Origin of the sequence: Poseidonocella pacifica (genome assembly GCF_900111875.1) — a bacterium.
GTDB lineage: Bacteria > Pseudomonadota > Alphaproteobacteria > Rhodobacterales > Rhodobacteraceae > Poseidonocella > Poseidonocella pacifica.
Genome location: NZ_FOJU01000001.1, coordinates 848,876 through 963,209 on the forward strand (window position 1 = coordinate 848,876; position 114,334 = coordinate 963,209).

The 114,334-nt window shown below is 63.4% G+C and carries 104 protein-coding genes and 1 other RNA gene (1 of these 105 only partly in view); 61 read left to right on the forward strand and 44 right to left on the reverse strand.

Features of this window, described 5'->3' with window-relative positions; translation table 11 throughout:
• Positions 1–115: 115 nt before the first annotated feature.
• Entirely contained in the window at positions 116–1,246 is a 1,131-nt protein-coding gene (gene tgt / locus BM234_RS04075) for a tRNA guanosine(34) transglycosylase Tgt (RefSeq protein ID WP_092060838.1), read from the reverse strand.
• Positions 1,247–1,370: 124 nt separating this feature from the next.
• Positions 1,371–1,982: an outer membrane protein gene (locus BM234_RS04080; protein ID WP_092060840.1), complete on the reverse strand. Its 612-nt coding sequence runs from the start codon at positions 1,980–1,982 to the stop codon at positions 1,371–1,373.
• A 311-nt stretch (positions 1,983–2,293) separates the two neighbouring features.
• Between BM234_RS04080 and BM234_RS04085 the strand changes: the two genes are divergently transcribed.
• Both BM234_RS04085 and typA read left to right on the forward strand, forming a co-directional pair.
• Positions 2,294–2,626, forward strand: a complete 333-nt coding sequence (locus BM234_RS04085) for an SMR family transporter (RefSeq protein ID WP_092060842.1) — start codon at positions 2,294–2,296, stop codon at positions 2,624–2,626.
• 60 nt (positions 2,627–2,686) lie between these two features.
• Positions 2,687–4,507, forward strand: a complete 1,821-nt coding sequence (typA, locus tag BM234_RS04090) for a translational GTPase TypA (RefSeq protein WP_092060844.1) — start codon at positions 2,687–2,689, stop codon at positions 4,505–4,507.
• A gap of 543 nt (positions 4,508–5,050) precedes the next feature.
• On the opposite strand, the gene BM234_RS04095 is transcribed toward typA, so the two are convergent.
• The 3 genes from BM234_RS04095 to BM234_RS04105 form a co-directional block, all read right to left on the reverse strand.
• Positions 5,051–7,342 (reverse strand): hybrid sensor histidine kinase/response regulator, encoded by a 2,292-nt coding sequence (locus BM234_RS04095; protein WP_092060846.1) that lies wholly within the window; start codon positions 7,340–7,342, stop codon positions 5,051–5,053.
• A gap of 110 nt (positions 7,343–7,452) precedes the next feature.
• On the reverse strand, positions 7,453–8,607 hold the full coding sequence (locus BM234_RS04100) for an RsmB/NOP family class I SAM-dependent RNA methyltransferase (protein ID WP_092060848.1): 1,155 nt from the start codon (positions 8,605–8,607) through the stop codon (positions 7,453–7,455).
• Positions 8,608–8,775: 168 nt separating this feature from the next.
• On the reverse strand, positions 8,776–9,573 hold the full coding sequence (locus BM234_RS04105; RefSeq protein ID WP_092060850.1) for a sulfotransferase family protein: 798 nt from the start codon (positions 9,571–9,573) through the stop codon (positions 8,776–8,778).
• Positions 9,574–9,905: 332 nt separating this feature from the next.
• Here BM234_RS04105 and BM234_RS04110 point away from each other — a divergent pair, with 332 nt between their 5' ends.
• From BM234_RS04110 to BM234_RS04220, 23 genes are all read left to right on the forward strand, one after another.
• Positions 9,906–11,357, forward strand: a complete 1,452-nt coding sequence (locus BM234_RS04110; protein WP_092060852.1) for an exopolysaccharide biosynthesis polyprenyl glycosylphosphotransferase — start codon at positions 9,906–9,908, stop codon at positions 11,355–11,357.
• A 604-nt stretch (positions 11,358–11,961) separates the two neighbouring features.
• Complete coding sequence (locus BM234_RS04115) at positions 11,962–13,569, forward strand: eCIS core domain-containing protein (RefSeq protein WP_217645941.1); 1,608 nt, start codon at positions 11,962–11,964, stop codon at positions 13,567–13,569.
• 28 nt (positions 13,570–13,597) lie between these two features.
• Positions 13,598–15,526: an eCIS core domain-containing protein gene (locus tag BM234_RS04120; RefSeq protein WP_092060854.1), complete on the forward strand. Its 1,929-nt coding sequence runs from the start codon at positions 13,598–13,600 to the stop codon at positions 15,524–15,526.
• A 166-nt stretch (positions 15,527–15,692) separates the two neighbouring features.
• Entirely contained in the window at positions 15,693–16,565 is an 873-nt protein-coding gene (locus tag BM234_RS04125) for an AfsR/SARP family transcriptional regulator (protein WP_092060856.1), read from the forward strand.
• A gap of 305 nt (positions 16,566–16,870) precedes the next feature.
• Positions 16,871–19,321, forward strand: a complete 2,451-nt coding sequence (locus BM234_RS04130; protein WP_175501190.1) for a phage tail sheath family protein — start codon at positions 16,871–16,873, stop codon at positions 19,319–19,321.
• 10 nt (positions 19,322–19,331) lie between these two features.
• Positions 19,332–19,838, forward strand: a complete 507-nt coding sequence (locus BM234_RS04135) for a phage tail protein (protein ID WP_092060860.1) — start codon at positions 19,332–19,334, stop codon at positions 19,836–19,838.
• 33 nt (positions 19,839–19,871) lie between these two features.
• Positions 19,872–20,606, forward strand: coding sequence for a hypothetical protein (locus BM234_RS04140; RefSeq protein WP_092060862.1), 735 nt, complete (start codon positions 19,872–19,874; stop codon positions 20,604–20,606).
• The gene (locus BM234_RS04145) at positions 20,603–21,511 is read left to right on the forward strand and encodes a hypothetical protein (RefSeq protein ID WP_092060863.1); all 909 of its coding nucleotides are present in this window, start codon (positions 20,603–20,605) and stop codon (positions 21,509–21,511) included. The genes BM234_RS04140 and BM234_RS04145 overlap by 4 nt, the downstream gene beginning before the upstream one ends.
• Positions 21,512–21,516: 5 nt before the next feature.
• Positions 21,517–22,647, forward strand: a complete 1,131-nt coding sequence (locus tag BM234_RS04150; RefSeq protein ID WP_092060865.1) for a Pvc16 family protein — start codon at positions 21,517–21,519, stop codon at positions 22,645–22,647.
• Positions 22,644–24,782: an AAA family ATPase gene (locus BM234_RS04155; protein WP_092060867.1), complete on the forward strand. Its 2,139-nt coding sequence runs from the start codon at positions 22,644–22,646 to the stop codon at positions 24,780–24,782. The genes BM234_RS04150 and BM234_RS04155 overlap by 4 nt, the downstream gene beginning before the upstream one ends.
• Positions 24,779–25,048: a hypothetical protein gene (locus tag BM234_RS04160; protein ID WP_092060869.1), complete on the forward strand. Its 270-nt coding sequence runs from the start codon at positions 24,779–24,781 to the stop codon at positions 25,046–25,048. Before BM234_RS04155 ends, BM234_RS04160 begins: the two co-directional genes overlap by 4 nt.
• Positions 25,048–25,746, forward strand: coding sequence for a hypothetical protein (locus BM234_RS04165; RefSeq protein ID WP_092060871.1), 699 nt, complete (start codon positions 25,048–25,050; stop codon positions 25,744–25,746). The genes BM234_RS04160 and BM234_RS04165 overlap by 1 nt, the downstream gene beginning before the upstream one ends.
• 10 nt (positions 25,747–25,756) lie before the next feature.
• Positions 25,757–26,029, forward strand: coding sequence for a hypothetical protein (locus BM234_RS04170; RefSeq protein WP_092060873.1), 273 nt, complete (start codon positions 25,757–25,759; stop codon positions 26,027–26,029).
• Between the two features lie 13 nt (positions 26,030–26,042).
• Positions 26,043–27,146 (forward strand): hypothetical protein, encoded by a 1,104-nt coding sequence (locus tag BM234_RS04175; protein ID WP_092060875.1) that lies wholly within the window; start codon positions 26,043–26,045, stop codon positions 27,144–27,146.
• Positions 27,146–27,865, forward strand: coding sequence for a phage baseplate assembly protein V (locus BM234_RS04180; protein ID WP_092060877.1), 720 nt, complete (start codon positions 27,146–27,148; stop codon positions 27,863–27,865). The genes BM234_RS04175 and BM234_RS04180 overlap by 1 nt, the downstream gene beginning before the upstream one ends.
• 12 nt (positions 27,866–27,877) lie before the next feature.
• Complete coding sequence (locus tag BM234_RS04185) at positions 27,878–28,168, forward strand: hypothetical protein (RefSeq protein ID WP_092060879.1); 291 nt, start codon at positions 27,878–27,880, stop codon at positions 28,166–28,168.
• Positions 28,165–28,533, forward strand: coding sequence for a GPW/gp25 family protein (locus BM234_RS04190; protein WP_092060881.1), 369 nt, complete (start codon positions 28,165–28,167; stop codon positions 28,531–28,533). Before BM234_RS04185 ends, BM234_RS04190 begins: the two co-directional genes overlap by 4 nt.
• Before the next feature lie 3 nt (positions 28,534–28,536).
• A complete protein-coding gene (locus BM234_RS04195) occupies positions 28,537–31,035 on the forward strand; it encodes a baseplate J/gp47 family protein (RefSeq protein ID WP_092060882.1) in 2,499 nt (832 codons plus the stop codon).
• A complete protein-coding gene (locus tag BM234_RS04200; RefSeq protein WP_092060884.1) occupies positions 31,032–33,674 on the forward strand; it encodes a baseplate J/gp47 family protein in 2,643 nt (880 codons plus the stop codon). The genes BM234_RS04195 and BM234_RS04200 overlap by 4 nt, the downstream gene beginning before the upstream one ends.
• On the forward strand, positions 33,674–35,989 hold the full coding sequence (locus BM234_RS04205; RefSeq protein ID WP_092060886.1) for a hypothetical protein: 2,316 nt from the start codon (positions 33,674–33,676) through the stop codon (positions 35,987–35,989). Before BM234_RS04200 ends, BM234_RS04205 begins: the two co-directional genes overlap by 1 nt.
• Before the next feature lie 55 nt (positions 35,990–36,044).
• On the forward strand, positions 36,045–39,491 hold the full coding sequence (locus BM234_RS04210; protein ID WP_092060888.1) for a DUF6519 domain-containing protein: 3,447 nt from the start codon (positions 36,045–36,047) through the stop codon (positions 39,489–39,491).
• A 12-nt stretch (positions 39,492–39,503) separates the two neighbouring features.
• Complete coding sequence (locus BM234_RS04215) at positions 39,504–40,463, forward strand: hypothetical protein (protein ID WP_092060890.1); 960 nt, start codon at positions 39,504–39,506, stop codon at positions 40,461–40,463.
• 148 nt (positions 40,464–40,611) lie between these two features.
• Positions 40,612–42,078, forward strand: a complete 1,467-nt coding sequence (locus BM234_RS04220) for an eCIS core domain-containing protein (RefSeq protein ID WP_175501191.1) — start codon at positions 40,612–40,614, stop codon at positions 42,076–42,078.
• Positions 42,079–42,357: 279 nt separating this feature from the next.
• Here BM234_RS04220 and guaB read toward each other — a convergent pair whose 3' ends face one another.
• Both guaB and BM234_RS04230 read right to left on the reverse strand, forming a co-directional pair.
• Complete coding sequence (gene guaB / locus BM234_RS04225) at positions 42,358–43,812, reverse strand: IMP dehydrogenase (protein WP_092060894.1); 1,455 nt, start codon at positions 43,810–43,812, stop codon at positions 42,358–42,360.
• Positions 43,813–43,884: 72 nt separating this feature from the next.
• Positions 43,885–44,310 carry an Lrp/AsnC family transcriptional regulator gene (locus tag BM234_RS04230; protein ID WP_092060896.1) on the reverse strand — a complete coding sequence of 142 codons (426 nt, stop codon included), beginning with the start codon at positions 44,308–44,310 and terminating at the stop codon, positions 43,885–43,887.
• Positions 44,311–44,426: 116 nt separating this feature from the next.
• On the opposite strand from BM234_RS04230, the gene rocF reads away from it, so the two are divergent.
• The 5 genes from rocF (at position 44,427) to BM234_RS04255 (ending at position 47,974) form a co-directional block, all read left to right on the forward strand.
• Positions 44,427–45,347: an arginase gene (rocF, locus tag BM234_RS04235; RefSeq protein WP_092060898.1), complete on the forward strand. Its 921-nt coding sequence runs from the start codon at positions 44,427–44,429 to the stop codon at positions 45,345–45,347.
• Entirely contained in the window at positions 45,344–46,399 is a 1,056-nt protein-coding gene (locus tag BM234_RS04240) for an ornithine cyclodeaminase (RefSeq protein WP_092060900.1), read from the forward strand. The genes rocF and BM234_RS04240 overlap by 4 nt, the downstream gene beginning before the upstream one ends.
• Positions 46,400–46,414: 15 nt before the next feature.
• Positions 46,415–46,765, forward strand: a complete 351-nt coding sequence (locus BM234_RS04245) for a DUF4345 family protein (RefSeq protein ID WP_092060902.1) — start codon at positions 46,415–46,417, stop codon at positions 46,763–46,765.
• Between the two features lie 3 nt (positions 46,766–46,768).
• Positions 46,769–47,116, forward strand: a transfer-messenger RNA (tmRNA) gene (gene ssrA / locus BM234_RS04250).
• Between the two features lie 150 nt (positions 47,117–47,266).
• The gene (locus BM234_RS04255) at positions 47,267–47,974 is read left to right on the forward strand and encodes a VPLPA-CTERM sorting domain-containing protein (protein ID WP_092060904.1); all 708 of its coding nucleotides are present in this window, start codon (positions 47,267–47,269) and stop codon (positions 47,972–47,974) included.
• Positions 47,975–47,992: 18 nt separating this feature from the next.
• Here BM234_RS04255 and BM234_RS04260 read toward each other — a convergent pair whose 3' ends face one another.
• The gene (locus tag BM234_RS04260; protein ID WP_217645942.1) at positions 47,993–48,667 is read right to left on the reverse strand and encodes an ArsR/SmtB family transcription factor; all 675 of its coding nucleotides are present in this window, start codon (positions 48,665–48,667) and stop codon (positions 47,993–47,995) included.
• Positions 48,668–48,827: 160 nt separating this feature from the next.
• On the opposite strand from BM234_RS04260, the gene BM234_RS04265 reads away from it, so the two are divergent.
• From BM234_RS04265 to BM234_RS04290, 6 genes are all read left to right on the forward strand, one after another.
• The gene (locus BM234_RS04265; RefSeq protein ID WP_092060907.1) at positions 48,828–49,193 is read left to right on the forward strand and encodes an antibiotic biosynthesis monooxygenase family protein; all 366 of its coding nucleotides are present in this window, start codon (positions 48,828–48,830) and stop codon (positions 49,191–49,193) included.
• Between the two features lie 99 nt (positions 49,194–49,292).
• Complete coding sequence (locus BM234_RS04270) at positions 49,293–49,787, forward strand: SspB family protein (protein ID WP_092060909.1); 495 nt, start codon at positions 49,293–49,295, stop codon at positions 49,785–49,787.
• A gap of 81 nt (positions 49,788–49,868) precedes the next feature.
• A complete protein-coding gene (fumC, locus tag BM234_RS04275) occupies positions 49,869–51,263 on the forward strand; it encodes a class II fumarate hydratase (protein ID WP_092060911.1) in 1,395 nt (464 codons plus the stop codon).
• Between the two features lie 343 nt (positions 51,264–51,606).
• The gene (locus tag BM234_RS04280) at positions 51,607–52,131 is read left to right on the forward strand and encodes a hypothetical protein (protein ID WP_092060913.1); all 525 of its coding nucleotides are present in this window, start codon (positions 51,607–51,609) and stop codon (positions 52,129–52,131) included.
• Positions 52,132–52,623: 492 nt separating this feature from the next.
• Positions 52,624–52,797, forward strand: coding sequence for a DUF4169 family protein (locus BM234_RS04285; protein WP_092060915.1), 174 nt, complete (start codon positions 52,624–52,626; stop codon positions 52,795–52,797).
• Positions 52,794–53,018, forward strand: a complete 225-nt coding sequence (locus tag BM234_RS04290; protein ID WP_092060916.1) for a ribbon-helix-helix domain-containing protein — start codon at positions 52,794–52,796, stop codon at positions 53,016–53,018. The genes BM234_RS04285 and BM234_RS04290 overlap by 4 nt, the downstream gene beginning before the upstream one ends.
• Positions 53,019–53,060: 42 nt before the next feature.
• On the opposite strand, the gene BM234_RS04295 is transcribed toward BM234_RS04290, so the two are convergent.
• The gene (locus BM234_RS04295) at positions 53,061–53,822 is read right to left on the reverse strand and encodes an MBL fold metallo-hydrolase (RefSeq protein WP_092060918.1); all 762 of its coding nucleotides are present in this window, start codon (positions 53,820–53,822) and stop codon (positions 53,061–53,063) included.
• A 95-nt stretch (positions 53,823–53,917) separates the two neighbouring features.
• Positions 53,918–54,919 carry a divergent polysaccharide deacetylase family protein gene (locus BM234_RS04300; protein ID WP_092060920.1) on the reverse strand — a complete coding sequence of 334 codons (1,002 nt, stop codon included), beginning with the start codon at positions 54,917–54,919 and terminating at the stop codon, positions 53,918–53,920.
• 153 nt (positions 54,920–55,072) lie between these two features.
• Here BM234_RS04300 and BM234_RS04305 point away from each other — a divergent pair, with 153 nt between their 5' ends.
• The 6 genes from BM234_RS04305 (at position 55,073) to lexA (ending at position 59,860) form a co-directional block, all read left to right on the forward strand.
• Positions 55,073–55,654, forward strand: a complete 582-nt coding sequence (locus BM234_RS04305; protein WP_092060921.1) for an anthranilate synthase component II — start codon at positions 55,073–55,075, stop codon at positions 55,652–55,654.
• The gene (gene trpD, locus BM234_RS04310; RefSeq protein ID WP_092060923.1) at positions 55,651–56,673 is read left to right on the forward strand and encodes an anthranilate phosphoribosyltransferase; all 1,023 of its coding nucleotides are present in this window, start codon (positions 55,651–55,653) and stop codon (positions 56,671–56,673) included. The genes BM234_RS04305 and trpD overlap by 4 nt, the downstream gene beginning before the upstream one ends.
• On the forward strand, positions 56,670–57,473 hold the full coding sequence (gene trpC, locus BM234_RS04315; RefSeq protein WP_092060925.1) for an indole-3-glycerol phosphate synthase TrpC: 804 nt from the start codon (positions 56,670–56,672) through the stop codon (positions 57,471–57,473). The genes trpD and trpC overlap by 4 nt, the downstream gene beginning before the upstream one ends.
• A complete protein-coding gene (gene moaC / locus BM234_RS04320; protein WP_092060927.1) occupies positions 57,473–57,946 on the forward strand; it encodes a cyclic pyranopterin monophosphate synthase MoaC in 474 nt (157 codons plus the stop codon). Before trpC ends, moaC begins: the two co-directional genes overlap by 1 nt.
• Positions 57,943–59,115, forward strand: a complete 1,173-nt coding sequence (locus tag BM234_RS04325) for a molybdopterin molybdotransferase MoeA (RefSeq protein ID WP_092060929.1) — start codon at positions 57,943–57,945, stop codon at positions 59,113–59,115. The genes moaC and BM234_RS04325 overlap by 4 nt, the downstream gene beginning before the upstream one ends.
• A gap of 70 nt (positions 59,116–59,185) precedes the next feature.
• Positions 59,186–59,860 (forward strand): transcriptional repressor LexA, encoded by a 675-nt coding sequence (gene lexA / locus BM234_RS04330; protein ID WP_092060931.1) that lies wholly within the window; start codon positions 59,186–59,188, stop codon positions 59,858–59,860.
• Here the strand turns inward: lexA and BM234_RS04335 are convergent.
• Positions 59,854–61,863, reverse strand: coding sequence for a ComEC/Rec2 family competence protein (locus BM234_RS04335; RefSeq protein ID WP_092060933.1), 2,010 nt, complete (start codon positions 61,861–61,863; stop codon positions 59,854–59,856). The genes lexA and BM234_RS04335 overlap by 7 nt on opposite strands.
• A gap of 80 nt (positions 61,864–61,943) precedes the next feature.
• Here BM234_RS04335 and gltX point away from each other — a divergent pair, with 80 nt between their 5' ends.
• The 3 genes from gltX to BM234_RS04350 all read left to right on the forward strand — a co-directional run bounded on the left by gltX (position 61,944) and on the right by BM234_RS04350 (position 65,139).
• Positions 61,944–63,347 (forward strand): glutamate--tRNA ligase, encoded by a 1,404-nt coding sequence (gltX, locus tag BM234_RS04340; RefSeq protein WP_092060935.1) that lies wholly within the window; start codon positions 61,944–61,946, stop codon positions 63,345–63,347.
• A 76-nt stretch (positions 63,348–63,423) separates the two neighbouring features.
• Positions 63,424–64,713, forward strand: a complete 1,290-nt coding sequence (gene gltA, locus BM234_RS04345) for a citrate synthase (RefSeq protein WP_175501192.1) — start codon at positions 63,424–63,426, stop codon at positions 64,711–64,713.
• Between the two features lie 111 nt (positions 64,714–64,824).
• The gene (locus tag BM234_RS04350) at positions 64,825–65,139 is read left to right on the forward strand and encodes a peptidase (protein WP_245752481.1); all 315 of its coding nucleotides are present in this window, start codon (positions 64,825–64,827) and stop codon (positions 65,137–65,139) included.
• A gap of 6 nt (positions 65,140–65,145) precedes the next feature.
• Here the strand turns inward: BM234_RS04350 and BM234_RS04355 are convergent, their stop codons facing one another.
• The 9 genes from BM234_RS04355 to BM234_RS04395 form a co-directional block, all read right to left on the reverse strand.
• A complete protein-coding gene (locus BM234_RS04355) occupies positions 65,146–65,922 on the reverse strand; it encodes an enoyl-CoA hydratase-related protein (RefSeq protein ID WP_092060939.1) in 777 nt (258 codons plus the stop codon).
• Positions 65,923–65,994: 72 nt separating this feature from the next.
• On the reverse strand, positions 65,995–66,465 hold the full coding sequence (locus tag BM234_RS04360) for a cytochrome c-type biogenesis protein (protein ID WP_092060941.1): 471 nt from the start codon (positions 66,463–66,465) through the stop codon (positions 65,995–65,997).
• Complete coding sequence (locus BM234_RS04365; RefSeq protein WP_092061372.1) at positions 66,462–68,426, reverse strand: heme lyase CcmF/NrfE family subunit; 1,965 nt, start codon at positions 68,424–68,426, stop codon at positions 66,462–66,464. The genes BM234_RS04360 and BM234_RS04365 overlap by 4 nt, the downstream gene beginning before the upstream one ends.
• 125 nt (positions 68,427–68,551) lie before the next feature.
• Complete coding sequence (locus BM234_RS04370) at positions 68,552–69,127, reverse strand: holin family protein (RefSeq protein ID WP_092060943.1); 576 nt, start codon at positions 69,125–69,127, stop codon at positions 68,552–68,554.
• Entirely contained in the window at positions 69,118–69,729 is a 612-nt protein-coding gene (locus BM234_RS04375; protein WP_092060945.1) for a holin-associated N-acetylmuramidase, read from the reverse strand. The genes BM234_RS04370 and BM234_RS04375 overlap by 10 nt, the downstream gene beginning before the upstream one ends.
• A gap of 64 nt (positions 69,730–69,793) precedes the next feature.
• Entirely contained in the window at positions 69,794–70,261 is a 468-nt protein-coding gene (gene ccmE / locus BM234_RS04380; protein ID WP_092060946.1) for a cytochrome c maturation protein CcmE, read from the reverse strand.
• A gap of 7 nt (positions 70,262–70,268) precedes the next feature.
• A complete protein-coding gene (argC, locus tag BM234_RS04385) occupies positions 70,269–71,297 on the reverse strand; it encodes an N-acetyl-gamma-glutamyl-phosphate reductase (protein WP_092060948.1) in 1,029 nt (342 codons plus the stop codon).
• 36 nt (positions 71,298–71,333) lie between these two features.
• Positions 71,334–72,146, reverse strand: a complete 813-nt coding sequence (locus BM234_RS04390; RefSeq protein WP_092060949.1) for a glutamate racemase — start codon at positions 72,144–72,146, stop codon at positions 71,334–71,336.
• A gap of 6 nt (positions 72,147–72,152) precedes the next feature.
• A complete protein-coding gene (locus tag BM234_RS04395; RefSeq protein ID WP_092060952.1) occupies positions 72,153–73,034 on the reverse strand; it encodes a lysophospholipid acyltransferase family protein in 882 nt (293 codons plus the stop codon).
• Between the two features lie 328 nt (positions 73,035–73,362).
• Between BM234_RS04395 and BM234_RS04400 the strand changes: the two genes are divergently transcribed.
• The 5 genes from BM234_RS04400 to grxD all read left to right on the forward strand — a co-directional run bounded on the left by BM234_RS04400 (position 73,363) and on the right by grxD (position 77,630).
• Positions 73,363–74,271, forward strand: a complete 909-nt coding sequence (locus BM234_RS04400; protein ID WP_092060954.1) for a LysR family transcriptional regulator — start codon at positions 73,363–73,365, stop codon at positions 74,269–74,271.
• A gap of 296 nt (positions 74,272–74,567) precedes the next feature.
• On the forward strand, positions 74,568–76,727 hold the full coding sequence (gene purL / locus BM234_RS04405; protein ID WP_092060956.1) for a phosphoribosylformylglycinamidine synthase subunit PurL: 2,160 nt from the start codon (positions 74,568–74,570) through the stop codon (positions 76,725–76,727).
• 61 nt (positions 76,728–76,788) lie between these two features.
• On the forward strand, positions 76,789–77,022 hold the full coding sequence (locus tag BM234_RS04410) for a BolA/IbaG family iron-sulfur metabolism protein (RefSeq protein WP_092060958.1): 234 nt from the start codon (positions 76,789–76,791) through the stop codon (positions 77,020–77,022).
• A gap of 7 nt (positions 77,023–77,029) precedes the next feature.
• Positions 77,030–77,245: a hypothetical protein gene (locus tag BM234_RS04415; RefSeq protein WP_092060960.1), complete on the forward strand. Its 216-nt coding sequence runs from the start codon at positions 77,030–77,032 to the stop codon at positions 77,243–77,245.
• 13 nt (positions 77,246–77,258) lie between these two features.
• Entirely contained in the window at positions 77,259–77,630 is a 372-nt protein-coding gene (grxD, locus tag BM234_RS04420) for a Grx4 family monothiol glutaredoxin (RefSeq protein WP_092060962.1), read from the forward strand.
• A gap of 98 nt (positions 77,631–77,728) precedes the next feature.
• Here the strand turns inward: grxD and BM234_RS04425 are convergent, their stop codons facing one another.
• Positions 77,729–78,118: a cell division protein ZapA gene (locus tag BM234_RS04425; RefSeq protein WP_092060964.1), complete on the reverse strand. Its 390-nt coding sequence runs from the start codon at positions 78,116–78,118 to the stop codon at positions 77,729–77,731.
• Positions 78,111–78,713, reverse strand: coding sequence for a hypothetical protein (locus BM234_RS04430; protein ID WP_092060966.1), 603 nt, complete (start codon positions 78,711–78,713; stop codon positions 78,111–78,113). Before BM234_RS04430 ends, BM234_RS04425 begins: the two co-directional genes overlap by 8 nt.
• 177 nt (positions 78,714–78,890) lie before the next feature.
• Here BM234_RS04430 and tkt point away from each other — a divergent pair, with 177 nt between their 5' ends.
• Complete coding sequence (gene tkt / locus BM234_RS04435) at positions 78,891–80,915, forward strand: transketolase (RefSeq protein ID WP_092060968.1); 2,025 nt, start codon at positions 78,891–78,893, stop codon at positions 80,913–80,915.
• A 164-nt stretch (positions 80,916–81,079) separates the two neighbouring features.
• Here tkt and BM234_RS04440 read toward each other — a convergent pair whose 3' ends face one another.
• Positions 81,080–82,057 (reverse strand): DUF808 domain-containing protein, encoded by a 978-nt coding sequence (locus tag BM234_RS04440; RefSeq protein WP_092060971.1) that lies wholly within the window; start codon positions 82,055–82,057, stop codon positions 81,080–81,082.
• A 102-nt stretch (positions 82,058–82,159) separates the two neighbouring features.
• Entirely contained in the window at positions 82,160–83,014 is an 855-nt protein-coding gene (locus BM234_RS04445) for a formate/nitrite transporter family protein (RefSeq protein WP_092060973.1), read from the reverse strand.
• A 116-nt stretch (positions 83,015–83,130) separates the two neighbouring features.
• Between BM234_RS04445 and BM234_RS17425 the strand changes: the two genes are divergently transcribed.
• Both BM234_RS17425 and gap read left to right on the forward strand, forming a co-directional pair.
• On the forward strand, positions 83,131–83,274 hold the full coding sequence (locus BM234_RS17425) for a hypothetical protein (RefSeq protein WP_175501193.1): 144 nt from the start codon (positions 83,131–83,133) through the stop codon (positions 83,272–83,274).
• 101 nt (positions 83,275–83,375) lie between these two features.
• Positions 83,376–84,377, forward strand: a complete 1,002-nt coding sequence (gap, locus tag BM234_RS04450; RefSeq protein WP_092060975.1) for a type I glyceraldehyde-3-phosphate dehydrogenase — start codon at positions 83,376–83,378, stop codon at positions 84,375–84,377.
• Positions 84,378–84,426: 49 nt separating this feature from the next.
• Here gap and BM234_RS04455 read toward each other — a convergent pair whose 3' ends face one another.
• Complete coding sequence (locus tag BM234_RS04455; protein WP_092060977.1) at positions 84,427–84,972, reverse strand: RSP_2648 family PIN domain-containing protein; 546 nt, start codon at positions 84,970–84,972, stop codon at positions 84,427–84,429.
• Positions 84,969–86,165 (reverse strand): RSP_2647 family RNA methyltransferase, encoded by a 1,197-nt coding sequence (locus BM234_RS04460; RefSeq protein ID WP_092060979.1) that lies wholly within the window; start codon positions 86,163–86,165, stop codon positions 84,969–84,971. Before BM234_RS04460 ends, BM234_RS04455 begins: the two co-directional genes overlap by 4 nt.
• 137 nt (positions 86,166–86,302) lie before the next feature.
• Between BM234_RS04460 and edd the strand changes: the two genes are divergently transcribed.
• Both edd and BM234_RS04470 read left to right on the forward strand, forming a co-directional pair.
• On the forward strand, positions 86,303–88,108 hold the full coding sequence (edd, locus tag BM234_RS04465) for a phosphogluconate dehydratase (RefSeq protein ID WP_092060981.1): 1,806 nt from the start codon (positions 86,303–86,305) through the stop codon (positions 88,106–88,108).
• 71 nt (positions 88,109–88,179) lie between these two features.
• Entirely contained in the window at positions 88,180–88,821 is a 642-nt protein-coding gene (locus BM234_RS04470; protein WP_092060983.1) for a bifunctional 4-hydroxy-2-oxoglutarate aldolase/2-dehydro-3-deoxy-phosphogluconate aldolase, read from the forward strand.
• Positions 88,822–88,824: 3 nt separating this feature from the next.
• On the opposite strand, the gene BM234_RS04475 is transcribed toward BM234_RS04470, so the two are convergent.
• Positions 88,825–89,094 carry a hypothetical protein gene (locus BM234_RS04475; protein ID WP_092060985.1) on the reverse strand — a complete coding sequence of 90 codons (270 nt, stop codon included), beginning with the start codon at positions 89,092–89,094 and terminating at the stop codon, positions 88,825–88,827.
• On the reverse strand, positions 89,078–91,864 hold the full coding sequence (locus BM234_RS04480; protein WP_092060987.1) for a bifunctional [glutamate--ammonia ligase]-adenylyl-L-tyrosine phosphorylase/[glutamate--ammonia-ligase] adenylyltransferase: 2,787 nt from the start codon (positions 91,862–91,864) through the stop codon (positions 89,078–89,080). Before BM234_RS04480 ends, BM234_RS04475 begins: the two co-directional genes overlap by 17 nt.
• A 92-nt stretch (positions 91,865–91,956) precedes the next feature.
• Between BM234_RS04480 and BM234_RS04485 the strand changes: the two genes are divergently transcribed.
• The 4 genes from BM234_RS04485 to BM234_RS04500 all read left to right on the forward strand — a co-directional run bounded on the left by BM234_RS04485 (position 91,957) and on the right by BM234_RS04500 (position 94,370).
• On the forward strand, positions 91,957–92,424 hold the full coding sequence (locus tag BM234_RS04485; RefSeq protein ID WP_092060989.1) for a YbaK/EbsC family protein: 468 nt from the start codon (positions 91,957–91,959) through the stop codon (positions 92,422–92,424).
• Between the two features lie 111 nt (positions 92,425–92,535).
• Positions 92,536–92,955: a DUF2852 domain-containing protein gene (locus BM234_RS04490; protein WP_092060991.1), complete on the forward strand. Its 420-nt coding sequence runs from the start codon at positions 92,536–92,538 to the stop codon at positions 92,953–92,955.
• A 71-nt stretch (positions 92,956–93,026) separates the two neighbouring features.
• Complete coding sequence (locus tag BM234_RS04495) at positions 93,027–93,473, forward strand: RDD family protein (protein ID WP_092061374.1); 447 nt, start codon at positions 93,027–93,029, stop codon at positions 93,471–93,473.
• Positions 93,474–93,557: 84 nt separating this feature from the next.
• Positions 93,558–94,370, forward strand: a complete 813-nt coding sequence (locus BM234_RS04500) for an arginyltransferase (RefSeq protein ID WP_092060993.1) — start codon at positions 93,558–93,560, stop codon at positions 94,368–94,370.
• Positions 94,371–94,430: 60 nt separating this feature from the next.
• Here the strand turns inward: BM234_RS04500 and BM234_RS04505 are convergent, their stop codons facing one another.
• The 8 genes from BM234_RS04505 to sciP form a co-directional block, all read right to left on the reverse strand.
• Positions 94,431–96,791, reverse strand: a complete 2,361-nt coding sequence (locus tag BM234_RS04505) for a TRAP transporter large permease subunit (RefSeq protein WP_092060995.1) — start codon at positions 96,789–96,791, stop codon at positions 94,431–94,433.
• Positions 96,792–96,809: 18 nt separating this feature from the next.
• Entirely contained in the window at positions 96,810–97,661 is an 852-nt protein-coding gene (locus BM234_RS04510) for a TRAP transporter small permease subunit (protein WP_425439223.1), read from the reverse strand.
• Between the two features lie 152 nt (positions 97,662–97,813).
• Positions 97,814–98,899 (reverse strand): TRAP transporter substrate-binding protein, encoded by a 1,086-nt coding sequence (locus BM234_RS04515; protein ID WP_092060998.1) that lies wholly within the window; start codon positions 98,897–98,899, stop codon positions 97,814–97,816.
• Positions 98,900–99,244: 345 nt separating this feature from the next.
• The gene (locus BM234_RS17735; protein ID WP_281247929.1) at positions 99,245–99,367 is read right to left on the reverse strand and encodes a hypothetical protein; all 123 of its coding nucleotides are present in this window, start codon (positions 99,365–99,367) and stop codon (positions 99,245–99,247) included.
• Positions 99,368–99,447: 80 nt separating this feature from the next.
• Positions 99,448–101,538, reverse strand: coding sequence for an ATP-dependent DNA helicase RecG (gene recG / locus BM234_RS04520; RefSeq protein ID WP_092061000.1), 2,091 nt, complete (start codon positions 101,536–101,538; stop codon positions 99,448–99,450).
• Positions 101,535–103,658 (reverse strand): NAD-dependent DNA ligase LigA, encoded by a 2,124-nt coding sequence (ligA, locus tag BM234_RS04525; protein WP_175501194.1) that lies wholly within the window; start codon positions 103,656–103,658, stop codon positions 101,535–101,537. Before ligA ends, recG begins: the two co-directional genes overlap by 4 nt.
• Before the next feature lie 91 nt (positions 103,659–103,749).
• A complete protein-coding gene (ctrA, locus tag BM234_RS04530) occupies positions 103,750–104,460 on the reverse strand; it encodes a response regulator transcription factor CtrA (RefSeq protein ID WP_092061002.1) in 711 nt (236 codons plus the stop codon).
• A gap of 98 nt (positions 104,461–104,558) precedes the next feature.
• On the reverse strand, positions 104,559–104,837 hold the full coding sequence (gene sciP / locus BM234_RS04535; protein WP_092061003.1) for a CtrA inhibitor SciP: 279 nt from the start codon (positions 104,835–104,837) through the stop codon (positions 104,559–104,561).
• A 125-nt stretch (positions 104,838–104,962) separates the two neighbouring features.
• Here sciP and mnmA point away from each other — a divergent pair, with 125 nt between their 5' ends.
• Positions 104,963–106,105, forward strand: a complete 1,143-nt coding sequence (gene mnmA / locus BM234_RS04540; RefSeq protein ID WP_092061005.1) for a tRNA 2-thiouridine(34) synthase MnmA — start codon at positions 104,963–104,965, stop codon at positions 106,103–106,105.
• A gap of 32 nt (positions 106,106–106,137) precedes the next feature.
• Here the strand turns inward: mnmA and lpxB are convergent, their stop codons facing one another.
• The 8 genes from lpxB to BM234_RS04580 form a co-directional block, all read right to left on the reverse strand.
• Entirely contained in the window at positions 106,138–107,295 is a 1,158-nt protein-coding gene (lpxB, locus tag BM234_RS04545; RefSeq protein ID WP_092061007.1) for a lipid-A-disaccharide synthase, read from the reverse strand.
• Complete coding sequence (locus BM234_RS04550) at positions 107,292–108,068, reverse strand: LpxI family protein (RefSeq protein ID WP_092061009.1); 777 nt, start codon at positions 108,066–108,068, stop codon at positions 107,292–107,294. The genes lpxB and BM234_RS04550 overlap by 4 nt, the downstream gene beginning before the upstream one ends.
• The gene (gene lpxA / locus BM234_RS04555; protein ID WP_092061011.1) at positions 108,065–108,853 is read right to left on the reverse strand and encodes an acyl-ACP--UDP-N-acetylglucosamine O-acyltransferase; all 789 of its coding nucleotides are present in this window, start codon (positions 108,851–108,853) and stop codon (positions 108,065–108,067) included. Before lpxA ends, BM234_RS04550 begins: the two co-directional genes overlap by 4 nt.
• Positions 108,846–109,316 (reverse strand): 3-hydroxyacyl-ACP dehydratase FabZ, encoded by a 471-nt coding sequence (gene fabZ / locus BM234_RS04560; RefSeq protein WP_092061013.1) that lies wholly within the window; start codon positions 109,314–109,316, stop codon positions 108,846–108,848. The genes lpxA and fabZ overlap by 8 nt, the downstream gene beginning before the upstream one ends.
• 68 nt (positions 109,317–109,384) lie before the next feature.
• Positions 109,385–109,927 (reverse strand): OmpH/Skp family outer membrane protein, encoded by a 543-nt coding sequence (locus BM234_RS04565; RefSeq protein WP_092061015.1) that lies wholly within the window; start codon positions 109,925–109,927, stop codon positions 109,385–109,387.
• Positions 109,927–112,263, reverse strand: a complete 2,337-nt coding sequence (gene bamA, locus BM234_RS04570) for an outer membrane protein assembly factor BamA (protein WP_092061017.1) — start codon at positions 112,261–112,263, stop codon at positions 109,927–109,929. Before bamA ends, BM234_RS04565 begins: the two co-directional genes overlap by 1 nt.
• A gap of 94 nt (positions 112,264–112,357) precedes the next feature.
• Positions 112,358–113,467: a Ppx/GppA phosphatase family protein gene (locus BM234_RS04575; protein WP_092061019.1), complete on the reverse strand. Its 1,110-nt coding sequence runs from the start codon at positions 113,465–113,467 to the stop codon at positions 112,358–112,360.
• Positions 113,468–113,532: 65 nt separating this feature from the next.
• On the reverse strand, positions 113,533–113,802 hold the full coding sequence (locus tag BM234_RS04580; protein WP_092061378.1) for an usg protein: 270 nt from the start codon (positions 113,800–113,802) through the stop codon (positions 113,533–113,535).
• A gap of 206 nt (positions 113,803–114,008) precedes the next feature.
• On the opposite strand from BM234_RS04580, the gene gyrA reads away from it, so the two are divergent.
• Positions 114,009–114,334, forward strand: the beginning of a protein-coding gene (gene gyrA / locus BM234_RS04585) for a DNA gyrase subunit A (RefSeq protein WP_092061021.1). It continues 2,422 nt past the right edge of the window; only the first 326 of its 2,748 coding nucleotides appear in the window; the start codon lies at positions 114,009–114,011; its stop codon lies off the right edge, out of view.

Below are 114,334 nucleotides of genomic sequence, written 5' to 3' on the forward strand. Positions count from 1 at the left end.
GCCGGGATTCCGGCGTTGATCAGGAGGTGACCTAGGCGCTGCGTCACACCAAGCAACAGATGCGCGTCACACGATTAATTGAGAGCCGACGACCCCTTTGCGGGGAACCCCACCATCAAAGCTGTGGAATGTCGCCATCGGCCCGCTGGCTATGGAATTCCGCCTCAAACTGGGCAAAGCGACCATCGGCAATCGCCGCGCGCATACCCGCCATGAGATCCTGGAAATAGTGCAGGTTGTGCCACGTCAGCAGCATCCCGGAGATCATCTCGCCCGCCCTGAAGACATGGTGCAGGTAGGCGCGGGAATACCCCCGACAGGCCGGACAGCCGCACGCCTCGTCCAGCGGGCGCGGATCGTCGGAATGGCGGGCATTCTTGATGTTGACGACCCCATGCCGGGTAAAGACCTGTCCGGTGCGTCCGGAACGGGAGGGCAGCACGCAATCCATCATGTCGATGCCGCGCTTCACGGCCCCCACGATGTCATCAGGCTTGCCCACGCCCATGAGATAACGCGGCTTGTCCTCGGGGAGCATGTCGGGCGCGAAATCGAGGGTGGAGAACATCGCTTCCTGCCCCTCGCCCACGGCGAGCCCGCCAACGGCATATCCGTCAAAGCCGATCTCTCGCAGCGCCTTGGCGCTTTCCTCGCGGAAATCCTGCTCCAGCCCGCCTTGCTGTATCCCGAACAGCATGTGGCCCGGACGATCCCCGAACGCCTCACGAGAGCGTGCAGCCCACCGCATCGACAGTTGCATAGAGGATGCGATCCGGTCGCGGTCGGCGGGAAGCGCCGGGCATTCGTCAAAGGCCATCACGATGTCGGAGCCCAAAAGCCGCTGCACCTCCATAGAGCTTTCCGGGGTCAGCTCGTGGCGCGATCCGTCGATATGGGAGCGGAACGTCACGCCCTTTTCCGTCAACTTGCGCAACTCCGCCAGCGACATGACCTGAAACCCGCCGGAGTCGGTCAGGATGGGCCGATCCCAGTTCATGAACCTGTGCAGACCGCCCAGACGATGGATCCGCTCCGCACCGGGGCGCAGCATGAGGTGATAGGTATTGCCCAGCAGGATGTCGGCCCCCGTGGCGCGCACGCTTTCGGGCATCATCGCCTTGACCGTCGCCGTAGTGCCCACCGGCATGAAAGCGGGTGTGCGAATATCCCCCCTCGGGGTGGAGATTACCCCTGTGCGGGCCTTGCCGTCCTGCCCTGTACGTTCGAATGTGCAGCCTTGCGCCATGGTCGTCCTCATCGCTGATCGCGGGGGTGTAGCGCCAAGCGCCCCGGGGACACAAGCGGGGACAAAAAAGAAGGGCGCGCCAAATGGCACGCCCTCCCGGTCATCACGTCGCGTGGTGCGGCGATCAGAACTTGTAGGAAGCGCGGAGCGAGAAGGTGGTTGCGTCCGCGTCGACGTCAACATCGTCGAGGTCGTTGAAGTCGTGCTTCAGGACTTCGCCGCCGACGAGGATGCTGTCGGTAGCCATGTAGGAAACGCCGGCACCGTAGAAGGAACCTGTCTGCGTGTCGTCAAGGCCGGCAGCCGTGTCGTCGAGGCGCATTTGAGCAGCACCTGCTGTTGCGTAGATCAGCGCAGGGCCGGCATCGTAACCAGCTTTCAGCTTGGCGCGCGCGATGCTCTCGATGGTGCCGGCGGAAGCGCCGTCTTCAAGATCCGCGTCTGCGGAATCCCAATCCAGTTCGCCGCCGACGACGAAGTTGCCGAGGTCATAGTTGTAACCGGCGTGGATACCATAGGTTTCGCTGTCGCCTTCGAAGTCGGTGTCGTCGATTTCGGCGTTCAGGGTACCAATCTGGCCACCAGCATAAAAGCCGGTCCAGTCGGTGGATGCGATTACGGGTGCTGCGGGCTGCATCGGCACGGGCTCAACCTGCGGCTCGGCAAGGCTGCCGGCGAATGCAGGGGCGGCAAGCGCGGTGGTGGCAAGCGCGAGGGCAATCGAAAACTTTTTCATTGTACTGCTGTCCTTCATTTTCTTGGACGTCTCTGTCGTTAGCCGGGTATTGCCGGCCCGGCACTGACATAGGGAAGCAATTCAACTCGTCCAGAGGGCCAAAGGCAGGTTTCACGAATTCGTGCGCGGCGGGCCCTCTTGGCGCGCGGGGTTTCGCGCAAACTGCGCCGGTCGCACGCGGCTTCCTGCCGCCACCCTCCGCATTTGTTTCCACCCTGCAACAGTCCGAGAGATTTGCCCGCGCGCCCGCGCCAAGTGCCCGCCGGGGGCTTACCTTCACACCGTCACCATCAACCTCCCCGGGGGGCGTCATGAATCCCTATCTTCTCCTCGCGGCCGCCGTTGTGGCCGAAACCATCGGCACGAGCGCGCTTCAGGCGAGCCAGCAGTTCTCCCGGTTCTGGCCATCGGCTCTGGTGGTCGTGGCCTATGGCATCGCCTTCTATCTTCTGGGCCTCACGCTGCGCTCGATCCCGGTCGGAATTGCCTATGCGCTCTGGTCCGGGTTCGGCATTTTATGTATCGCGCTTATCGGGCTGATCGTCTTTGGCCAGCGACTTGATTGGCCCGCGCTCGTCGGGATGGCGCTGATTGTCGCCGGAATCGCCGTTATTCAGCTCTTTTCCGCTACGTCCACGCATTAGGGGTGGCCAAGCGCGGCTGCGCCTACTATGCCGCGCGCAAAGAGATAAAGGCCCCCGAAAATGGATTTGAGAAATATCGCGATCATCGCGCACGTCGACCATGGGAAAACCACCCTTGTTGACGAACTGCTGAAACAGTCCGGAGCATTCCGGGAAAATCAGGCCGTCGCCGAACGCGCGATGGACAGCAACGACCTTGAACGCGAACGCGGGATCACCATCCTCGCCAAGGCAACGAGCGTCGAATACAAGACAACCCGCATCAATATCGTCGACACCCCCGGCCACGCCGACTTTGGTGGCGAGGTGGAGCGCATCCTGTCCATGGTGGATGGGGTCGTGCTTCTGGTGGATGCGGCCGAAGGGCCGATGCCCCAGACCAAGTTCGTGACCTCCAAGGCCCTGGCCCTTGGCCTGCGCCCGATCGTGGTGCTCAACAAGGTCGACAAGCCCGACGCGGAACCCGACCGCGCGCTTGACGAATGCTTCGACCTGTTTGCCAACCTCGGCGCGGACGAAGATCAGCTTGATTTCCCCCATCTCTACGCCTCGGGCCGCTCCGGCTGGGCCGATGCCGAGCTTGACGGCCCGCGCAAGGATCTCTCCGCGCTGTTCCAACTCGTGGTGAACCACGTGCCCGCGCCCAAGCAGATCAAGCGCCAGAACGAAGATTTCAGCATGCTGGCGACCACGCTCGGCGCAGATCCGTTTCTGGGTCGCATCCTGACAGGCCGGGTCGAGAGCGGCCGCCTCAAGGTTGGCGCCACGGTGCAGGCCTTGTCGCGCCACGGCGAGAAGATCGAACAGTTCCGCGTCGCCAAGATCCGCGCTTTCCGCGGTCTGGGCCAGCAGGATATCGAAGAAGCGCTGGCCGGTGACATCGTTTCCATTTCCGGCATGTCAAAGGCCACCGTGGCCGACACGATCTGTGCCCTCGCGGTCGAGGATCCCCTGCCCGCCCAGCCGATCGATCCGCCCACCATCACTGTCACCTTCGGCATCAACGACAGCCCGCTGGCTGGCCGCGACGGCAAGAAGGTGCAATCGCGCGTGATCCGTGACCGGCTCATGAAAGAAGCCGAAAGCAACGTTGCCATCCGCATCACCGACACCCCCGGCGGCGAGGCCTTTGAGGTCGCGGGACGGGGCGAACTTCAGATGGGCGTCCTGATCGAGAACATGCGCCGCGAAGGGTTCGAATTGTCGATCTCTCGCCCGCAGGTGCTTATGCGGGAAATCGACGGTGTCCAGCAGGAGCCGATCGAAGAAGTCACCATCGACGTGGATGATGAATATTCCGGCGCGGTCATCGAAAAGATCACCGGCACCCGCAAGGGCGATCTGGCGGAGATGAAACCCGCCGGAGCCGGCAAGACCCGGATCGTGGCGCTTGTGCCGTCGCGCGGCCTCATCGGGTATCACGGCGAATTCCTGACCGACACGCGCGGCACGGGTGTTCTCAACCGCGTGTTTCACGGCTGGGCACCGCACAAGGGGCCAATCCCGGGCCGCCGTGCAGGTGTGCTGATCTCCATGGAAGATGGCGAAGCGGTGGCCTACGCCCTGTGGAACCTTGAGGATCGCGGCAAGATGTTCGTGGCACCGCAAGCCAAGATCTATCAAGGCATGATCATCGGCGAGCATTCGCGCGAGAACGACCTTGAGGTGAACCCGCTGAAGGGCAAGAAGCTTACCAACGTTCGCGCGTCGGGCACCGATGATGCGGTCCGTCTGACCCCGCACATCCAGCTGAGCCTCGAAGAAGCGATCGCCTATATCAACGATGACGAGTTGGTGGAGGTCACGCCCAACGTGATCCGTCTGCGCAAGCGCCATCTCGACCCGCATGAGCGCAAGCGCGCCTCGCGCGGCTCCAACTAAGTCGCTGCTGCGGGGGGACCTTCCCCCCCGCAGCGCCATTCGCCGCGGTTGAGCATCGGCCTCCCGCGTCTGTGATCCCCCCACACCTGAATGATCGTATCCGTGTGCCCCTGCGGGCGAAACACATCTATCGGTGTGCGGCGCTCTGAGGGCAAAACGCGGTTGCACCGCATCAAAGCGCGGTGCCGTGATTTACTCTGGGGTGGACGTGGTTTCCGGCAGCCAAAGCTCGACACTCCGTAATGCCCCTAAAGGCGGTCTGCGGTGCCCGATGATCGGCCAAATGCCCAAGGTTTATGCAGGTTTTACCCGTACTTAACCGTGATCCAAGATCCGGATTTCCCGAGGGTAAGGTTTTCCGGACTGGGGTTCGGCGGGTTAGAAATGTCATAACGGTTACAGGACGACGTCATCCTGTTTTCAGTAACGAGTACCCGATTTTGGCCACGTGGCCGCTGTTCCATCGCGACGGTTTTGCGGTGGTATGTTAAGCGCGTATCAGGTTGACGCCTGCACAGACACCGGGTTTGTGCAGGCGTTTTTCTATTTGTCCTTCAGCTGCTTCTGCACCGTCTCTGTCAGATCGGTCAGCGAGAAGGGCTTGGGCAGGAACACCGAATTCTCGACGTTCTCCTTATCATCGGCAAAGGCATCTTCGGCATAGCCGGACATGAAGACCACCTTGACATGGGGCCGCTCCAGCAGGGCCTTGCGCACCCATGTTGGCCCGTCGAGCCCCGGCATGATGACATCGGTCACAAAGATATCGACCTCAAGATCGGGGTCTTCCAACCGCTCCAGCGCCTCTTCTGCTGAAGCCGCTTCATAGACGGTATAGCCGCGCAGGCGCAGCGCGCGGGAGGCAAAGGCCCGAACGGGGGCTTCGTCCTCCACCAGCATCACGACGCCTTCTACCTGACTGGCCGGTTCCGCGGCGGGCTTTTGCGGGATCACGACCGGAGCCTCCTTGGCGGCGGCATCCACAGCGGGGAAGATGAGTGTAAAGCAGGTGCCGACGCCCACGGTACTGTCGACAAAGATATACCCGCCCGTCTGCTTGACGATCCCGTAAGCCGTGGAAAGGCCAAGGCCGGTGCCTTCGCCCGTGCGCTTGGAGGTATAAAACGGCTCAAACACTTTCTGGAGCTTGTCGGCTGGAATACCGATCCCCTCGTCGGTCACTTTTACGGTCACATAATCACCGGGGGGCAGAACGGCCCGATCCCGATGAAACGGTTTGTCAAAGGACAGAACTTCGGTCTCCACAAGAATACGGCCGCCATCAGGCATCGCATCGCGCGCATTGACCACGAGGTTCATCAGCACCTGTTCAAGCTGTCGCTTGTCGGCACGGATCGGTTTCAGGACCGGATCATGCAACAACGAGAAGGTCACACGCTCACCCACCAGACGGTTGAGCAGATGCGTGAGATCAGCCAGCGTATCGCGGAGATCGACAAGCTCGGGGCTCATCGTCTGCTTGCGCGAGAATGCCAGAAGCTGCCCCACCAGCGCGGCGGCGCGGTTGGTGTTCTGGTTGATCTGGACGAGATCCCCATATTCGGGATCACCCTGATCATGACGCAGCAGCAACAGGTCGCAATGGCCGGAAATCGCGGTCAGCAGGTTGTTGAAATCATGGGCCACGCCGCCGGCGAGTTGGCCGATGGCTTGCATCTTCTGGCTCTGGACGAACTGCGCTTCGAGCGTCTTGAGTTCGGTGGCGTCGTGCAGAACCGCAATGACGCAAGGCGCGGCCTCGTCGCTCACGCGTTTCAACGTGACCTGAACGAAGCGTTCCTTCTTGCCGTTGGTGACCCGCAGAAATTCGGTGTTGGATGTGGCGCGTTCCTCGACCACTTCGCGCAGCCAATCCATCATGGGGCGGCCCAGCCCCTCCATCAAACCGCTCAGCTTGGTGCCGACGGCGACCTCGTCTTCGAGCAACTCACGCGCAAGGCGGTTGGATTGCATCACCCGGCCATCTGACGACATCTTGAGCAAGGGCACCGGCAACTTGTCGAAGGCACCCCATTCTCGGGTCGCCGCGACGCGCACATCCGGGACGAGGAAGATATCACGGCGTCCGCCGGCATGGGGGTATTCCGCCGTCAAAAGCGCGACGGGGCCATCCTTTGTCTGGACCTCGTTCATCGCGCCGGAGACGACCTCATGGGCGAAAACCTTGCTGAGATCGCGAACCTGCTCCCCGAGCAAGACACGCATCGGCTCATTCATCAAAAGGATCGTGCCCGATGGGCCAACCGTCATCATCGGCAAGGCCGCACCCTCACCCGCGGGGCCGCTCGGCGCGCCGCGCTGGACCAGACGCCAGATGATCCCGCCGCGCCGCGCAGCATGGGCCGTAATGTAGACGATCCCCTTGCGCGTCACGACCTCGTCGCGACCGGCACCGGCGCGGTTGACGTGTTCCCGCAGGCGCGTGATCACCGGATCGGGATTGGCGATAAAGGGTTGCAACGCGGCATGTACCGTCCGGGGCCTTCTGGCGGCGCTCTGGGAGGCGGTGGTATTCCAATAAAGCACCTCGCCCGCCACGTCCGACAGAACGCTGAACACGGGATCGCGCGCCAGCGCAGCCTCGACATGGCCGGTATCGCTCGACCGTCCGCGCAGGAGGTTGCGCAACATCGCGCTCTGACCGATGGTGATGGCAAGGCCGGTGGCAAGACCGGTCAAAAGGCCCAGCAGGATGATTTCCATTGTCAGGTGTTCCCGCACCACGAACATCGCTACGACAAGCGCAACGACGATAGCGGCGATGCCAACCCACGTTCGCCGCGCAGTTGTGCCTTCGATCTGATCCACCGACATATCCGACACCTGTGCTCGCCCTCCATCAGAGTGTTCAGGGGATTAGCACAGTTGTCGGTTAATGGTGGGTTAATGATACTTGCCGAATTGTTGCAATCGGCAGATTCCCGTCATTTGCCCAATAAATGCAGGAAAAAACCGTCCCCCTCGGGGCCGGGCAGGAAACGATGCGTGCCGAGGTCGCGCAACGCCGGATGCCGCTCCCGAAAGCGGGCAACGACGGCCTCGTTCTCATCGCGCAGCACCGAACAGGTGATATAGGCCAGCGTTCCGCCCTCCGCGACCAGCGGTAGTGCGTCGTCCAGAATCTGTTCCTGCACCGTGTTGAGCGCGGCAAGCCCATCCGGGTCCAGCCGCCATTTTCCGTCCGGCGCGCGCCGCCATGATCCGCTTCCCGAACATGGCACATCGCAGAGCACCAGATCATAGGGGGCCTTTTCCGCGGGATCATCAAGACAGGGGATCGACACCCCGGCGCGCGTGGCCCGTGGGGGGAGGTCCTTCATCCGGGCCGGATCGGCATCATGGGCAAAGACCCGTGCGCCGCGCGCAGCAAGGGCCAGCCCCTTTCCACCGCCACCCGCACAGAAATCGAGCGCGGTTTGCCCCGGTTCTATCGGCAAGAGATCGCAAATGGCCTGACTGGCCGCATCCTGCAACTCGACAAACCCATCGGCATAGCTCGGGCCATTGGCCAGCTTGCGCGCGCCGTCCCCAAGACGAAGAGCGGTGGGAGAGAGCGACGCGGGGGCAGCTTCGATACCCTCCTCGGCGAGCTGCACGATGGCCTCTTCTCGCGTGATGCGCACCAGATTGACCCGTGCAAATACCGGCGCACGATCGCGCAGCGCTTCGATCACGGGGCCAAAGTCCTCCCCGAGGGAGGATTGCATCGGATCGAAAAGCCAATCGGGAAGGTCGGCGGCAACGGCCGGGGGCATCGCGCCCTCATTGGCCGCGCCCTCGCCGTCGGACAGCGGCGCGGGGGAATGGCCGTCACCGGTAAAGACCTCCTCGAGCGGCAGGCCCAACTGACGGCAAAGCCCGATCATGATGCCGCGCCCGGTGCCCGCCCCGCCGAGCCATGCAAGCGAACGACGGTTCCTCAGCCCGTGATAGACATGGTCGCGCACGGCAATGCGATCCTTCGACCCGGCAAATCGGCTGCGCCGCGACCACGCCGTCAGCGCGCGTTCCGCTGGGGTCCCGTCAAACACCTCGTCGAGAATATCCGCCGCCGCCGCGAACCGGGCCGCCGGGGTCATCGACGCGCCCCTTGGAGGAGTGCTCGTCTCTCAGCCTGCACCTTGATCATCATCTCTTCACCCCTCGCCTGCCCGTCGCAAAACCCAAGCCTGCCCCCTAGCGCATATGTCTCTGCGCCGAAAGCGGGCACGGGCGTCTTTTCGAAATGAGAGAGGCTCGTCCAGCGATCAGAGCATCCCGTCTACCGGCTTGGTCGTGAGGGTCTCGCCATCCCACTCATAGCCATACTGCAAAAGTACCTCGTGGGAGAGACCATAGATCCGGCTGAGCATCTCCGGCGCCAGGCTCTTGTACTTCTCAACGGATCCACGATGGATCGGCCGCCAGAGCTTGATGCTGCCATGCCCGACCATGCCTTCGGGATAATTCTCATGAGAGCGCATCACGGCATCATCCCATTCCAGCCCCAGATGGGCCACGATACGGCCCAGATAATCCTCCGGAGAGGCCACGAAATCCTCATAGCGGACAAAGGGCAGACCATCGCGGCGGTCGTGCAAGAGCTTGCGATTGTAAAGCGAGAGAAATCCGTCCGGCGCGCTGGCGTTTTCAATCGCCGGCGTCATCAGGGGGTCGATCCCCCGCACCCAGCGAAGCTCCTGCGTCCTTTGACGCAGTTGTTGGTCGGGGGTCGGAGTCGCGCGCGAGGCGCTCGCAACCAGGGCGAAGGGGTTCCGGACGAGTGTGAACCCGTTGCGCGGAAAGCGATGCACCCATGTCGCATTTTTCACCACAATGACCGAGCGCTCGTTCAGTGTGCGATGCGCGAGCAGTGGATGGTCGCCTTCGATTTCCGTTTCAGTCCTGCGCATCATGTGCCGAAACAGGGCCAAATCCTCAGGGGTGTCGGGCCTCTCGATCTGATGCACCACCTCGATATCGGGGTGGGCATTCAGGCAACGCTGTAGCAGTGTCTCTCCGGACCGCGAGAAACTGGCCATGTGAAAAATCTTGTGAGCGGTCATTGCTTTCCTCCTGGGCGCGTTGGGAGTGGTAAAGACAACCGGCTGAAGTCTCAACAGGGTCTCGGCACCGGTGCGTGCAGATCCCGCGCGGTGTTGCAAATGCCTACCTTCTTTCGCCGCTTGGGGTGTCAGACGCCCGTGAATCAAGCCCGTGGCGGCACCGCTCTTGCGACAAATCCCCGTGACGGGCCTTAACCATTTACCCGGTGTTTACGTCCAAGGGGTCAGAACAGGCGCAGCAACCGCCCGGTCAATCCCCTTTGGCATCAGATCTATTCCCCCGGGCGCAGCCGACCAATGGGCCACCCCTATTCGAATGGAACGCTTGTCGCATGAATGATCTCGCCGAAACGCCTCAAGTCCCCCTTAGCGAAGCTGCTGAACTCGTCCTCGGCGATTTGCGGCAGCCATCGCTTGCTCAGATCTGGATTACCTGCGTCGCGGTGATGATCGACATTCCGATCCTCGGGCTGGCCTTCTGGTTCGCGCAATATGCGGCCCTTCCGGCGCTGGAGTTCTCCCCGCTTGCAGCAGGGGCCGTTGCGCTGGTGGCTGCTGTTACCGCCGCGACCGGCCTGACCATCACCTCCAGCTATGCCTCCCGTATCCTGCGCAGTCCCCTGCGCAGCTTGCCCCGGCTCGCGGTCGCGGTCGCCTTTCCGGCGGTGTTCATGAGCCTGCTGCTGCCCACATCCGCGCCTGCGTTCCTGTTCTCCGCCATGATCGCGCTTGCCTGCGCGGCGCTTCCGCTGCGGCTGGGCAGCGCTGCGATGTTGAACTGGATCTTCAACATGCGCCTGCTGGATCGCCGCGCGGTCATTGCCGGGGGCGGCGAACACGCCCTTTCGCTCATTCGCGGCCTGCGCAAGCTTCCGGACAATGACGTACGGGTTTACGGCATTTTCGATGACCGGGACGACATACGCTCCCCCACACAGGTGCTCGGGGTGCCCAAGCTGGGCGGTTACACCGATCTGCTGACCTTTGCCCGCAGCTCCGAAATTGACATGGTGATCGTTGCCCTTCCGCTAAAGGCAGAGCGCCGGATCATCTGGCTGCTGGATGCCTTGCGCGTGCTGCCGGTTGAGGTGCGTCTTTCGGCCTTCAGCGAGGATTTCTCCTTTGCCAAGCCCGAGCAATCCCCGCTGATCTCAGCCATCCAACACAATTTCGCCGCCGAATGTCGCCTTACCAAACGGCTTTTCGACATCTTCTTTGCCTCTATCGCGCTGATCCCCGCCTTGCCGATCATGCTCGGCGCGGCCATTGCCATCCGGCTCGACAGCAAGGGACCGATCTTCTTTCACCAGCGGCGGCACGGCTATAGCGACCGGACCATCGAAATCTTGAAATTCCGGTCCATGTATCACGACAGCGCCGACCCGAACGCGCGCAATGTGGTCACGCGGGGCGATCCCCGCGTCACCCGCGTCGGGCGTATCCTGCGCCGCACCTCGATCGACGAATTACCGCAGCTTTTCAACGTTTTGCGGGGTGATCTGTCACTGGTTGGCCCGCGCCCGCACGCCATCAACGCGGTGTCCAGCCAGAAGGAACGCTTCACGCGGATCGTGGATGGATATTCCGCGCGCCACCGCTTGCCCCCCGGTATCACCGGATGGGCCCAGATCAACGGCTGGCGCGGGGAGATCGACGACCCGGAAAAACTGCGCGCCCGGTTCGAGCATGACCTCTATTATATCGAGAACTGGTCAATCTGGCTCGACCTGAAGATCCTGTTTCGGACCCCGCTCAGCCTGCTTGACGGTCGGTCGGCCTACTAGGCCGCCTATCTTGTCCCGGATGTGAAAACGAGGGCCAAAGGGCCCCCGTCAATCCGCCTGATCTCTGCTTGGATCAGCCCAAGCGATAGTTCGGGGATTCCTGCGTGATCGTCACGTCATGCACACGGGGATCTTTCGACGGCTACGCATTCTTTTCAATGAATTTATCCAAACGCGGCAACAGCTTGCTTCAGCCGATCAACTTCCGAGATAGGTCTACACTCGTGAATTGCTGGATGAAAGACCGTCTAGGCGAGACATAGGGAGGCCCGTCGCCGGCAGAGGCCCCTGACCTTCTGCTGAATCAGGACAAGCTCGCGGGTGTTGCCACGAAAGTGGACCGTGCACTGCCAGCAGTTTCCCACATTCGGTATTTTCATCGGAACTCGTCGACCCCTGTCATGTCATCTGCTCCACCTCTTGCGGGGTCAGCGCGCCTTCAGGCGTGGTTGCCCAGAGGTGGCTGTGGGGCGGCGGCGCAGGCCTGACGTTCCAACCGCCGCCTGGGGGGCCAATCAGGGCCGACACAACGAAAGATTGACTGACGGCAGGTGCAGGATCATCCTGAGGGGTGCAGAACTTCACCTGAGTCGTGGTGGAAAACATGCAGATGCTCAGCGACCACAAGCCCGGGACCGCCCGCCGTGGCTCCGCCCCGATGCGGAGCGCGCAGACGCAAGGCGCGCCCGCCCGGCCTGCGCCAGTGTCCCAGGGACGCTGTGCCTGCGGTGGCGGCTGCCCCGCCTGTCAGGGCAACGCACTGACCGCCGCCGAGACCGCCGCGCATCGCGAACCCCGGCGTGGTGGCGCCCTGCCCGCGCCGGTCCGCGACACCGCAGGCGAACCCGGCCGACCGCTGGAGGCCGGTCCGCGTGCATTGTTCGAAGCGCGGCATGGCCGCGACCTCGGGCACCTGCGCGTGCACAACGATGGTCCCGCCGCGGCTTCGGCTGCAGCGGTTGGCGCGCGGGCCTGGTCTTCGGGGATGCATATCGCCTTTGCCGAAGGGGCCTACCGACCCGATACGCCCGCTGGTCAGTCGTTGTTGGCGCACGAGATCGCCCACACCACCGAAGGACCGACCGGCGCGCCGGGGTTGAGGAAGGATGACGCCCCCGCCGATACGCCGATCGCCGCCAACGCCATGGTCGGGCTGCCCGCGGGCAGCGAAATCGTTATTACTCATTCCATGAACGAAACGATACTCAATATCGTCAGGTCCCAGGCGCCTGAAGTGGCTGGCGCGCTGAGCGCCGTAAGTGACAAGCGCGCCACCGTGGTGACGGCAGACGCCTCCACGGTCGAGATCCGCTTTGCCGCGCCGGCCACTCTGCCCGGCAGCGGCGGTCAAGCGGCCACAACGATCCGCGATCTGACCCTGCGCCTGGCCCGGACCGATGCCGGCACCTTCGATTTCGAGATTTCCGGCCAGATCGGCGAGGATGCGCGGACTCTCCACGTCGAACGCGGCCTGTCGGTAGAGGCGCGCGACGGCGCATTCGTTCTGTCAGAGGGCAGCTCACCGCACCTGCGGCTGACCCCGGCGGGATCGGCGACCGGACAGGCGCAAATCGAGGCGTTCACCGCACCCTATCTTGCGGGCCAGCCAGCCTTGGTGCGCAGCTTCGCGCCGGAAACCGTTGGCTTAAGACTTGAAGGCTTGGCGCCAGCTTCCGAAGGCACCGGGGATGTGGAACAGGCCGCGCAACGAGCGATCAACCGGGCCGCATCACAGCGGCGGGCGCCAAGGTCGACCTTCACGCTGGGCGGCGGTATCGCAGGCCGGTTCGCCGGACAATCCGTCAGCCCGATGATCGCGGCCACCTACCGCTATGCCTTTACTCCGACCGAACTGGGCAGCCTCGTGCAGGTCCCGCTGCAATTCGACCTGATGTACGTGCCGACGACGTCGGTGATTGGCGCTCTGTCCTCGGGCATCGGCGGTTCGCTGTCGTCGCTGGACGTGCCGATCAATGTCCGGCTGACCGGCGGGCTGGGCGCTGGCAGCATCGACGCCGGCCCCGATCCGGCCGCACCGGATGGCGGACGATTGCGCGATACGGTGCTGGGTCCGACGATCGGACTGGGCATTGGCTACGAAAGCGGCTGGTTCCGGATCGAGGTGCGCGGCGACGTGTTGTTCAACTTGCTGCCAGGACCGGCGCCGACAGTGCTGCCGACCGGTACGCTGGGACTTGGCGGGTCTTTCTGACGCGCGGACCTGAGTGAAAGGAGATGCGATGTTGAAGGCCCCGGCGATTGCGAAAAGCGGCTCAATCCGCCGCACCGCGCCACGGGCCGCATCCCGTCAAACCGGTCGACTGCCCTCGGCGTCCATGCCAATGCGTTGTCCCTGTGGCGGCGGTTGTCCGACCTGCGCCGCACCGACGAACCAGGAGTCGCTGGAACGCGGCGCGCGGCGTTTCGGGCAGCTATTTGCCCGGAGCAGTGACGCGCCTTCTGACCAATTGACGCCGCCGTCGCACCCCGCGCCGCGGCGGGCCGTGTCAGCAGACGCGCCCGATCATGTTCACGCCGTTGTGGCCGAGGGGGGACGGCCGCTCGACGCGCGGATCCGGACAAAGGCGGAGCCGCTGCTCGGCACCGATCTGGGCGCGGTGCGGGTGCACACCGGACCCGCGGCGGCGCAAAGCGCGCGCACGTTGCGGGCCCGGGCGTATGCCACCGGGGCCGATATCGTGTTCGCCAATGGGGCCTGGCAGCCAGACACCGCCCCCGGACGCGCGCTGATCGGCCATGAACTCGCTCATACCGTGCAGCAGACCGAATCCGGTACCCCGGCCCTGCAACGTGACGAGGATCCCAATGCCGAGACGCCAGAAGCCTATTCGTTGCCAGCGGGCCTGACGCTCTTTCCGGGCGCGACGCGGCTGATGAACATCGCGGGCTTCCCGCTGCGGCTGCCCGGTGCGCTGCGGCTGACCAATGCGCTTGGCCTCGGACCCGGCCCCAGTTTCGCATTGGACGTGGCTCCGGACGCGCTGGTGCTGGCAATGTTGCAGCGGATCGACCTTGCAAGCTCGCCCACCGCGGGGGCCGCGCCGGGCCATCTTGACGACCCTAACCAGCAATCGCGCATCTCCCTGGTGCGGCCCATCCTGCGGCTCGATACAGCGACCGGGCGGATTGTCGGCACCGCGACGTTGCAGGTGCCGACCGGCTATCCGCTGAACATTCGCGCACCCACCGAACTCGATGTACGTATCGAGTCCACCGAGCTTGGCCAATTCACCGGCCGTATCGCACTCGGCCCGCTGCACGCCGACATGAACGTGCGGCTTCATTACGATGTCGACCGGCTGAGCCGCGCCGCAGCCCCCGCCTTTGCCCCGCGCGGCGGGCTGGAGGCATTTCGCAACCGGATCAACGGCATCCTGCTCGACACCGTGCCGGGGATCAGCCTGAGCAGCCTGCAGGACACGCTTCGCGGTTTCCTGCGGTCGGTAAACGACGGCACCCTGCCGGCGGCGGATTTCGCGGGCCGCGTGATCGGGCTGATCGCCGAGAGCCTGCCGGCCGATCTCGACACCGCGGCACTGGGCAGGGCCCTCTCCAGTCTGGCCCAAGAGCTTTCGCACCCGGGTTTTTCTCTATCCGGCTCGCTGGGGTTGGACCTGCCGTTCGGGCTCAACCTGCCGCTGTCCACGTACAGTGCCGAGGCGCCCACGACCGTGCCGCTCGACCGGCCCCTGCCCGGCGCGCAGGCGCCGTTCCCGCTGACCACGCAAGCCGGCGGCGTCATCATCGCCCCGCCCGGTGCGATCACCGACATCGCCGTGCCGGCCTTGGGCTACGCCTATTCGTCATATGACGGGGAAAGCGGGACGTCGCTGACCGCGGCCGCGCTGCCGAGCCTTTCGCCCACCGCGATCAGCACGCCCGGCACCAACTTTGCGGAACAGTTTCCTGTCTATGTCTTTGCCGAATTCACCCACGTCCACCGGTTTGGCGACGTCGTCGATGCCGGGGTGCGGCTGACCGTGCAGTTCTCCACGCCGGATCTCGCCGGGCGCACCAGCTCTGATACAGAGGATATCAACGCGCGGGTTCAGCAGCAAATTCAGCAGGTTCAGGCCGCGTCGCGTCCCGGCGCGACCGACACGCCGGCGGTGCCCAATATTGGGCTGACACTGTTCGGCAATTTTTGACCGGTCCCGGCCTCGCCTGAAGCCCAACCCTTCCCAGAACGCGGCATGACGTATACACTCAATACGTGTAGCGCATTGCATCAGATTCCATTGATCCCAGAGCAAAGACGCCGCCGACGGCGTCAATTGCAATCCGAGGTTGTATTTCCAGAACGGAGCGGTTTCCATGTTACGCCGGTTTTCGCAAGAGTCGTTTGATGTAGCGCCGCTTGAAATCCGGTTATTTGGAGAGCTTCAGCTGGCCCGTTCCGGAGTGGCCCCAGTTGCCTTCCCCACGCGCAAGGCGCGGTCGATACTCGGGTTTCTGGCGCTGGAAAGGCACAAGCCCCATTTCCGTGACAAGCTGGCCGAGTGGTTCTGGCCCGAGGCCGCCCCGGGACAATCCCGCGCCGCGCTGCGCACAGAGCTGTGGCGCATCCGCCTGACGCTGGCCCGCTTCGGCGTCAACCCTCGCCACTACCTGGACGCCGGGCAGGACACGATCCGTTTCCGCGCCCTCGCGCCGCTCTTGATGGATGTCGAACTGTTCGAAACGGCGGTGGACCATCCCGGCCATGAGGCCGACGTGCTGGCGCTATACCGCGCCGACCTTCTGGAGGGCGAATACGGCGACTGGTGCCGCTACCCGCGCGACAGCTTGCGGGCGCGGTTCGTCGACGCGTTGGAGCGCATGATGGACACGGCGATGGCGGGCGGCGATTTTCGCGCCGCGGTCGCTCTGGGCATGCGGCTGCTGGGCCTTGATCCGCTTGCCGAACACGTTCATCGCAATTTGATGACCTGCCACGCGGCCCGGGGCAATCGACCGGCGGCACTGCGCCAATACGCCGCCTGCGCGTCGCTGCTTGAGCACGAGCTGAATGTCGAGCCGATGTCCGAAACCCGCGCCTTGTTCGACGCGATCCGCGGACCTGGCGGCAGCGCGCACGACGACCAACGCGACGGCGACGTCGACGCCGCGCTGCAGTTGGCCCGGACTGCACTGACCGAGGCGACGCGGCGTCTCGACCGCGCGATCCGCGACGGCTGCACGCCGTAGGTCTCGGCCGTCTTCCTCGAGATCGTACCCACCCTGATCCGAAAATCGTCGATACCGCGCCGAAACATAGCGTCTCGCTGGACCTTGCGACAATCTTGTGACGCCTTCGCGACGCTTCAGAGCCGCGCCGGGCGTCTGCTGGAATTCAGCGGTCTGCGGTATCCCGTCACGGGCGCCTGCGCCGCCAAGGGGCGCGTGCATGAGCCGCGTCTCGCACGTCCGCAGCGGCCCTTGCCAGGACAATCACCGCCAGACCCGCTGGCATGACCGTCCGCATGGGTCAACGCAGCCATGGAGGAAGCCAAATGGTGCAGGTAAGCTATCCGGGTGTCTATATCCAGGAGGTGCCGAGCGGAGTGCGCACGATCACCGGTGTATCCACGTCGGTCGGTGCATTTCTGGGCCGGGCATCCAAGGGTCCGATCGACCAGGCTGTGCGGCTGTTCAGCATCGCCGATTTCAATCGCGCCTTCGGCGTCCCCCATCCCGCCAGCGATCTGGCTGAGTCCGTGAAGCTGTTTTTCAACAACGGCGGGACCGATTGCTACGTGATCCGCATCGCCCGCAATGCCGCACCCGCCGAGGTGACCCTGGAAAACCTCGAAGGCAACAACGTGCTGACTGCACAGGCCAAGGCCAGCGGCACTTTCGGCAATACCATCCGGCTGACGGTGGATTTCCGCACCGCGAACCCGGACGAGACCTTCAACCTGATGGTGGTGCTCGAGGAAGGCGGAGTCGCGGTGCAGACCGAAGCCTTCACCGGGCTCAGCATGGACCCGACCTCGCCGCGCTTCGCACCGCTTTTCGTCACTGGTTCGTCCGGATTGATCGATCTTGATCTGCACGCCAACACCAATGCCGGCGGCGGCGACGACCTGACCGTAGCGGCCAACAGCTTCGACGGTTTCTCGCAGTCCCGTCGACCTCTGGGCGCAATTGCCAGCGTGCGCACGATCCTCGATGACCTCATCAACCCGGCCGCGCCGACTGCGCCGCGCAGCCGCTTCGAAATCAGCGTCGACGGCGGCGCCTACGTGCCGGTGGATCTGGCCCCATGGTCCAGCGCCGAAATCGGCGCGGCAACTATCGGACAGGTCCGCGACCATATCGAACAGCGCATCAACGCCGCGCTCGACACGGTGTCTCCGGTGGCCAATGTCGACGTGTCCACGTCATCGCCCGCCGGGTTGGCAAACCTGCTGACCATCACCAGCGACGGTGTGGGCAGCGCCCGCAGCGCTGTGCGAATCCGCCGCGCGCCCGACCGAGACATTGCAGAACCGCTGATGCTGGGCGTCGATCAGGGCGGGATCGAGCCGGTCCGGCGCAGCGAATTCCGACCGGCCCCCAATGCCAGTCTGCTCCGGGTCGGCGACCCCGCCACCGGCGGATCGGTGGCCACCCTGAATGCGTTGGCGGCATTGGCGACAGGCCAGATGGCCTCGATCACGATCAACGGAGTGCAGGTCGATCTCAACATCGCACCAAACAATATTGTCACCACCGGAAACAACGCCGATCCCTTTCTGGTCAGTGCACCCGGCTTCAGCGCGCTTACCGGCGAGAACGATGGTGTGCGAGAAAAACTGCGGATCATCGCAAATGCCATCACCAACGACAGCGACCTGCCGTACCGGGCCGAGCTGTGGGGCTACGCGCTGGCCATCCTCGCCACCGGTGGCACGGTCAATGAACAGCCCACCGACATCGACACCGCCCCCGGCGCCTTTTCCGCAGCGACCGGCGAATTCATCCTGAACACCCGGCAGTATACGCTGGGTGGCGGCGGCTCCAGTGCGTTTTCAAGCGGCATCGACGGCGATGATGGCATAGCGCCGGACGTCGCGGCGTTCGAAGGCAATGGCGTCGACCAGACCGGGATGCACGCGCTCGACACCGTCGACATCTTCAACATGTTCATGGTTCCGGGCGACGAGGCGCTCGACGACACCGCGATGCGTACGCTTTATGGCCGCGCGGCGCCGTATTGCCAGAGCCGCCGCGCCTTTCTGGTGGTCGATCCGCCTCAGGCCTGGACCAACGGCACCACCGGGCTGGCCGACGTGGTGCAGGATCCGTCGATGATCTCGACCCTGCGCGGCGCCCTGGGCAGCGCCAAGGACCATGCCGCGGTGTTCTATCCTCGGCTGCACATCCGTGTGAACGGGCTGACCCGCACGATTGGCGCGAGCGGCGCGATTGCCGGACTGATGGCGCGCACCGATGCCAATCGCGGCGTGTGGAAGGCACCAGCCGGGATAGACGCCGGGCTCAACACCGTCTCGGGCCTGAACGTGATACTGACAGATGCCCAGAACGGCGTGCTGAACAAGCAGGGCGTGAACAGCATCCGGGTGCTGCCCAACGGCAGCATCATCAACTGGGGCGCACGCACGCTCGATGGCGACGACGACGCCGGCAGCGAATGGAAATACGTGCCGATCCGCCGGTTTGCGCTTTTCTTGGAGGAATCGCTCTATCGCGGGACGCGATGGGCGGTGTTCGAGCCGAACGACGAACCGCTCTGGGCCAACCTGCGGCTCAACATCAACGCCTTCATGACCTCGTTGTTCCGGCAGCAGGCGTTTCAGGGCAGCAGCCCGCAAGAGGCGTTTTACGTGCGCTGCGACAAGACCACCACAACCCAGGACGACCGCAACAAGGGCATCGTAAACATCGAGGTGGGCTTTGCCCCGCTGAAGCCCGCCGAATTCGTGGTCATCAAGATCCAGCAGATTGCTGGCGAGCTTTGAGGAGACGATCATGGGCACCGGTTTCAAGGTCAACGCGCACCGCTTCGACCCGTACAAGAACTTCAAGTTCCAGATCGAGCTGGACAATCGGGTGGTGGCCGGCATCAGCAAGGTCGGCGCGCTCAAACGGTCGACCGAGGTGGTCAAGCACCGCAGCGGCGGCGAAAATTCGCTGGATCGCAAGTCGCCGGGGCGAACGACCTATGAGGCGATCATGCTGGAACGTGGCCTGACCCACGATCCCGAGTTCGAAGGCTGGGCCAACCGGGTACACCACTACGGCGGCGATACGCTAATGGATCTCGACGGCTACAAGCGGGAAATCACGCTGGTGCTGATGAACGAGCGGAGCCAGCCGGTCTACCGGTATTTCATCCACAATTGCTGGGTCAGCGAATTCACCGCCATCGCCGATCTCGACGCGAACGCGAACGCGGTGCTGATCGAATCGATCAAACTCGAAAATGAAGGGTGGGAGCGCGATTCCGGCACCACGGAACCCGACGAAACGGCCTGACCCGGCCCCACCGCCCGCCAGACAGAGGCTCGCATGACCCCGGACCGACAGCCACAGACAGAGAGCTATGCGGTCCGCGCCTATGGCGCGGCGCTGGACGACGTCGGGATCGACCCTCTGGCCGGCCCCTGCCCGGACGCCGCAGCTCGGGTGCTGGCGGCTTGCAGCGCCGCGACCGATGCCGCACCGCTCGACTGGCAAGTCAACCGCCGTCTGCAGGCGCTGCTCGAGGTCACGATCGCCACCCGCGGCCCGCACTGGATCCACAGCGCCCAATGCACAGCCTGCGGCGCCGCAATGGATATGCCGCTGAGGCTGGACGACTTTCTGCAGGCGGTCCTGCCGACGCAAACCCTCTGCCGGCTGGACGACGGGCGAGAGGTCACAGTGGCGGTGCCGACCGGTGCGGATCAGCTTGGCTGGCTGGATGACGGGGCCCGTGCCGCGGATCTTCTGGCGCACCTCGTCCGGCCGCAAGGTCCGCTGAGCGACGCGGACCACGCCGCAATCGAAGCCTCGCTGGAGGCGGCGGACCCGCTCCGCACATTGGAAATCAAGACGGAATGCCCGGACTGCGGCACGGGGCTGTCCCTGCCACTTGACCTGGAGATGGCATGCCTCGCCCTACTCGCCACCCGGCGACCGGAGCTCCTGGACGATATCCACCTGCTGGCAATGACCTATCACTGGTCGGAGGCCGAGATCATGGCGATCCCGCCGGATCGCCGCGCCGCCTATCTGTCGCGCATCGAAGGAGCCTGGGCATGAGCGGATATTTTTCCCGTCTCCGCGTCAACGGTGCCCCGGCGCGCGGCGGCCCAGCGACGGGACCCGGCACTGTGGGGCCGTTGACGGAACAGGACGTCTTGCAAGCCGCGTCGTCTGCCGCGACGCCCGCATCGGTCATGCCACTCACGGAACTGGCCTCCGCGGATTTGCCTCCCCGGCAATCAGCCCCCAAGCAGACGGCACCGCCAAACACCGTGCGGCCGACAGACCGGCGCGCAGGGAGCGAGGCGCGTGAGGCAGCCCCGATGGCGCTGCCAGCTGACGAGTCATTGCGGACGGAGACCGAAACGAGGCCCGCACCGATGGCCGAAACTCCTGACATCCGGCCCGGGCAGATCGTTCCCCACCCCAAGCAACGGACCGCCCCGGACCACCCTGCCGCGCCGCCGCGGGTCACCGCGCCGATGCCACACCAATTTCCGCCCGACCGGCAGGTGCCCCCTGTCGCAGGTCCGGATGCCGGGGAGACGCCGAGTTTGACTGCGCCAGCCCGAAGCGTGGACCGACCGACAGAGGCGATGGCGACATTGCACCGTCTCGAAGAGCTGTCCCAAGTGGTGCCGGGCGCCATGTCTGCGGCCTTGCGTGACTTGCAGCCCGCGGCCCGCCAGGTCGAGACGCCCGCGCCGGTGCCCCCCCTCGCGAGCGCGCCTGTCGTTCGCCGGGCCGAGGCGCGAAGCCCGGCGCTGGCCAGTCCGGCCCCGGCGCGCACGCCGCCCGTACCGCCAGCGACCGTGCGGATCGGCCGGTTGCAGCTTGACGTCCACGCGCCCGCGCCGCAGCCTCTGCCGCCCGCCCCGGCGCAACTGCCCGCCCAACAACCGCCCCAAGCGCCCCCCGCCCGCGCATCGTCGCTGCGCCGCTACTACCTGCGTGAGGTGTAACGGTCATGCCGCTTGCCAACAGCCGCAACGCGATCGGGGCCGTGGGGCAGATTCTGCAGGCCCAGCTTGCCGCCCGCACGTCTACCGCCAACGTCACCATTGGCCGGGTGGAAGCGGCGGCGGCCACCGACGGGCCGAAGCTGAACCTGTTTCTCTATCAGATCGACGTCGAAGGGCACCTCCGCAACACGCCGCTCGACGCCGGGCAAAAGCCCCCGGTTTGGCTGGTGCTGCGGTACCTGATGACGGCATTCGACCTTGAGCGCGACAGCGATTCCGCCAATGCCCATTCCCTGCTGGGCGAAGGCGTGCTGGCGCTGGAGGAAATGAACTATCAGCGCCCCACCGCGGTGCAATTGACCGACAACCCCGAACCCCTGAAGATCAGCCTGGACAACGGCAATGTCGAGCTTCTCTCCCGCGTCATGCAGGGCACGGACGAACGCTACCGCCTGTCTGCCGCGTTCCAGATACGGCCGATCATGATCGCCCCCGAAGCGCCGCCTGACTATGCCCCGCTGGTGCACAGTGTCGGACCGCCGCAGGCCGAGGGCGTCACCGTCATGCCGTCGATGGGACCGGTTCTGGAGGCGCTCTCGCCGACGGCCTTCGACGCGGGCGATACAGTGACACTGCTGGGCAGCGGGCTGGACAGCGCGACGCAGTTCGTCTGCCTCGACGACACGCCGTTCCCGGTCACGGCCGCGCCGAACGGCACGGTGCAGGCGATGATCCCCGCGGACACGACGTTGTCGCCCGGCAGCTACGCCGTCTCCGCCGCACGGGAGCGGCCCAGCGGGCGGATCTTTGCCAGCAACGCCCTGACAGTCGCCCTGCGGCCGACACTTCAATCAGCGGCGCCGGTATTGCCGCTGACCGACGAAGGCGGTGGCCTGTTCTCCGGCGACCTGACGCTCACCGGTGTCCGGTTGGGCGGACCGGACGATGCTATCTTCGTGGCCTTCTGGCGCGACGGCGCCGTGATCCTGATGCTGGAGGCGACGGGCATCGCCACGCAGGATAGCCTGACCGTGACGGTGCAACCCGACCAGGCGCTGGATGCGGGCATCTACACCGTCTTGCTCAGGGCCAACGGCGCGCAAGCGCTGGCGACGCCGCAGGTGGACTGGTCATGAACGCACCGTCGCCCCATGGACCCGCCTGTGTCACACCGGGCCTGAGCGTGCCCGATCCCTTCGCGGCGTATTGGCTGGCGCAGGTCAACCTGCGCCTCCGCCGGGAAATCGCCTGGGCCTGGCACCAGCGCGCCGGCGCCGCAGACCCGCGCGATGGCAGCCTGCCGACGGAGACGGATCCGGCAGGCGACGCCCTGGACTGGGTCCGGTTCGCGACCGCGCGCGAGCGGTTCCAGCAGGACGATCCGGCGGCGGCCTACCTCGGCGATTGCCTGGCCCGCCTGCCCCGGCCCGCGCTCGCCGGCGGCGCCTGGGCGTTTGTCGCCGATGCGGCGGGGCTGGACGAGGCAGGCACATTCGTTCTGGCCATGGCGATGGCGCAGCACCTCGACGCCGGGCTTGGGCCGGTGTTCGCGGCCTGCGCCAACGATGCCACCCGGCCTTATCCGACCCCTGCGTTGGCGCAGCGGCTGTGGGACGACCCCGCCGCCGTCGCCTGCCTTCTCACAGAGGATCATCCGTTGTTCCGGCTGGGGCTGCTGCGCTCTGGCAGCGGCGGTGGGCTTGGCTGGCAGATGCCGCTGGACATCGCGCCCGCGGTGGCCCAAGCGCTGGCCGGCCTGCGCGCCGACGATCCCGCCAGGCCACATGTCACCGTCCCCGCGCACGTCCGCCTGGACGGTGTGCCCGCCGCACTGGCCGCAAGGCTGGCGCGCGGCAGGCCGGAGGGGCTGGAACTGGTGGCGCTTCATGGCCCGGAGGCCGCGGATCATTCAGGCTGGGCCGCTGCTCTCGCCGCGCCGTCTGACCGCGCCCTGCACCCGGTCTCTCGCCGCGCGCTGGCAGAGCCCGAAACGCTGTGCACCCGATGCCTGCTTGCCTGGATCGACGGCGCCGACCTGATGCTGCCCGCCCCCGCAGAGGAGGATTACCCTGCCCTCGCCATCGCCGCGCGGCGCAGCCTCGCTCTGCCGATACGATGGTTTCTGCCGGCGCCGCAGGGCGGTGGCCATGGCCACCGGCCAGCCCTGCCCTGCACCGCGCGGTTCGACGTCTCGCTGCCGCCGCTGGATCACGCGGCGCGGCTGGCGATGCTGGTCGACGGGCTGGGTGCCTCTGCTGAACGCCTGCGCCCGGCGCTGGAGGATTGCGCCCGCCGGTTCCGGCTTGAGGCGCCGGCCGTGCGCCGGATTGCCGCCGATTTGCGCGGCCGGCCGGACCTTGACGCCGGTCACGTGGCGGATGCCTGCCGTGCGGCCTCTGGCGCACGGGACGATGGCGCCACGCAGCGGGTGACACCGCGGTTTACCGGCGCCGAACTCGTCCTGCCGCCGCGCCAAATGCGCCAGTACGTCGAGATTCGTGACGCGATGCGCGCCCTGACCGAGGTGCACTACCGCTGGGGCACCGCACAGGCCTGGAGCGAGGCTGGGTTGTCCGTCCTGTTCTGCGGCCCGCCGGGCACCGGCAAGACCATGGCGGCAGAGGCACTGGCGAGCGACCTGCGGCTGGATCTCTACCGCACCGACCTGAGCCAGGTGGTCAACAAGTACATCGGCGAGACCGAAAAGAACCTGCGCCGCGTGTTCGACGCGGCCGAGGCCAGCGACGCGATCCTGTTCTTTGATGAGGCCGACGCCCTGTTCGGCAAGCGGACCGACGTGAAGGACGCCCACGACAGGTTCGCCAATATCGAGATCAGCTATCTGCTGGAACGCATGGAGCGGTTTCGTGGCCTGGCGATCCTGGCCACCAACCGCCGCAAGGACCTGGACGAGGCCTTCATGCGGCGGCTGCGCCAGGTGCTCGAGTTTCCGATGCCGGGCCCGGAGGAACGGGAACGTATCTGGCGCGCGGCGATCCCGCCAAATGTCGATGCCACGGCGCTGGAGTTCGGCTTTCTCGCCCGGCAATTCACCTTTTCCGGCGGGCACATACGCTCTGTCCTGCTAAACGCCTGCCTTCAGGCCGCGGGCCGACCGCCCGAGGCACCTCTGCCGGCAGGCAAGGCCGGACGGCTCACCATGCGCGACGTGTTGGTGCAGGTGCGACGTGAGTTGGACAAGCTCAACCGCACCGTGGGCGAGGAACAATTCGGCCGCTACGCAGCCCAAATGGCAGAGTGGCTGTCATGACCGGCACGCTGTACATCGACCGGCTGAGCCTGACCCTGCACGGTGTCTCAGAGGACATGGCCGCGGCGGCGATGGAGGGGCTGGAGGCGGCGCTCGCACGGCGACTGGGCGCGATGCGTCCACATGGGGGGCGGGATATCCCCGCGCTCAGTCTTCGCGCCGCCGACTTGCCCCGGGGCGCGGACGCCGCGGCGCTGCGCGGGCTGATTGCCGACCGTCTGGCCGAAGCGCTGGCCGCGACCAATCAAACGGCGGAGGCAGGCTGATGGTCGAAATTGTCCTGCCCGGCGTGCTGGTGGAATACGGAAGCGGCGTCTTGCCGCTGCCGCTCAATATCGTGGCGTTCCAGTTCAACCCCGAAAGCATCACCCGCACATTGCACCTGCCGGCGACGGGCGCGGGCAGCGACCCCGAACGCAATGCCCGCCGCCGCGAACACGCCCAGATCAGCGCACCGCCGCTGGAAAGCTTCGAGATTACCGCGCATTTCTCCGCCGCTGACGATCTTGGCAAGGGCGGCGCGGCCTCGGCCATTCCCCGGCTGTTCGGAGTCGGCCCGCAGATCGCTGCGCTGGAGAAGATGGCCTATCCCAGCGAGGGCCTCATCAGCGGCCTGATCGGCGAGGCCATCGACGCCATCGGCGACGCGCTGGGTGGCAATGACGACGGTGCGACACGCAGCGTTCCGCGCAAGCCCGCGCCGCGGATCCTGTTCATCTGGGGGCCGTCGCGGCTGGTGCCGGTGCATATCAAGTCGATGAGCATCATCGAGAATAAGTACGACGCCTTGCTGAATCCGGTGCAGGCCGAGGTCCGCATCGGTCTGGAAATACCCAACGCACCGCCGCGCGGCGATTCCGTGGCCGAAGGCGCGCTGACCTATACCGCCACGGTGAAGGACGCGCAGGCGATCCTGAACCTGGCCAAGGCGGTCGAAATTGCCATTGACGTGATCCCATTCTGAAGAGGCCGACATGTTCCGTTCGACGTCCCGATACGCCAACCTGCCAACCGTCCCCGCCATAGGCGCCGACGGACAGGAGGTCATGGCAGTCAAGTTGCGCGTCCTGCCGGACACCCGGGGCGTGCCCAGGATGGTGCGCAGCGGCAACCTGCTGGACGTGATGGCGCATGAACTGTTCGGGGATGGCACGCGGTTCTGGCACATCGCCGATGCCAACACCGAGCTAGAAGCCAACACGCTGGTGGCGCGGGACGGGCGCGTGATCCGCGTGCCCGAGAATTGAGACCGGAGAAGACATGACCGAAGAAGTAAAGCTCCTGTTCGACAATACCCCGGCGACGGAGGAACAGTTTGACCTGTTTCGCCGGATCACGGTCGACCAGGGCATTGGCATGGTCACCGAGGCAGAGCTGGAGATGGACATGCTGCTGGATGACACCGGCCGCTGGGTCGATTTCGACGAAAGCTTCACCCAAACCTTTTCGCGTGTGCGGATCGAGGTGAAAGTCGGCGACGGCGATTTTGCACCGCTGATCGACGGGCCGGTCGTGGCGCAGCGGATGACGATGTCCGCGGTGCCCGACCGCAGCACACTGACGCTGGTGGTGCATGACGACAGCGTGCTGCTGAATCAGCTGGACGGGACCAACGTGTTCGAGGAAATGGCCGCGTCCGACATTGCCGAGATCCTGTTTGCCGAAGCCGGGTTGCAGCCCCAGGTCGACGCTGCGCCGGACGCCGGGGGATCGCTGGAACGCGCCGTGGTGCAGCGTGGCACGGCGATGCAGCTTCTGCGCGATCTCGCCCGGCGGCACGGCATGGCCCTGCGGGTCGATCCCGGCCCCGCGCCCGGCGCCAGCATCGGTGTCTTTGCCGCAATCGACCTGGACGGCGACGATCTGCCCGAATTGCTCATTACCGGGGCGGACCGCAACCTTGACGAGATTGCGATAGAATTCGACGGTCTGCGACCCTTTGCAGCCGCGGCGGCCATGGTCGACGCCGGCACGCTCAACGTTTTGGAGGCAGAGGCCACCGGCAGCAGCCAGACCACGCTGGGCGACGAGGCCACGCATGACCTTGTCGCGCCTGCCCGCGTGTTGATGGCCCGGATGCGCGAGACGGCCAGCGACCTCGACGCGGCCGTGGCCGCCGCAGCCGACAGCGCAAGCTGGGCCTATACCGCGACCGGCGAGCTCGACAGCGCGGCCTATCCCGCCGTTCTCAGACCCTATGCGACCGTGCCGCTGGCCGGGGCCGGACCGATGAGCGGTCGGTACCTTTGCGTACAGGTGATGCACCGGATCGACGACAACGCCTACCGCCAGCAATTCACCCTGCGCCGCAACGCGCGGTCGGTGACAGGTGGCGGCGGCGGCCTGCCGGGAGGAGTGTTCTAATGAGCGACGGCGGCATGGAACGGCTCGTGGCGGAACTGGCAGATCAGGTGCGGCGGCGGTATTTCGGCAAGTACCGCGGGTTGGTCAGGGACACCGCCGATCCGCGCGGCATGGGCCGGATCCGCGCCCTGGTGCCCGAGGTGCTGGATGATCAGATCGCCCCCTGGGCCCTGCCCTGCGCGCCCTTCACCGGCGACGGCATGGGCCAGCACACCATCCCCCCGGTGGATGCCGCCGTGTGGATCGAGTTCGAGGCAGGCGATCCCAGCCGGCCGATCTGGACCGGTGGCTGGTGGGGCGAGGGCCAGGTGCCCAAGACCAACGCCAACGCTCCGGCGACCCCGCCGGTCAAGATCATCCGCACCGAGACCGGGCTGATGGTGTCGATGGACGACGACGGCCAGGTGATCGACGTCAGCGACGACTCCGGCACCAATCTTCTGAAGATCGAGGTGCAGCGCGGGCAGATCCTGCTCAAGGGCGCCGCCAAGGTGGTGGTGGAGGCGCCGCAGATCGAACTGGTGGAAAACGCCACCCACCCGGTGGTCTTCGGAGATCAGCTTCTCAGCTACCTCGGCAACCTGGTGGCGACGCTGCAATCCCATACCCACCCGGGCGAACTGGCCGCAGGGTTCATACCAGTCACGCCGATGGTACCGGGGACGGTCTTTCCGACGCCGATGCCCAGCCTGAACTCGACACGCGTGAAATCAGGATAGGAGGCAGCGCTCATGGACATAAAGGCAGGCACGATAGCGGATTTCTCGAATTCCATGGCCGAGGCGATGGAGACCGCGCTCAAGGCCGAATACCTTGCAGTCAAGGGCGAACCGCTGCCGGACCAGGGGGTGGAAGATCGGCGGATGCTGCTGGTTGCGGTGGCGCAAGGGGTGGCGCGGTACCTCAAGGACAACACCGACGCCTGGCAGATTTCCGTCGAAACGACGCTCGACAACGCCACTGAGGCAAGCGGCAGCGGCACGGTGGACGGGCTCTCCACTACGGGGACACTGTACTCATGACCGGTCGCCATCTCGCCTTCCCCTTTCGCATCGGCCAGGACGGCCGCACCGCTGCCCCGGCCGACGTGCTCGCGCATGTGAAGAGCGAGGTGATCCAGCTTCTGCTGACCAACCCCGGCGAACGTGCCTTCATGCCCACCTTCGGTGGCGGGCTGCGGCGGCTGGTGTTCGAAGCCAACAGCGACATATCGGCGGCGCTGGCCAAGTCGACGCTGACCCAGGCGATCACCCGTTGGCTTGACACGCGCGTGGAACTGACCGCGCTGGAGGTTGAAAACCGCGATGCAACCATGCTGGTCGGGTTGCAGTACCGTGTCATCGCAACTGGCGAAGCGCAGGCGTTGCGCTTCGAGCACAAGGTGTAGATCATGCTGAGACTGCACCCCGAAACCCTCGAAGATCGCGCCCGGGACCTGGAGGCCCTTGGCCTTAACGGCTTCGACCTGATGTTCGTCGAACTGGTACCGGCAGCGGCCCCGGTACAGGCCGAACTGACGGTGGAATTCCAGAATGCCGTCTCCGTCTCCGACATCGACGATGCGGTCAACCTGGACGGCGTGTCGCCCGAGGATATCTTTGCAATCACCGGCGGCACGCGGATCCGCGGCGGTACCGCGCCGGGCGAGCTGCGGATCACCGCCGTTGCCGCCGGCGCGGACCCCGACACGCTGGTGCTGACCACGTCGACAATCGGCGACTATTCAACCTATCGCCTGCATGTCGCCTTCGACGACGCTGCTGGCGACACGGTGATCGACCCGCTGTTCGCCGCCATCCCGTTCAAGTTCCGGCCCGGCTGCTTCAACCTCAATTGCGCACCGGCCTTCGACAAGGGCACGCCGAAGCCGGCGCAGCCGGTGATCGACTACCTCGCGCGGGACTTCGCCTCCATCAAGCACGTGCTCATCAACGCCATGCGGACCCGCGTGCCGGGTTGGGAGCCGACGTCGGAGGCCGACCTCGACATGGTGCTGCTGGACCTCATCGCCGCGGATACCGACGAGCTGTGCGATTTCCAGGACCGGGTGATGCAGGAGGCCTATCTCGGCCTGGCCCGCAAACGTGTGAGCCTCGCTCGTCATGCCCGGCTGATGGATTACCACATTCACCAGGGCAACCAGGCCACCACCTGGCTGACCGCCACAGTCTCGGCCAATCTGACCCTGCCCGCCGGCACCGGCGTCTGGACCGGCACAGACTGGGACGATAGCGGCGCGGTGATCTTCCTGACGGAGGCGGATCAGGATTGCCTGGTCGATCTCAACCGGCTCGACCTTTACGACTGGGGCGGCGCGGCGATGTCGCTGGACGCCGGCGCGGACACGGCGGAGCTTGCGCTGCCCGCCTCTTTGAACCCCGTTCTGCAGGGCGACGCCGTCATCCTGCGCGACCACTTCCGCCGCGCCGACATCCGTTACCTGGTGATCGAAGAGGCGCTCAATCCGGCCACCGGGCGCGTGAACGGGCGCGATGGCTCCAAGCGTCAGCTTCTGCGGCTGCTTGACGGCGACGACGTCGCGCACACCGGTTTCGATCCGGTGGCCGGACAGTTCTTTGTCCGGGTCCGCTGGCGCCCTGCCGACCGGCTGCAGCGACGCTATTGCTTTGTCACCCGCTGCGATGGACAGCCGCCGATCGCCGGGGTCAGCCACTTTTCCGGCAACCTGCTGCGCGCCACGCAAGGTCGGCCGCACAGCCTTGTCGCCCGCGTTCCAGGCAGCGACCTTGCCCCGACCGACACCAAGACGTTCATACGCAGTGACGAGGTGTACTGGGACGTGGGCCCGCAGGGCGCGTCCATCGCCCTGCCGACCAGCCCGCTGGCCTATCGCGACACGGCGCCGGGCGGAGAGATCGCGCCGGTCAGCAGCACCGTCGTCACCGTCAGCGGCATCGCCGGGGCCTGGGAGGAACGGATCGACCTGATCGAAAGCGAAGCCGGCGACCTGCACTACCGGGTGGAAACCGACGAGCTGGGCCAGAGCCGGATAATCTTCGGAAACGGCGTGAACGGCGCGCTTCTGGACAACGACGCGACCGTCAGGGTCACCTACCAGACCGGGCGCGGCACCGCAGGCAATGTCGGCCGGGACCGGATCACCGGATTCGACGCCGGTCTTGCCCCCGGCCTCGAGGCGCTGACCAACCCGTTCGGCGTGACCGATGGACGCGACCCGGAACCGCGCGACATCATCGTGCGCCGGGTGCCCGAGGCCTACCGCTCGCGCCAGTTGCGCGCGATCACGCTGGCAGACTATGTCGCCCGCGCGGAGGAACTACCGGGTGTTGCCCATGCCTATGCCCGGCACGCCTGGACCGGAAGCTGGCGCACGGTGCAGGTGTCCATCGATCCGCAGGGCACCACGGTGCTGGACGACACGCTGCGGCAGGAGATCGCAGGCCACCTCGATGCCGTGCGGTTGATCGGCGAGGATCTGGAAGTGCGTCCGGCGCGGTTCGTGGCGCTCGACATCGCGCTGGCGCTTTGCGTCGACGCCACCTTCTGGCCCGAAGACCTCGACATGGAGTTGCAGCGCGCGTTTTCCGACGGTTTCACGGCAGACGGGCAGCCCGCCTTCTTCAATCCCGACATCTGGAGCTTCGGCGAAACGCTTCACGCCAGCCAGTTGATCGGCCGCGCCCTGAAGGTGCCGGGCGTCGAACGGGTGCTGAAAGTGGCCCTGCGGCGCTGGAACGCGAGCACGGGGCCATCGACACAGGTGGTCGAGATCAGCCCCGACGATCTGCCCGACGCGACGCCGGACATGATCCCGGTGCAGCCCTATGAGATCATCCAGGTGGCGAACGATCCGAACCATCTGGAACACGGACGCATCCTGTTCAACCTGAAAGGGGGCCGCAGATGAGTTGTGAACACGACTGCCATGCCACGCCGCCCTTCCCCGCCGGGATATACAACCGCCCGGGGCTGGACCGGATCGGCTATCGCATCGGCGATTACGCCCGGTTCCGCGAACACGCGCTGTCCCGGCTCGATGCGATGCAGGTCTTGTCGGAATGGACCCACCGCGGCGCGGATGATCCCGGGATCGCCGTGCTGGAGTGCGGCGCGATCGCCACCGAGATCCTTGCGTTCTACCAGGAGCTCTATGCCAACGAGGTCTATTTGCGCACTGCCGACTGGCGCGAAAGCGTCGCCCGGCTGGTGGCGCTGACCGGCTATCGCCTCGCGCCGGGACTGGGCGGAGAAGCGACCTTTGCTCTCGCGGTCAGCGGCGACACGTCGGTCACGGTGCCGGCGGGCTTTCCGTTCAAGGCCGATCTCGACGGTGCCAACAGCCCGGCCCGGTTCGAGACCACGGAAGAGATCACCGCCTACCCTTGGCTCAATCAATTCAGCCTCTACCGCCCGCGCAATGGCCCGGCGGCCATCGCCGCCGGGGCGCGGGTGCTGGAATTGCAGGCAGTCGATGGCGACACCGCGCTGAGCAAACGCCAGGCGCAGGTCTTTAACCCAGGCGACCGGATCATGCTGGTCCCGGATTCGACCATGTTTGAGGCCGGCGGCGGCGCCAACCCGGTTCAGGAGCGGTCGGAGACGCTGGTCATCGACCGGGTGGAACAGGTGCTCGATCGGATACGGCTGCATTTCCGCGGCGCGGTAACGCTCGACCGCGGGCCGACCGTGCGCGCCTACCGGATCGGTCGCAGCTTCCGCCATTTCGGCCACAACGCGCCGCTGCGGATCGCCGCGCTGAACGAAACGACCGGTCGCGCGACCTTTGACGCCACGGTATTCAACCGGGTCGCCGCGACCACCACCCACTTGTACTCGCAGTTTGCGGACAACGAGATTGCACTGGAATCCGATGTCACCGACCTGCCCGCGGGCAGCGGCATGATCGTGACCGGCGCGGCGGAATTCGCAGGCGCCGGAGAGACGGAATTCGCCGTGGTCAATGCCGTGGACACGGTGCGCAACGAAGCCTCGCACTGGGCCGGGCTCAGCGGCGGCAACACCGCTGTTGCGCTGAACGCCAACCTCTTCACCAATGCAAACCTGTCGTTGACCGCGCTCGACGTGCGGCGCCTGCAGGCCCACGAGGTTCGCAGCCCGCCGCTGCTGCTGGCCGCCGCCCACACATTTTCAGACGGCGATTTCGGGCTCGACACCACGCTTACCTTCTTCGGGCGTCACGACCGTGTGCAGGCGTTGGCCGGGCGCGCGCTGCTGCTCGAGGACGAGGACGGCCAGACCCAACGGGTCAATGTGACGAACGTGGCAGAAGATTTCGACCTCGCCGGGCGCGACCCGGAGGAGGACTGGCTCTGGACCCTGGCGCTGGACCAGCCGCCGCGCTTCCCGCAGGAGGCCTTCGCCGAAACAGATGCCCGGGTCGTCGTTCACGGCAATCTCGCGCTGGCCGACCAGGGCGAGACACAGAAGGAAGCCGCGATCGGCAGCGGCGACGCGCGGCAGACCTTCCAGACCTTCAAACTGCCCAAAGCCCCCCTGACCTACCTGCTTCATCCGGGGCAGACCCCGCCACATGTGCCGGAGCTTGAGGTTCGCGTCGATGGCATTCTCTGGACCCGGGTCGACACGTTCTTTGCCAGCGGCGCCAATGACCGCGTCTATGTCGTGCGTCAGGACGACGACGGCAACAGCCTTGTGCAGTTCGGCGACGGCATCACCGGTGCACGACTGTCCAGCGGTCGGCGCAATGTGACGGTGCGGTTCCGCACTGGCCAGGCCGCCCGCGGCCCGTTGGAAAAGGGCAAGTCGCCCAAGGCAATGGGACGGTTGGCGCAATTGAACAATGTGGCAATGCCCGCGCCTGCGGTGAACGGCGCCGATCCGGAAACCGAAGACACCGCCCGCCAGGCCGCGCCAATGCGGATGCAATCGCTGGGGCGGTTGGTGGGCCTGTCGGACTACGAGGCGGAGGCGCTGTCCCTGCCCGGCGTCCAGCGTGCAGCAGCGGCGTTCGCGCTGTCTGGCGGCCTGCTACGGTTGCGGGTCACGGTATTGACGGATGGCGGCGGCGCGGCAGAGGCGGCCGCAGCCGCCGAGGCGCTGAGCGCCGCCGACCGCTGCCGAGGCGCGATGCGCTATCCGCTCGAGGTCGTACAGGGGCTGCGCCGCTGGATCTTCCTCGACCTGACCGCCGGCTATCGCGCCGACCGCTTGCCGGAAGACATCCAGCCCGCGATCCACGCCGTGCTTGGCTGCGCCTCCGGCACGACAGAGCCGCAGGACGGCCTGTTCGGTTTTGGCCTGCGCCGGTTCGGGCAGGATACCCATGTCTCTCAGGTCATCGCCGCGGTGCAGCAGATCGACGGCGTAGCCTGGGTCCGGGTCGACGCGTTCCAGCCGATCCCGCAGGGCACACCGCCGCAGACCGATCCGCTGGCCCTGCCGGTGCCGGCGCCAGCGGTCCGCGAAACCTCGGTCGGGTGCGATACCCAAGGATTGCTGGCGCTTCATGAGACCCACTTGCGTCTCAGCTTCGCGCTGGTCACCGGCGCAGAGGAGTGCTCCTGATGGCCAGCCCGCGCCAGCCGCTCTATGACCGCTTGCCGGAGATTTACCGGATCAAGGACGCCGAGCAGTTTCCGGCGGGCCAGCTGGCCGCCTTCCTGGGTATTCTCGATGAACTGCCGGCGGGGATGCGGGACAATATCGAGGCGCTCTACAACGACCAGTTCGTCGAGACCTGCGCGGACTGGGTCGTGCCCTACATCGCAGACCTGCTGGGGACCTCGCACCTGTCCGGCGAGCCTTGGACGCTGCGCGCCGATGTGGCGCGCACCGTGTTCCATCGACGCCGCAAAGGGACGCTCGGGGCCATCGAGTCGCTGGTCTTCACGCTCAGCGGATGGGCCGCACAGGCGGTGGAGCTGCGCGACCGGATGGTCTGGACACAGCATCTCAATCACCAGCGCCCCGACGCTGGCGGCATCCCGCCCTTGACCCTGCGCCGGTCACTGGGTTCGGCGGTACGCGGCGGCACGGTCGCGCTGCGCGATCCGGCGGCGCTGGCTTTTCTGGGCGGGCCGTTCGACACCTTCGCCCATGTTGCGGATTTCCGGCCCGGCCAGATCGGCGTGCCGCGCTACAACCTGCCCAACCTCGGCATTTTCCTCTGGCGGCTGGAGGACTATACCGTGCCGGTGGCCGATCCGGGCCTGATCGCGGCGCAGGCGGTGGCCGGTGTCGGCCCCGGCGAAGCCGCCGCCGTGGTGCGCTGTATCGTTCACCCGCAGGCCGATCCGATGGTGTTGTTCAACACCCACCGCTACCGCATGGCCGACACCCCGCCAAACCTGAGCCACCCCGACCAAGTGCCCGGCCCGATGCCCTGGCCGCGCCTCACCAGCGCGGCAGAGCACGGCAACCCGGCAGCCTATGTCGCGGTCGCCCCCTATGCCGCAGGCACGTTGCCCGACGCGCCGGGCGCCGCGGCCAACGGCCTGACGCTCCATGTGATCGATACGGTCGTGCCGCCTGAACCGGCAGAACTGCCCCCGGCCGAGCGCTGGACCTTCCGCGGCGCCAACCTGTGCGCGTGGGAAGACGGGTTGTCACCGCCGCTGGCGGAATACGAGATCGCCATCGACCCCGACCGGGGCCGTGTGCTGTTCGGCCTTTCGACACTGGCGACCGAGGCACAGCCGCTGGCCGACGGGCTGTTCATCAGCCACACCTACGGCTTTTCCGGCCCGACCGGGGCACACCCGGTGCCGCGTCCGCCGGTGACACCGACCGCCAGCATCGACCGCACCATGGGCGTCAACGCGCTGGAAGGTGCACTGACCAACATCCACCAGGCCACTGCGCCGACGATCATCGAGATCCAGGACAGCGCGACCTACACGCTCGACCTCGCCGCCGTCGCGGGAACAGAGAACGTGGGCGGCGTGCTGTCGCTTCGGCTGGCACAGCCGCTGACGCTACGCGCCGCCACCGGCCAGCGCCCGGTGATCCGCCTGGAGCGTCCGCTGCGCTTGCGCCCGCACGATCTGACCAACGTCGCGGCGGTGGATGCGCTGACGGTGACGCTCGAAGGGCTCTACATCACTTGGGACCGCTCCGCAGCGGACTTTGCCGCCATCAGCACGCCGCTGGTTGCGCGCGCCGCGGTGAACCGGTTGCGGCTGGACGGCACGACGCTGGACCCCGGAGGTTCCTGGCAACTGGACGAAACCCGCCTGCCGTCGCGCCCCGGCCTTGCACTCACCGGCGACTACGATTTCGCCGCGGCCGATTTCGATGCCTTTACCCAAGTGCCCGAGATCGTCCTGCACCGCAGCGTCACCGGCGCGGTGCTGGCCGAGGAAAGCGCCTACAGCCTGGACGTGACCGACAGCATCATCGACGCGGGCTCCGGCGTCGGCGACGCCGCACCCGAGCTCGCAATCGGATCGCTGTCCGATCCCGCCGACGGCTATGGCCCCGCCTTGCGGCTGAGCGGTCTGACCTGTTTCGGCACGGCGCGGGTTGCCAGCGTCACCGGTGCAGGCGGGATATGGCTGCATCCGCTGCGCGCGCATGACACCCAGCAGGGTTGTCTGAGGTTCTCTGCGCTCAGCGGATCGGACGACCGGTTGCCGCCGCATCACGGTTGCATCTTCGGGCCGGGGCTGGATGTGAGTTTTACCGACGACCGGTTCGGCTTGGCAGGCTACGCGCAGCTGCGCCAGAGGTCGGACCCGCGGCTTCTTGAACAGGGGCCGGGCCGGGACGAGATGGGCGCCTTCGGCTACCTCCGCACGACGCACAAGTGGAAGAACATCAATATCCGTTTCCGGGAATACATGCCGGTGGGCATCCGCCCGATCCGCATCCCGGTGACGTGACGACGCCATCTCCGGCCCGGCGGCCGGGGCAGCGCAGACCGAAAGGAACAGTGTGATGAAGGGCGATTTTTCCCAGAACCGGTTCAGGGCGGCCGACAATTACACCGGCACCCTGTACCAGCAGGGGCGGGCCTTTTCCGACCAGGACGGCAACTCCGCCGATGCCATCGGTCGGAATCTGCGCCAGACCCTCGGACGCGACACCATCGGCCCCGGCGTCGTCGCCGTCCCGCAGGAGGCGCCGGACTCCCTGCGCATCCTGCAGGCCGACAGCGATGGAAACCAGGTGACACTCCAATTGGAACCGGGGCGTGTCTGGCTGGACGGGCTGCACCTTTTGGTCCCCGGCCCCGGACCGCTGGATCGAATGGCGACCTATTTCGGCCCGCCCATCGACAGCCCCGCCCCCACAGCGGGCGAGATCGCAGCCGGTGTGCGCGATGCCGTGGTGCTGGAATGCTGGGAAGAGGCGATGAGCGCCTTCCAGGATCCCGAAGCGCTGCTGGAACCCGCGCTTGGCGGGCCCGACACCACCGAACGCGTCGCGCTGCGCCACCGCCTGCGACTGCTTCGGCTGCAAGACGATGAGGATTGCGCCAACCTCGACCGGATGGACAACGATCTTGACGCTCAGGGGCACCTGACGGTGACGCCGGCCCCCACCGCAGTGATCGCCGGCGATTGCCCGGTACAGGCCGGCGGCGGCTTCACCGGGTTCGAGCACTTTTTCTACCGGATCGAGATCGCAACGCCGGACGGCATCGGCAATGCCCGCTTCAAATACTCGCGCTTCAACGGCGGATTGGTGGGCCGCGGCACGTTCGACAACGTGACCAACGAGATTGCGATCCGCGCCAATGCGCTGATGATCTCGCTCAGCCAGTTGTCGGATTTCTGGGTCGAGGTGCTGGCTCCGGGCCCGGCGGAGGATCCGGGTCAATGGCATTCCGTCCTCACGGCAGACGCGACCCTGGCAGGCAGCGACCGGCTGAGCCTGTCCAATATCTCCGGTGCGTGGCCCGGCCTGCCCGCGGACGAGGCGTTCTTCCGGCTGTGGGACGGCGTGCGGCTGATACAGGATTTCCCCACCGGGCTGGCCACGCCTAACGAGCTTGAGTTGGGCATCCGGCTGGCATTCGACGCGGCGAACGTGGATGGCGGCAACTACCGGCCCGGTGATTTCTGGACCTTCCCGGCCCGCGCCGCCGGCGTGGATTTCGACCCTGCGACCTGGCCCAACGACGCGGCCCCGGAGGGCATCGTCTATCACCGTGCGCCTCTGGGGGTGCTGAACTGGAACGCAGGCCCTGTCGTGACGCTCAACGGTCCGCCGGAAATCCACGATTGCCGGGCGGTGTTCCCACCGCTGACACGGATACAGTCCTGCTGCACCTATTCGGTGGGCGACGGGCATTCCAGTCACGGCGATTTCGACACGATCCAAGCGGCGGTCGACGCGCTGCCGCCGGACGGCGGCGAAGTCTGTGTCTTGCCGGGCACCTACGCGGAAACGGTGGTGATCGACAAGGACAACGTCCACATCCACGGCTGCGGTCCACGCAGCCGTGTGATCGCCAACAGCGTCGCGCCGGTGTTCGATGTCACCGGGCACAGCGGCGCGCATATCGAGCGGCTGTTCATCAGCGCCGACGACGACGGCATGGGCATCCTTGTGCAGGAGGATGCGCAGGGCGTGGCGCCACGAGACATCCTTCTGGCGGACCTGACGATTGAGGCCGGTCGCGACAGCGCGGTCAAGGTTCTGGGGGCGCGGGGCGTGAAGCTGTTGCGCTCTGCAGTCACAATGCGCGACCTGCACGGGCCATGGCACGCGGTCTACCTGCGATGCGAGGACGGGCTGGTGGAGCACAACACCATCACCGTGGCCCCGACCCGCCGGGGCGACGACGTGGCGCCACCCATCGTGGCGGCCGGACGCGGCGGGATGCACCTGGCCGGCACCTGCATGCATGTTGAGGTGATCGACAACCTTGTCGTCGGCGGCATCGGTCACGGTATCACGCTGGGCTCGATCGTAGAGATAGGTGCAGACGGCGGCGGCGTGTCGCGCGATCCCGGCTGGATCGTCAACCGCGACGACCCCTGCGATCCGTGCCGTCCGGGCGATACCAATATCCCGCCGCGCGACGACCCGGACGATCCGCGTTTCCAGTCCGCCGGCGCGCTCTACGACATCCGGATCGAACGCAACCGCATCTCTCGCATGGGCCTTTCGGGCATTGGCGTGATCGGCTTCTTCGATCTTGCGGAGGAAGACGAGTTCATCAGCGTCGTCGGGCTCGACATTCTCGGCAACCGGATCGAGCACTGCCTGGCCCGGGAACTGGTCGAAATCGCGCAGGGAATGCGTCCCTATTCCGGATACGGCGCGGTGGCACTGGCGGATGTCGAGGATTTGCGCTTCTTCGACAACGTGCTGGAAAACAACGGACCGACCGATCGTTTCGCGATCACCGGGCTGTTCGTACTGCATGGTGCCGCGCTCGAGATCCACCGCAACCGCATCCTCAACAACGGTGCCAAGGCGCCGCAGGGCGCCGAGGCGGCCGACGAGGGCCAGCGCGGCGGCATCGTGATCCGATTTGCGGTGCCGGGGATCGAGCCTCTGAACATCGAAGGCGACATCTTCCCCCGACAGGACGGCCGGCCCGCCGCGCGCATCCACGACAACGTGGTCAGCCAACCGCTGGGGCAGGCCCTGTCGATTCAGGCACTGGGGCCGGTTAGCGTGACCGGCAATGCACTTTCCACTCGCGGGCTGCTGCCGCGACCGCTGGACCCGAGCTTCTGGGCCTCGGCGGTGTGGATCCTCAATCTTGGCTGGTCGAACGAATTCTACCTGCAGTTCCTGCTGTTCACCGGCGTAACCGCCGCCCCGATCGAACCGGGATCGCTTCCCGAGGGCGGTGACGACCTCCTCCCACGGCCCCGTCCCGGGCTCGATGATTTCGGTTTCGGCAGCTATCTGGCAAGCGGCAACGTCCTGTTCAACGATAACCAAGTTGTGACGGATTTGACCGAGACGGCGGCGTCCTTTGCCGTGTCTTCCGTGCTGATCGTCAGCATGGATGACGTGACGGTGCAGGACAATCAGCTCGACTGCGATTTCTACCTTGATTTCATGTTCACCAACCTGCTGGCCGTCGGCATGACGCTGCGCATCAACAACAACCGGCTGAAGGAATCGCTGTTCGTAACGCTCTATTCCTCGGTCGGATTAGGCTGGATCTTCAACAACACCAGCGACAATCAGGCGACCCATTGCATCCTCAGTCTGAATTCGCCGTTGGGCGTCTGGATCCCGTTCATCTCGCCAAGCATCGTGGAACGCGACAATCGGGAGTTGTTCCACAATATCAACTTCCTGGACGGCTGGTGCGAGCGACTTGACGCGCTGGATGACATCCTGATGCCCGATCGCAGCGGCAACACCCCCGGAGTCAACAGCACATTCAGCAACACTTTCGGCTTCGGCAAATAAGGGGGCGATGACATGGCCACAAAGAAAAAGAAGACGCAACAGCAGGAAACGCCCCGGATCAAATTCGACCAGATGACCGAGTTGATGCGGGGCAGCGGGACACGCGCCGATGCGATGCGCGCGGAGGGGCTGAACGGGCTGGTGGCGACCAAGCGCTCCAAGGTGGTGCAGTTGCGCCGCGAACGTGCCAGACTGGCGTTGCGCTTCGGCGAGACCAGCCCGCGGGTGGCGCGGATCGACCGGCAGATGGCGGCAGAGCACCGGCTCCTCGTCAACGCGCGGGCCGAAACGGCGCGGGTCGAGACACCGATGCTCGACCGCAAGAAATTTGCCTGGCAGTTGCATGGGTACATCCGCAATCCAGACGGAATCGCCCGCAGGAACCACACCGTCGCGTTGGTCGCCGACACCGAAGCGCGCAAGACGCTTGCCGCGACAACGACCGACAAACGCGGTTATTTTCACTTCGATATCAACTTGGCATCCAAGGACCCCGTGATCCCCAAAGACGATGTCTTCGGCGGCGCGCCAATAGCTGAAGAAATCTCCGCTCCGGTTGATGCGGACGGCGGCGAAACTTCCGCACCGTCAGACGCGGGCAGCAACGAGGCACAGGTCGCGCAGCTGTTCGCTGCGCTGAAGGTCGAGGTCTTCCTTGCCACCTCCTCCCCGTCCGGCGGCAAACCGATGGTCAATCCGCGGGCTCTGCACGTGGTGGCCGGCGCCGTCGTCTACCGCGACCTGGTGGTGGCCGATACCGAAGATGACGGCGATGCCTGCGAACTCAAGACCCGGTTCCTGGCCGATGCCTCTGCCCGGCAGGTCCATGACCTGACCAGGGAAACCCGGGCCTGCGGGATCGCGGCGATCCCGATCAAGGCACGGTTCTACCTCACCTTCGCCGAGCAGGCCGAGGCGCTTGCCTACAAGCACTGCCCGTATTGCTTCGGCACAAAGTCGGGAAAGGTGTAGGCCGATGCGCACGCAGGCCCCCGCGCGGGCGGCACCTGCGCCAGCGTCGCGACGTACCGCCGGCCCCGCACCGCTGCGTCCGTCCCTCGCCCTGCCCGCGCCCACGGTTCAGCGCAAATGCGCCTGCGGAGGCGGCTGCGCCCGGTGCGTGTCGCAGGCGCAGGCACGCCAGCAGGCCAGCCCCGGCCACGCAGGCGATCCCTATGAGCGGGAGGCCGACAGCATCGCCGACCGCATCCTGCGGATGTCCGCTCCGGCGCAAGCCGTCGCATCCCGGCCGGTCGATACCGCCGCCAGTCCAAAGCGGCCGCGCGCCACGCCGGCTGGCACACCAGCCGCAAGCCCGCCCGCGCCTGCAGCGGGTGTCGCCGGGCTGGTGCCCGGCGCCGGGCGGCCGCTCGACACCGCCGCGCGCCAGTACATGGAACCGCGCTTCAGCCATGACTTTTCCGGCGTTCGCGTCCACACCGGCACACGGGCGGCAGCGCGCGCCGCCGGCATCGGCGCGGCAGCCTTCACCGTGGGGCGCGATATCGTTTATGGCCGCGACACGCCCGGACCGCACACTCAGGCGGGCCGCCACATCCTCGCCCACGAACTGACCCATGTGATTCAGCAACGCTCGGCTCCGGCGCTGGAGCGGACCGCCGGGGCGGCCGTGGTGCACCAATATCCCGACAGGCTCTATGCGGCACGTCTCGATGCTTCGCAATGCGCGACCGACTGCGCCGCCGAAGACGGGACCGAGCCCGGGTCGGGCAGTTTCACGCTGACCATCTATGCTGACAAGGAAGGCCCCTTCCTCTTGCTGCCAGCGACCCACAAGGTCGGCCATTCCTGGCTGCGACTGGAGGATGACACCGGCAAATTCTGGACCTACGGATTCTGGCCGCAGGAGGGCTACGAAGCCGACGACCTGAAGGCCGATGTCGCAGGCTGCGTGCATCACCCCGACACGATCCACGAGCCGACCGCGGAAAAGACCTTCGATCTGACGGCGGAACAATTCGCTGCCGCCCACGCCAAGGCGCTCGAGATCTGCAACACCACGCCGAAATACAACCTGTTCGGGCTGCAATGCACCGAGTTCGTCAAGCGGGTGCTTGATGCGGCGGGCCAGGGATCGTTCGGCGGCTTTGGGCTGATCTGGGAATCGCCCAACGCCCTCGACAGCTGGCTGCAGACACATTCGGCCATCCTTGGTCTCGGCGTGACTGCGGCAACCTCCGCCGGCGGACCGGCGGCGGGGCTCGACCTCAGCTACCGCTACGAGTTCTACTCGGCGCTTGGCAGCAAACTGAGGTTTTACGGCATGGCCCGCTCAGAGATCAGCGGCCCGGTCAAATCGCTCGGTGCCGGGTTGGGGGTTGAGCTGAACCCGCAGCGGGTCTGGCTGCCGACCCCGTTCCTGGAAGGCGGCGGCCTGTTCGGTGATCTTGGCGCCCTGCCCGGCCAGACCGACGTGGGCGCGGGCCTGTCCGCCTCGACCGGGCTGCGCTATAACATTGACGAGATCGGCGTCGTCGGGATCGAATACAATGTGGTCAAGGACCTGGTGAACGACGATCCCGCGCTGAACCGGTTGATGTTTACCGCCGGGATCCGTCTGTTCTGAGCGCATGTCATCTGGCCCCCGTGTCATCTGGCCCATATGTCGACCGGACACCATGGCCTGACTGTGGGAGCCGAAGGGTAACCGAAGCATCTGCATATGTCGGTGATCGAAACCGTGACCACTGGCGGCCGCCGTCGTTGCGGGTCAGCAACACCAAAGCCGCGCATCGTCGAGAAGACTCCATACGGCGGCTCGCGCCAGTTCAGGATGCGTGCCGCCGGCCGTGTTCGCGCCCGCTCGAGCCGTGCAGAGGCAACCGTTTCCCCAGTAACCCCTTGATCAGCCCAAGCGATAGTTCGGGGATTCCCGCGTGATCGTCACGTCATGCACGTGGCTTTCCTTGAGGCCCGCGCCGGTGATCTTCACGAAGGAGCAGTTGTGCCGCATCTCTTCGACGGTGGCGCAGCCGGTATAACCCATCGCGGCGCGCAAGCCGCCGACGAGCTGATGCAGGACCGCCCCGGCGGAACCTTTGTAGGGCACCTGACCTTCGATCCCTTCGGGGACGAGCTTGTCGGATGCGGCATCTTTCTGGAAATACCGGTCGGCGGAGCCTCGTGCCATCGCCCCGAGCGATCCCATCCCGCGATACGCCTTGAAGGAACGGCCCTGATAAAGGATCACCTCGCCGGGGCTCTCGTCCGTGCCGGCAATCATGCTGCCTACCATTGCGCAGGACGCGCCCGCCGCGATGGCCTTGGCAAAATCGCCGGAAAACTTGATTCCGCCGTCCGCGATGATCGGGGTATCAAGCTCATTGGCCGCCTGCGCGCAATCCATCACGGCGGTCAGTTGCGGCACGCCCACGCCCGCGACCATCCGTGTGGTACAGATGGAGCCCGGGCCGATCCCGACCTTGATCCCATCCGCTCCGGCCCCGATCAGGGCACGCGTTGCATCCCCCGTCGCGACATTGCCCGCCACGACCTGTACCTCATTTGACAGCCGCTTGGCCCGCTCCACCGCCCGCGCCACGCCTTCGGAATGGCCATGGGCCGTGTCGATCACGATCATGTCGACGCCCGCATCGACCAGTGCCTCGGTCCGCTCAAACCCGGCATCGCCCACCGTGGTGGCCGCCGCGACCCGAAGCCGGCCCAGCCGATCCTTGCACGCCGTGGGGTTGAGCACCGCCTGCTCTGTATCGCGCAGCGTCAGAAGGCCGGTCAGCTTTCCGTCGCCATCGGTCACGAGCAGCTTCTCGATCCGGCGCTCCTTCATGAGGCTCTTGGCCTCTTCCAGTTCCGCAGGTTCGGTCAGCATGGCGAGGTTGTTTGAGGTCATCATCACCCGAACCGGCGTGTCATCCTTGTCGGCAAAACGCATGTCGCGGTTGGTAACGATCCCGACGACCCGGCCACTTTCGTTGACGACCGGAAAACCGGTAACACGATAGCGTTCCTGCAGCGCCTTGGCATCGGCCAGCGTCTGGTTCGGGGTCAGGGTGATCGGGTTGTAGACGATACCGCTCTCGAACCGTTTGACCCGGCGCACCTCTTGGGATTGCTCTTCGATCGTCAGGTTGCGGTGAATGACCCCCATGCCCCCTGCCTGCGCCATGGTGATCGCCATGCGCCCTTCGGTCACGGTGTCCATCGCGCTCGATAGCAGCGGAATGTTGAGGTCGATGGCCCGCGTTACCCGCGTACGGGTATCTGCGGTCGACGGCAGCACGCTCGATGCGGCCGGAACAAGAAGGACATCGTCAAAGGTAAGCGCCTCGCGAATCTCCATAGTCAGCTTCTCCTGGAGGTGTTCGATTGGCACCTCCCTATTTCACGCAAGGGAGAAAAAGAAAAGAGGCGATCAACGCCCCTTGCGTGTCGAGAGCAACAAGCTCGTTTCGCTGGTGGCGACGCCGTCAAGTTTGCGGATCCGGGCGAGCACCCCGTCGAGCGCCTCCAGCGTGTCGGTCCAGATCTCCACGATCAGATCCCACCGGCCATTCGTGGAGTGCATTTCCCGCACCTCGGGAAAGCCCCCGAGTTGTCGCATGATCCGGTCGGTTCCCCGCCCTTCGATACCAATCATCATCAATCCGCGCACCGGGGCATGGGCCATGTCCGCCGGTGTGACGACAGTGAAGCCGCGTATATCGCCCCGCGCCTGCAAGCGCTCAATCCGCGCACGCACGGTGGCGCGGCCAACCCCCAGCCGCAGAGCGAGATCGGAAAGCGCCGCCCGCCCGTCATGGCGCAGCAAGGCAAGCAGTTGATGATCGAGATCGTCCATAACGGCAGCATAAGCTGACACAACGCGCGAATACAGGCCGAAACGGTCAATATGAGCGCTATTCCGTGACACAGTTCGGCGGCACACCGGGTGGCGACATAGAAGGAAGATCAACCATGCCTCTCGTTCACTTGGTCGGAGCGCCGCTCGATTGCGGAAAGCGCCGCGCCGGATGCCTTATGGGCCCCGATGCCTATCGCACCGCCGGGCTTGCTCGCGTGCTTGAAGATCTTGGCTATGAGGTGACGGACCACGGCAACCTGCACGCCGCTCCGGTGGAGGTACCGGATGGTCCTGCGCACCTGCATGCGCTGGGGGATACGATCGGCTGGACGACGACGCTTCAGAAAGCAGCAAAGGAAGCTATCGCCACTGGTTTTCCGATCTTTCTGGGCGGCGATCATGCTCTGTCACTCGGGACCGCTACGGGGGTTGCGGCCCATGCCAAGACAGAGGGACGGCCACAGTTCATCCTCTGGCTCGACGCCCACGCGGATTTTCATACGCCCGCCACGACAGAGAGCGGGAACCTGCACGGCACGCCGCTGGCCTATCTGACCGGCCAGCCGGGCTTTGACGGGTTTCCTCCCGTGCCTGCCCCCGTCCCCATGGCGAATGTCTGTCTGCTCGGGCTGCGCTCCGTTGATGCCGCCGAGCGTGCCGCGCTTCAGCAGAGCGAAGTGCGGTACCACGACATGCGCCAGATCGACGAGCTTGGCATCGCCGCACCCTTGCGCGCCTTTCTGAACGATGTGGCCGCGGCGAACGGTGCGCTGCATGTCTCTCTGGATGTCGATTTCCTCGATCCCGCCGTGGCGCCAGCGGTGGGCACGACCGTCCCGGGCGGTGCGACGTTGCGCGAGGCGCATCTCGTGATGGAAATCCTGCATGACAGCGGGCTGATGACCTCGCTGGATCTGGTCGAACTCAACCCCTTTCTCGATGAACGGGGCCGCACCGCGCAAGTCATGGTGGATCTCGCAGCCTCGGGACTTGGCCGCCGCATCTTCGACCGTCCCACGCGAGCCTTCACATGAACACGCCATCCCCCCTCGCCCTCGTACCTTTTGTCAGCGTTGCCAATATGATGCGGCTCGTACATCACATTGGGCTCGAAGAGATGCTGCGCGAACTTGCCGACTATATCGAAGAAGATTTCCGGCGCTGGGAGCAGTTCGACAAGACACCCCGCGTCGCGTCGCATTCCGCCGAAGGGGTGATTGAGTTGATGCCCACCGCCGATGGCGAGCTTTACGGGTTCAAATACGTCAACGGGCATCCCAGCAACACCCGAACCGGTCGCCAGACGGTCACCGCATTTGGCCTCTTGGCAGAGGTCAGCACAGGCTACCCGGTGCTGCTGTCTGAAATGACGCTGCTGACGGCGCTACGGACCGCCGCGATGTCGGCGGTGGCGGCGCGGGCACTGGCGCCACGGGGGGCCACCACCATGGCGATGATCGGAAACGGGGCGCAATCGGAATTCCAGAGCCTCGCCATGAAAGCGCTGCTTGGCATCGATCAGATTCGCCTGTGGGATATCGATGCGGATGCGATGGCGAAATGCGCACGGAACCTTGCCGGGCACGGGCTGCGGGTTACGCCGTGCAGCAGCGCGGAGGAGGCCATCGAAGGCGCGCAGATCATCACGACCTGCACCGCCGACAAGCAATATGCCACAATCCTGACGGACAACATGGTTGGCGCAGGCGTGCATATCAACGCGATCGGGGGCGATTGTCCGGGCAAGACGGAGCTTGCCCCCGTGATCCTGAACCGCGCCTCAATCTTTGTGGAGTATCCCGAACAGACGCGCATCGAAGGCGAAATTCAGCAGCTTGCCCCCGACCATCCGGTGACAGAGCTGTGGTCCGTCCTTTCGGGGGCGTCGGTAGGGCGCCGCGCCGCCTCCGAGATCACGCTGTTCGATAGCGTGGGCTTTGCCATTGAGGATTTTTCCGCCCTTCGCTTCGTGCGCGCTCGACTTCGGGAAACCGGCCTCTACGATTCACTCGACCTGCTGGCCGATCCGGACGATCCGCGCGACCTGTTCGGAATGTTGCAAAGAGCCCGCGCCCCCAACGACTGATCCAAAGGAAGAGCCATGACCGAAACGATCAACCTCATTCTGGCTCTGGCCACCATCGCGATGGGCTGCATCGGGTTCATCTCTCCGCGCTACGCCGCCGATGCGCTGGATCTGACCACGACCAAGAGCACCATGGGCCTGACGGAACTGCGCGCAGGGTCCGGGGCGCTCTTCATCGGTCTCGGGCTCGGTGCGATCCTGATCGGCTCTCCTATCGCCTATGCCACGATGGGATGCGCCTATGCCGGAGCGGGTGTCGGGCGCCTGACCTCGATCCTGCGGGACAAGCCGCCGATGAAGAAGGCGGGGTTCTTTTTCGCGGTCGAGGCGATCTTCGGGCTTTGGCTCATCTTCGCGAACCTTTGAAAACCCCTTGAAAGACAAGCCCCTTCGACCCTATATTCGTTCTGTCCTTCGGGACTATGGACATAAACGCGCTCATAATAAGCGGATCGGACCCGGGGGCGGTACCCGGCGGCTCCACCATACATCCTTCGTTTGAGGATCTTGGGGCCGAAATAGGATCGACGAACGTGTAAAAGAGTTGTTTTGTCTCGGTGAGGTACCACCGTTATCGGTCCGAAAAGTACAATTGCAAACGACAATCGTGCTCCGGTTGCAGTCGCTGCGTAAGCAGTGACGAGACCGAAACTTAAGCCCTTGCGCTTAGCAGCGTAAGGCGGGGTTCGCAGGCACCTGGCAACAGAAGCCTGCATTTTCCCCTCTAAATTCTCGACTTCTGATGCTCTGCGGCCTGTCCTTGATTGACGTTGCGGAAACACTCGGTTTCACAATTTAGCAACCATAATCCTTGCCCGGCATGGCGTAACCTGCGAAGAATAGACCCTGATCTTTGATAGGTGCGACATGATGCGAGTATCCGGACTTTTGCTTTCCTTCGGCCTCAGTGTGGCTGGCATCGCGGCGCCTGCGGCCACGCTTTCGTCCCTCACGAGCGGCGGCAGCATTGTCGAATCCGATCTGATCTTCGATAACTTCTATTTCGAGAATTTTACCGGCCGGGCCATACTTTCGAGCCCGCTCGATGCTGATCCTGCGCGGATCGACATCACCACAAGCTCGACGGCCTCTACGGTCTCGCTTACCGCGACGATGTCCGATGTCTCCATCAGCGGGACCGAAGCATTCTATAACTTCGATATCTGGTTCGATGTGGCGGTAGCCGCCAGTTCCGTGCGGAGCATCACCTCCGTCATGTTGACCGGCGATCTTTTCGCGAGCGCCGGGTCAACGCCCGGCGCTTCGGATGATGCAACCTCGAACGTCTTTTACTCGGCGATGCCGGGGTCTTTTGACGCAGAGATATTTGCAAGCCCTCTCGCCTCCCCCGCATCCCAAGCCAGCGATGGTTTCTCGACCATTGCCGATTCTCTCGAGCTCGACGGAAACATTTCCGGACGCGCGATCAGGTCCGGAGATACCGCAGGAATCACCAGCTATACGGTGACCTTCACGCTCGAAGAACTGACCCCGGTGCCGCTCCCGGCGAGCGCTCTGCTTCTTCTTGCAGGCATGGGCGGGCTTGGCTGGGTATCCCGGCGCAAGTCACACTGAACCGGGGCCCCGCGCGGGTCAGCCCTCAATCGGCGGGAAACTCCGATCAAGCGCCGCGCGGCCTTCCTCCGAGAAGTGAAGCGCGCGGCCCTTTTCATCCGCCACGGCCCATCCGCGCGCCAGCATGATATCCAGCAGCCCGCGCGCGATATACCCACCAAGATGGGACGCCTCGGGCGTACGTTCCGCGCAAGGTCTGCACGCCTCTCCCTTGTGGGCGCGAGAAAGTTTATCGATATCAAGCCCCTGCGCCGTCAGGATGGCTCGCCCGCGCGGGGTAAGTTCCATCCCCGATGGGCCCTCGGCAAAGGCATTGCGCGCCTCGAGCGATTTGAAAACCTGTTCCCCAAGCGCGCCCGCCAGATGACCGTAACAGCTTCGGGCGACGCTCATCGCCCGCTCCGCCGCACCGTCGTCCATGGGGAGATCCACGCCCTCGATCGGCTCTGAAATGGCCATCAACGCATCAAGCGCGCCGACGACCCCATTGCTTGCGATCGTGAAATAACAGCGCCGCCCCTCGCGCGTCCGCTCCAGAAGCCCGGCATCGGTCAGCTTGGCGAGGTGATTGCTCGCGGTGGGCGGCGATACTCCGGCCACCTCTGCAAGCTCGGTCGCGGTGCGGCGCGTGCCTTCGCCAAGGAGCGAGATCAGCATGGAAACCCGGCCCTTGTCCGCCAGTGCGCCTGCCACGCGCGAAAATTCCGCCCTTCCCATACACTTCGCTCCCTGCAACGCTTGTCCTGAGACCGACAGTTACCGTTTGTTGGTTAGCAAAGTCTTTTTTCCCGCACGGAAGCGTTTGCATTTTGCGCCAGATGCGGATTTGCAGGAATAAACGTAGGAGGCGCGCATGTTGGCCGTGATATTTGAAGTTTGGCCCGCAGATGGGCAGCGAGAGGATTACCTCGCCCTCGCAGCCTCGCTCCGCGCGGATCTGCACCAGATGGACGGATTTCTCGGGGTCGAACGGTTCGAGAGCCTAACGGAGCCGGGCAAGCTGCTTTCACTGAGTTTCTGGCGCGATGAAGAGGCGCTGGCCGCGTGGCGCGCCCTGCCCCGGCACCGTGCCGCGCAGACCGCCGGGCGCGACAGGATGTTTCACGACTATCGCCTGCGCGTGGCCGGGGTTATCCGCGACTATGGCCTCGCAGACCGGGCAGAAGCGCCGCAGGACAGTCAGGCAGCGCATTGTCCGGGCGGCAAAGCCCCGTTATGAGGCAGGCAATGGAATGTCATGACCGATCCCGGCGTTGCCCCCTTTTGTTTCGGTCAAACTGCCCTATGCTGGAATCATTCTCCGAAGGGGGTCACCTTTATGGCCAGTGAAATCGACTACGGAAACCTGATGCACCGTGCCATGCGCGGCCTGATACGCAACGTCCTGTCGGATGTCGCAGAACGCGGGCTTCCGGGACAGCATCATTTCTTCATCACCTTTGATACGCTGCACCCCGACGTGGAAATCGCCGATTGGCTGTCAGATCGCTATCCCGGCGAGATGACCGTGGTGATCCAGCACTGGTTCGACAATCTCGACGTCGGCGAAGAAGGATTTTCGGTGACGCTCAATTTCGGCGACGCGCCGGAGCCACTCTATATCCCCTATGACGCGATCAAGACCTTCGTGGATCCATCGGTGGAATTCGGGCTGCGCTTTGAGACGCAAGAGGAGAGCGAGGAGAAGTTGCACGCCGTTCGGGACGACGAAGACCAACCGGCCGCTGCCAAGGACACCTCCACCGAGCCGCCCAAACCCTCGCCGCCCAAGGGCGATGCGGAGGTTGTGAGCCTCGACCGTTTCCGCAAATAGGCCCTCCGCTCCTTTTCCACATTGCCCGCGCGCGATCGTCCCGCTACTGCGTATACGACCGCATACCATAGGGAGTTGACGATGACCGAGACCCGCACCGAAACCGACAGCTTCGGCCCGCTCGAAGTACCCGCGGACAAGTATTGGGGCGCACAGACACAGCGTTCGATCATTAATTTCCCCATTGGTTGGGAAAAACAGCCGGTGGCGATCGTCCGCGCGCTTGGCGTGATCAAGAAGGCCTGCGCACAGGCTAACAAGGCGCAGGGAACGCTCGATCCCAAGCTTGCCGATGCCATCATTCAGGCTGCGGGTGAGGTTGTCGACGGCAAGTTCGACGACAACTTTCCCCTCGTCGTCTGGCAAACCGGGTCTGGCACGCAATCGAACATGAACGCCAACGAGGTGATCGCGAACCGCGCGATCGAGATCCTTGGCGGCACGCTTGGCACCAAGGACCCGGTGCACCCCAACGACCATTGCAATATGGGGCAATCGTCCAACGACACCTTCCCCACGGCGATGCATATCGCCACGGCGATGACAGCGCGCGACGTGACCCTGCCGGGGCTGCGCAAGCTGCATGCAGCGCTTGAGGACAAGGTTGCGGCCTTCGACGGCATCATCAAGATCGGCCGGACCCATACCCAAGATGCCACGCCGCTGACCCTCAGCCAGGAGTTTTCCGGCTACAGCCATCAGGTGGCCATGGGCATCGCCCGCGTCGAAGCTGCGCTTGGCCGGATCTATGAGCTTGCTCAGGGCGGCACCGCCGTCGGCACCGGGCTGAATACCCGCGTTGGCTGGGCTGAGACCGTGGCCGCGAACATGGCGGAAATCGCCGGTCTGCCCTTCGTCACCGCGCCCAACAAGTTCGAGGCGCTTGCCGCCCATGATGCGATGGTGGAGATTTCCGGCGCGCTCAAGACCGTTGCGGCATCGCTCTTCAAGATCGCCAATGACATCCGGTTTCTCGGCTCCGGTCCGCGTTGCGGCCTTGGCGAATTGATCCTGCCCGAGAATGAGCCCGGCTCCTCGATCATGCCCGGCAAGGTGAACCCGACCCAGTGCGAGGCGCTGACGCAGGTGTGCGCCCATGTCTTTGGCAACGATGCAGCCGTCGGCTTTGCCGGATCGCAGGGACATTTCGAGCTTAACGTCTACAAGCCGATGATGGCCTATAACGTCCTGCAATCCATGCAGCTTTTGGGCGATGCGGCGTCGGCTTTCACCGACAATCTGGTCGTCGGGCTAGAGGCGGATGCGGACCGGATCGGCAAACTGATGCGCGAGTCGCTCATGCTCGTCACGGCCCTCGCGCCGGAGATCGGCTATGACAACGCCACCAAGGTCGCCAAGACCGCGCACAAGAACGGCACCACGCTCAAGGAAGAGGCCGTCAAGCTCGGCTTCGTCGATGAGGAAACCTTCGAGCGCGTCGTTCGCCCGGAGAACATGATCGGCCCAAAGAACTGATTTCACGGCGCTGGCCCCACGGCGGGGCCAGCAAGTCGCTTGACGTTAACGCGCGAATTGGCGCGTCAGAGCCGCAGCCGATGCGGTCAGTCACGGACATTCTGTGGGTGCGGTTTTCATAACTCGCGCGCCAAATATGCACATTTCTTACCCCGCCTCTTCGCTTTTCTGGCTTCATGTCGGGAAGGTTCATCGCCTTGCGGGCAACCAATATTCACAAGGTAGGGATGCTGCCAACAAAGATGCAATTTTATTAAAATTGCACAAATTTGTTGCGCATTTTGCTTGACGGTGCGAAATTTGAATCGTGCGCTTTGGCACGTCGGATTTAAGGAATTTACGGATGAACAAGCTTACTCTTCTCGCAGCTCACGTGTTCTTGCTAGCTTCAACTGCCAACGCAGAAAACCTCGGATTTACAGTGGGATTTGGCGTCGGCGGGGATAAGGATATGCTCTGGATCGAAAATCTTGCTGAAAATGCGAGCATCAAACATTTCAAACTATTTGTAGGAAGCCCAGACTACGAAGTGCAACTGAGCGATCGAAATAATAGCCGATCCGGCGGTTTTACAATAAAGCCAGCGAGCGCAAATTCTGTTGTTGAGGTAGATTTTGAAGATTTCAAGCCGTTGGCTACTATGAGCACGACCGGTATAGCTTATTTGACATTTGATTTCAACCAAAGCGGCGAGCCGACCAAAGAAGTAGACTATCGAACAATATTGAAAAACGGCGGCTACGCCGAGGTGACCTTTGCAGTTGGCGAGGGGCAAGAAACTCTGAAGGTCGATTTCCAGGGTTTAGGCTTTGTGGAAGAGGCACAAAACGTTTTTGCTGCGAAGGAATCTATCAATTGCACCTGCTGACCAATCGTCTTTAGGTCGCCTGTAGACATGTTTCTGGTGTTGTCCGTGTCCCTTCTCAACGACGGACATGGACGCACCTTCCGCGAAATAAAAACCAATGCGCCAAGTTTATGCCGTTCGAGCTTTGGAACTCTTGTCAGGTAATTGCTGCATCAAGCGCAGAAGTTTGGGCACCGTCTGAACGGCATACCGTATTTTTTAAGGTGTTTCGATGTACGCACGATCGAATTAAATTACCTGAACGCTTCGATAGCAAGGTCTTTGGGAAAATGCTGAAGGTCAACTATGCGCCCTCATAGCTATAGATGGGCCGACATATCGCACCTGACCGATAGACGCGACTGCAAAAGCGCCGCCGGAAACCCACGGACATATAGACATACCCAGCGGTTTCGAGCCCCAACGGTATGCGTTTCACATGTGGCGGCACGGGCGCATCCTGCAGTGCCATTGCACTTCCCTCCGGCTGTCGTCCCGTGGCAGGGTGTTTCCATGAGCAAGCCCGTCAATCTCAATCAGATCCGCAAAGCCCGCGCTCGTGCCGAGAAGAAGGCGGAGGCGGATCGCAATGCCGTCGCTTTCGGGCGGAGCCGCGCTGAGAAGTCGCTTGATCGCGCACGCAAGGAAAAAGCCGAGCGCGGCTTGGACGGCAAGAAGCGCGAATGACGTCCAGCCGCCCGGTCAAACGATCCCTGTCCCTGCACGGGCATCGCACCTCTGTTTCGCTGGAGGAGGAATTCTGGGAGGCATTTCGGGATATTGCGCGCGACCGCGGCGTCGCGCTCAATGCGCTGGCGGCTGAGATCGACGAATCCCGCGGGATGGATTCGGGCCTCGCCTCGGCGATCCGGCTGTACGTTCTGCGCCACTACCGCCAAAGGGCTTAGCGCCACCGACCCGCGCCAACAGGCCGGTGGACACGCAAGCGCTTAGGCGTACCAGTCGCCGAAGCGGACCTCGACATCGGATGTCGCATCCTGCACCAGCTTGGCGAAGGCTTCGATATCGCTGCCACGGTAGTGATAGGGATAGACGACCGTCGGCTTGAATTCCGCCACCGCATCGGCGGCCTTCTCGACCTCCATGGTATAGGGCAGGTTCATCGGCACGAAGGCCACGTCGATCCCGCTCAGGGCGCGCATCTCCGGGGTGTCTTCGGTGTCGCCCGCGATATAGACGGTCAGCCCATCCACATCGAGGATATAGCCATTGTCGCGGCCCGGCGGGTGATACTTCAACCGGTCTTCGGTGAGGTTGTAAGCTGGGATCGCATCGACCGACATGCCGCCGAGAGTCGTGCTCTCGCCGTTGGCGATGGCGGTGGCCTGTGCCTTCAGCGTATCGTCCAGCATCTCATAGACCGCCGGGTTCGTCAGGATCGGCACACCCTCGGGGGCCACCGCTGCCAGTGTTACGGGGTCGAAGTGGTCGGCGTGTTGATGCGTGATGAGCACGAACTGCGCCTTGGGCAGATCGGCATAGGCCTCCGCCCCGCCGACGGGATCGACATAGATCACGCCGCCGGGCGTCTCCAGCACCATGGAGGCATGTTCGACCGGATGCACGGTCATCTCGCCGCTATCGGTCTTGAACATGTTCGCCCCGTGACCCGCCGCGCCAGCGCGGAAGGGCAAGACTGTGATCGCGACACCCGCGGCCGTCGTGGTCAGAAAATTGCGTCTGTTGAGCATTGTGAACTCCCTCGTCACACCGATACGTGGGAGAGGATAACACAGGCGCCCCTGTTGTCTCGTCTCAATGGCCTCACGAATACGCCATCGCCGGTTTATCGGGGCAAAAGTGCCGAAACCGGGGCGAGGATCACGCCGCGCGCCGGGTCAGATGCCCACTCGCTGAGCACGCCGAGCGTTTCGGGCCGAAGCCGACCTAGGAGCAGGGCCGCGCCGGTGCGTTCAGCACGAAGCGCGGCATCGTCCAAAGCCGCGCGGATCGCGTCCGCGCCCTCACCAGCGCCATCGATATCGCGCAGGATTCGGATCGCGGGCAAGGACTCCGGCGCTGTGCCATTGGTGAGAAGAATGCCGAGGCCCTCGGCGCGGATCACCTTCTCCGCCGCGGGATCGACCGGCGCCGCATCGCCCGAGGGTGCCTGAAGCAGCGCCACGGCCCCCTCTATCCCGGCAAGGCGGCGCGCTTCGTCTTCGGAACGCAGTGCCCCAAGCACCACGATCTCCGCCCCGGCGGCCCGCAGCGCTTCCGCCCGTGCCGAACCATTGCCGTGCCGCGCATCCACCACCACGGTCAGGGGGCCGGGCGCGCCGGCAAGTGCATTCGCCGACACGGGCTGATCAGGAAGGTCCAGCAGGACAAGGGAGAGGAGCGGCTTGCCCTCCGGGTTCTCGAACGCGATGGCATTGGCCAGACGCGCGGGCACCGTTGGCCGCTGTGGCAAGGCATCCGCACTTGGCGCGTCTTCAGGCGCGGCCGTGATCTCAGGAGCCGTTGGCGCTTCGGCCTCGGCTGGCGCCGCCACCGGTGCGCTTTCGGCGGGGGGCGCGGGGGCGAGCAATGGGGCAGGCAATGCGATCTCGGGCCCCATTTCAAGTGGCATCGGTGCGACAACAGGATCGGGCGAGTTTGGCAGGCCAACCGGTGCCGCCTCCTCGATGGGTGCAGGTACCACCGCGATCGCCACGTCTGCCGCTTCTTCGGGCGTCGCGGCGTCTTCCTGTATGACCTCGCGCGGGAATGTGACTGACAACGCGCCGAATCCGAGTGCCGATACCGCCAATCCGGCCAGAATTCCGGCTCCTACCCCACGTGCCATTGTCCACCCGCCTCTTTTCTGTCGCTGCCTTTCGGGGGTGTTGCCCCGGTCCGAAGCCCCCGTTTCGCCCCCTTGACGCTCCAGCGCAACCCTGAGCATGTATACCGCGACCGCAAACCGGGCTGAAAGCCCCCAATCCTGACCGGGCGCGCCATGCTTCTCCTGATCGACAACTATGACAGCTTTACCTACAATCTCGTCCACTACCTGGGCGAGCTGGGGGCAGATGTCAGCGTCTGGCGAAACGACGCGCTGGATGTGCAGCAGGCGATGGCGATGAATCCCGCCGGGATCGTACTGTCGCCCGGCCCCTGCACGCCAAGCGATGCCGGGATCTGTCTTGCCCTGACCGAAGCCGCAGCGGAAACGAATACGCCGCTTTTTGGCGTCTGTCTGGGGCATCAGACCATCGGACAGGTCTTTGGCGGCACGGTTCAGCGCCACACCCAGATCGTCCATGGCAAGACCGATCAGGTTCACCACGAAGGCAAGGGTGTCTTTGCCGGCCTCCCCTCGCCGTTTCAGGCGACGCGCTATCATTCACTGGTCGTCGACCGCGACAGCCTGCCACCCGAACTTGAGGTCACGGCATGGCTTGAGGATGGTACAATCATGGGCCTGCGCCACCGTGAAAAACCCATAGAGGGGGTGCAGTTTCACCCTGAATCCATCGCCTCGGAACATGGTCACACCATGCTGCGCAACTTTCTCCAGCAGGTAAAGGTGCCCGCATGAGCGAGGTTCTCAAACCCCTGATCGGGATCGCAGCTGAACGCGCCCTGACCCGCGCCGAGGCAGAAACGGCCTTCACCGCGCTGTTCGAAGGAGAAGCTACCCCGAGCCAGATGGGCGGACTGCTCATGGCGCTGCGGACGCGGGGCGAGACGGTGGATGAATATGCCGCCGCCGCCGCCGTGATGCGCGCCAAGTGCCACAAGGTCAAAGCCCCGGCCGGGGCGATGGATATCGTCGGCACCGGCGGTGACGGCAAGAAAACGCTCAACATCTCTACCGCGACGGCCTTTGTGGTCGCGGGCGCGGGCGTGACGGTGGCCAAACATGGCAACCGCAACCTGTCCTCCAAATCCGGCGCGGCCGATGCGCTCGGCCAGATGGGGATCAACGTCATGGTTGGCCCCCGGGTGGTGGAGCGCGCGCTGGAAGAGGTGGGCATCGCCTTCATGATGGCGCCCATGCATCACCCGGCGGTGGCGCATGTCATGCCCACCCGGCAGGAGCTTGGCACGCGCACCATCTTCAACATCCTCGGCCCGCTGACCAATCCCGCCGGAGCGCTGCGCCAGTTGACGGGCGCCTTTTCGCGCGATCTCATCCGTCCAATGGCCGAAACGCTCAAGGTGTTGGGGGCCGAGCGGGCTTGGCTCGTGCATGGCAGCGACGGCACTGACGAGTTGTCGATCGCCGGCGTTTCCTGGGTCGCGGCGCTGGAAGAGAACGGCGAAATCCGCGAGGTGGAGTTGCACCCCGAGGACGCGGGCCTGCCCGTGCATCCCTTTGAGGACATCATCGGTGGCACGCCCGAGGAAAACGGAGCGGCGCTGCGCGCTCTGCTCGGCGGTGCCCAGAGCGCATACCGCGATGCGGTCTTGCTCAACGCGGCTGCCGCGCTTGTGGTCGCGGGCCGGGTCGATGACCTGCGCGACGGGGTAGACGCCGCCCGGCTCAGCATCGACAGCGGTGCGGCCAGCGCCAAGATAGAAGCCCTCGCCAAACTCACCACGGAGGCGGCATGACCGACACCATTCTCGACCGTATCAAAGCCTACAAGCTGGAAGAAGTCGCCGCCGACAAGGCCGCCACGCCCCTCTCGGATGTGGAGGATGCCGCCCGCGCCGCCAGCGCGCCCCGCGGGTTCGCCCAAGCGCTGCGCCGCGCCGGGGAAACCGGTTATGGCCTGATCGCCGAGGTGAAAAAAGCCAGCCCGTCAAAGGGGTTGATCCGGGAGGATTTCGATCCCGCATCCCTCGCCCGCGCCTATGAGGCCGGCGGCGCGACCTGTCTTTCGGTGCTGACCGATACGCCCAGCTTTCAAGGGGCAAAACCCTTCCTCACTGCCGCGCGGGAGGCGACCTCCCTGCCCGCCTTGCGCAAGGATTTCATGTATGACCCCTATCAGGTGGTCGAGGCCCGTGCGCTTGGGGCCGACTGTATCCTGATCATCATGGCGAGCGTCTCGGATGCGCAGGCCGCAGAACTCGAAGCCTGCGCCTTCTACTGGGGTATGGATGCGTTGATCGAGGTGCACGACGCGGCGGAGCTTGATCGCGCGCTCATGCTGCGCAGCGAATTGATCAGCATCAACAATCGCAATCTCAAGACCTTTGAAACGCGGCTGGAAACCACGCGGGAACTTGCCGCACGCATCCCGGCGGAACGTCTTTGCATTTCCGAATCCGGCCTGCATTCCCCGGAGGACCTTGCCGATATGGCCCGCCATGGCGCGCGCACCTTCCTCATCGGCGAAAGCCTGATGCGGCAGTCGGATGTGACAGAGGCAACCCGTGCCCTGCTCGCCAGCCCGGAGCCCGTCTGATGGCGCTGACGCATTTCGATGCCGACGGCCACGCGCATATGGTCGACGTTTCCGAAAAGCCGAGCACCGCGCGCGTCGCGGTCGCCGAGGGGTTCGTGCGCATGTCGCGGGAGACCTTTGACGTGATCAAGGAAGGCCGGGCAAAGAAGGGTGACGTGCTGGGCGTGGCCCGGCTTGCGGGGATCATGGGGGCCAAGAAGACCTCCGATCTCATCCCCCTTTGCCATCCGCTTCCCATCACCAAGGTATCGCTCGACCTGACACCGGACGCGACCCTGCCGGGCATTCGGATCGAGGCGACGGTCAAGACCAACGGCCAGACCGGGGTCGAGATGGAAGCGTTGACGGCGGTGAACATCGCCGCGCTCACCGTCTATGACATGGCGAAAGCTGTGGACAAGGCGATGGAAATCGGCGGCATCCGCGTTGTCCTGAAGGATGGCGGCAAATCCGGGCGATATGTAGCCGAATGATTTCCGTCGACGCGGCGCTCGCCCATCTCTTTTCCCTCACCCGCCCGCTCGGGCCCGAAACCGTCCCCCTGCGCGAGGCGGCGGGCCGGGTGCTTTTGCACGATGCGGTGGCGCGGCGCGATCAGCCCCCGTTCGCCGCCTCCGCCATGGATGGCTATGCGGTTCAGGATGCAGAAGTCCGGCCCGGTGCGCGTTTCACCGTCGTCGGAGAGGCCGCGGCCGGTCACCGCTTTGACCGCGCGATCACCCCCGGAGAGGCCGTGCGGATTTTCACCGGTGCGCCAATCCCCGATGGGGCAGACCGCATCGTGATTCAGGAGGACGTGTGCGTCGATGGGTCCAGCATCACGCTGGGCGACGCTCTCGATTCCAAGGCCTATGTGCGCCCTGCGGGGGCCGATTTCCGGATCGGGGATCGCCTTCCCGCGCCCCGAACGCTGACGCCGCAGGATATTGCGCTTCTGGCCTCGATGAACATCGCCGAAGTGGTCGTATCGCGCCGCCCTGTTGTCGCCTTGATCTCCACGGGCGACGAGCTTGTCCTGCCGGGCGAAGACCCCGGCCCGGATCAGATCATCGCCTCCAACACCTTTGGCCTTCATGCCCTGCTCACCTCTGCGGGCGCGCGGGCGCGGATCTTGCCCATTGCGCGCGATACCCGCGATCACCTGAAACAGGTCTTCGCACTGGCGGCTGACGCGGATCTGATCGTCACCATCGGCGGGGCGTCTGTGGGCGATCACGACCTTGTAGGAGATGTGGCACAGAGCCTCGGGATGGAGCAGAGCTTCTATCGCATCGCCATGCGCCCCGGAAAGCCACTGATGGCGGGCCGAATGGGGGATGCGGCAATGGTCGGTTTGCCCGGAAATCCCGTCAGCGCAATGGTTTGCGGGCGGATCTTCCTCGTGCCTCTCATCCGCGCGATGCTCACCCTGCCTGCCGAACCCGCACCGCGTGAAACGGCCCGTCTCACCGCCCCGCTCGGGCCGAATGGGCGACGAGAGCATTATATGCGCGCGACCGTCGGTCCGGAGGGGATCAGCAGTTTTGACCGGCAGGACAGCGCGCTGCTCTCCGTCCTGCAACAGGCGAACGCCCTTCTGGTGCGCGCAGTGAACGACCCCGCCCGGGAAGCAGGTGAGGAGGTAGAGTTTATCCGCCTTTAGTGCCTGCGTCAGGTTGACACAAACCGGGAACATGCGTAGAACAAACGCAAAATATCGTTTTGAGGGTCCCATGCTGACGCGCAAGCAACTTGATCTGCTCGACTTCATTCACAAGCGGCTGCAGCGTGATGGCGTACCGCCCAGCTTTGATGAGATGAAGGAAGCGCTGAACCTGCGATCCAAATCCGGGATCCACCGGCTGATCACGGCCCTTGAAGAGCGCGGCTTTATCCGGCGGTTGGCGCATCGGGCCCGCGCGATCGAAATCCTGCGCCTGCCTGACACGCTGCAAGACGCCAGCACCCCGTTCCGCCCCGAAGTGATCGACGGCGGCCGGGGGGAGCCGCGCAGCGAAGCGCCCTCCACCGAACTGCCCGTCATGGGCCGGATCGCCGCCGGTGTTCCCATCGCGGCCATTTCCGAAGTCTCTCACCGGATCGCGGTGCCGGGTTCGATCCTGTCGGGTCGCGCGCCACACTACGCGCTTGAGGTTCAGGGGGATTCCATGATCGGGATCGGCATCAACGATGGCGATACGGTCGTGATCCGCGAAACGCGCGTGGCCGATGACGGGGATATCGTCGTGGCGCTGGTCGAAGATGACGAGGCGACGCTCAAGAAATTCCGCCGTCACGGGGATCGCATCGCGCTGGAGGCCGCCAACCCGGCCTATGAAACGCGGATCTATCGCGAAAACGAGGTTCAGGTCCAAGGGCGTCTTGTCGGGTTGATCCGAAGCTATTGATCGTTCCAGAGGCGGGTTCCGGATAGGTCCCGTGCCGTGACGATCCTGAAATCCCGGCCGGCCGGATAGAGCGCCACAGCGCCCAGATCGGCCAGACGCGGCGGATCAAACACCTCGCACCCTAGCAGCCCCGGCGCGGGGTGGCTCAGGACCAGCACATCGGCGCCGCATTCCGTCAGGGCGGCTACATCCCGCTTTCCATGGACATGGCGCAGACGAAGCGGGCCGAAAGCGATTGCCTCGCCGCCTCGTCCCGCCGCGACGGGTTGGCTTGCCCCGTCGCCGTCATTCTCCAGCCAGTTGCGCGCGATGAAACCGCTGCCCTTTTCACGGCTGAGCGCGCGCCCGTCCTCCGTCATCACGCCCAGCAGCGCGCCGGTATCGGCGATGAGGACCGGGGGCCGCGCAGCCACGGCCCACAGCGCAAAGGCAGCCACCATCGGCAACAGCCCCGCCCATCGCGCGCGGCCACGCCAGAGGATGAGAAAAAGCGCCCCCATGGTGAGCCCGGGCAGCACGAAGGCAGGCGGACGCATGACATGGCCCACTGCGCCCGGCAGGCCGCTGGCCCAATGCGCAGCGCCAAGAATCCACTCAAGCCCCCATCCCATGACCCCAAAGGCCAACCCGTCGAGGCCAAAAGGTTTGAGCACCAGCGCAACGACAGCGACGGGCATGACGAGCACCCCCATGACGGGAACCGAGATCAGGTTGGCCACGAGGCCGAAGTGCGACACTTGATTGAAATGCACCGCACCGATGGGGCCCGTGGCGAACCCGGCAACCGCCGAGGAGAGCACGACCCCCACGGCCCCCCGCGCCCAGACCGGCCCGAGGTGAAAACTGGCGTTGCGCAGCGCCCCGAACACCGCCACGAGCGCCGTCGTGGCCGCAAAGGACATCTGAAACCCGGGGTTCAGCAACGCTTCGGGACGCAGGAACAGCACGATGCTCGCGGCAAGCGCCACGGCCCGCAACGAGATGGCCCGACGTCCAAACAGGATCGCCACCAGCGCCATGGCGACCATGATGAACGCGCGCTCTGTCGAGACCGCACCGCCTGACAGCGCCAGATAGAAGCTTGCCGCGCCAAGCGCCCCGACCGCCGCGATTTTCTTGCTCGGCACACGAAGCGCGACATAGGGAATGGCCGCGATGACGAGGCGCAATGCCCCATAAACGAACCCTGCGAGCAACCCCATATGCAGCCCCGAAATCGCGATGAGATGGGCGAGGTTGCTGTCGCGCAGCGATTGCAGCGTACCCTGCCCCATGCCGGAGCGATCCCCCGTCGTGACCGCCGCGGCAAAGGCGCCCGATTCACCGGGCAACCGGGCTTGGACATAGGCGGAAATTGCCATCCGCATTCGGAAAATCGCCAGATCGACCGCTCCCTCGGCCGGTTCGAGCAGGACGACGGGAACGCGGGTATATCCCACCGCGCCCAGACGCTGAAACCACGAATGACGCTGAAAATCGAAGCCGCCCGGCTCCACCGGACCGCCCGGGGGAGACAGATGGCCGGTGGTCATGATGGTCTGGCCCGGGGTGGGGTCGAGATCATCAAAAACGCCGTGGAGGGATATTCGCACGCGCGCAGGGGTCTTGTGCGGCGCGACACGCGACAGGACCACCCGGTCAAGCGTAAGGCGCACCGCATCAGAGGCCGATCGGTCGATCCCTACGACGCGCCCCTCGACCGGGCCATAATAGCGAAAGCTCAGCACCGGCTCGGCCACCTGATGGGCGCGCAACCCAGCAATCGAAAACCCGAGCGCCACGATCCCCACCCCGAGGAATATCGGCCCCAAGAGCGGCGCGATCAACGGCCCTGCAAGGCAAAGCCCGCCAAAGATGGCCGCGCCCCAGAGCACCGCCCCGGACGGCTCGAACCGCAGCAGGAAGAACAGGCCGATCCCAAGCCCGAAACAGACCGGAATCCAGGGAAACAGGTGCCCGCGCTGGCCCAACAGGACCAAGCCGATGGTGTGGAGGATGCGCAACTCTTGTCACCTCAAAGCGAGGCCGCTAGACAGTGCCGGACGCTACTCCAATCGCGGTTATGGAAAGGTTAATTTCCCTTATGTCCGACCAGGTGGTCACAAGATTTGCCCCCTCGCCCACGGGTTACCTTCACATCGGTGGCGCGCGCACGGCGCTGTTCAACTGGCTTTATGCACGCGGACGCGGCGGCAAGTTCCTGTTGCGGATCGAAGATACCGACCGTGCCCGGTCCACCCCCGAAGCGACGCAGGCGATCCTGCAGGGGCTAAGCTGGCTCGGGCTCGATTGGGACGGCGACCCTGTCAGTCAGGCGGCGGGTGCAGCGCGGCACGCCGAGGTCGCGCGCGAATTGCTACAGTCGGGACGGGCCTACAAGTGCTTTGCCACGCAAGACGAGATCGAAGCCTTTCGCGAAGCGTCCCGCGCCGCAGGTCATTCAACACTCTATCGCTCGCCCTGGCGTGATGCGGATCCGTCCAGCCATCCCGATGCGCCCTTTGTCATCCGGATCAAGGCCCCGCTTGAGGGGGAGACCATCATTCGCGACGAAGTGCAGGGCGAGGTGCGTATCCGCAACGACCAGCTCGACGACATGATCCTGCTGCGCTCCGACGGCACCCCGGTCTATATGCTCGCCGTGGTGGTGGACGACCATGACATGGGCGTGACCCATGTGATCCGCGGCGACGATCACCTCAACAATGCCGCGCGGCAGATGATGATCTATGAGGCAATGGGCTGGAACGTTCCCGTCTGGGCGCATATTCCGCTGATCCACGGACCGGACGGCAAGAAACTGTCCAAGCGGCACGGTGCTTTGGGCGCACAGGAATATCAGGCGATGGGCTATCCCGCCGCAGGCATGCGCAACTACCTCGCGCGGTTGGGGTGGAGCCATGGGGATGATGAGTACTTCACCGATGCGCAGGCAAAGGAGTGGTTCGACCTTGGCGGAATCGGGAAATCGCCTGCCCGGCTCGACCTGAAGAAGCTTGAGAACCTTTGCGGCTTGCACATGGCCCAGATGGACGATGCCGCGCTGCTGCATGAATTGCGGGCCTATCTGATCGCTGCGGGGCAATCTGATCTGACCGAAGGTCAATCGGAGCATCTCGCCGCGTCACTCTATTGCCTCAAGTCAGCGGCCAAGACATTCCCGCAACTGATTGAAAAGGCGGAGTTTGCACTGACATCTCGGCCTATTTCACCCGATGAGAAAGCCTCAAAACAGCTCACGGATGTATCCCGTGGTATACTGCGCGAATTGACGCCGCAGTTGCAAAATGCTAGCTGGAAACGAGACGATCTCGAAGCCGCGATGGGAACTTTCGCCGAGGCTCATGAGATGGGATTTGGTAAGCTGGCAGGTCCGCTTCGGGCTGCGTTGGCCGGCCGGGCCGTAACACCTAGCGTGTTCGATATGATGCTGATCCTAGGGCGTGACGAATCCATCGCCCGGATCGAAGACGCCGCCGCGGCGTAAACCGCGCGCGGCCCGTGACAGACAGGGCATCGGGGCCAGAGACGCCCCGTGCCCCCCAGCAGACGAGGGATTGCCTATGACGGACCGTACCGCGAAACTGACGATCGAAGACAAGGACTTCGAGCTTCCCATCTTCTCGCCAACCGCGGGGCCGGATGTGGTTGATATTCGCAAGCTCTATGCACAAGCTGGCGTCTTTACCTACGATCCCGGGTTCACCTCCACCGCAAGTTGCGACAGCACGATCACCTTCATTGATGGCGACAAGGGCGAGTTGCTGCACCGCGGTTACCCGATCGACCAGCTTGCCGCGAGTTCGCACTACCTCGAAGTCTGCTATCTACTGCTCTACGGGGAGCTTCCCTCCGCCGCGCAACTCGAAGATTTCGAGAGCCGCGTGACGAAGCACACGATGCTGCACGAACAGATGGTGTATTTCTTCCGCGGGTTCCGCCGCGATGCGCATCCGATGGCGATCATGACCGGAGTGGTCGGGGCAATGTCGGCCTTCTATCACGACAGCACCGACATTTCCGACCCGTGGCAGCGCGAGGTCGCTTCGATCCGCCTTGTGGCCAAGATGCCGACGATCGCAGCTTGGGCCTACAAGTATTCGATCGGACAGCCGCTGGTCTATCCGCGCAACGACATGGATTATGCCTCCAACTTCCTGCGGATGTGCTTCAGCGTCCCGGCTGAGGAATATGAGGTCAATCCGATCCTGTCGCGCGCAATGGACCGGATCTTCACGCTGCACGCCGACCATGAGCAAAACGCTTCCACCTCGACGGTGCGGCTTGCCTCGTCGTCGGGCGCGAACCCGTTTGCCTGCATCGCCGCTGGTATCGCTTGCCTTTGGGGCCCCGCACATGGCGGCGCAAACCAGGCATGTCTTGAGATGCTGCGCGAGATCGGCACACCGGACCGGATCCCCGAATTCATCGCCCGCGCGAAGGACAAGAGCGATCCTTTCCGCCTCATGGGCTTCGGGCACCGGGTCTACAAGAATTTCGACCCGCGCGCGAAGGTGATGAAGCAATCCGCGGATGAGGTTCTTGACCTGTTGGGTGTTGAAGACAACCCGATCCTTCAGGTTGCCAAGGAACTGGAAGAGGCCGCGCTGGCTGATCCCTACTTCACCGACAAGAAGCTGTTCCCGAACGTCGATTTCTATTCGGGCATCATCCTTGAGGCGATGGGCTTCCCGACATCCATGTTCACGCCGATCTTTGCGGTTTCCCGCACCGTGGGCTGGATTTCGCAGTGGAAAGAGATGATCGAAGATCCGGCGATGAAAATCGGCCGCCCGCGCCAGCTCTACAAGGGTGCGACCATGCGCGACTACGTCGATATCGAAAAGCGCTGAGGCCAAAGCCATTGGCAACAAAGGGGGAGTGTGCCGGGATCGGCGCGCTCCCTTTTCATATCCGGTTGGGCGTACTTCAACCGCGCGGGGGCATATTGCCCAGAGCCAGTATTGGCGCTATCACTTGCCTATCAGAACGCCGGGTCCACGGCGCTGATGGATGAAAAGTTCGACCAGATGACACTTATGGCGTTTGCTGCTTACGAGCAGCCGTTGAAGTGGATCGCTTTTGCTCTCGGGCTTGGCAGCGCGGTAAGCGTTGTTCAAGGCTGGCAACTCCTCGCGATGTCACTCAGCCTTCCGTTCTGCCTGATCTGGATCTATTGCGGCTGGCTCCGAACGGAACGGCAACTCAAGCTCATCAATGTGCTTTTTGCCTGCCTCTACGTGTATGGAATCGCGCGTTATTTCATCGTGCAGGCCTGAGGGGGCCTAGCGCCCCTCGTATTTCGCCTCACGTTTTTGCAGGAATGCCATCACCCCTTCGGTGAAATCGCGCGTCTTGCCGCATTCCCCTTGAAGCTGCGCTTCGAGCGAGAGTTGCTCCGTCAGGGAGTTTTCGAGCGAGCCGCGAATGGCCGCTTTCACGTGACGATAGGCAACTGTCGGCCCTTGGGCGAGATGGGCGGCGCGGGCTTTCCAGTGGGCGTCAAACTCGGCATCGGGCACTGCTTCATAGATCATGCCCCAAGTGTCTGCCTGCCGGGCAGAGATCTTGTCGGCAAAGAGCGCCGCGCCCATGGCCTTGGCCGCGCCGATCTGTCTGGGGAGCCAATAGGTGCCGCCCGCGTCGGGGATCAGCCCGATGCGCGTGAACGCCTGAACGAAATAGGCGCTCTCTGTGGCGATCACCACGTCGGCGGCCAAGGCAAGGTTCGCCCCTGCTCCCGCCGCCGTGCCATTCACAGCGCTGATCGTGGGGATGCGGCTTTCGAAGATCGCCTCGAGCATGGGCACGTATTCCTCGCGCAGGACCCGCTCCAGATCGAGTTCGGCCAAGGTGCCGGTATCGCCGAGATCTTGGCCCGAGCAAAAGGCGCGCCCCTGTCCGGTCAGGACGATGACGCGCGCTTCATGCTCGGCAGCTTTGACAGCGTGGGTGATTTCGGCGCGCATCCGGGTGTTGAGCGCGTTCATGACATCGGGCCGGTCAAGGGTCAGAACGGCGATCTCATCCGCCACCTTATAGTCGATTGTCTGGTAGTCCATCCTGCGCCCTCCCGGCTGTGTTCGGGGGCATACAACACCGATCACGGAGGCGAGGCAAAGCGAAACCCTGCGTCAGGTGGGCGGTGTTTTCCCGCTATCGCCCGCCGCCAAAACCTTGCGCAGCCGTGCCTCTTCTTCGGCGGTCAGCGGAGCCGCCTCAGCGCCCGTGCTGCGCCCGCGCATATAGAGCGCTGCAAGCAGAAGCGCGACCAAAAGCATGGCGGGCCCGGCCCCCCAGAGAATCCAGTTTGACCCACCGGTTTGCGGTTTCAGCAGGACATATTCACCAAACCGCTCGGTAATGAAGGCCACCGTCTCCGCGTCGCTATCACCTGCCACGAGGCGTTCGCGCACCAGAAGCCGAAGGTCGCGCGCCAGCGGGGCATTGCTTTCGTCGATGCTCTCGTTTCGGCACACAAGACAGCGAAGCCCACCGGAAATATCCCGCGCGCGCTCCTCCAGCACGGGATCATCCAGTACCTCATCGGGCTGCACCGCAAAGACGGGGCCTGCGAGCAGGAGTAGAAGCACTAGCCACCTCATTCCGCCGGTACCTCAGCCCCGGCAGAGCGGCGTGCGCCCGCGGCGATACGATATCGGCGGTCGGACAGGCTCAGAAATCCGCCAAGCGCCATGATGATCGCCCCGGCCCAGATCCAGTTGGCGAAAGGCTTGATATAGGTCCGAACGGCCCAGCCGCCCCCGACCTGTTCATCGCCGATCACCACGTAGAGATCGCGCAGGATGCCGTTGTCGATTGCCGCTTCTGTCGTGGGCATCCGCGCAACGGGATAGAGCCGCTTTTCAGGATAAAGCGTGGTCACGGCGCGGCCGTCGCGTGTTATATCGATTTCTGCCATGGTGGAGAGGTAGTTGGGACCCTCGAACTGCGTCACATCCCGCAGGGTCAACTCATAGGCGCCGACGGTGAAGGGCGCATCGGTTTGCACCACGCGAATGTCTTCTTCTTCCCATGCAAGCAGGGCCGCGATACCGAACACGGTAATCCCTAGGCCGGAATGCGCCACGGCCTTGCCCCAGTCCGCACGCGGAAGCCGCGCCAATCGGCTCAGATCCCGCGACCGACCGGTACGCGCCCAGAGATCCGCAGCAACCCCGGCAAGAACCCACACGCCGAGAGCCACACCGAACGGACCCATCAGGCTCCGGCCCGTCTGCATGGCCCAGACAAGCCCGGCCAGTGCAAGCGCCAGAAGCGCAGGAAAGCGCAACGCGTGGATGACCCGGCCAAGGCGTGCCCGCTTCCACGAAAGAACCGATCCGATCGGCATGATGATCGCCAGCGCAATCATGAAAGGGGTAAAGGCCAGATTGAAGAAGGGCGGCCCAACGCTCAGCTTGCGATCAAAGGCAAGCTCAGCCACCAGCGGCCAGATCGTCCCCACGAAGACGACGAAACAGCTGACCGCGAGCAGGATGTTGTTGGCCACGAGCGCTGACTCTCGGCTCACCATGCCAAAGACCCCTCGTGCCTCCATGATCCCCGCACGCGCGGCGTAGAGCGTGAGCGCACCGCCCATGAAGATCGCTAGGATCAGCAGGATAAAGACGCCCCGTTCGGGATCGTTCGCAAAAGCATGGACCGACGTGATGACGCCCGAGCGAACGATGAACGTGCCGATCAACGAGAAACCGAACGCGAGGATCGCCAGCAGAATTGTCCAACTCTTCAGGCTCTCCCGCTTTTCGACCACGATGGCCGAATGCAAGAGCGCGGCCGCCAAAAGCCACGGCATGAAGGAGGCATTTTCCACCGGATCCCAGAACCAGAACCCGCCCCAGCCAAGCTCATAGTAGGCCCACCAGGACCCGAGCGCGATGCCGATCGTCAGAAAGATCCACGCGGCTAATGTCCAAGGCCGCACCCAGCGACCCCATGCGGCATCCACGCGACCCTCGATCAATGCGGCGACGGCAAAGGAAAACGCCATCGAGAGACCGACATAGCCGAGGTAGAGAAACGGGGGATGAAACGCGAGGCCTGGATCCTGAAGCAACGGGTTCAGGTCCTGACCATCAAAGGGCGGCACGGCCATGCGCAAGAAGGGGTTAGACGTAAAAAGGAGAAAGGCGAGGAACGCCACGGAAATCGCCGATTGCACCGCAAGGACCCGCGCGCGCAATGTCGGTGGCAGATTGCCCCCGAACCACGCCGCCGACGCCCCGAACAGTGTCAGGATCAGAACCCAGAGCAGCAGCGATCCTTCGTGGTTCCCCCAGACGCCGGACACCTTGTAGAGCATCGGCTTGAGCGAATGGGAGTTCGCGACGACGAGCCGCAAGCTGAAATCCGACGTGACAAAAGCATGGGTCAGCGCGGCGAAGGAAAAGGCAATCAGCAGGAACTGCGCATTTGCTGCAGGTTCCGCGACAGCCATCCAACCGGGCCAGCGTTTGTGGGCCCCGATAAGCGGCACGACCGATTGAACGATCGCGACCATGAAAGCGAGGATGAGAGCGAAGTGGCCAAGTTCTGTGATCATGCGCCATCTATATCGGCGGCGCGGCAGTGCGCCAATGACAAAGCGCCGCATCACCGTTCACGCCTGCGCCATAAGAAAAGGGGCGGCCCCGAAAAGCCGCCCCCCTCCCATCCGCTGCGGGTTTCTCAGACCAGCGAGCGTTTCCAGTCATCAAGAGCAGGGTTGCCCGTGCTCTTGAGGGCGGCCTGGGCCAGTTGCTGGTCGCCATTCGTGTCCGCCGTGCCTACGCCTTCTGCGCGCAATTCGCGCAGGCGCTTGGTGTTTTCCACGACTTGCGGAACGCGGGCGATGCTCTCTGCGACCGAGCGCTGAAAGTCCTGTCCCTTGGCCTGATGCCGTGCGCCGAAATAGAAGGAGACGATCGCGCCGAGCAGCCACCAAAGCGGCTCCGGCACCAGTGCAATCCCCTGCATCCGCTCCGCGAACCAGATCGGGTCGATCATTGCCGCGACGAAAAGCCCCATCGTGCCAATGGCCATCGCGGGACGTGGCAGGCGGTTGAGCCCGTCCATGAAACGGTCGAACGCGCCCCTCCGGGGTACCGCGAATTCCGCGCCAAACTGGTTCAGCGCCGCAGCTTGGGTCTCAAAGCCGCGCTGCGCGTCGGCCTCGGCGTTGACCCGAAAAACTTCGGCTGTCTGGGCTACCACATTGCGGCCACCGCCAAACACCAGCCGCATTACACCTTCGATCAACCCCATTTTGCCACCCTCTCCACGAACTCCTCGGTTGCGAGATGGTACTCCGGGGAGATGAACTCCTCCGCGCGCCGAATCCAGCCTCCCTTGCCACCAGCGCGGCTACGGGCGTACTTCCGGCTGGCCGGGCGTCGATCCGCAATACCGAAATAATAGTTCCGCCGCGCGATCCCGTAGGCATCGCCCAAATGGCCAGGCGCGACACGATATGCATCATGCGCCGACCGGATGGTGTTGGGTCCGATCACCCCGTCGACCACGCAGGGGAAGTGCATATGGGTGAGCAGCCTTTGCAATATCTTGATCGCATTGCTTCCCGCATTCACGTACATATCGAACACCGACGCCTGAAGTACCTTCGGCAATTCGGCAATCCGTGGTTTGTTGTAGTAGTGCTTGATGAAGATATCGACGGCCTGCTCTTTGGTCAGGTTCCGGACATCATCCACATCAACGTCGCCATCTCCGTCAATATCCATCCGCAACCTGCGCATGGTATGGATCGTGACGCCGAAGTTCGTGGCCCCACCCGGATCGTCGGGGTCATTCACAAAGCCGCCTTCGCGGACGACGATTTCTTCTGCAATTTCCTGTACCGATTTCATCGCTCTACACTCTCGCCTCGATCAGCACTTGTCTGTGCCGCAGGGAAAGAATGGCGCGAGATCGTTAATTGACGGCTGAACTGGCGTCCGGCTCCTGATAGACACCTTGTTCCTTCAGCGCGTCCACGACTTCCTTCGGCATGTAAGTTTCGTCGTGTTTTGCAAGTATTTCAGAGGCTTGAAAGACGCCGTTCACGTATCTACCCGTGCCGACCATACCCTGCTTTTCGGCAAAAAGGTCAGGTAGAACGCCGCCAAAGGTTACCGGAACGGACGCCGCTCCGTCCGTCACCGAAAAGCGGATCTGTTCTCCCTGTCCCCGCACGAGGCTGCCTTCTTCGACCAAGCCGCCGATGCGGAAAACCTCCGCCGCTGAGGGCGGTTCCGCGACAATCTGGCTCGGCGCACGAAAGAAATTGATGCCGTCCCGCATCGCGAACCCGATGAGTCCCGTCGAAACGGTAAGAGCGACCACTGCCAGAACGATGATCTGGATGCGCCGCTTCTTCTTGAGCCCACCGAGTGCAGACATGGTCACCTCATGGGAAACAGGGGGCGAGCATGAGCCCGCGGGTTTCATCTTCACCTAACATCAAATTCGCATTTTGCAATGCTTGGCCGCTGCTCCCCTTGGTGAGGTTGTCGAGCGCGGCAACTACGATAGCGCGGCCCGGTTTGCGATCTCCGGTCACGCCAATATGGCAGAAGTTGGAACCCCGCACCTGATGCGTCGACGGCGTCTCCCCGAATGGCAGAACTTCGAGAAACGGCTCGGACAGATACGCCTCGGACAGTGCCGCGTGGATGGCATCGGGATCACCGTGCACATAGACAGTCGCCAAGATCCCCCGGTTCATCGGCAGCAGATGGGGCGTGAACTGCACCTCGACAGGCCGTCCAGCGAGGGTGCTGAACTCCTGATCGAATTCGCCCAGATGCCGATGCGTTCCGCCGACGGCATAGGCGTTGGTTCCCTCGGACAATTCGGCATGAAGCAGGTTTTCCTTGAGACTCCGCCCTGCCCCGGTCACACCGCATTTCAGGTCGAGAATGATCTCGTCCAAGTCGATCAACTCCCCCGAAATGAGGGGCCGAAGCGCGTATTGACCCGTCGCCGCGTTGCAACCCGTCCCGGCCACAAGGCGCGCGTTCCGGATTTCATCACGATAAAACTCGGTCAAACCATAGACCGCTTCTTTCTGTATCTCCGTGGCCGCGTGGGCATTGCCATACCACGCCTGATAAGCGGATGGATCGCGCAACCGGAAATCCGCCGAAAGATCGACGATCTTCAGGTCACGAGGCAGGTTCTTGATGACCTCCTGGCTCGTCTTGTGGGGCAGCGCGCAAAAACACAGATCCACCGTTGCAAAGTCGATCTCATCGACCGTCACCAGATCGGGTAGGTCGAGATGCCGCAAGTGCGGAAAGACTTCGGCCATACTCTGCCCAGCCTTGGAATTTGCGCCAAGCGCAACGATTTCCATGCCGCCATGCGTTGCAATGAGCCGGACAAGTTCAGCACCGGTATAGCCCGATGCCCCAAGGATCGCGATCTTGTGGGTCAAGAGAACCCCTCCTTCTCATGCTCGTCTGTCGTGAAATTACGCAGCGGTAAAGGTGATCTTGCGCCGCAGGAATTGTGTCGCCCGATCGGACACCCGTCGTGGATCACCCGTGGTCAGGAACAATTGATCGGTCCCGGACCCGATCATCGCGGGATGGCGCGTGAGATAATCAGCGAGGCTCTCCGCCACAAGGTTGGCTTGGGAATAGACTGCTACATCAGGTCCAAGGGCATCCTGAAAGACGTCCTGCATCAATGGGTAATGCGTACATCCTAGGATTGCTGCTTCTGGAAAGGGCATTTTGCGTTTGAGAGCATCCACATGGCTGCGCACCAGCGCTTCGGCGAGGATCATATCACCCTCCTCGATCGCGTCGACCACGCCGCCGCAGGCTTGCGCCTCGACATCCACGCCTATCGCCCGAAACGCGAGTTCGCGCTGAAACGCGCGGCTAGCCACGGTGGCCGGGGTCGCAAACAGCGCGACATGTTTCACGGCCACTTCGCGGGGCGGGGAATTGTCGCCCCACTTTCGCTCAGTCAGAGCTTCGATCAGCGGCACGAAGACCCCCAAAACCCGCCGGTCTCGCGGGATCCAGCTTTCCTGCATTCGCCGCAGTGCCGCCGCCGATGCGGTATTGCACGCGAGGATCACCAGATCACATCCCGCGTCCCACATCCGCTCAACCGCATTCGTCGTAAGGCCATAGACGTCGTCGGCATCCCGCACCCCATAGGGGGCATGCGCGTTGTCACCGAAATAGACGAACGGAACATCCGGCAAGCGGCGCGTCACCGCGTCCAGCACCGTGAGCCCGCCAAGCCCGCTATCGAAAATTCCGACCGCCATCTGCCGTCAGCCCTTGTATTTCGCCTCGAATTCGAAGCCATAGCCATAAGGCACTACCGGTTCGGGCGCCAGATCGTAAGTCGCGCGGCGCAAGAAATCCATCAACCCGCGTGGCTCCGCCGTATGGCTCTGAAGCCGCTCTCGGCAGATCGGATCGCCGATCACCACCCGGACCGGGCTATCGACGCGTTTGCGGAATTCCTTGATCAAAAGACCCATCCGCAAAGTGTAGTGAAGATGGCTTGCGATCTGAAACAGGCGGCTGTTGGCGCCGTCGAAATAGATGGGGACCACCGTTGCCCCGCTTTTGGCGATCATACGCGCCGTAAAGCTGCGCCATGATGGATCGAGCGCGCGGGAGAATGGCTTGGCGGCCGTGCTGACCGTGCCGCCGGGGAAAATCCCGATCGCCCCTCCCGCCGCGAGATAGCGCAGCGCTTCCTTGCGGGTGGCCACGTTGGTGGCAATCGCCTCCTTGGACTCCTCAAAGGAGATCGGCAAAATGACGCTGTTGAGTTCTTCGGACCTGCGAAACACGTGGTTGGCAAGAATACGAAAATCGCCGCGGGTTTCGGCAAGAATGTGCCCCATCATCAACCCGTCCAGAATCCCGTAGGGATGATTGGCGATGAAAACCAGCGGCCCTTCACGCGGAATTGCCTCCAATGAGCCGCGCACTACGTCGAGCGACAATCCGTACCGCTCCACCAGAACCTGCCAGAAATCTCGACCTGCCGCGATGTCCTGCTCATACCCACGGGCGCGCTTTATGAGCCCGATACGGCCCGTCACATTCTCCATGATGCGAATGACCGCCCGTCCACTCTTCGTCTCTGCGGAGTGGCTATAACTGATGTCGCGGGCGATGTGGCGATGCTGTGCCTGCATGGCTCTTTGTGCTCCTGATCCCTGCCAAGCACATACTCTGTCACGCAAATCGAAGAAAGCGATATGACGGTTCCTGTCACGCAAATCACAGCGGGCGTTATGACGTCGCAGTAACGGTGCTATGACGAATGGGCAATTGACGCCAATTCGCATCTCATCATGCCAAGCCCCTAAAGCGCCTCGAATTTTGGCGTTCTGGAAACTTCGGTTGGGGTGGGATTGCCACGAATTTCGGCAAAAATCGCACTTTTATCACTTAAATCGCGCTCCCGACGTAGACTGTTGATGGTTTCCTGTCATGTAGAGGGCCTGATTCGAGAGAGATGTGATGGACTGGGACAAGCTTAGAATTTTTCACGCTGTCGCTGCTGCGGGCAGCCTGACCCACGCGGGCGACGTGCTGCACCTCAGCCAGTCCGCCGTCAGCCGTCAGATACGCGCGCTCGAGGAAAGCCTTGGGGCGACGTTGTTTCATCGGCATGCCCGCGGCTTGATCCTCACCGAGCAGGGTGAATTGCTGTTTGACGCCACCGCCGCCATGGCAAAGCGTCTCGATACGGCGGCGGCCCGGATTCGCGACAGCGAAGAAGAAGTGTTTGGCGAGTTGCGCGTTACCACAACTGTGGGGTTCGGCACGCTCTGGCTCGCCCCGCGTTTGACGAAGTTCTATGAACAGTACCCCGATCTCAATATCGACCTGATGCTCGAAGAGCGGGTGCTCGACTTGCCCATGCGGGAGGCCGATGTCGCCATTCGCATGAAGGAGCCGTCGCAAGCCGACCTGATCCGCAAGCGACTCATGAGTGTACACATGCGGCTCTATGCCTCGCCGGGGTATGTCGAGCGGGTCGGCGTGCCTGAAAAGGTCGAGGATCTGGGGAATTATCGACTGATTTCCCAGAACGTGACCGCGACCCAGGCGGGGGCCGGTGCCCAACTCATCCAGAACCTTTGGGCCTATGACATTCCGTCGCGCCTCATGGTCAACAACTACTTTGGCGTGCTCCAGGCGGTACTGAATGATCTGGGGATCGGGGTTCTGCCCAAGTATCTCGTCGATGAATTCCCCCAGCTCATCCGCGTGCTGCCCGAAGTGGAATCGACTGAGATCCCGGTCTTTCTCGCCTACCCCGAAGAATTGCGCCAATCGCGCCGCATCGCTGCCTTCCGCGATTTCGTGCAGGATGAGATCATGGCCCACCGGCGCAAGTTGCGCGATACGGGGCTCTACGACTGAGCACTGTCCGGCGGACCCTGCTGCATTATGCACATGCCGCATAGCTGATATGCTCGCCTTCCGGCCTGTTCGCCCTTGATCGTTTTCAGACAGCACACTATTTGGACTTTCGAAGACGGTGAGAGCTTAAATGCGCATCATCTTCATACCTCCCTGTTGGACTTCGGCCGAGCTTAGTGCTCGGCCTTTTTTTTGGCATTGCGCGTGCCGTTTGGGGCATCGCAGGGCCCGCTCCCCCCTTTCCCCGAGGCGACCCATGGCTTAAACAGCCCGCAACAGCGACACTGGGGGATACCATGCAGGAGCCGGCCATTACGCCAGAGCTTATCGAGGCTCACGGCCTCAAGCCCGACGAATACGAGCGCATTCTCGAAATCATCGGCCGAACGCCCAGCTTTACCGAGTTGGGTATCTTTTCGGCGATGTGGAATGAGCATTGCTCTTACAAATCCTCCAAGAAATGGCTGCGGACACTGCCGACAACCGGCCCGCAGGTCATCTGCGGCCCCGGAGAGAATGCAGGGGTCGTCGATATCGGGGACGGTCGAGCCGTCGTCTTCAAGATGGAAAGCCACAACCACCCCTCCTACATCGAGCCCTATCAGGGCGCGGCGACCGGTATGGGCGGCATATTGCGCGATGTTTTCACCATGGGCGCCCGGCCCATCGCCTCCATGAATTCCCTCAGCTTCGGCTCACCCGATCACCCCAAGACGCGCCGCCTCGTGCATGGTGTCGTTGAGGGGATCGGCGGCTATGGCAACTGTTTCGGCGTCCCCTGCGCGGGCGGCGAAGTGCGCTTTGATCCGGCCTACAACGGCAACTGCCTCGTGAACGCTTTTGCGGCAGGCCTCGCAGATGCGGACAAGATCTTTTACTCGGCGGCCTCCGGTGTCGGAATGCCGGTTGTCTATCTTGGTGCCAAAACCGGGCGCGACGGGGTCGGCGGCGCAACCATGGCCTCGGCTGAATTCGACGAGACCATCGAGGAAAAACGCCCCACCGTACAGGTTGGCGATCCCTTCACCGAAAAGCGCCTGATGGAAGCCTGCCTTGAATTGATGCAGACCGGGGCCGTCATCTCCATCCAGGACATGGGCGCGGCGGGCCTCACCTGCTCGGCCGTGGAAATGGGCGACAAGGGCAAGCTCGGCATCCGGCTCGATCTGGAGAAGGTGCCTTGTCGGGAAACGGGCATGACCGCCTATGAGATGATGCTGTCCGAGTCTCAGGAACGCATGCTCATGGTGCTGCGCCCCGAAAAGGAGAGCGAGGCGCGCGACGTTTTTGAGAAGTGGGACCTCGACTTTGCGATTGTCGGGGAAACCATCGCCGAAGACCGCTTCCTCATCATGCAAAACAACGCGACCATGGCGGATTTGCCTCTGTCGGAACTCGCCTCCAGCGCGCCGGAATACGACCGCCCGCATGTGGAAACACCGCAGGCCGATCCACTCGCCGACGTGCCGCAGATCGATGCGATCGACGGGTTGAAATCGCTGATCTCTTCGCCGAACTACGCGGCCAAGCAGTGGGTTTATGAACAATATGACACGCAAGTCATGGCCGACACTGTGCGCACGCCCGGGATCGGCTCGGGGCTGATCCGGGTCCACGGTACGGACAAGATCCTTGCCTTCACTTCGGATGTGACGCCGCGCTACGTCAAGGCGAACCCGCAACAGGGCGGTCGGCAGGCCGTGGCCGAAGCCTATCGCAACCTCACCGCCACGGGAGCCAAGCCACTGGCCAGTACGGACAATCTCAACTTCGGAAATCCCGAGAAGCCCGAGATCATGGGCCAATTCGTCGGGGCCTTACGCGGGATCGGCGAGGCTGTCTCCGCACTCGACATGCCGATCGTCTCGGGCAACGTTTCGCTCTATAATGAGACCGACGGTCAGGGAATTCTTCCCACCCCTACAATCGGCGCGGTCGGACTTATCGCGCACGAGGACGACATCATCGGAACCGAGGTGCGCGATGGGCACATGGCGCTTGTGCTTGGGGCCACCGAAGGTCATCTGGGCCAATCCGCCCTGCTGACCGAGGTTTTCAACCGCGATGATGGCGATGCCCCCTATGTGGACCTCGACCTTGAGCGCGCCCACGGCGATTTCATCCGGGAAAACCGTGAGTACATTAAGGCCTGTACCGATCTGTCCGACGGCGGGCTGGCGTTGGCCGCCTTTGAATTGGCCGAAGGCTCCGGCGTAGGCGTCCATATCGATATGGAAGACACGCCAACGCTCTTTGGTGAAGATCAGGGGCGCTATCTCATCGCCTGCAACTTCGATCAGGCCGAAGCGCTGATGGTCAATGCAGGTCAGGCCGGGCTGATCATCCATTCGGTTGGTCGTTTCGGCGGGGATACCGTGAGCTTCGGGCACAGTTCCGCACCGCTAGAAGAGCTATCGGCCCTCTACCGCGGTGCCTTCGCGGAGCAACTGGGCTGACCCCTTGCAGGCCCGCCACCCGATCTCTACATTTGAAAGCAACCCCAAAGGAGCGCCCTTCATGCCCATCACAGCCTCGGAAATCGAGAGTCTGATCCGCGAAAGTTTCCCCAATGCACAAGTGACCGTGCAAGGAGACGACGGCGCGCATTTCGCCGCCGAAGTTGTGGACGAGTCCTTCCGTGGCAAGAACCGGGTCCAGCAACAGCGCGCCGTCTATTCCGCCCTCAAGGGCAAGATGGACGGATCGCAGGGGGAACTTCACGCGCTCGCGCTGACAACCCGAGCCCCGTGACCTATGTATGAGTTCGATCGATCCGGATCTTCTTCGCGCCCTCAAGGCGCTCTGTCTTCTGCTTCCCTTCGTCGCCATCTTCCTTTGGGCGGCGTGGCTGGAATTGCGCAGATGGTGGCGATATGGTCCGGCGGAAAACCAGAGGTCGCGCTTTCCCATCGATGAGGGCGCACCGAGCTACGAAGATCCGGACGAGCCCAAGCCTCGCCCCGCAGATGATTAGGAAAGGGTCCCAGATGACCGATACCACAGACGCCAAGACCCATATCGCAGACACCGTGAAGGCCAACGACGTGGTGCTTTTCATGAAGGGCACCAAATCCATGCCGCAGTGCGGGTTTTCCTCCCGCGTGGCTGGGGTGCTCAACTTTATGGGCGTCGAGTACAAGGATGTGAACGTCCTGTCCGACGAGGGCATCCGTCAGGGGATCAAGGATTATTCCGACTGGCCGACGATCCCGCAGCTCTATGTAAAGGGCGAATTCGTGGGCGGCTGTGACATCATCACCGAGATGACCTTGTCGGGAGAATTGGACGGCCTGTTCGAGCAAAATGGCGTGACCTTTGACAAGGACGCCGCCGAAAAGATCCGCGAAGCCAACGCCTAAGCGCACAAGACACAGAGTTTAGTACTCGGAAAAGTCAAAGGCCGCGCCCCGATCAGGGACGCGGCCTTTTTCGTGATCATCAAAAGGTTAGGCGCGGCTCAGGTCGTCTCTTCTTCTTCTTCCACGCGCTCGGCCAAAGATTCAGCGCGGGCCGCGAGCTCGGCCAGCGTTTCGGTGACGCTTGGTGGGATGACCGGCACCTCGACCCGCTCGGGCGGCGCGGCCTTGATCGTCTCAAGCTCCCGCTCCAACCGGCGGATCTGGCTTTCGGCGGCGTGCAACTGATCCTGCATTCCGGCCGTCTTGTCCGCCAACATCAACCCGGACATGAGCAAGACCCGATCCTCGGGCAAGCGCCCCACCTGATCCAATACGACCTGCGCCTCTGCATCGAGAAGCGCCGCGGCGGAGCGCAGGAAATCCTGTTCCCCGTCCTGACAGGCCACCTGAAAGGGCCGACCGCCAATTGTAATGGTGACTTCAGGCATTCGCCGTCTCCGCATGTTGGGCTTCACCCTCAAGCACCGGGGCAAGCGCGGCCAGAATCGCGTCGAGTTCAGCAACCTCCGCCGACCGTGCCGCGTGGAGCGCGGCCAGTTCGATCTTCATCGCGTCGTTGATAAGCTGGGCATCGGGCACGCCCGTTTCCACCACCTCGCGCAGCGCGGCATTGGTCTCGCGAAGCTGCGCATTGATCGTCTTGAGCTTTTGCAGTTCGCTGTCGAGCGCCCCCATCGCCTGGGTCTGGGCATCGAGTTGCCCTGCGATGCGCCGGATCTGATCCTGCTGTTGCTGCGCCGCCTCGGCAAGCTGGCTCTCTGCCTCGTCTGCGCGGGCGACGGCCTGTGCGGCCACATCTTCGGCCTCGGCCACTTTCTGGGCGGCGTCTGCGGCCTGCATCTGGGCCTCTGCGGCCTGCGATTCCAGATCGGCGCGTTGCTCCTTCGCGGCATTCAATTCCGCCCGGAGCGCCTCCGTTTCTTCCGGATCGGCGACCGGCCGCGCGGCGAGCGCGTCAATCCCGCGTCCGACGCGGTCCAACGCGGCGCTGATCCTCTGCTGGTAGTCTTCGATATCACTCATCACTGCCCCTCATGCTGCCCCACCCGGGGCGCGTTTACGCGATTTTGACACTGTGCACGCGCGGAATCAATGCCTTGTGGGCCTGCCTTCACGCAACCGCCCAATCCGCGGCTTGCACTTCGCTTCCTGCCTGCTATGCAACGCTGAAAGCCTGCTTAGAAAGGATAAAGGGTCGACATGGATATCGAAGCTCTCCGCAACGCTCACCCCGAGCACTGGATGAAGGCCGCCGCGATCCGGACATTGACGCTCGACGCCGTCCAAGCCGCGAACTCCGGACATTCCGGCGCGCCAATGGGGATGGCGGATATCGCCACTGTGCTGTTCGAGAAACATCTCAAGTTCGATGCGGCCAACCCCGACTGGCCCGACCGCGACCGGTTCATCCTGTCGAACGGCCATGGATCCATGCTGCTCTATTCGCTGCTGCATCTGACGGGCTACGAAGACATGACCCTCGACGAGGTCAAGAATTTCCGCCAGTGGGGCGCCAAGACGGCGGGCCACCCGGAATATGGCCATGCCAAGGGTATCGAGACAACGACCGGCCCTCTCGGGCAGGGTCTTGCAAACTCGGTCGGCTTCGCACTCGCCGAAGAGATCCTTCGCGCGCGTTTCGGGCGCAAGCTGGTCGATCACTATACGTACGTCTTCGCCGGAGACGGGTGCCTGATGGAAGGCGTGAGCCATGAGGCCATCAGCCTTGCCGGGCATCAACAGCTTGGAAAGCTGATCGTTTTCTTTGACGACAACGCCATCACGATCGACGGCAAGGTCGAGTTGTCCGACCGCACCAATCAGGTTGCGCGCTTCAAGGCCGCCGGATGGCATGTGCAGGAAATCGACGGCCATGATCCCGTGGCCATCGACGAAGCCATCGTGAAGGCAAAAGCCTCGCGCCGTCCGTCCATGATCGCCTGCAAAACCCACATCGCGCTTGGGTCTTCGGCGCAGGATACCTCCAAGGGTCACGGCGCGCTGACTGATGCGACGCTGATCGCCGATACCAAGGCCGCCTATGGCTGGACCACCGGCCCGTTCGAGATCCCCGCCGACATCAAAAGCCAGTGGGAAGAGATCGGCCGCCGGGGCCGCGCAGAGCGCACCGCATGGGAAGAGCGCCTTGCCGACAGCGGCGCCAGCAAGCAGGCGGAATTCGCCCGTACGCTCGCCCGCGAACCCTCCAAGCGGCTCTCCGCGACGATCAAGGCGCTGAAGAAGCAGGTTTCCGAGGGACAGCCCAAGGTCGCCACGCGGAAAAGCTCCGAAATGGTGCTGGAGGTGGTCAACCCGATCATGAAGGAAACCGTGGGCGGCTCTGCGGATCTTACCGGTTCCAACAACACGCTGACCGCCGATCTTGGTGTGCATGACGCCTCCAACCGCAAGGGGCGCTATATCCACTACGGTATCCGCGAGCATGGCATGGCCGCGGCAATGAACGGTCTTGCCCTGCATGGCCAGATCCGCCCCTATGGCGGCACCTTCATGGCCTTCACCGATTATGCCCGTCCCGCGATGCGCCTTGCCGCGCTCATGGGTATCCCGACCGTTTTCGTAATGACTCACGACAGCATCGGCCTTGGCGAAGACGGCCCGACTCACCAGCCGGTTGAGCATCTGGCGATTTCCCGCGCGACGCCCAATACCCACGTCTTCCGGCCCGCCGATACGGTGGAAACCGCCGAAGCTTGGGAACTCGCGCTGACCGCGACCGCGACGCCTTCGGTTTTGTCGCTGACCCGTCAGGGGCTTCCGACCGTGCGGATGGAGCACAAGACGTCAAACCTGACCGCCCGTGGCGCCTACGTTCTGGCCGAGGCCGATGGCAAGCGTCAGGCAATCCTGATGGCGACCGGATCCGAAGTTGCCATCGCGCTCGAAGCGCGGGAGATCCTGCAGAAGGAAGGCATCGGCACGCGCGTCGTTTCCATGCCCTGCTGGGAGCTTTTTGCCGAACAGGATGACACCTATCGCCGTCGCGTTCTGCCCGGCGGCCCGGTTCGCGTCGCCATCGAGGCAGGCGTCCGTATGGGATGGGATCGCTGGCTGTTGGGTGAGCGCGGCAAAGAGGCCAAGGCCGATTTCGTCGGCATGACCGGATTTGGCGCCTCTGCACCTGCACCAACGCTCTATGAGAAGTTCGGGATCACGGCTGAAAACACCGCCGACAAGGTGCGCAAGCTCCTCGCCGGAAGCTGAGGAACAGCCCCGTCAGGACGGCGCTCTGGCGCGCCATGACGGGGCATGTAGCCTTATGACCTGAGTACGAAAAAGCGGCCCCGCAAATGTTTGCGGGGCCGCTTCTCATTGGATCTCTGCACGAAAAGAGGGCGGCACCGCCACCCTCAAAGTGGTGGGCGAGTCTAGTGCGCCGTCTCTCCGGAGCCAAAGACCGATGCCCAAAGCGGCGCGATGATCTTGGTCCCGACGGGGATCAGCACAAGCCCGAGCGCCACGCCCAGCACACCGTCAATCGCCGCAGTGACGATCCACTCCACGCTGCTCACAATCCCTTCGGGGGCAAGATGGCCCACGGCGACGGCGGCATGATGAATGATTTCCTCAGGGGCGTGCCACCCAAGCTCCGCAAAACCATGCACGATGATTGATCCGCCGACCCACAGCATGGCCGCCGTGCCAATCACGGTTAGGGCCTTCATGAGAAAGGGCATCGCCCGGACGATTCCTCGGCCAAGCGCCCGCGTCAGGCCAAGCTGCCCGTTCTCTGCCATGAAAAGGCCCGCATCGTCGGCCTTCACGATCAGCGCAACGGAGCCATAGACCGCAAGGGTGATCATCACGGCCACAACCGCAAGCGTTGCCGCTTCCATCCAGAAGCCCGAGGGCGGGATCGCTGAAAGCGCGATGGTCATGATCTCTGCCGAAAGAATGAAATCGGTCTTGATCGCGCCCTGCACCTTTGCCTCTTCGAGATGGGCGGGATCTTCGTTCTTGTGGCTGCCGTCCGGTCCCCCGTGTTCGGCCCCGATCCCGACGGCATGGGCGATTTTTTCCGCGCCCTCAAAACACAGGTAACACCCGCCCAGCATCAGCAGCGGCGCGATGAGCCACGGCGCGAAAGCCGACAGGGCCAACCCGACCGGCAGCAGGTACACCAGCTTGTTGATCAACGAGCCACGGGCGATCTTCCAGACGATGGGCAATTCCCGCGCGGGCGCAAAGCCCTGAACGTATTTCGGAGTGACGGCGGCATCATCGATCACCGCACCCGCAGCTTTGGCCCCAGCCTTGGCCGCCTGCCCCGCGATATCGTCCACGGAGGCCGCGGCGACCTTTGCGATCCCCGCGACATCGTCCAGAAGTGCCAACAAACCGCTCATATCGCCCTCTCCGTTGCTTTCGGCCAAACCTAGCGGGCGTACGGGCCAACGCAAGGCGAGCGAGGAATTTACCTTGGGAATCCCCCGCTCAGCACCCGTCGATCAGATTTCCTCACGCACCTGCGCAAAGGTCATCACCGCGAAAATACCGGTCCCGCCAATGACATTTCCCGCAAAGGCAGGGAAAATACCGCCGAAGATAGCCGAACTGACGCCAATCTCTCCTCTCAGAACAAGCAAGAAGAGTTCCGTCGCCCCGGCCACGACGTGGGACATTTCGCCAAATCCGATCATGAAGGTGATGATGAAAATCATCAGCACCTCACCAGCCCCCTCCATGCGCGGCAGAATCCACACCAGCGCCGCGATCATGAACCCGGCTGGCATACCCCGCACCAGATGCTGCCATGGGGTGGCTTCGGCGTAGTGACGCGAGACCTTGAGCACCCCTTCAAAGCGTTCCTGCGGGATCAGATCGCCATTGCTCATCACCACCGCAGCCACGAGGCAACCGACCATATTTGCCGTGAAGACAATGAGCCAAAGCCTTGAAATCTTGAACATCTTCTTCCACGAAGGATCAATGAACATCGGCAGGATCGGGGTGATCGTGTTCTCGGTGAAAAGTTGCATCCGAGCGAGGATTACGATCAGGAAGCCGACCGTATAGCCGATGTTGGACACCGCCCCGGCCCAGTCCGCGTCCGGCAGGACCGATACGAAAAGCCCTTTGCACAGCACGGAGGTGCTGATGGCGATCCCCGCAGTAACGCCCGACCACCACAGCGCCGAAAGCGGACGTTTGAGTTCGTGGTCCCCCTCGCGCCGGATCGCCTCAAAGATCACGGAGGTGGGCACATGCTCCATCTCGGAGACCTTCTGACTCTCCTCGTGGTTCAGGTTGGCCTGTACCTCTCCCTCGTCGTCACGGGTCTTGTTGTCGTCCTGCTGCGTCATGGCACGGGCCCTTTTTATGATCACGCAATGATAGTGCGCGAAGCGGGCCACTCAAGCTGCGTGACAGTGGGGCGTGTATTTGCCATGACGGACTGGCCCACTGCCCGGAGACCCGGATGACAAACACGCTTGCCCTGACCCTCGCCGTTCTGCTTCTCGGAGCGCTCAGCCTCGATCTTTGGCTTGACGGCGGCGCCGGGGCACTGTTTCTCGCGCGTAAGGGCGTTGCGCTCATCGAATGGCTGGCAGTCTGGCGCTAACATTGCCGTCATGCGGTTGACCTTCGCCCCGAAATGCGGACCCTTGCGCCCAAACCGGGCCATTGGTCCGGTGGCGGACGCCAATTGAGGGAAGGACTGACATGGCACTGAAAGTTGCAATCAACGGATTCGGGCGCATCGGGCGCAACGTGCTTCGTGGAATAGTGGAATCGGGTCGCACCGATATTCAGGTTGTCGGGATCAACGATCTCGGGCCGGTGGAAACCAATGCCCACCTGCTTCGGTACGACAGTGTGCATGGCCGGTTTCCCGTCGAAGTGAAAACCACCGAGGACACGATTGACGTGGGCTATGGCCCGATCAAGGTGTCTGCGGAGCGGAACCCGGCGGACCTCAAGTGGGGCGACGTCGACATCATTCTGGAATGCACCGGTATTTTCACCTCCAAGGAAAAGTGCCAGCCGCACCTGACCACCGGGGCGAAGCGGGTGCTCATCTCCGCCCCCGGCGCGAACGCGGACAAGACGATCGTCTATGGTGTGAACGACGACACGCTGACAGCCGATGATCTGATCGTTTCCAACGCATCTTGCACAACCAACTGTCTGTCGCCCGTGGTCAAAGTTCTCAACGATACGATTGGCCTCAAGCGCGGCTTCATGACCACTGTCCACAGCTACACCGGCGATCAGCCGACGCTCGACACCATGCACAGCGACCTCTATCGCGCGCGTGCCGCGGCGACCAACATGATCCCGACTTCCACCGGTGCGGCCAAGGCTGTGGGGCTCGTTCTGCCCGAACTCGCCGGTAAGCTTGACGGTGTGGCGATCCGCGTGCCCACGCCCAACGTTTCGGTGGTGGATCTGACGTTTGAGGCCAACCGCGACACCACCGTGGAAGAGATCAACGACGCAATCCGCGCTGCGGCCGATGGGTCGCTCAACGGCGTTCTGGGGTATACCGATGCGAAGCTGGTGAGCCAGGATTTCAATCACGATCCCCGCTCGTCCATCTTTGCGACGGATCAGACCAAGGTGATGGACGGCAACCTTTGCCGCATCCTGACCTGGTACGACAACGAATGGGGCTTCTCCAACCGCATGGCCGATACCGCCGTGGCGATGGGCAAGTTCCTCTAAGACTGTCTCAATAGACGACCCGAAGCGCCCGCCTTTCCGGCGGGCGTTTTCACATCGCCTCGACCGCTTTGCCAAGCCGGGGCAACCGGGCCTTCTTCATCAGGCTCCGCAGGGGCCATGCCTCCCCCGAAAGACGCTGCGCCTCGGCGCGAACCACGTGCACCACCTGTGCCACCTCCTTCGGCGCCTCTGCGAACCGGGCGCGCAGAAACTGATCCGCGTCCATCCGAAGCAGCCCCTCTTCCTCAAGGATGTTCCGGGGGAAGTCCTTGGCATTCATCGTCACGATATAATCCGCGCTGCCCGCGATGGCCGCGGCAAGCACATGGGTATCGGCCGGGTCGGGCAGCCAGAGACGATCCTCAAGTGAGGGGGGATAGGTGATTTCCGCATGTGGCCAGCGAAGGCGCAAGGCGGCGATTTCCGCCCGCGCCAACGGCTCTGCCTCCGGCCCGATCTTCACGGTGGCGCGCGCCCACTCCTCAAGGATCCGTGCGGACCAGAGCGGTGTAAACAGCCCTTGCGCAGCGACGCCCAAAAGCACTTCGCGCATCACCGTCGGATAGAGAACGTTGGCATCGAGCAGCGCCTTCATAGGCGGTAGAAGAGAGCCTTCAGATAGCCGGATTCGGCAAGCTGGGGCAGCAACGGGTGATCCGGCCCGGCAAAACCGGTATTAATAAGCTGTCCGGCCCGCCCCGCCTTGCCAATCCCGCGCGTACACGCCGCCCGAAACTCTTCGAGCGAGGCCGCGTGGGAACAGGAACACAGCCCGAGATAGCCACCCTCATCCACGAGGGTTGCAGCCATCCGTGCGATCCGCTCATAGGCGCGAAGGCCCGCATCCAGTGTTTTCTTCGATGGCGCGAACGAGGGCGGATCACAGATCACGATATCATACCGCGCGCCCTCTTCTGCCAGCGCGGTCAAGGTATCGAACGCATCGCCGCGCCGGGTGGCAAAACGGTCGGACATGCCCCCTGCGGTTGCGCCTTCCTCAGCCAGAGCGAGGGCCGCGGCGGAGCCGTCCACCGCAAGCGCCTCCGTCGCGCCGCCCGCAAGCATGGCGAGCGAGAAGCCCCCCACATGGGAAAAGACATCAAGCACGCGCGCACCCTTGGCGAGGCTCGCGGCAAAGGCATGGTTGGGCCGCTGATCATAGAAGAGCCCGGTCTTTTGCCCGCCCAACAGATCGGCGTAATAGGTCGCCCCGTTCATCGGCACGGGGACCGGTCCGGACGGAGTTGTTCCGCGCACGACCTCCAGCACCTCCGGCAGCCCTTCGAGCCCCCGCGCCCGGCCCGTTCCGTTCAGGATGACGGTGGACACGCCCGTCGCCTCGATCAGAGCATCGGCGAGCAGGTCGAGCCGCGTATCAGCCCAGGCCGCGTTTGGCTGTACCACCGCGATGTCGTCGAACCGGTCGATCACAACGCCGGGCAGCCCGTCGCCCTCGGCGTGGACGAGCCTATAGAACGGCGCATCATAAAGCCGCTCCCGAAGCTCCAGCGCTTTTCGCAGCCGCGTAAGGAACCATGCCCCGTCGATCTGGGCCTCCGGGTCGCGGTCCAGCATCCGGCCAAAGATCCGGCTGTTGGGATTGACCGCCACGAGGCCCATCTGCGCGCGCGCGTCATCTTCGAGAATGGCGACGGCCCCCGGCGGAATCGCCTTGGTGCGCCGGTCGGTGACCAGCTCATTGTCATAAACCCAAGGCGCGCCATGGCGTATTGCGCGGGCGTTTGCCTTGGGACGGAGGCGGATTACCGGTCGGTTCTCTTGTGTCATGGCGCGTTCCTACTAACATTCATTGCAAGAGGGAAGCGCCCCTGCATCGCGCAGGTGCGGGATTGCCCTCAACAAATCTTGTTAGCGCTAACGCCATCTGTTACACCCCGAGGCGAGGGAAAAGGAGAGTCGCAGCCATGTCACTCAACAGCACCGTCTCCGACGTTACTGACCGCATTATCGAACGTTCACGCGCACCGCGGGAGGCCTATCTGAACAAGATGCGCCAAGCCGCCGAAGAAGGCCCCCGGCGCGCGCATCTTACCTGTGGCAATCAGGCCCATGCCTATGCCGCGATGGGTGACGACAAGGCCGCGCTGGCGGAAACCCATGCGCCGAACCTCGGGATCATCACCGCCTATAACGACATGCTCTCGGCCCATCAGCCGTTTGAGACCTATCCGGCCGTGATCCGGGAAGCAGCCCGCCGCGTAGGCGGCACCGCACAGGTCGCGGGGGGCGTTCCGGCCATGTGCGACGGGGTCACCCAAGGGCAGGTCGGCATGGAGCTTTCGCTGTTCTCCCGCGATGTGATTGCCCTCGCCGCCGGAGTTGGCCTCAGCCACAATACCTTTGACGCGGCGGTCTATCTTGGAGTTTGCGACAAGATCGTTCCCGGCCTTGTGATTGCGGCGGGGACATTCGGCTATATCCCATCAATCTTCCTGCCCGCAGGTCCAATGCCCTCGGGCCTGCCGAACGACGAAAAGGCGAAGGTCCGCCAGCAATTCGCCGCCGGCGAAGTGGGGCGCGAAGCGCTCATGAAGGCGGAAATGGCAAGCTATCACGGGCCGGGCACCTGTACGTTCTACGGCACGGCAAACTCCAACCAGATGCTGATGGAATTCATGGGCCTGCACCTGCCCGGTGCCTCGTTCGTCAATCCCAACACGCCCCTGCGGGAGGCGCTGACAGTCGCCGGAACGGAACGCGCCTTGCAGATCACGGCGCTTGGCAACGAATACACGCCCGTATGCGATATTCTGGACGAAAAGGCTTTTGTGAACGGGATCGTCGGGTTGATGGCGACGGGCGGCTCGACCAACCTCGTGCTGCATCTGCCAGCGATGGCCCGCGCCTGCGGCGTCATTCTCGAACTGGAAGATTTCGACGCTCTGTCCTCCGTCACGCCGCTTTTGGCGAAGGTCTATCCAAACGGCCTCGCCGACGTGAACCACTTCCACGCCGCAGGCGGGCTTGGCTATATGATCGGCCAACTGCTGGAGGTTGGCTTGTTGCATCCCGATACCAAGACCGTCGCGGGCGACGGGCTCTCGCTTTATACCCAAGAGCCGAAACTAACCGATGGCCGCGTGACATGGGAACCCGGCGCGAAGGACAGCCAGAACGACAAGATCCTTCGCCCCGCATCCGAGCCATTCCAGAAATCGGGCGGCCTCGTACAACTTGACGGGAACCTCGGCCACGGGATGATGAAGGTTTCCGCCGTTGCGCCAGAGCGTCACATCGTTGAGGCAAAGGCCCGCGTTTTCGAAGATCAAGCTGACGTCAAGACGGCCTTCAAGAACGGCGAGTTCACCGAAGACACCGTTGTCGTTGTCCGCTTTCAGGGGCCGCAGGCGAACGGGATGCCGGAACTTCACTCCCTCACGCCGACGCTCGCGGTCTTGCAGGATCGGGGCCTCAAGGTCGCGCTGGTGACGGATGGCCGCATGTCCGGCGCTTCCGGCAAGGTGCCATCGGCGATCCATATAAGCCCCGAAGCGGCCGCTGGCGGGCCTTTGGCCAGAGTGCACGACGGAGATGTGATCCGTGTCGATGCGGTCAGCGGCAAGATCGAGAACCTCGCGGAGGATTTCGACAGCCGTGAGCCGCTGGTTCCCGATCTTACCGGCAATGGGCACGGCATCGGGCGTGAGCTTTTCGCCACCTTCCGCAAAAACGTCGGCCTAGCCTCCAACGGCGCGGCGGTTGTCGTCTGAGAACCGCTGCGCTACTCCTTCCCTCGACCCAATAGACCGCCCTCGCGCGGTCCAGATCCGGAGACGATATAATGACCCCCCAAGAGGCGAGCCGCAAAAACGAAGACCTCTGCCGCCGCGCTCCCGTGATTCCAGTGCTCGTCCTGAAGGACGCCGCCACGGCAAGGCCGCTGGCCGAAGCGTTGGTCAAGGGCGGGCTGCCCGCGCTCGAAGTGACCCTGCGCACGGACGCCGCATTGGACGTGATCCGCGAAATGTCGCAGGTCGAGGGCGGGATCGTCGGTGCTGGGACGCTGCTCACCCCCAAGGATGTCGAAGCGGCGAAGGAGGCTGGCGCGCTCTTCGGGGTATCGCCCGGCGCGACCGACCGGCTGTTGGATGCCTGTGAGGAGATGGACCTGCCGCTGCTGCCCGGAACGGCGACCCCGTCCGAAGCGATGCGCCTGTACGAACGCGGCTATACAGTTCAGAAGTTCTTTCCGGCGGAATCCAACGGCGGCGCACCAGTCCTCAAGGCTTGGGCCGCACCTTTGCCGCAAATCCGGTTCTGCCCCACGGGTGGTGTTTCACCGGCGAATGCCGCGGATTACCTTGCCCTGCCCAACGTGCTTTGCGTCGGCGGAAGCTGGGTCGCCCCCGCGAATGCGATCGAGAGCGGCAACTGGGCGCATATCGAACAACTCGCGCGCGAAGCGGCCACCCTCGCCCGCTGAACGCTAGTTCCTGCGACCGCGCCAGCCGCCACGGCGGCGCGGAAGCCCTCCGCCCTCCGATCCCTCGCGCAGGACCGCCGTCATGGGATGCTGCGGCGCACCGGCCTCATAGCGAGCCAGCAAGGCGCCGATGGCCGCTTTCGGATCACCTTCGGTTGGCACCGAAAGCGCCCAATCCAGAAAAATCGAGCGGCATTGCTCTGCGGTGATATCTTCGATCCGATAGGCTTCGCGGATCAATCCGCGCGGATCCGCGTCATCCGTTGTCGTCATCTGTTCCATCCAATGCCCTATCTATGATTCCGGCCGCGCGGTTGCTCAGATCGACAAGCCGGGCGATGAAATCCTCAAGGGTTTCTTCCCGCGCGTGATCAAGCAAGAAGCGCCGCGCCCCAAGCCCCATTGTTTCGGGCTTTGGTGTAGTCTCCGCGATCAGCCGCGTCGAGACCAGAAGTAACACACAGAGATCATGAGAATTTTTCAAGGTAAGCGCCTCGGCCCGGCTCACCAGCCCAAGCCGCCGTGCATGAACGAGGCCGCGCACAGTCTTGCGATCGGACCGACCGGCAAGCACGGTTGCTGCTTGCGAGAAGATTTCGATATCTTGCAACCTGCCCGCTCCGATCTTGGGGTCGAGCGGCCCGTCGGGAGATTTCGCGGCGGCGATGCGCGCGCGCATGTCGGACACGTCCTTCAGCAGCGCCGCACGATCCCGCGGGGCGGACAGAACCTCCGCGCGCACCGCTTCGATATCGGCGGCAAGATCCTCCTCCCCCGCAAGGGGCCGCGCGCGGGTCAGGGCGAGATGCTCCCAAGTCCAGGCGTCTTCTCTTTGATAGCGCTGAAAGCTGGCGAAGCTTGTCGCCACCGGCCCCTGACTTCCCGAAGGACGCAGGCGCATATCCACCTCATAGAGCCGCCCGCCCGCCATCGGGGCCGAAAGCGCCGTGACCAAGGCTTGGGTCAGGCGCGCAAAATACGGCCGCGCCGAAAGCGGCCGGCGGCCATCGCTCATCGCCTCGCCATCCGCATCATAAATCACGATCAGATCCAGATCCGAGCGCGCATTCGTGCGCCCCGCCCCCAGCGACCCCATCCCGAGCACCACCGCACCGCGACCGGGAGGGCCCCCGTGGCGGTGCGCGAAATGAGCCACCACCGCGGGCCAGAGCGCCTTGATCACGGCTTCGGCAAGCTGCGCATAGTCCCGTCCGGCCTCTTCGGCGGAGATCAGCCCGCGCAGATGATGGACACCGATCCGGAAATGCCACTCCCGCTGCCAGCGCCGCGCGGCGTCCAGCTTGCGCTCATAATCATCCTCCCCCGCAAGCCGCTGCTCCAGCGCCCGGACCAGCGCCGGAACGCCGGGCCAGTCGGAAAAGAAATCCCCGTCGATCACCGCGTCGAACACGGCAGCATTGCGGGACAAATGCGCGCCAAGCGCAGGGGATATGGCGCAGATGTCAATCAACAGGTTGATAAGCTGCGGGTTGGCCTCAAAGAGCGAGAAAAGCTGTACCCCGGCAGGAAGCCCGCGCAAGAAGCCGTCAAACGCCAAAAGCGCCTCTTCGGGTCGGTCCGCATCGCCCAGCAGGGTCTCTATCTCGGGACGCAGCCGGCCAAATATTTCCTGCGCACGTGCGCTTCTGAGTGCCGGATAGCTCAACCAGCGGCTTGCCACCTCATCGGGAATCGCAGGGGTTTCTGGCTCGCAGGTCTGGCCGCGGTCCGGGGCGAAGAACCCTTCGATGAGGCTCTGCACTTCCTCAAGCCCGTCCTTGATCTCCCGCCGTAATGTGGCCTGATCCTGTCCCATAAGGGCGGCGAGCCTGTCGAATCCTGCGTCGGTCCGGGGCAGATCGTGGGTCTGCACGTCGCCGATCATTTGAATCCGGTGTTCCACTTCGCGGTGTTGGCGATAGCGCAGGATCAGCCGGTCCGCCACGTCCTGCGGCACCCACCCCTTTGCCGCCAACCGGCGCAACCCCTCCACTGTGCCCCGCACGCGCAATTCGGGATCGCGCCCCCCGGCGATGATTTGCTGCGTCTGGGTGAAAAACTCGATCTCCCGGATGCCGCCGCGCCCGAGTTTCATGTCGTGCTTCTCCAGCGTGATCGCCCCGTGGTGCCCCTTGTGATCCCGGATGCGCAGACGCATGTCGTGAGCATCCCGGATCGCGGCAAAATCAAGGTGACGACGCCAGACAAACGGGGTCAATTCCTTGAGAAACCGCTCCCCCGCGTCCAGATCCCCGGCGCAGGGGCGTGCCTTGATATAGGCCGCGCGCTCCCACGTTCGCCCGAGGCTTTCGTAATACCGCATCGCCCCTTCCATCGAGAGCACAACCGGCGTCACCGACGGGTCAGGGCGCAGGCGCAAATCCGTGCGAAAGACATAGCCGTCGGCGGTATTGTCCGACAGCATTGCACAGAGCTTGCGCGTGGCGCGGACGAGGGCTTGGCGCGCTTCGGCGAAATCCTCGGGGGCATATCGGCTTTCATCGAAAAGACAGATCAAATCGATGTCGGAGGAATAATTCAGCTCCCCCGCGCCCATTTTCCCCATGGCGAGCGTCACAAGCCCCCCCGTTTCGCCTTCGGCCTCCTCAACGCCCGGAATGCGCCCCCGGCGGATCTCTGCCCCGACACAGGTCAGGAGCGCCGCATGGGTTGCGGCATCCGCGAACCGCGTCAAACCGCCCGTGACCTCTTCGAGCGCCCAAACCCCGCCAAGGTCCGCCAGCCCGACGAGAAGGGCCACGCGGCGCTTGGCCCTCCGCAGGTCCCTTTGCATGGCGTCGGCATCAAGTGCGCGCACATCACGAAGAACACCTTCAAGCGCCGCTTCGGGATCGTCCAGCGCGGCAGGCCACCAATCCGCTTCCTTCTCGATAAGACCCTTGAGATAGGGGCTGCTCCCTGCCGTTCCCCGGATCAATTCGGCAAGCTCAGGCGAGAGTCCGTCAACAAGCGGCGCGATTTCCGCCGCGTGATCAGGCTCATAGGGATGGGGCGTGCGGGTCAGACGGCTTGCAAAACTCATGGGTCAAAGTCTTGGATCGTCCGGTTCGCTCGGTCAATGGGCTTGCACGGGATCGGCGCCGCTTCTACCGCTTGGGAAAACGGAGCGCCCCCATGAGCAAAAGCCTCGCCCGCGTCAAAGCGGCCCTCACAGAGCTTGGCATTGACACCACCATTGTCGAGGCCGGTCAGACGCGCACCGCGCAGGAGGCCGCGGACGCGGTTGGACGCGCGGTGGATCAGATCGTGAAATCCCTCATCTTTCGCGGTGAAACCAGTGGGGAGCTTCTTCTCTTTCTCACCGCGGGTGGCAACCAGGTTGATCCCGAAGCGGCGAGCGCGGTAGCCGGAGAACCGCTCGGCAAGGCCGATGCAACGGTCATCCGTGCCAAGACCGGCTTTGCAATCGGGGGCGTTGCGCCGGTGGGGCACCTCTCGGCGATCCGCAGTTTTTTGGATCCCCGGCTGCTTGATTTCGCGGAGATATGGGCCGCAGCGGGCACTCCGCGCCACGTTTTCTCAATTTCCCCGCAGAAATTGGCTGACGCAATAAGTCCGCAAGTTACTGAGTTTGTGATATAAAACATAAATATGTAAAAAACATTCACATCCCCTCTTGCAAAGCGAGCCGGTAAACACGATCTCCTATAATGTGAAAACGCTTCACATTAGATCCAACACCGGAGAAACCGCATGACACATGCCCTCAACACCTCAACCACCCAACCGATCAATTGGCTGAACCGCGCCGAAGCTTGGCTTGATAGCAAGGGCAAAGGCGCTTGGATTGCGGCCATGGTGCTCGGCTTCATCTTCTTCTGGCCCGTCGGCCTTGCCTTCCTCGCCTATATGATCTGGAGCAAACGCATGTTTTCGAAATCCTGCCGCACATCCCGCCGCACCCAAGCTGGCGTTGTCTTCAAACCCTCGGGCAACAGCGCCTTCGATGCCTACAAGTCGGATATGCTTCAGCGCCTGCAGGATGAGCAGCAACAGTTCGAAGACTTCCTCGAGCGTCTGCGCGCAGCCAAGGACAAATCAGAGTTCGACCAGTTCATGGATGAACGCACCCGTGCCCACAAATCCGACGACGCACCGCGCGACGAGGCGTGAGCAACCGCCGCTTTCCCGGGCCCTTTGCGGGCCCGGTTGATCCTTCCGTTCACACTGACCATATGGCCGACATGACATATACAGACGCCCTGCCCGATCCCGACCACCAAGCTGAATTCTACGCCGACACCGTGATGAAGCGCTTTTTGGCGTGGATCGTGGATGCGATCATGATCGCGGTGCTGACGGTGTTGGTCCTGCCGTTCACCGCCTTTACCGGGATCTTCTTCTTTCCCGCCCTCATGCTCGTGCTCGGTTTCATCTACCGCGTGACCACGCTCACGGGCCGTTCTGCGACATGGGGCATGCGCCTCTTTGCCGTGGAGTTCCGCGACCGGACCGGCAAACGGTTCGATCTTGCCACCGCTTTCTTGCATACGGCGGGCTATAGCATTTCGATGGCGATGGCTCCGCTGCAACTGATCTCCATCATCCTGATGCTCGTTTCATCCCGCAAACAGGGTTTGACCGATCACATACTGGGAACAGTCGCGGTTAACGGGCGCGCCCTATCCTAAAGGGTACGTTTTCGCCATTTTTGCGGGCTTGGCGAGGGCGTTAGGGGTTGCTATCGTCCATCGTGTTAAGGAGTACGCGACACGATGCGCCACACGCTTCCCCTCGCCCCTCAGTTTTATGTTACGGCACCGCAGCCCTGCCCCTATCTGCCCGGCAGAATGGAGCGAAAGCTTTTTACATCGCTCCAAGGGACAACGGCCGAAGAGCTTAACGGCGCTCTCTCACAGCAGGGCTTTCGCCGGTCTCAGAATGTGCTCTACCGGCCCGCTTGCTCGGAATGCACTGCCTGCCTCTCGGCGCGGATCGACATCAGCCGCTTCAAGCCCTCCAAGAGCCAGCGCCGCGCGCTCAACCGCAATGCCCGGCTCGAACGGCGCGCCACATCCCCATGGGCGACGGATGCGCAATACGCGCTCTTCCGCAAATACCTCGACAGTCGCCACGCCGATGGCGGGATGGCCGATATGGATGTGTTCGAATTCGCCGCGATGATCGAGGAAACGCCGATCCGCACCCGCGTGATCGAATATTCAGACCGCGACACCGGTGCGCTGGTCGCCGTTTGCCTGACTGACGTTCTCGATGACGGGGTCAGCATGGTGTATTCCTTTTTCGATCCGGAGTTCGAAAAGGATTCCCTCGGCACGTTCATCATTCTCGACCATATCCAGATCGCGCGCGAGGCGGGTTTGCCCTATGTCTACCTCGGCTATTGGGTCCCGGGCAGCCCCAAGATGCACTACAAGGCGCGCTTTACCGGATTGGAGGTCTATGCCGACGGGGCGTGGCAGATCATGAGAGACCCCGCCGATTATGAGGGGCAATCTCACCCTCTGGCCGTTGATCCCATCGCTGAACAAGTGGCGGGTATTTCCCTGCCGGATATGTGCCGCTAAGCCGCCATTATATCGCGGGAAGTTTGACACGCGGGCCGGTTGGCCCGCGTTTTTCGTTGATCAGTTCGGCATGAGCGCCGGCACGATCGTGACGATCGCCGGGAAGAACCACAGGATCGCAAGGCCAAAGACCTGGATGAGCACAAAGGGCGCGACGCCGCGATAGATATGCCCGGTCGTCACTTCCTTTGGAGCCACCCCGCGCAGATAGAACAGCGCGAAACCGAAGGGCGGCGTCAGGAACGACGTCTGCAGGTTCACCGCGACCATGATCGTCACCCACTTGGGGTCGAAGGTGCCGCCGTAGATGACCGGCCCGACGATGGGGATCACGATGTAGATGATCTCCAGAAAATCGAGCACGAAGCCGAGGATAAAGAGCACCAGCATCACGATCAGGAAGACGGTGAACTCGCTGTCGAAACTCTTGAGGAACTGCTGAATGTAGTGCTCGCCACCGAAGGAGATCACCACGAGGTTCAGCAATTGCGAGCCGATCAGGATGGTGAAAACCATCGATGTCACCTTCGCCGTCTCCCGCACCACCGGTGTCAGGATCGCCGCGCGGAACAGCACCCAGCACGAATACAGCAGGCCAAACGCCGCAAAGAGATAGGCCCCATAAGCGGCAAAGAAGGCGAACCAATTCTCAAAGCTGGTCTCGGACGTGTTGACCCGCGTATCGAAATTCGCGCCGATCAGGATCGACAGCCCGATGGCGAGGCTGGCCCAGATGATGATCTGGCCGGAACGCCCCTCATCATGCAGACGGCGATAGGCCGCGAGCATCAGCGCCCCAGCCGCACCAAGGGCGGCAGCCGGCGTCGGGTTGGTGATCCCGCCGAGGATGGAGCCAAGCACCGCCACGATCAGGACCAGCGGCGGAAAGACAACGCGAATAAGCTCATTCTGACCAAGCCGCGCGGCGGCCGTCCGGCAGGCCCAAAGCCCAAGCAGAACGGGCGCCGCGAGCAAAAGCCATGTGGCCAGAGATGAGGTCGTCGGCCCGATCACGAGGATGTCGAGCAGCAAGACCGCCACAAGACCAATCCCCCCGAGCAAGAGCGGGGTCGGACTTGCCGACGGCGCTGCGCCGCGCGCGGTGACCAGAACGAGGCCCATCATCACCACCATCACGGAAACTCCGGTGCCGATTGGCGGAGCGTCGGCAATGGCTGTCGCGCGGGCATCTACCATCTGCTCTTCGGTACGTTTCTGCGCGGCTTCGACTCCACCTGCGGCGTCGATTTCCGCTTGCAGGGCAACGGAGGCATCCCAAGCCTTCTGTCCGTGAAGCTCTATCATGGCCGCCTTGCATTCCGGTCCGACCCGAGTCCGCAGATCCGCCGTTTCGCCAGCGTCGCTGTAGCGGTCGATACTGATCGACTGCGAGCCGACAATATCGAGTGTGCCCAGCAGAAGCGCGCCACCGATCAATGCGGCAGGTGCCAGAAGGTACCATGTCAGGCGCTCTGACCGGGTGGTAAGCTCACCGGTGGCGGCACCATCGCTGATCGCGACGGCGGGAGCCTTGGAGGGGTTGAAAAGCGCAAACCCGAAGGCATAGAGCGCATAAAGCAACGCCAGAAGGATGCCCGGAAGAAGTGCCGCCTGAAAAAGCGTGCCGACCGAAAGCACCGCCGGCTCCCCGAGATAGGTAAGTGCATCGGTACAGCCGGCCTCCACCGCGCGGGTTTCCTGCGCCGCAGCATACAGATCGCCAGCGAGCGTGCCCAGCAAGACGATGACGATGGAGGGCGGAATGATCTGGCCCAAGGTCCCCGAGGCCGCGATGACCCCGGTGGAAAGTTCTGGCGAATAGCCGTTCCGCAGCATCGTCGGCAGGGAGAGCAAGCCCATCGTCACGACCGTCGCACCAACGATCCCTGTCGAAGCGGCGAGGAAGGCCCCCACCACGACCACCGAAACCGCAAGCCCGCCCGGCAGTGGCCCAAAGACCCGCGCCATGGTGGTCAGCAGGTCGTTCGCGATCCGCGACCGTTCCAGCGTGATCCCCATGAGGACAAACATCAGAACCGCAAGGAGCGTCTCGATCGACTGGCCCGCCAGCACGCGTTCATTGATGCGGTTGACGATGAAGGAGAGGTTGCGATCCAGGGCGGTTTCCCAGCCCTGGGGAAAGACGGATTCCCCCACACGCGGCAAATCAGGGTAGCGGAAGACCGAGATCACATCGGACCGTATCCCCTCCGCCAGAAGCGCCCTATAGGGCTCGCTGCCCGTGTCGATCGCCTGATGGATCAACAAGCCCGCTCTGTCGAGTGCGGCGATGATCGCGAAGGAAATCGCGCCCGCACCGCCGATGGCGAAGGCGACGGGAAACCCCGAAAGAATGCCTCCGAAGAGGCAGAAAAAGACGATGATCAGGCCGATCTCGACGCCGTCTAGTCCGAATAGCATGGTTGTCCCCTGCCCTTTTTAGTGGGTGCCCTCATAGGCTTCCTGTCCCTCACCGAGGGTGTCCCTGTCGAGATATCGTCCTTCGGACTCCGGCCCTTCCTTCCACTCCAGCCATGAGCGCCAGAAGAAGGCCCACGACTGGAGGAAGACCAGCCCGGCAAAGAGCACGAGCAGAACCTTGAAGAGAAAGTACCCGTCAAACCCGTTCGGCGAGAAGCCGATCGTTTCCACATTCCAGCGGAAGGCGCGCGCCTTCATCAAGAGCCGGTCGAGTTGTTCGGAAGCCGAGGGTTTCGGGACGATGAGATGCCGCCAGAGGAAATACCAGCCGTACATCCAGATGATCACAGCCATGGGCATCATGAAGATCGCGGATCCGATCATGTCGAGCACGCGTTTCGCTCGGTGCCCCACAGCGGAATAGATAAGATCCACGCGCACATGCCCACCCTGAACGAAGGTGTAGGAGACGCAGAGAGCAACAACGAGCGCGTTGTAGAATTTCAGCTCTTCCGCCCACCAGGAAATGTCCTTGGTCAGAGGAATGCCAAACCCGAGCGATATGTCGACCCGCGCGAAAATCCGTTGGATGAAGACGATCACAACTTGCTGGATCACCATGGCAAGCCCCGCCCACGCGGCGATGCGCCCCAGCCAATTGAACGCGAACTCGAATCCCCGGACCGCCCCCCACAGGAAGCTGCTCGAGTAGAACCCGATAAACGTGACGACGAGCAGCGCGGTGAACACCACAAAGAAGAATTCCACCGACCCGCCGTAGTAGACGACCCGCATGACCGCCTCGGGGTTCGACCAGTCGAGCCACAGGCTTGGATGGCTGAGCGCGTAGGCCGCGTTGACGAAGGCCATCGCGAGATTGCTGACCACCCAGACGATCCCGTCCGCGAGCCCCGTCAGGAAATTGATGTCGGCCGTTTCCTCCAACGTCCCTGTCCTTTGTTGATGGTTCGGAATAACGCGGAAGGGCCCGCGGACGGGCCCTTCCTTGACTCAGGGCGGGTTCAGCCGCCGAGAACGCGGTTGCGCTGCGCGGTATAGGCGCTGTCGGACACGGTCGCCCAGCTTGCCGAGGCGCGCATGGATTTCTCGAAGCTCTCACGGATGTCCGCATAGAGAGAATCGTCCATGTACTCGTCGAGCGCTTTGGACGACGCCGTGCCGAAGGCATCCCAGACATCGTCGGGGAAGGACATCAGCTTGGTCCCGCCGGACTGAAGCCGCTGCAGCGCCGCGCCGTTGTTGGCGTTGGACTGTGCGAGGTTCCAGTGGTGCGTGGCCATGGCCGCCTTTTCGACGATGCCCTGGTGCGCGGGCGAGAGGCTGTCCCACACGTCGCGGTTCATCGCAGTCGAAAGCGCCGAACCCGGCTCGTGGAAACCGGCGGTGTAATAGTACTCGCACACTTCCTGAAGGCCCATGCGTTCATCGGCGAGCGGACCGATCCACTCGGCACCGTCGATCGCACCGGAGGACAGCGCCTGATAGATCTCGCCGCCCGGCACGTTCTGTACGGAGGCGCCGGCAATGGCCAGCGCGCGCCCGCCAAGGCCAGGCATACGGAATTTCAGACCGTTGAGATCGTCAGCAGAGTTGATTTCCTTGTTGAACCAGCCGCCGGGCTGCATGCCCGTGTTCCCGGCAAGGAAGGATTTCAGGCCAAAGATCTGGCCGAGCTGATCGTGAAGGTCGGCGCCGCCCCCATGCAGGTACCAGTTGATCATTTCCTGCGCGGTGCCGCCGAACGGAACCGCGGTAAAGAAATAGTACCCCGGGTGCTGACCACCGAAATAATAGTCGGCAGAGTGATACATGTCGGCCTGACCGGCGGTCACGGCGTCAAAAACCTCAAAAGCCCCAACGAGCGAGCCTGCGGGGCGCTTGTCGATGGTCAGTTGCCCGTCGGTCATCTCGGTGATGGCCTCGGACAGGAAAACGGCTGCGTCATCAAAAACCGCGAACCCGTCGGGCACGGATGTAACCATGGTAAGTGTGCGTTTGCCCTGTGCATAGGCCGGTGCGGCCAGACCCGTTGCCGCAGCAGCCGAGCCACCAACAGCGGATGTCTTTAGAAAAGAACGACGATCCATATATTTATTCCTCCCAGAATGTACGGCGCGGTCTCTCCATCCGTGCCGACCGTTACAGTGCGGCGAACCTAACGGCCAAAGTCTGTTTGTGGAATACCGTCGTGTGCCGAATCTTGTCTCCTTCGTACAGTTTATGGGTGACGTCGGAGACAAACCTGCCCGGCGCGTAAGATGACTCTCCGCAGGGTTGTGAACTGCCCAAAAAAAAGCCGCCGCGCATCGTGAAGATGGCGGCGGCAGATGCAATCTCGGTGGCAGACGGGTGGGTCGTCGATGCAGGCAGGCAAAACCGCATCTTGCGCCGATGGGACAGGCGCCCCACCCGAACCGAGGATCGCAGGCAGACTAGAACGGTGCGGAAATCCAGAGCCCGCAAAGCAGCATGACACAAAGGGCGGCCCCCCCGAGCATATCCTCGGCAAGTGCGCCCCGGTTGTTGGACAAGATGCGTCGCAGTTCGCTTATCATGGCTTGGCTCCCTCAATTTCCGACTCTGTTGCCACTTTGTTCTCATACGGAACGGAACCTGTAAAGAACTTTTTAGGAACTTAGCCGATCGAGATGAGCCGGATCGCCTTGTCTTGCTCCATAAGCCAGAGCAGAACCCGCGCCGCACGACCACGCGGCGACTCGAGTTTTGGGTCATCATTCAACAACTTGCGGGCATCGCTCTGTGCAATTGCCAATAGGCCCGCTTGCCGTTCCAGGTCCGCGATCCTGAACCGGGGCAACCCGGATTGAGCGGTGCCGATCAGATCCCCTGCGCCCCGGATCTCCAGATCCACTTCGGAAATCCGAAACCCGTCCTCCGTTTCGCGCAGCGTGGTAAGCCGCCGCTCCGCGGCCTCCCCCAACGGCGCCTTGTAGAGAAGAAGGCAGGTCGACGCATCGCTCCCGCGCCCGACACGCCCCCGCAACTGGTGAAGCTGAGCCAGCCCAAAGATTTCGGCCCGCTCGATCACCATGATGGTCGCATTCGGAACGTTGACGCCAACCTCGATCACGGTCGTCGCCACCAGAACGGACGTCTCCCCCCGGGTGAAGGCGGCCATGGCCGCGTCCTTCTCCGCGGGCGGCATCTGACCATGCACAAGGCCGACCGCCGCTTCGCCCAAGGCGGCGCGCAAAATCTTGAACCGGGTTTCCGCCGAGGTCAGATCGCGGGTTTCACTTTCCTCAACCAGCGGGCACACCCAATAGGCCTGCCGTCCTTCGGCCACTGCGCGGCGCAGATGATCGACCACCTCATCCATACGCTCGACCGACACCATCGCCGTTGTCACCGGTTTTCGACCGGCGGGTTTCTCATCGAGCACAGAGACATCCATATCCCCGAATTGCGCCAGCGACAGGCTGCGCGGAATGGGCGTCGCCGTCATCACCAGCACATCAACCGCCTGCCCCTTGGCCCCAAGCAGCATCCGTTGCGCCACGCCGAACCGGTGCTGTTCATCGATCACGGCAAGGCGCAGGTCGGCAAAGCTCACATCTTCCTGAAAGACCGCGTGGGTTCCGACGAGAATGGATATCTCACCAGCCTGTAGCGCCGCCAGCTTGGCCCGGCGCTCACCCCCGGAATCCCGGCCGGTGAGCATATCCAGCACGACGCCCGCATCGGCGGCCAGCGGGCGCAACGCCTCCAGATGTTGCCGGGCGAGGATCTCTGTCGGGGCCATCAAGACCCCCTGCCCGCCAGCTTCCACCGCAATGAGAAGCGCCATGAAGGCCACCAGCGTCTTGCCCGATCCGACGTCCCCCTGCAGCAATCGGTTCATGCGTTCCGGCGCGGCCAGATCCGCGGCAATATCCCGGATGGCCCTTGTTTGCGCCGATGTGGGTTTATACGGCAGCGCCCCCAGAACCCGCGTCTGCAACGCTCCCGTCTCGACAGTTTGCCGCCCGGCACTGCGCCGGCGAGCAGCCCGCGCCAGAGCCAGCGTCAACTGATGAGCCATAAGCTCGTCATAGGCGAGCCGCATCCGCGCCGGCGAGCTGGGCGCGAGATCCCCCGCAGCCTCCGGATGGTGTGCCGCCTCCAACGCCGCGCGCCAACCAGGCCAGCCCGCATCCGCCTTCTGCGCGGGATCGATCCACTCCGCCAATTCCGGCGCACGGCTGAGCGCGGAGGCAATTCCCTTTGCCATGGTCTTGCCGACCACCCCGGCGGTGAGCGCGTAGACAGGTTCATAGTCCGGAATTTCGGCGGCGTCTTCGAGCGGGACAACATGATCGGGGTGCACCATTTGCGCGACCCCATCGAAAAGCTCTGCCTTGCCGGACACCAGCCGCCGTTCGCCCTCCGGCAGGAGCCGCTGCAGATACTCCCCCCGCGACTGGAAGAACACCAATTGGAACTCCGTCCGACTGTCGCGCACCGTGATCCTGTAGGGCCGGCCCTTGGTCCGGGGCGCGTGATGCTGGACGATTTCAACCTCGACCGTCACCACATCCGGCAAATCAGCATCCAGAACCGACGCGCGCCTGCGCCGATCCACGCCGGAAATCGGCAGGTGGAACAACAGATCTCGGGGCCGCTCCAAAGCGATCCCAGCGAGATGCTGTGCCGTGCGGGGACCGATCCCAGCCAGCGTTTCCAAATCCGCAAAAAGCGGAAACAGGATCTCTGGCCGCCCGCTCATTCCACGCCGATGAGACGGAGCCAGCCATCCTCGTCGATCGTGTCGACGCCAAGCTCCGCCGCCTTTTTCGCCTTGGACCCGGCACCCGGTCCGGCAATCAACAGGTCCGTCTTGGCGCTGATCGAGCCCGACACCTTCGCCCCCAACGATTCCGCGCGGGCCTTTGCCTCTGCTCTGGTCATTTTCTCCAGCGTGCCGGTAAAGACGAGCGTCTTGCCCGCGACCGGGCTGTCACTCGCGAGAGCCTCTGCATCCTGTATATCGAGGCAGGCCGCCAACCGATCAATCGAGGCTCGCTCCGCCTCTTGCCGAAAACTCGCGGTCAGGGACGTGGCCATCACCGTCCCGACACCATCGATCCCCAGAAGCTCCTCCCACGCAGGCGTCCCCGGCTCTGCCGCATCCATCGCGGAAACGAAGGCGGCCCATGTTCCGTAGTGCCGTGCCAACAAACCTGATGCCTGCTCACCTACATGCCGAATACCAAGAGAAAATATGACCCGCGCAAGTTCGATTTTTCGTTTTTCATCAATTGCATCAAAGAGGTTTCTCGCGCTTTTCTCACCCCACCCCTCGCGGTTCTTCAACTGCCTCGGGCCAGACCCATAGCGATCACGGAGGGAGAAGATATCCGCAGGCTCCGCGATCCACCCATCGCGATAAAACTGCTCCACCTGTTTCGCCCCGAGGCCTTCGATATCAAACGCCGCGCGAGATACGAAATGCTTCATCTTCTCAACCGCTTGTGCAGGACAGATCATGCCGCCCATGCAACGGCGCACGGAATCGCCCTCTTCGCGGATCGCCTCGCTCCCGCATTCCGGGCAAACACTGGGGAAGGCATACGGCTCTGCATCCTCAGGACGCCGTGAAAGGTCGATATCCGCAACCTTGGGGATCACATCGCCCGCGCGATAAATCTGGACCCAATCCCCGATCCGGATATCCTTGCCCCCCCGGATTTCACCGCCCCTGCTGTCGCGGCCCGCGATGTAGTCCTCGTTGTGCAATGTGGCGTTCGACACGACGACGCCCCCGACGGTCACCGGGGTCAGTCGAGCCACGGGGCTCAGGGCACCAGTGCGACCGACCTGAATGTCGATGGCCTCAAGACGCGTCCAGGCCAATTCGGCGGGAAACTTGTGGGCAATCGCCCAACGCGGCGTGGTCGAGCGGAACCCTAGACGCGCCTGAAGCGCGAGGTCGTCTACCTTGTAGACCACGCCATCGATGTCATAGCCCAGCGTGGCGCGTTGCTCTTCGATCTCGTGATAGTGAGCGAGCATCTCTTCGGGGCTGGCACAAAGGGCCGTCAGCGGATTGGTCTGGAACCCCAGTTCAAAAAGCCGCGCTATCGCGCCGGATTGCGTCGCCGCCAACGGTTCAGAGATTTCCCCCCAAGCATAGGCAAAGAAGCGCAAGGGGCGGCGCTCGGTAATGCTGGCATCAAGTTGTCGCAGGGAGCCCGCCGCCGCGTTCCTCGGATTGGCGAAGGGCTTGTCGCCCGCCTTGGCCTGACGTTCATTGAGCGCCGTGAAATCCGCGTGGGACATATAAACTTCGCCGCGCACCTCGAGAATGTCAGGCGCACCGCTCAACCGTTGAGGGATATCCGTGATCGTACGGGCGTTCGCCGTGACGTTTTCACCGATGGCCCCATCGCCGCGCGTTGCGGCACGCACCAATGCGCCATCCTCATAGCGAAGCGACAGGCTAAGGCCATCAATCTTTGGCTCGGCGGTATAGCGAAGATCATCGCTAGCCCCGAAGTTCAGATACCGACGGATCGCAGCGTCGAACTCCGTGACATCCTCATCAGAAAACGCGTTTCCGAGGGACAGCATGCGAACCGAATGGGTGACCTTGGCAAACGCGCCCGACGGCGCCGCGCCCACACGGTCAGAGGGGCTGTCGGCACGTTTGAGATTGGCAAAGCGCGCCTCAATCTGCGCATTGCGCAACTTCAGGCGGTCATATGTGCCATCATCGATCTCGGGCGCATCTTCGGCGTGATACGCCAGATTTGCCCGACCAATCTCATGAGAAAGGCGCTGCAACTCCTTGCGCGCCTCTTCCTCAGTCAGTTTTTCGACCGGCTTGTCTTCGATCCCGCCCGACATGGCCTTCTCTCCTAGATCCCTCGACCTTGTGATAGGTTCGGGCTCGTAAGAGGTCCAGCCCCGTCGGGCGTGTTACGGGGTCGACCCGCGATCAGGCGCCGATGGCGACCGGTGTCTCGACCTGCGGCTCGGGATCGCGCAGGACATACCCACGGCCCCAGACGGTTTCGATATAGTTCTCGCCTTCCGTCGCTTGGCTCAGCTTCTTGCGAAGCTTGCAGATAAAGACGTCGATGATCTTGAGTTCCGGCTCATCCATCCCGCCATAGAGATGATTGAGGAACATCTCCTTGGTGAGCGTGGTGCCCTTTCGCAGGCTGAGCAACTCAAGCATCTGATACTCTTTGCCGGTCAGATGCACGGTCTTGTTGTCCACCTCAACGGTCTTGGCATCGAGATTGACGCACACCTTGCCCGTTCGGATCACCGACTGGGAATGCCCTTTGGACCGGCGAATGATCGCATGGATCCGCGCGACGAGTTCCTCGCGGTGGAAGGGCTTGGTGAGGTAATCATCAGCTCCGAAGCCGAAGCCTTTGATCTTGCTTTCGGTATCGTCCTCACCGGTGAGGATGAGGATAGGTGTATCGACCCGCGCAAGGCGCAACTGACGAAGGACCTCGTGGCCACTCATGTCCGGCAGATTGAGATCAAGAAGGATCAGGTCATAATCATACAGCTTCGCAAGATCGACCCCTTCCTCCCCGAGATCCGTCGCGTAGACGTTCAGATTGGCATGGGTAAGCATCAACTCGATGCTTTTCGAAGTAGTAGGATCATCTTCGATCAGGAGGACTCTCATGGCGACTTTCGCTCCGCTCGTCGTAAACTATCAGGTGTTAACTTTACGAAGAATAGTTAACTCCCCGTTACCAGCTTAACGATTTATGTCACCACAACTTACGGTTGTCTATATTTTTGTATTGCCGTCGCCTTTAGCGCGCCTTCTCCATGAAGTTCGATCGCGGTCAACCATTCGGAGAATTCCTCTTCCGAAAGGCCATAACGCCGCAATGCGGTTTCCCGCGAAATCAGGCCATGCATGACCCCGCGGATGACGGCTGCTTTCCGCGAGGCGACCCATCGCCGTGTCGTGCGCGGCGGAAGGTCCGCCTGCGACATGATTGTTCCATCCGGGAGCGTCACCGTCCTGACGCCCTCCACTTTCTTTAGGTACATCCCACAACCCTTTGTTTCTCCAACCTTGGGCACCTTGGCGGGCAGGCTTTAACGGGGCGTGAAACCGGGGGTTGAGAATAGCTAGGATTTTCCTATATTTCCGTCGAATTCCCGGGAGAATCCAAATGCCACTCGACCGCGCCGAGGCGCTGAACTCAATGGGCTTTGCAAAGCCGCCCTCAGAAACCCGCGTGGTCGTCGCCATGTCCGGCGGTGTCGATAGTTCCGTCGTCGCGGCACAGTTGGCAGAAGAGGGTTACGACGTCGTTGGCGTGACCCTGCAACTCTATGATCATGGCGCAGCCCTAGCAAAAAAAGGGGCTTGCTGCGCCGGGCTCGACATACATGACGCCCGCAGGGTGGCCGAGGAAATGGGCTTTCCGCACTACGTTCTCGACTATGAAAACATCTTTCGCGATGCGGTCATCGACGAGTTTGCCGACAGCTATCTGGCGGGGGCAACACCGGTGCCCTGCATCCGTTGCAACGAGCGTGTGAAGTTCAAGGATTTACTTCAAACTGCGAAGGATCTTGACGCCGATTGTATGGCGACCGGCCACTACATACAGCGCATGATGGGTGAAAAAGGCCCAGAACTGCACCAGGCGGCCGATTCGAATCGGGATCAATCTTACTTTCTCTTTTCGACGACGAAGGACCAACTGGACTATCTGCGCTTTCCACTGGGGCACCTTCCGTCGAAAAATGCGACCCGTGAATTGGCTTCCCGCTATGGTCTCGCGGTGGCCGACAAGCCCGACAGTCAGGATATCTGCTTCGTTCCCAACGGCAACTATGCGAGCGTGATCGAGAAACTGCGCCCCGGCGCGGCCGATCCGGGGGAGATCGTTCATGTGGATGGGCGCGTGCTCGGCACGCATGACGGGGTCATCCACTACACGATCGGCCAGCGCCGTGGCCTTGGCATCGGCGGGCTGTCTGAGCCGCTGTTCGTTGTGAAGCTTGACGTGGAAAATCGGCGCGTCATCGTCGGCCCCAAGGAGATGCTCTCGACCCGCACCGTTCCCGTGCGGGAAATCAACTGGCTTGGCGATCAGCCGCTGATGAGCCAGCCGGAGTGGCATGTCTCGGTAAAAGTGCGCAGCACCCGTCCCCCTCGGGACGCGATCATCCGACCGATTTCCGCCACCGAGGCCGAGGTGGAGCTGATTGTCGCCGAAGAAGGGGTCAGCCCCGGTCAGGCTTGCGTCTTCTATGAAACGGGGGGCTCACGCATCCTCGGGGGTGGGTGGATCTGGCGCGGCTGACGCAACGCGCGTTGCGTGAACGTGCCGGGCGTTTAACCTTTTCCGCCGCTTAGTCCATCCAGCACAGCCCGGGCCGCGCGCAGGCCCGGCGCCTCACCACCCCGGCCAAGCCGATCCATCGTAAGGTCCAGCGCCAGTCTTTGTACATTTGGGTCCGACAGGATGCTCAGCAGCGCGGGCGCGATGCGATCCGGCTGGCAGTTCGCCCCGATGAATTCCGGCACTACGCGGGCTTCGCTCACCAGATTGACCAGGGTCACCGTGTTGATCCGCAGCATTCGCGACAGGATTATCCGGCTGAGCCGGTTCATGTCATAGGCGATGACCATAGGTGTGCCCGCCGCAGCGAGTTCCAGCGAAACGGTGCCCGATGCTGCCAGCGCCGCGCGGGCCTCATGGAAGGCCGCCCGCTTGTGGGCCCCATAGTCCGGCATATCGGGCGTGATCAACGCGGGCGCGACGGACCAACCTGTGCTTGCCTCACGGATCATCGCAGCCCCGGCCGGGGTTGCCGCGGGTATGACGGGCCGTAATCCCGGAACCTCGGCCAAGACCCGATCCACGGTTGGCCCAAAAACCGGCATCAGCCGCGAAATTTCGGACCGCCGCGACCCGGGCAGAACCAACAGAAGCGGCGCATCCCCCAGATCGAACTGAGCGCGCAACGCGCCGCGTTCCGCCGCCGTGGCCGCCGGATCCCCCACCACTGGGTGCCCCACAAAATCACAGCGCATTCCCGCAGCCTCCATATAGGGAGGTTCAAAGGGCAAGAGGGCAAGCACCTGATCTATCATCCGCGCCATCTTCTTGGCACGCCCCGGCCGCCAGGCCCAAACCGATGGCGCGACGTAGTGCACTGTCCGGATATCGCTTCGGGCCCTGACCAGTTTGGCGACGCGCAGAGAGAATTCCGGGCTGTCGATCGTGATCAGAACATCGGGCTTTGCGGCGATCACGGCCTCGACCGTTTGATGAAGCCTCCGGCGCAGCGCGGGGTACTTGGGGATGATTTCAGCCAGCCCCATGATGGAAAGCTCTTCCATGGGAAAGAGGCTTTGCAGCCCCTGCGCCTCCATCCGCGTGCCACCAACGCCGGAGAATTGCACCTCTTCAAGCTGCGCAAGCCCGGCCATGAGATCCGCGCCCAGCCGGTCACCCGAAGGTTCACCCGCCACCACAAAGACCTTCATGGGCGCACCCAAAGCAGCAAACCCGCCGCCTCACAGGCCGCTATCGTCGCCGCCCGATCCAGAATCATCACATCCCCCGCGCGCACGACGATCCCCCGCAGGCCCGCGGCCGCCGCTTGTGCCGCGGTGTCAGGACCGATGGCCGGGAGGTCCGCGCGGCGGTCCTGTCCTGGCTTGGCCCCCTTGCACAGCACGGCCATGGTCCGCAGGGGCGTCTGAGGTAAGCTCTGCATCAGCCAGGCCGTGCCACCCACAGCCTCGATCCCGAGGATCTGGCCCCCACCGGCAACGCAGGCCTGTCCCACATCAAGCGGCCCGAGCGCGTCAATCACGGTAAAGCCGCGCTCTGCATCGCTTCGCACGGAGTCGTCAGGGGCCCCCACCAGCACGCCAACTTGTGCGACCAAGCCGGGCGCAAGATCGTGGGCCGCGCAGACTTCGATCCCATGGCTCTCGAACAGGGTCATGATTGCCCGCAACGCGCCATCGTCACCGGCCTGCACGGCTTCCGCTAGGATCGGAACGAGGGGCCGCGTCGCCGCGTCGAGCGCAGCCGGATCAAAGACGGGACGGTCGATCCCGCCGGCGAGGCAAATCTCTGTCACCCCGCGCGCTGTAAGCGCGGCAATGAAACTGCCGATCGTCTCAAGCCGAAATGTCAGATCGGGGATCAGTCGATCCGGCCCCTGCCCCTCCAGCGCGCAGACAAGCATGGGGCCTGTCTCGGCCACAAGCTCTGGCAATCGCCCGCGTCCGGCGATCAGTGCCCTCATTTCGGGGTCAGGAACGAGCGATCACTCTCGCCCATGATGAAGGCCACGATTTCGCGGACATAATCGCTCTCGGTTTCTTCGCCAAGGCGGCGCGCCCGGTCAACGAAAGCCCCCTCGCCCTGCGCCAGCATCTGAAACGCGGCACGAAGCGCGGTGATATCCGCCCGCTTGACCCCGCGGCGCTTCAGACCCACGAGGTTCAACCCGTCAAGCTCTCCACGCGGCCCCTGTACCAGTCCGTGTGGAATAACGTCGTTGGTGACCATGGAAAGCGCGCCGATGATCGCACCCTTGCCGATGCGAACCCACTGATGGATCCCGCACAGGCCGCCGATGATGACGTCATCCTCGATCCTGCAATGCCCCGCCACGGCGGCGTTGTTCACGATGATCACCCGGTCGCCGACATGGCAATCATGGGCGATGTGGCATCCGGCCATGAAAAGCCCGTCGTCACCAACTTTCGTCAGCCCACCGCCGCCTTCTGTGCCGCAATTCATCGTGACGTGTTCGCGGATACGGTTGCGCGCGCCGATCTCAAGCCGGGTTTTCTCCCCACGGAACTTCAGGTCCTGCGGAATCTCGCCGATGACGGCAAAGGAGAACACCTCGGTTTCCGGTCCGATGACCGTACGCCCGGTCACAACCACATGGCTTTTGAGCCGTACGCCTTCGGCAAGCACGACCTCCGGCCCGATGTGACAGAACGGACCGATCTCACAGCCCGGACCAATGGCCGCGCCCTCTTCGATCACAGCGGACGGGTGGATTTTCGGTTCAGACATGAGCAGCTGAAGTATCCATCATCGCGGTGAATTCGGCCTCTGCGGCCATCTCCCCGCCGACGGTCGCAACGCCGCCAAATTTCCAGATCTTGCCGCCGGGTTTGCCGCGCAGCGTTTCCATCTTCATCAGAAGCTGATCGCCCGGCACAACCATCCGGCGGAACTTCGCCTTGTCGATGGACATGAAGTACACCAGCATGTGCTTGTCGGCCATGTCGAGCGCGCTTCCGACCATCACAGCAGCGGTCTGGGCCATCGCCTCGATGATCGTGACGCCGGGCATGATGGGTTTGCCGGGGAAATGTCCCTGAAAATGCGGCTCGTTCATCGTGACATTCTTGAGACCAACCGCAGAGCGATGCCCGTCCATGTCGATGACGCGATCCACAAGCAGAAACGGATACCGATGCGGAAGGATCCTCTGGATCAGCGCGATATCCGCTGTGGTGACTTCCTCACTCATTTACCCGCTCCCTGTTCCTCAAAAGGTCGGCAAGCCCTAGCAAAGCCGCCGGGTTTCGGCAAGCGGGCCTAGTCGCCAGTGGCCCTGTCGCCAATCGCCTCGTTGATGCGTTCAATGGCGGCATCCGTGATGTCGATCGAGCCGGCGGAAATGAAGACGCTGCGCCGCTCCACGATGATTTCCGCGCCCCGCGTTTGCATCAATTCGCCCAGAATGGGCCGCGCCGCGTTGAGAAACTCCCGTTCCGCTTCTTCTTGCCGTCGTGCCAGTTCCCGGGCGCGGGTATCCTGACGCTGGCGAATGGCCTGTACGCGGGTGTCGAACTCTTCGGCGAGTTTCTGGAAGCTCTCCCGGTCAAGCCGGTCGCGTTCCTCGGTCAGCCGCTTTTCCTCTTCCATCAGATCCGCCTCGATCTCGCGGTTCTCGATGGTGAGCGCGGCGCTGTCTTCCTCGATCTCACGTGCCACGCGCTGACCAAAGAGCGACTCGGTATAGAACCGCTCCGTCTCTATGGTCAGGATCGGGGTCTGCGGCGGGGCCTCTTGCGCAAGCACCGCTCCGCAAAGCAGAACGCCCGCCACCAATCCCGCCGCTGCCCGCAGAAAACGCATCAGAACTGCGTCGAAATCGTCAGATCGAAGTTCTGTTCCTCGTCCTCGTCTTCCTTGGCGAGCGCCTCTGTCCAGTTGAACCGAAGCGGGCCAATCGGGGTTTCCCAAAAGAGCGAGAGCCCGACAACCTGACGCAACGAGAAATCGTCATAGAGCACATCCGCGGTGTAGGTCTCCCCCACATCCCAGAGCGATCCCATATCGTAGAACGCGCCCCCGGCGATCCCATATTCCTCAGGCAGGCCGAGCGGAAACTGCACCTCGAACCGGGCCACGGCATAGAGATTGCCGCCAAGCGCGTCATCGGTGTCTGCATCGCGCGGGCCGATCCCGCCCGGTTCAAAGCCGCGCATGACGCTCGGCCCCATGAAATAGCGGTCTGTCACGCGGGAATTGTCCCCGTCGATGTAGTTCAGCGCGCCGCCTTCGATTGTGGCGGAGACGGTGACTTCCTCATTCATGACCGTGGTCTGCGCCGTGGCGCTGGCTGTGGTCTCGATGAAACGGGTGTCGCCTCCGAGGCCGCCGAGGTTCTGTCCGAACCGAAGCAAGACACCCGCATTTGGGTTGAGCCCCGTCCGGCGGGTGTCATAGCTATAGGTATAGCCAAGAGAGCTATCCCAACGGGCACCGTCGCGGGCCTCGTTGCGGATGATCACGCTGGCATCCTCGTCCACGCCGAACAGATCGGAATAGGCGGCGGTATAACGCACTTGCAGGCGGCCGTTCTCGCTGACCGGGAAGGTGAACGACGGCTGGATCGAGGCACGCGTCGTATCATAGAGCGCATCGTCATTGTCGGTCTGGCGATAGGATAGGCCAATCCCGAACCGCAGATCGCGACCAAGGAATGCCGGCTCCGCAAAGCTGAAGGCAAGCCGCTGGTTCCCTTCCGCCGTGGAGATGGAGAAGTTGAGCAACTGCCCCCGCCCGAGGAAGTTACGCTCCGACAAGGAGGCCACGATGCCAAAACCGTCGGAGGTCGAAAAGTTGGCCCCGAAAGAGAGCGACCCGGTGGGCTGCTCGGTCACGTCCACGTCGATGACGACCTGATCGGCTGTGGACCCTTCGCGCGCATTCACGTCCGCGTTGGAGAAGAAGCCGAGCGCCCGGATGCGTTCCGCGCTGGCGCGAATTTCGCGCGGGTTGAACGGATCGCCTTCGACGACGCGAAACTGCTGCCGGATCACCCGGTCGAGCGTCGTGGTATTGCCTTCGATATCGATCCGCTCCACGAAAACGCGCGGCCCGCGCGTCAGGCGGAAATCTACATCAAGGGTCAGGTCCCGGTCATTGCGGGTCACCTGCGGCTCCACCCGGATGAAATCCTGCCCCTGCGCCAGCGCCACACGCTCCAGCCGCTCAATCGTGTTCTCGATCTGGAGAGGTGAATAGACAACGCCCGGACGCACGCGGATTTCTTCTCGGAAAGGCAAGGTATCAAGCCCCTCGATATCCGTGGAGGCGCTGATGCGGCCGAACTTGAACTGCTGGCCTTCGACGACATTGAACGTCACGAAAACGCCGTCGCGCTCCCGCGTGACTTCGGCGGAAACGGAATTGGTGCGGAAATCGACATAGCCGCGGGATTGATAGAAATCGCGCAGAAGCTGTTTGTCGAACTCGATCCGGTCGGACACATAGGTATCCCGTTGTACCAGAAGCCGCAGCAACCCCGCCTGTTTCGTCTCCAACACGCGGCGCAGGCGCCGATCGGAATAGACACGGTTGCCCACGAAGCTGAGCCGCTCAATCTCTACGTTGCCGCCCTCGAACACCTCAAAGACAAGATCGACGCGGTTGTCCGACCGGCGGATGATCTTGGGGGAGACGATCGCCGAAAGGCGGCCCTGCTGAATATAGGCTTCGGTAACCGCGGCGGCGTCGCGCTCAGCCTGCGCGGGGCTATAGGCCCGGCGGGAGCGGGATTGGACCAGAGCGGCAAGTTCCTCGTCATTGAGACGGGAGTTGCCTTCGAAGTTAACGATGTTGATGGTCGGCTGTTCCACCACTTCGATCACCAGCGTATTTCCCCGCGGTGTCAGCTCCACACTCTCAAACAGGCCCGACTGCACGAGGTTCTGGTACGCGTCGTTGAGTTCCGCGCCGCTCACGCGCTGCCCACGGGAAATCCCCGCATAACTCAGGACAGTGCCATCCTCGACCCGGCGGTTGCCCTCGATCACGACCGAAGAGAAACTATAGCTCTGCGCCACGACCGGCTGCGGCACAAATCCCGCCGGTGCAGAAAGCGCCAGAAGCGCCGCTACGCCGGCCGCCGTCATGCGCTTTCGCCGCGCCGTGCCGCGCTGTGTTACCCGACCCTGCTCTGTCATTGGAGAAACCCCTCACGTCCCGCTTTTGGGAAAGTGAGTATCGGCCCCGCCGTGCCTTGTCAAAGTTGAAAGCCGCCCGATTGCCGGGCAAAGCTCAGCCTACTGGCTCCAGCACGCCATCTTCGGACATCTGCGCATAGAGAAGCCCTTCGCGAAGGCCGCGATCGGCGACGGACAACCGATCGGTCGGCCAGCACCGCATAAGCGCCTGAAGGATCGCCGCGCCCGACATGATGAGTGCCTGCCGATCCTGCCCGATGCGCGGATCCTTGCGGCGACCCACGGGGCCAAGCGCGAGGTAATCGCGGATCACCCGGTCAATCTGATCCGAAGACATCCGCAGCCCGTCCACCTTGGTGCGGTCATAGCGCTTCAGGCCGAGGTGGCTTGCCGCGACTGTCGTGACCGTGCCGGAGGTGCCGATGATCTGAAACCCCTCACGGGTCTGTTCGCGGTCATAGGGTGAGAATTCCGACAGGTTCTCCTCAAAGAACCAGCTCATCAGGGCAAAACGCGCGGCGTCGTCCTCCACATCGTCAAAGTGATCGCGCAGCGTCGCCACTCCGAGCGGCACAGAGATCCAGTCCACGACCCGCGCACCGGAACGCCCCCCGGCATCACTTCCGAACCCTTCGTGAAGCCGCATGATCGACGCGGGCCGGTCAGCAGGGGCAACCGCCGTCAGGTCGATCCACACAAGCTCGGTCGAGCCGCCGCCGATATCCACGACGAGCAATTGCTCCGTCCGCCGCCCGACAAGCGGCGCGCAGGAGACCACCGCCAGCCGCGCTTCTTCCTCGGGTTTGATGATGTCGAGCCGAAGCCCAGCCTCGCGTTGAATCTGACGCAGGAAATATCGGCCATTGGTCGCGCGGCGGCACGCTTCGGTTGCCACGAGCCGCATCCGGCGCACATTGTGCCGCCGCAACTTCTGCTGACAGACCTTGAGCGCCTGAATCGTGCGGATCATCGATGCACGCGACAACCGGCCGGATGCCTCCAGCCCGGCGCCAAGCTGCACCGACTTTGAGAAGCTGTCGACAACCTTAAACTGACTGCCCTCTGGTCGGGCAATCAGCATACGACAACTATTTGTTCCCAGATCCAGCGCCGCATACAGCTGCGCTGAATCGGGAGAGACATGGGCGGGGCTCTCTACCAGTCTCGGGAGCGCGCCCGCACCGATCGAGCGCCTGGGCGCCATGGTCGCGCCCTCCATATCAAGTTGATATCAAGCTATACGCCCCACTCGCCCGTTGCAAGCATTGCTCAGTGGTAGCGAAACTCTCCAACGACATTTTGCCACTCACCCGCAGAGACCATCTTGCGGTGGCAGAACCGCACCGAATGCAGCGCCCCCTCGATTTCCTCACGCCAGTAGTCGATGAACTTGAACAGCCTTGGGTGATCGGGCGCGATATCATAGTCCTGCCACATGAAGACGTTCAGCACATGGGCGTAGTCCGGCATATGGTAGAAGAACTCGGCGGTGGTCAGGCCATAGCCCTTGAGCATCAATTCGGTTTCACTTTGCGTCATCATCATACCTCTCGTTTGGCCGGTGTTCCCCGACTCTGAGTTAATTGATGCGCATCGAAGTTTACTTTTCAATGAAAACAGTGTGTTGGCAGAGTACCCCCGTGGCTGCCAGACTAAGGCGGATCGCGCCATTGCACCCTGCATCTGCCCTCTGATATACCCCTCTTCAACAAGATATAGATCGCAGCAGAATAAAGGCGGCCAAGGTGAGCGACACTCCGGAAACCCCTGACAACGAAGAAGAAAAAAGCGCGCCCGTGCCCGCGCCTCATCATGGGCCGACGATCTCCATCACCGATGAGATGAAAACCTCCTACCTCGATTACGCCATGAGCGTGATCGTCTCTCGGGCGATTCCGGATCTGCGCGACGGGTTAAAACCTGTGCACCGGCGCATCCTCTATGCGATGCACGAGACCAACAACGGTCATGACAAACCCTATCGCAAGTCCGCGCGTCCCGTGGGCGATGTCATGGGGAAATACCACCCGCATGGCGACAGCGCGATCTATGACGCACTGGTGCGCATGGC

What these genes read in the sequence shown, in the direction of transcription:
- tgt (WP_092060838.1), bottom strand. Translation starts at nt 1,246, where the DNA reads ATGGCGCAAGGCTGCACATTCGAACGTACAGGGCAGGACGGCAAGGCC.
- BM234_RS04080 (WP_092060840.1), bottom strand. Translation starts at nt 1,982, where the DNA reads ATGAAAAAGTTTTCGATTGCCCTCGCGCTTGCCACCACCGCGCTTGCC.
- BM234_RS04085 (WP_092060842.1), top strand. Translation starts at nt 2,294, where the DNA reads ATGAATCCCTATCTTCTCCTCGCGGCCGCCGTTGTGGCCGAAACCATC.
- typA (WP_092060844.1), top strand. Translation starts at nt 2,687, where the DNA reads ATGGATTTGAGAAATATCGCGATCATCGCGCACGTCGACCATGGGAAA.
- BM234_RS04095 (WP_092060846.1), bottom strand. Translation starts at nt 7,342, where the DNA reads ATGTCGGTGGATCAGATCGAAGGCACAACTGCGCGGCGAACGTGGGTT.
- BM234_RS04100 (WP_092060848.1), bottom strand. Translation starts at nt 8,607, where the DNA reads ATGACCCCGGCGGCCCGGTTCGCGGCGGCGGCGGATATTCTCGACGAG.
- BM234_RS04105 (WP_092060850.1), bottom strand. Translation starts at nt 9,573, where the DNA reads ATGACCGCTCACAAGATTTTTCACATGGCCAGTTTCTCGCGGTCCGGA.
- BM234_RS04110 (WP_092060852.1), top strand. Translation starts at nt 9,906, where the DNA reads ATGAATGATCTCGCCGAAACGCCTCAAGTCCCCCTTAGCGAAGCTGCT.
- BM234_RS04115 (WP_217645941.1), top strand. Translation starts at nt 11,962, where the DNA reads ATGCAGATGCTCAGCGACCACAAGCCCGGGACCGCCCGCCGTGGCTCC.
- BM234_RS04120 (WP_092060854.1), top strand. Translation starts at nt 13,598, where the DNA reads ATGTTGAAGGCCCCGGCGATTGCGAAAAGCGGCTCAATCCGCCGCACC.
- BM234_RS04125 (WP_092060856.1), top strand. Translation starts at nt 15,693, where the DNA reads ATGTTACGCCGGTTTTCGCAAGAGTCGTTTGATGTAGCGCCGCTTGAA.
- BM234_RS04130 (WP_175501190.1), top strand. Translation starts at nt 16,871, where the DNA reads ATGGTGCAGGTAAGCTATCCGGGTGTCTATATCCAGGAGGTGCCGAGC.
- BM234_RS04135 (WP_092060860.1), top strand. Translation starts at nt 19,332, where the DNA reads ATGGGCACCGGTTTCAAGGTCAACGCGCACCGCTTCGACCCGTACAAG.
- BM234_RS04140 (WP_092060862.1), top strand. Translation starts at nt 19,872, where the DNA reads ATGACCCCGGACCGACAGCCACAGACAGAGAGCTATGCGGTCCGCGCC.
- BM234_RS04145 (WP_092060863.1), top strand. Translation starts at nt 20,603, where the DNA reads ATGAGCGGATATTTTTCCCGTCTCCGCGTCAACGGTGCCCCGGCGCGC.
- BM234_RS04150 (WP_092060865.1), top strand. Translation starts at nt 21,517, where the DNA reads ATGCCGCTTGCCAACAGCCGCAACGCGATCGGGGCCGTGGGGCAGATT.
- BM234_RS04155 (WP_092060867.1), top strand. Translation starts at nt 22,644, where the DNA reads ATGAACGCACCGTCGCCCCATGGACCCGCCTGTGTCACACCGGGCCTG.
- BM234_RS04160 (WP_092060869.1), top strand. Translation starts at nt 24,779, where the DNA reads ATGACCGGCACGCTGTACATCGACCGGCTGAGCCTGACCCTGCACGGT.
- BM234_RS04165 (WP_092060871.1), top strand. Translation starts at nt 25,048, where the DNA reads ATGGTCGAAATTGTCCTGCCCGGCGTGCTGGTGGAATACGGAAGCGGC.
- BM234_RS04170 (WP_092060873.1), top strand. Translation starts at nt 25,757, where the DNA reads ATGTTCCGTTCGACGTCCCGATACGCCAACCTGCCAACCGTCCCCGCC.
- BM234_RS04175 (WP_092060875.1), top strand. Translation starts at nt 26,043, where the DNA reads ATGACCGAAGAAGTAAAGCTCCTGTTCGACAATACCCCGGCGACGGAG.
- BM234_RS04180 (WP_092060877.1), top strand. Translation starts at nt 27,146, where the DNA reads ATGAGCGACGGCGGCATGGAACGGCTCGTGGCGGAACTGGCAGATCAG.
- BM234_RS04185 (WP_092060879.1), top strand. Translation starts at nt 27,878, where the DNA reads ATGGACATAAAGGCAGGCACGATAGCGGATTTCTCGAATTCCATGGCC.
- BM234_RS04190 (WP_092060881.1), top strand. Translation starts at nt 28,165, where the DNA reads ATGACCGGTCGCCATCTCGCCTTCCCCTTTCGCATCGGCCAGGACGGC.
- BM234_RS04195 (WP_092060882.1), top strand. Translation starts at nt 28,537, where the DNA reads ATGCTGAGACTGCACCCCGAAACCCTCGAAGATCGCGCCCGGGACCTG.
- BM234_RS04200 (WP_092060884.1), top strand. Translation starts at nt 31,032, where the DNA reads ATGAGTTGTGAACACGACTGCCATGCCACGCCGCCCTTCCCCGCCGGG.
- BM234_RS04205 (WP_092060886.1), top strand. Translation starts at nt 33,674, where the DNA reads ATGGCCAGCCCGCGCCAGCCGCTCTATGACCGCTTGCCGGAGATTTAC.
- BM234_RS04210 (WP_092060888.1), top strand. Translation starts at nt 36,045, where the DNA reads ATGAAGGGCGATTTTTCCCAGAACCGGTTCAGGGCGGCCGACAATTAC.
- BM234_RS04215 (WP_092060890.1), top strand. Translation starts at nt 39,504, where the DNA reads ATGGCCACAAAGAAAAAGAAGACGCAACAGCAGGAAACGCCCCGGATC.
- guaB (WP_092060894.1), bottom strand. Translation starts at nt 43,812, where the DNA reads ATGGAGATTCGCGAGGCGCTTACCTTTGACGATGTCCTTCTTGTTCCG.
- BM234_RS04230 (WP_092060896.1), bottom strand. Translation starts at nt 44,310, where the DNA reads ATGGACGATCTCGATCATCAACTGCTTGCCTTGCTGCGCCATGACGGG.
- rocF (WP_092060898.1), top strand. Translation starts at nt 44,427, where the DNA reads ATGCCTCTCGTTCACTTGGTCGGAGCGCCGCTCGATTGCGGAAAGCGC.
- BM234_RS04240 (WP_092060900.1), top strand. Translation starts at nt 45,344, where the DNA reads ATGAACACGCCATCCCCCCTCGCCCTCGTACCTTTTGTCAGCGTTGCC.
- BM234_RS04245 (WP_092060902.1), top strand. Translation starts at nt 46,415, where the DNA reads ATGACCGAAACGATCAACCTCATTCTGGCTCTGGCCACCATCGCGATG.
- BM234_RS04255 (WP_092060904.1), top strand. Translation starts at nt 47,267, where the DNA reads ATGATGCGAGTATCCGGACTTTTGCTTTCCTTCGGCCTCAGTGTGGCT.
- BM234_RS04265 (WP_092060907.1), top strand. Translation starts at nt 48,828, where the DNA reads ATGTTGGCCGTGATATTTGAAGTTTGGCCCGCAGATGGGCAGCGAGAG.
- BM234_RS04270 (WP_092060909.1), top strand. Translation starts at nt 49,293, where the DNA reads ATGGCCAGTGAAATCGACTACGGAAACCTGATGCACCGTGCCATGCGC.
- fumC (WP_092060911.1), top strand. Translation starts at nt 49,869, where the DNA reads ATGACCGAGACCCGCACCGAAACCGACAGCTTCGGCCCGCTCGAAGTA.
- BM234_RS04280 (WP_092060913.1), top strand. Translation starts at nt 51,607, where the DNA reads ATGAACAAGCTTACTCTTCTCGCAGCTCACGTGTTCTTGCTAGCTTCA.
- BM234_RS04285 (WP_092060915.1), top strand. Translation starts at nt 52,624, where the DNA reads ATGAGCAAGCCCGTCAATCTCAATCAGATCCGCAAAGCCCGCGCTCGT.
- BM234_RS04290 (WP_092060916.1), top strand. Translation starts at nt 52,794, where the DNA reads ATGACGTCCAGCCGCCCGGTCAAACGATCCCTGTCCCTGCACGGGCAT.
- BM234_RS04295 (WP_092060918.1), bottom strand. Translation starts at nt 53,822, where the DNA reads ATGCTCAACAGACGCAATTTTCTGACCACGACGGCCGCGGGTGTCGCG.
- BM234_RS04300 (WP_092060920.1), bottom strand. Translation starts at nt 54,919, where the DNA reads ATGGCACGTGGGGTAGGAGCCGGAATTCTGGCCGGATTGGCGGTATCG.
- BM234_RS04305 (WP_092060921.1), top strand. Translation starts at nt 55,073, where the DNA reads ATGCTTCTCCTGATCGACAACTATGACAGCTTTACCTACAATCTCGTC.
- trpD (WP_092060923.1), top strand. Translation starts at nt 55,651, where the DNA reads ATGAGCGAGGTTCTCAAACCCCTGATCGGGATCGCAGCTGAACGCGCC.
- trpC (WP_092060925.1), top strand. Translation starts at nt 56,670, where the DNA reads ATGACCGACACCATTCTCGACCGTATCAAAGCCTACAAGCTGGAAGAA.
- moaC (WP_092060927.1), top strand. Translation starts at nt 57,473, where the DNA reads ATGGCGCTGACGCATTTCGATGCCGACGGCCACGCGCATATGGTCGAC.
- BM234_RS04325 (WP_092060929.1), top strand. Translation starts at nt 57,943, where the DNA reads ATGATTTCCGTCGACGCGGCGCTCGCCCATCTCTTTTCCCTCACCCGC.
- lexA (WP_092060931.1), top strand. Translation starts at nt 59,186, where the DNA reads ATGCTGACGCGCAAGCAACTTGATCTGCTCGACTTCATTCACAAGCGG.
- gltX (WP_092060935.1), top strand. Translation starts at nt 61,944, where the DNA reads ATGTCCGACCAGGTGGTCACAAGATTTGCCCCCTCGCCCACGGGTTAC.
- gltA (WP_175501192.1), top strand. Translation starts at nt 63,424, where the DNA reads ATGACGGACCGTACCGCGAAACTGACGATCGAAGACAAGGACTTCGAG.
- BM234_RS04355 (WP_092060939.1), bottom strand. Translation starts at nt 65,922, where the DNA reads ATGGACTACCAGACAATCGACTATAAGGTGGCGGATGAGATCGCCGTT.
- BM234_RS04360 (WP_092060941.1), bottom strand. Translation starts at nt 66,465, where the DNA reads ATGAGGTGGCTAGTGCTTCTACTCCTGCTCGCAGGCCCCGTCTTTGCG.
- BM234_RS04365 (WP_092061372.1), bottom strand. Translation starts at nt 68,426, where the DNA reads ATGATCACAGAACTTGGCCACTTCGCTCTCATCCTCGCTTTCATGGTC.
- BM234_RS04370 (WP_092060943.1), bottom strand. Translation starts at nt 69,127, where the DNA reads ATGGGGTTGATCGAAGGTGTAATGCGGCTGGTGTTTGGCGGTGGCCGC.
- BM234_RS04375 (WP_092060945.1), bottom strand. Translation starts at nt 69,729, where the DNA reads ATGAAATCGGTACAGGAAATTGCAGAAGAAATCGTCGTCCGCGAAGGC.
- ccmE (WP_092060946.1), bottom strand. Translation starts at nt 70,261, where the DNA reads ATGTCTGCACTCGGTGGGCTCAAGAAGAAGCGGCGCATCCAGATCATC.
- BM234_RS04390 (WP_092060949.1), bottom strand. Translation starts at nt 72,146, where the DNA reads ATGGCGGTCGGAATTTTCGATAGCGGGCTTGGCGGGCTCACGGTGCTG.
- BM234_RS04395 (WP_092060952.1), bottom strand. Translation starts at nt 73,034, where the DNA reads ATGCAGGCACAGCATCGCCACATCGCCCGCGACATCAGTTATAGCCAC.
- BM234_RS04400 (WP_092060954.1), top strand. Translation starts at nt 73,363, where the DNA reads ATGGACTGGGACAAGCTTAGAATTTTTCACGCTGTCGCTGCTGCGGGC.
- purL (WP_092060956.1), top strand. Translation starts at nt 74,568, where the DNA reads ATGCAGGAGCCGGCCATTACGCCAGAGCTTATCGAGGCTCACGGCCTC.
- BM234_RS04410 (WP_092060958.1), top strand. Translation starts at nt 76,789, where the DNA reads ATGCCCATCACAGCCTCGGAAATCGAGAGTCTGATCCGCGAAAGTTTC.
- BM234_RS04415 (WP_092060960.1), top strand. Translation starts at nt 77,030, where the DNA reads ATGAGTTCGATCGATCCGGATCTTCTTCGCGCCCTCAAGGCGCTCTGT.
- grxD (WP_092060962.1), top strand. Translation starts at nt 77,259, where the DNA reads ATGACCGATACCACAGACGCCAAGACCCATATCGCAGACACCGTGAAG.
- BM234_RS04425 (WP_092060964.1), bottom strand. Translation starts at nt 78,118, where the DNA reads ATGCCTGAAGTCACCATTACAATTGGCGGTCGGCCCTTTCAGGTGGCC.
- BM234_RS04430 (WP_092060966.1), bottom strand. Translation starts at nt 78,713, where the DNA reads ATGAGTGATATCGAAGACTACCAGCAGAGGATCAGCGCCGCGTTGGAC.
- tkt (WP_092060968.1), top strand. Translation starts at nt 78,891, where the DNA reads ATGGATATCGAAGCTCTCCGCAACGCTCACCCCGAGCACTGGATGAAG.
- BM234_RS04440 (WP_092060971.1), bottom strand. Translation starts at nt 82,057, where the DNA reads ATGAGCGGTTTGTTGGCACTTCTGGACGATGTCGCGGGGATCGCAAAG.
- BM234_RS04445 (WP_092060973.1), bottom strand. Translation starts at nt 83,014, where the DNA reads ATGACGCAGCAGGACGACAACAAGACCCGTGACGACGAGGGAGAGGTA.
- BM234_RS17425 (WP_175501193.1), top strand. Translation starts at nt 83,131, where the DNA reads ATGACAAACACGCTTGCCCTGACCCTCGCCGTTCTGCTTCTCGGAGCG.
- gap (WP_092060975.1), top strand. Translation starts at nt 83,376, where the DNA reads ATGGCACTGAAAGTTGCAATCAACGGATTCGGGCGCATCGGGCGCAAC.
- BM234_RS04455 (WP_092060977.1), bottom strand. Translation starts at nt 84,972, where the DNA reads ATGAAGGCGCTGCTCGATGCCAACGTTCTCTATCCGACGGTGATGCGC.
- BM234_RS04460 (WP_092060979.1), bottom strand. Translation starts at nt 86,165, where the DNA reads ATGACACAAGAGAACCGACCGGTAATCCGCCTCCGTCCCAAGGCAAAC.
- edd (WP_092060981.1), top strand. Translation starts at nt 86,303, where the DNA reads ATGTCACTCAACAGCACCGTCTCCGACGTTACTGACCGCATTATCGAA.
- BM234_RS04470 (WP_092060983.1), top strand. Translation starts at nt 88,180, where the DNA reads ATGACCCCCCAAGAGGCGAGCCGCAAAAACGAAGACCTCTGCCGCCGC.
- BM234_RS04475 (WP_092060985.1), bottom strand. Translation starts at nt 89,094, where the DNA reads ATGACGACAACGGATGACGCGGATCCGCGCGGATTGATCCGCGAAGCC.
- BM234_RS04480 (WP_092060987.1), bottom strand. Translation starts at nt 91,864, where the DNA reads ATGAGTTTTGCAAGCCGTCTGACCCGCACGCCCCATCCCTATGAGCCT.
- BM234_RS04485 (WP_092060989.1), top strand. Translation starts at nt 91,957, where the DNA reads ATGAGCAAAAGCCTCGCCCGCGTCAAAGCGGCCCTCACAGAGCTTGGC.
- BM234_RS04490 (WP_092060991.1), top strand. Translation starts at nt 92,536, where the DNA reads ATGACACATGCCCTCAACACCTCAACCACCCAACCGATCAATTGGCTG.
- BM234_RS04495 (WP_092061374.1), top strand. Translation starts at nt 93,027, where the DNA reads ATGACATATACAGACGCCCTGCCCGATCCCGACCACCAAGCTGAATTC.
- BM234_RS04500 (WP_092060993.1), top strand. Translation starts at nt 93,558, where the DNA reads ATGCGCCACACGCTTCCCCTCGCCCCTCAGTTTTATGTTACGGCACCG.
- BM234_RS04505 (WP_092060995.1), bottom strand. Translation starts at nt 96,791, where the DNA reads ATGCTATTCGGACTAGACGGCGTCGAGATCGGCCTGATCATCGTCTTT.
- BM234_RS04510 (WP_425439223.1), bottom strand. Translation starts at nt 97,661, where the DNA reads ATGGCCTTCGTCAACGCGGCCTACGCGCTCAGCCATCCAAGCCTGTGG.
- BM234_RS04515 (WP_092060998.1), bottom strand. Translation starts at nt 98,899, where the DNA reads ATGGATCGTCGTTCTTTTCTAAAGACATCCGCTGTTGGTGGCTCGGCT.
- BM234_RS17735 (WP_281247929.1), bottom strand. Translation starts at nt 99,367, where the DNA reads ATGATAAGCGAACTGCGACGCATCTTGTCCAACAACCGGGGCGCACTT.
- recG (WP_092061000.1), bottom strand. Translation starts at nt 101,538, where the DNA reads ATGAGCGGGCGGCCAGAGATCCTGTTTCCGCTTTTTGCGGATTTGGAA.
- ligA (WP_175501194.1), bottom strand. Translation starts at nt 103,658, where the DNA reads ATGTCGGGCGGGATCGAAGACAAGCCGGTCGAAAAACTGACTGAGGAA.
- ctrA (WP_092061002.1), bottom strand. Translation starts at nt 104,460, where the DNA reads ATGAGAGTCCTCCTGATCGAAGATGATCCTACTACTTCGAAAAGCATC.
- sciP (WP_092061003.1), bottom strand. Translation starts at nt 104,837, where the DNA reads ATGTACCTAAAGAAAGTGGAGGGCGTCAGGACGGTGACGCTCCCGGAT.
- mnmA (WP_092061005.1), top strand. Translation starts at nt 104,963, where the DNA reads ATGCCACTCGACCGCGCCGAGGCGCTGAACTCAATGGGCTTTGCAAAG.
- lpxB (WP_092061007.1), bottom strand. Translation starts at nt 107,295, where the DNA reads ATGAAGGTCTTTGTGGTGGCGGGTGAACCTTCGGGTGACCGGCTGGGC.
- BM234_RS04550 (WP_092061009.1), bottom strand. Translation starts at nt 108,068, where the DNA reads ATGAGGGCACTGATCGCCGGACGCGGGCGATTGCCAGAGCTTGTGGCC.
- lpxA (WP_092061011.1), bottom strand. Translation starts at nt 108,853, where the DNA reads ATGTCTGAACCGAAAATCCACCCGTCCGCTGTGATCGAAGAGGGCGCG.
- fabZ (WP_092061013.1), bottom strand. Translation starts at nt 109,316, where the DNA reads ATGAGTGAGGAAGTCACCACAGCGGATATCGCGCTGATCCAGAGGATC.
- BM234_RS04565 (WP_092061015.1), bottom strand. Translation starts at nt 109,927, where the DNA reads ATGCGTTTTCTGCGGGCAGCGGCGGGATTGGTGGCGGGCGTTCTGCTT.
- bamA (WP_092061017.1), bottom strand. Translation starts at nt 112,263, where the DNA reads ATGACAGAGCAGGGTCGGGTAACACAGCGCGGCACGGCGCGGCGAAAG.
- BM234_RS04575 (WP_092061019.1), bottom strand. Translation starts at nt 113,467, where the DNA reads ATGGCGCCCAGGCGCTCGATCGGTGCGGGCGCGCTCCCGAGACTGGTA.
- BM234_RS04580 (WP_092061378.1), bottom strand. Translation starts at nt 113,802, where the DNA reads ATGACGCAAAGTGAAACCGAATTGATGCTCAAGGGCTATGGCCTGACC.